Genomic DNA, 114,508 nt, shown 5'->3' with positions numbered 1-114,508 from the left:
GCATCTCACCGGTTGGGGTTCTTGAGATTGGGGCAGCCGCAGCCGCAGCCATGCAGATCGACCGCTCCACCAGCCACGATATCGAGCTCGTCGAGCTCAAGCTCGATCTCCGCGACCTCCTCCACTCCAATCACCGTCTCTTCGGTCCTTCCAATCGACTTGTCCACCATGGTGATCTCCTCTCTGCCGGATCACCTCGATCCGGCGGCGGCTCCCCAAGCGAGCTTCGTGCCAGCGATCGAAGCTCGCGCCGCGCGCCGCCGATCCCCGCGATCGCAGTGCCCAGTAGGCTGGCTCGCACGCGCGATCGCTTCCGCCGGCCGAGCGCGGCGTACCCCGTGAACGAGAGCAATCCGTTGCGCGATAGAGCAACTCATCAGCTCAGCGCCCTGCGCGAGTGGCGCTCTCCAGCCCACCCACACCGGCACATGCGTTGCAACCCCGGCCGCCATGCTCTGGCCCTTCAGGAATCAGCAGCTCGCCATTACCGGCGCTGCCGTCGCCGTCCCGCTCGCCGGCGCGCTCGCCCTGGCTGGCCTCCGCGCGCCGGACGTCGCGGTCCTCGAGCCGCACCTCGGCGCCTTCCGCGCAGCGGCCCTGCCGGCCGCTCCTACCATCGATGCATCTCCCCCGGACAAGAGCGAACCGCCGCCCGCTCACCGCGGCTTCGTCGGCGTCCTCCTCTCGCATCGATCGGTCGACCTCGCGGCGCGCAACGAGGGGCGCCTCCGCGCCGTTCACGTGCGCCTCGGCGATCGGATCGCTGCCGGCGATCTCCTCGCGACCCTCGATCTCCAGACCCTCCGCTCCGACGCCGCCATCGCCACAGCGGCCCTCCGGGGGGCGGAGGTCGCCTTGAGCCGAGCCAGGGAGGAGCTCGCCGAGGCCGCAGAGCGCCACCGTCGAAAGCAGGCGCTGGCCGTCGAGGGGCTCGCCTCGGGCGAAGACCTGTCGGCCGCGGAGCACCAGACCGCCGTGGCGAGGCTCCAGGTCGACGCCGCCGCCGCAGAGCTCCGCGAGAAGCGCGCGCGCGTCGGCCATCTCCGCAAGGTGGAGGCAGACGCGGAGATCCGCGCCCCCTTCGCCGGCCGGGTCGTGGCCCGCTACGCCGAGCCGGGCGAGAGCGTCGGCACCACGCTGCCCATCCTGCGGCTCATCAGCGACGACGGGCTGCTCGTCCGGTTCGGCGTGCCCGAGGAGCAACGGGGCGAGGTGGACGAGAACGCCAGCGTCCGCGTCCGCGCCGGCGGCGTCGAGCTCCGCGGCACCGTCGAGACCATCGCGCCGGAGATCGACGCCGTGTCCCGCGCCGTCGTGGTCGAGGCGCGCATCGAGCCCGGCGACGCGCCGCGCGAGCTGCTCGTGGCCGGCGCGATGGCGCGCGTCTTTCCGGCAGCGGGCGCGCCGTGAGCCGCGCCGCCAGGATCTTCCGCCCCGAGGCGCTCGAGTTCACCGCCGCCGGCAGGAGCGCCGAGGGCGAGGTGCTCGCCCTCGCCTCCCCCTGGACCGGCTGGGCGTACTGGCTCGTGCTGCTCGCCTTCGCCGCCTCGCTCCTGCTCTGCGCCGTCGCCCAGGTCCACCAGATCGCGAGCGGCCCCGCCGTCGTCCAGATCGCCGGCAGGAGCGACGTGACCGCCGCGGTGCCCGGCTCGGTGAGCGCGATCGAGGTCCGCGCCGGGCAGCGCGTCGAGGCAGGGCAGCCACTCGTCCGCCTCGAGGCCGCGCGCGATTCGGCCGAGCTCGACCGCCTCCAGCGCGAGCTCGACGCCCAGCTCGTCAAGCTGCTCCGCGAGCCGGCCGACCAGGCCGCGCAGCAGGCGCTCGCGTCGCTGCGCGCGGAGCGAGAGCTCGCCGCCGTGAAGCTCGAGGAGAAGACGATCCGCGCGCCGCACGCAGGGCGCGCCGGCGATCTCCGCATCCGCAGCGGGCAGCGCCTCGAGGCGGGGGACGTGGTGCTCACGCTGCTCGGGGACGACGCGCGCGGCTCGGTCGTGGCCATGCTCCCGGGCCAGCACCGCCCGCAGCTCCGCCCGGGGATGCCGCTCCGCTTCGAGGTGACCGGGTACAGCTACGCCTACCTCGATCTCGAGATCGCGTCGGTGGGCACCGAGCTCATCGGCCCGGGCGAGGTGCGCCGGTCGCTGCGTCAGCCCATCGCCGACACGGTGAAGATCGACGGCCCCGTCGTGCTCGTCGAGGCGCGCCTGCCCTCCGGCGGCTTCCGCGTGGACCGGCGGTCGCTCGACTTCTACCCGGGGATGAGCGGCGTCGCCGAGGTGAAGGTGCGCTCCGAGAGCCTGCTCGTCGCGCTGATCCCCGGGCTCCGCCTGCTCGCCGGAGGCGGCCGATGACCGCCCCCGGCGACGCCGGCGGGCTCGTGGCCCGGCTGCCGGCCCTCAAGCGGCTCCGGATGACCGCGCGACCCAGGCGGATCCCGTTCGTGCAGCAGCTGACCGACACCGAGTGCGGCGTGGCCTGCCTCGCGATGGTGCTCGCCTACCTCGGAAAGGGCGTGGGCCGCGACGAGGTGCGCGCGGTCCTCGCGGCCGGGCGCGACGGGACGACCGCGCGGAAGCTGGTCCAGGCCGCTCAGCACTTCGGCCTCCGCGCCCGCGCGGTGAAGCTGAAGCTCGAGGCGCTCGCGCACCTCGCCCCGGGGGCGATCCTGCACTGGGGCTTCAACCACTTCGTCGTGTTCGAGCGGCTCGGCGGGCGCGGCGTGGACATCGTGGATCCCGCGGTGGGCGGCCGCCGGGTGCCGCTCGCGGAGGCGAGCCGGCTCTTCACCGGCGTCGCGCTCGTCTTCGAGCCGTCGGAGCGGTTCGAGCCGGGCGCCGCGGCCAAGGGTCGCCGCCCGGTCCACCAGATGCTCCTCGCCTCCGGCAGCTGGGCGCGCATCTTCACCACCTCCTTTTTCCTCCAGCTGCTCGCGCTCGCCTTTCCCCTGCTCATCGGCGCCGTCGTCGACCGCGTCGTGCCCCGGGCCGATCGCCACCTGCTGCTCGTCGTGTCGGTCGGGCTGGCGTCGATCGTTTGCTTCCATTTCCTCGCGTCGATGGTCCGCTCGCACCTGCTCCTGAAGCTCCGCGCGATCTTCGACGCGAGGATGACCGCGAGCTTCCTCGATCACCTCATCTCGCTCCCCTACGCCTTCTTTCAGCGGAGATCCGCGGGCGATCTCATGATGAGGTTGAACAGCAACACGACCATCCGCGAGATCCTCACCGCCAGCGTCTTCTCGGCGCTGCTCGACGGAGCGATGGTCCTCCTCTACCTCTTCCTCCTGCTCCTGGTGAGCGCCACGCTGGGCGCCGTCGTGATCGCGCTCGGCGCGCTCCAGATCGCGGCCGTGCTGCTGGTGCGCCCGAAGCAGAAGGAGATCAACGCCACCTTGCTCACGAAGCAGGCGCGCCTCCAGGGCTATCAGATCGAGATGCTCGCAGGGATGGAGACGCTCAAGGGCATGGGATGCGAGCAGCGGGCCGAGGTCCACTGGTCGGACCTCTTCGTCGAGGTCCTCAACACCTCGCTGCGGGGCGGCCGGCTCAGCGCGCTCTCCGAGTCGGTGAACGCCACGGTGACCATGGGCGCGCCGCTCGTCGTGCTCTTGATCGGCGCCGGCCAGGTCCTGACCGGCGAGCTCTCGCTCGGATCGATGCTGGCCCTCAACACCTTCGCCGTCGGCCTGCTCGGCCCGCTGTCGAGCCTCGCCGCCACCGCCGCGCAGCTCCAGCTCCTCGACGGCTATGCGGAGCGCATCGACGAGGTGCTCCGGGCGCCGCTCGAGCAGGAGCCGTCCGCCGCGCGCGCGTCGCAGAGGCTCCGCGGCGCCATCGAGCTCGACGGGGTGTCGTTCCGCTACGGGCCGCTCGATCCGCTCGTCGTGGACGACGTCTCGGTGCGCGTGGCCCCCGGCCAGCTCGTCGCCGTCGTGGGGCGCTCCGGGTCGGGCAAATCGACGCTAGCAAGCCTCCTCCTGGGCCTCTACGCGCCCTCGTCGGGCCGCGTCCTCTACGACGGCGCGAACCTGCGCGAGCTCGAGCTGCGCTCGGTCCGGCGCCAGCTCGGCATCGTCGCCCAGCGCCCTTATCTCTTCGGCACCTCGATCCGGGACAACATCGCCTTCTCCGATCCGGATCTGACCTTCGAGGCGGTCCAGCGCGCGGCGGAGCGGGCGCAGATCCACGACGAGATCGTGAAGATGCCGATGGGCTACGAGACGCTCCTGCTCGACGGGGGCGGCTCGCTCTCCGGCGGCCAGCGGCAGCGCGTCGCGCTCGCCCGCGCGCTCGTCCGCGAGCCGGCCATCCTGCTGCTCGACGAGGCCACGAGCGCGCTCGACGCGATCACCGAGCGCAAGGTGCAAGAGCAGCTCGCGGGCCTCCGTTGCACGCGCATCGTCATCGCCCATCGGCTGAGCACCATCCGGGACGCGGACGTCATCCTGGTCATGGACCAGGGCAGGCTCGTAGAGCGGGGGACGCACGCCGAGCTGGTCGCGCAGCAGGGCGTGTATGCGGAGCTCATCGCGGGGCAGCTCGCCGCGCGCGAAGTTGTAACCTGAGCCACCCGTCCTGCCCGGGGTGAGCACGATAAGCGGGCGACTCTGCGGCGCAATCGGCGCCCGCGCTCATTCCGCCAATGCATGCGTCGATCCAGGAGCGCCGCTCCCGCGGGGGACGAATGCGGGCTCGCGCGCATCGACGAATGCACGAAACACTTGATTCCGGAACGCAGCCGTGCGGTTCTATCCTGAGGGGATATCCCGTTCTTAACCCCGCAAGGAGGTCAGGATGCTCCTACATCGTCATGCACGCTCTCCCAGTTCCCTGCTGGTCACCGCCGCCGCTTTCGCGGGCCTCCTGGCCGGGCGCCAGGCGGAGGCCGCTCCGTCGTATACGCTCTTCGAGAGCGGCCAGGTCAGGCCGCTCGCGCTCTCGCCCGACCGCACCCTGCTCCTCGCGGCCAATACGCCCGACAATCGCCTGGAGATCTTTCGCGTCACCTCGGGCGGCCTCTCCCACCTCTCCTCCGTCAGCGTGGGCCTCGAGCCCGTCGCCGTCGCCGCGCGCAGCAACCACGAGGTGTGGGTCGTCAATCACCTCTCGGACAGCGTCAGCGTCGTCGACGTGTCGTTCCCGCGGTATCCGCGCGTCGTGCGCACGCTCCTCGTCGGGGACGAGCCGCGCGACATCGTCTTCGCGGGCCCCGGGCGCTCGCGCGCCTTCATCACCACGGCCCACCGCGGCCAGAACGCGCCGTTCGATCCGCAGCTGACGACGCCCGGGGTCGGCCGCGCGGACGTCTGGGTGTTCAACGCCGGCACGGTCGTGAACGACGCCTCGCTCGGCGGCTCGCCCCTCTCGATCCTCACCTTCTTCACCGACACCCCGAGGGCGCTCGCCGTCAGCCCGGACGGGGCCTCGGTGTACGCCGCGGGCTTCCACACCGGCAACCGCACCACCGCCGTGCACCGCGTGCTCGTGGAGGAGGGCGGCGGGCTGCCGCCGCCGCTCACCAACTTCCTCGGCGAGCCGCAGCCGTCGACGTCGCTCATCGTCCGCCACGACGGCGACCACTGGGTCGATATCGCGGGCCGCGCCTGGGACGACGAGGTCATGTTCTCGCTGCCGGACAAGGACGTCTTCGTCATCGACGCCATGGCGACGCCCCCGCAGCAGCGCCCCGGCAGCGCCGGCTACTTCACCGGCGTGGGCACCATCCTCTACAACATGGTCGTCAACCCGGCGAACGGAAAGGTCTATGTCTCCAACACCGAGGCGTTCAACCTCGAGCGCTTCGAGGGCCCGGGCATCTTCGCCGGCTCGAGCGTCCGGGGGCACCTGCACGAGAGCCGGATCACCGTGCTCGGCGGCGGCTCCGCCCTGCCGCGCCACCTGAACAAGCACATCGATTACTCGACGTGCTGCGCCCCCGTGCCCAACGCGGAGAGCGAGAAGAGCCTGGCCACGCCGGTCGACATGGCGGTGACCAGCGACGGCTCGAAGCTCTACGTGGCCGCGTTCGGGTCGAGCAAGATCGGCGTGTTCGACACGGCCCAGCTGGAGAGCGACACCTTCACGCCGAGCCTCGCGAGCCAGATCCAGGTCACCGGCGGCGGGCCGAGCGGGCTCGCGCTCGATCAGCCGCGCGGCCGGCTGTACGTGCTCACGCGCTTCGACAACTCCATCTCGATCGTCGATACGGCCACGCGCGCCGAGCTCGCGCACCTCCCCCTCCACAACCCCGAGCCGGAGAGCGTGGTCCGCGGGCGGGTGTTCCTCCACGACGCGCGCCTCTCGTCGAGCCACGGCGACTCGTCGTGCGCGAGCTGCCACGTGTTCGGCGATCTCGACAGCATCGCCTGGGACCTCGGCAACCCGGACGGGACCACGCAGGTAAACCCCGGGCCGTTCACGAGCATCAACCCGCCGTTCCCCGCCGACACCTCGCTGAAGCCCATGAAGGGGCCGATGACGACCCAGAGCCTGCGCGGCATGGCCAACCACGGGCCGATGCACTGGCGCGGCGACCGCACGGGCGGCAACGACGAGCCCACGGCGCAGCCGGACAGCGGGGCGTTCGACGAGCGCGCGGCGTTCAAGAAGTTCCAGACCGGCTTCACGAACCTGCTCGGCCGGCACGCGCCCATCCCGGACGAGGACATGGAGGCGTTCACCGACTTCATCCTCCAGCTGACGTATCCGCCGAACCCGATCCGGAACCTCGACAACTCCCTCACCCCCGATCAGCAGGCCGGGCGCGATCACTTCGTCCGCGAGGGCGGCGACGGCACGTTCTCGTGCGCGACCTGCCACACGCTGGACCCCGACGGGAACGCCGCCGCCGGCGAGCCGTTCCCCGGCTTCTTCGGGTCCGACGGCTCGAGCATCGGACAGGAGAACGGCCAGAGCTTCAAGAACCCCCACCTGCGCAACCTGTACCAGAAGGTCGGTATGTTCGGCATGGCCGCGGTCCCGAGCCTCTTCCACCCCGGGGACAACGGCTTCATGGGCGACCAGATCCGCGGCTTCGGGTTCATGCACGATGGCGTCATGGACACGCTCTTCCGGTTCCACCAGGCGATCGGGTTCGAGGAGAGCGTGTTCTCGCCGAACGGCTTCCCGCTCGGCCCCTCCGGGGAGGTCCTGCGCCGGCAAGCGGTGGAGTTCATGCTCGCGTTCGACACGAACCTCGCGCCGATCGTCGGCCAGCAGGTCACGCTCGGCGCGCACAACGCGGCGGCGGCCTGGCCGCGCGTCGACCTGCTCGTCGACCGCGCCGAGGCCGGGGAGTGCGACCTCGTGGCGAAGGTCCCCTTCCTCCTGGAGGAGGTCGGCCTGCTCTACGTCGGAGGTGGCCAGTTCATCACGGATCGGAGCGCGGCCCCGCCGGTCGGCGACGTCGGCCTGCGCTGGTTCTCGGTGCTCACCGGCCACCGCGTGACGTACACGTGCATGCCGCCCGGCGCGGGCCCGCGGTGCGGCGTCGACCGCGACGGCGACGGCATCCGCGACGGCGACGAGCGCGACGCCGGCACGGACCCGGCGGATCCGTCGAGCCCCGGGTGAGCGGGCGGCGCGCGCCTCGCCGCGCGCGCGACCCGGCCGGCGCGGCGCGGGCCTCAGCCGCGCCGCGCCGCGCCCGACCCGAGGCGCGGCGCGCCCGACCCGAGGCGCGCGTCGCTCGACCCGCGGCGCGCCTCGCTCATGCACCAGCGGAGCGCCTCCTTCAGGCTGCGGAGCGTGCATACCTGCGAGAGATCGAAGCCCAGCCCGACCATCGTCTGCGCGACCGGCGGCCGGATCCCGGTGACCACGGCCCGGCAGCCGAGCAGCGTGAGCCCGTTCGTGATCTTGATGAGGTGCTGCGCCGTCGTCGTGTCGACCGAATCGAGGCCGGTGAGGTCGAGGACGGCGAAGGCCGCCTGCCGCTCCACGACGGCCGCGAGCAGCGACTCCATCACCATCGCCGCGCGATCGGCGTCGACCGAGCCGATCAAGGGGACGATGAGCACGTCCTGCCAGACCTCGATGATCGGGCTCGACAGCCGCGCGATCGACTCCTGCTGTTGCTGGGTGAGCCGCAGCTGCTCGCGCAGCTGCTGGTCGACGCGGCGCTGCTGCGTGACATCCTCGCTGATGGCGCCGACGCCGATGATCTCGCCGAGGACGTCCTTTTGCGGGACGAACCTGGTCCGCCAGATCCTGTCCTGCCGGATCTGCTCGGTGTGCGCGATCTCCCCGGCGAGGGCGCGCTGGAACGCCTCGCGCACGTCGGGCGAGCTGCCGCAGAGCTCGAGCATGTGCTTGCCGACGCCGTTTCGCTCCACGGCGTCGACCTGCGCGAGCGCCCCGCCCTGCGCCACCATGCAGATGCCGTCCTTGTCGAACGCCCAGATGATGATCGGCATGCTGTCGATGCACGTGCGGAGCAGCTCCGCCTGCGCGGCGAGGGTCACGTGGTCGGCCAGGTTGATACCGAACGTCTGGACGCCGTCGACCTCGCCGTCGTCGCCGCGGTGGGGCGCGTAGTGCACGATCCAGTGCACGCCGTCGGCCACGGTGTCCGTGCGGATCGTCTCGCCGGCGAGCACGCGCCTGCACAGCTCGAGGACCTGCGAGCCCTCGCCGTAGAGATCGCGCATGGTCATTCCGACGATCTGACCTGGCTTGATCCCGAAGTGCGCGAGCCCGTTGCCGTCGGAGACCCGGAGGACGCCCTCCTTGTCGGTGGCCCAGATCACCGCATCCATGGTCTGGAACACGTCGACGAGGATGCGCGCCTGCGTCTCCCACGCCTCGCGATCGGGCTTCACGGCGGCCCAGAGCGCCGTGTCGTCGGCGCGCCACAGGGTCCATTGCATCGAGGTGACCTTGCCGCGGGCGTCCACGAGGCGCGCCGTCGCGGAGGTGCTGCCCGCCGCGTCGCGCGCGGCCGCCATCCGCGCCGACAGCTCGCCGCGATCGCCCTCATGGACGCGCTCGAGGAGCAGCCCGGGAGGGCCGACGCGCTGCTCCCAGGCGGGGCTGCAGGCGATCACCTGCCCCGTGCCGGAGAGCAGGGCCATCGGCGTGGGCGTGCCGTTCAGCAGCGTCGTCGACGAGAGCGAGCCGAGCCTGTTGTCCATCGGTTCCTTGCAAGGCGGCCAGAAGTGGCGATTCCCGGCGCGCCTCCGCAGGCCCCTCGCGATGGGGGGACAACCGAGCGCCGATCGAAACGAGCGCCGATCGCCGTCGAGACACCAGGTGCGAACAGGTAGGAGAAACCCGTGAATACCTTGATGCTGGAACGGTCGAGCCTAGCAGCAAGCGAGCCGTGACACGGTGATACCATTTGACAGCGCGCGGGCGCTAGATCCATTGCCATGAAGCGCGGTCGACCCGGGTGGTGCCCGCCCCGCTCCGGGAGCGCGGCGGAAGGTGGGAGATCGATGAGAGGTTCTCCTCGCGCTCATGTCGATTCGGATGTGGGTATCGGGGGTCGGCTCGGCGGTCGCGCCCACGGTCTCCTGCTTTCGCAGGAGCCCACACGCTGGTCCCTGGCGTCACACGTCGCATGGGTGCAGGGCTCGGCGAGCCCGCCCTGACGCGCAATTTTTTCGTGACCTCGTGACCTGCAGAGTCGCACGGCGCGCGAGGTCACATCGAGTTCCCGCGGCTCCGCGCCGCGCGCGCCAGGGCCACGAGCACGTCGACCGACCACTGATCGTCGACGTGCTCGCCGTACTTCGCGGCAAGCACCCGCCCGTCGCCCGCGATCAGCAGATCGGCCGGCAGGCCGAGCCGGCCGCCGTGCGGATTGCGCGAGGGGGCCGGCTGCCGCCGCGCCAGGACCGCGGGCAGGCTCGCCGCGATCGCCCTGAGGATCGGCCAGTAGGCGCGCGGATCCAGGAGCGCGCGGGGCGCGGACTCGACGCCGAACTCGCCGTACAGCGCCTTGTCCGGGTCGGCGACGACCGCGAACGGCAGGTCGGCCACGTGCGCGCGCAGCTCGTCGGCGGGCGAATGGAACAGCACCACCTCGACGACGCCCGCGTCGGTGACCTCGCCGTGGCGGCGCGCGAAGGAGCGCAGGTGCAGGTTGCAGACAGGGCAGCCGGCGAAGCGCCGGAACTGCAGGTGCGTCAGCCGCGCCGGATCCGGGACGCGGACGGGCGCGCCGGTGACGCTCACGAGATCCCGACCGGCGACGACGGCGCCGGGCTTCAACCGCTCGGACATCGAGCTTTCCTCCTCCCGCACGCGCCTCTTCATCTCGTCGGCGGTCCGTAGGCGTACGGTGTATACTTACCCAACATACGCGTACGCGGTACGCTGTCAAGGCCATGCCCCGACCGCGCTCGCTCACTCAGCCAGGCATCGCCGCCGCCGCGCTCGCGGTCATCGACCGAGAGGGGCTCGCGGCGCTCTCGATGCGCGCGGTCGCCGGGGAGCTGGGGATGAGCACGATGGCGCTCTACCGGTACGTGAGCGATCGCGAGCAGCTGGAGCGGCTGGTGCTCGACCTGGTGCTCGGCGCCGTCGACGTCGAGGTGCCGGCGCGCGCCGCGTGGACGCAGCGGGTGACGCTCCTCGTCGCGCGCGTGCGCGACGCCGTGCGCGCGCACCCGTCGGTGGTCCCGTTGACGCTGACGCATCGGCACAGCTCCGAGGGGGTGCGCCGGTTCGGCGAGGCGTTGCTCGGGGTGCTGACCGAGGCGGGCTTCGCCGGGGCGCAGCGGGTCATCGCCTTTCGCAGCCTGATCAGCTACGTCATCGGCGCGCTCCAGGCCGAGCACCTCGGGCCGCTCGCCGGCGAGGGCACGACGCAGCTGGCGGCGCTCTCCGAGGAGGACTACCCGTTCCTCTCGGCGACGGCCCGCGACGCGCGGCGCGTGCCGCCGGAGCAGGAGTTCTTCGGTGGGCTCTCGATCGTGCTGCGCGGCCTCCACGCAGGCGAGCAGCGCTCGCGGTAGCGCCGCGCGCTTGCGGGGGCGCGTCGAGCACGCCGGGGGGGGAGCGTCAGTACTCGGTGTTGTTGGACGTCGTGATCCGCGACGAGGACAGGCCGATGAACAGCGAGTCGCCGATGTCGCTGTACCGCGTGTTCCTCATGGTGACGGTGCTGGTGCTGCTGTCCGTCCTGAAGATGGCCTCATCCATGTGGGAGATGTCGCAACCGTCGATGACGACGTCGACCTTGAACGTGGTGCCGCCGTTCTGCCGGATGAACTTGCCCGCGTTGGACGCCCGGAAGTTCGAGACCCGGAAGGTGCTGGCCGCGTTGATCTGGAACACCTTGTCCTCGCCGTTCACGGCCGAGCCGCCGTTGAGCACGACGGTGCCGGAGGCCTTGACGGTGAGGGCGTCCTCGCCGATGTCCTCCCAGACGATGTTCTCCAGCGTGACGTTCCCATAGGTGTGGATGCCGTCGGCCGCCGGCGCGCCGAGGACCACGTTCCTCAGCACCGCGCCGTCCTCCAGCTTGAACACCGGCTTCTGACTCTCGGACTGGCTGCCGTCGCCGAGCGCGCTGCCGGCGATGAACCGTCTGCCGCCGCCGTCGTAGACCTGGCCGGATCGCACGACGATCGTCGAGTCCACGACCCCGCCGCTCCCGGTCGTGGTGCTGCCGCCGCTCCCGCCCGCGCCGCTCGACGAGGAGCTCGACGCCGAGCTGCTGCTGCTGCTCGAACCGCTGCCGCCGCTTCCGCCGGTGCCGCTGCTGCCCGTCGGCACGAGCTCGATGTAATCGATCTTGATATCGTAGTCCGTCGCGCTGGAGCTCTTGCCGGCGGAGACCAGCTTGAACGCGACGTTGCCCGAGAGGCTCCTCGTGCCGAGCGTCACCGTCTTCCAGCTGTCGCTCGACGAGGAGGAGTAGCCGTCGAGGTTCCCCGCGGAGGAGCCGTTCAGATCGAGCCGGTAATTGCCGTAGATGTTCCGCTGGGCATACCGCACCACGACCCTGTACTCACCCGCGGCCACCGATTTCGAAAACTGGAAGTAGTCGCCGCTGGCGTTCGCCTTGAGCCGCACGGAGCTCGAGCTCGCGTCGATCCCGTCCCCCGACGAGGTGGACCACGACTGCGACTCGCCCTCGAGCCGCGCGGTGCTCGCCGCGCCCTCCACGGTGCCCATCTCGAGCAGGGCTTCCTCTTCCGAGAGGCAGCCGGTCGCGACGATCCCGGCGGCGCCGAGGGCAAGCAGCAGGTGACGAGCGAACGTCGATCGAAGGTTCATCGTTTCAATCCTTTGTCCAAGTAAGTTGAGGATCTGACGGCGCCGCGCGAGCGCCCCCGGTCCGGAGGCGCTCTGCGCTTCGCTCGTCACAGCAGGCTTCTAGCAACGCGCGATCCACACGCTAGCTCGCCCACGATCGCGGCCGATATCTGATATCGTTGGATGATTTCGCCGGGAATGCGCAGTCACGCTCCCTGAAACCAGCGGCGCGACCGGCGCCGTCACGCGCGGCAGTACACAGTGTCAACCCGGAGTTGACGCGGCGAGCGCTCGACCGCGTAGGAGGAGATGGGTCGCTCGACGGCATAGGAGCACATGCGGGCACATGAGACGCTCGTGTGTGGGCCTGCTCGAGGCCTAACGTCTGGCCGTCCAGCTGCGGGGGCACGTGCGTCAGCGCGCGTCCCCGTCAGCCGCAACGGCTTGTTAGGCGGCTGCTGAGTGATGAGGTCGTCAGCGGTCCTCGGCCGACGCCAAGGCTTGGAACTGGGTGATGGCTTCGTAGACTCCCAAGCCGATGCCTCTGCTGAGCTGATCCCGCTCGACCATGTTATGTGCCAGAAAAATTAGCACCGAGTTGTCGTTGGCGTCCGCGCGCCACCAGCCTCCGAACCCGCCTGGCCAACCGACTGCACCCTTGCGGCCCCCACACACCGTGGGCTCGACCTTCTTCGGATCGAGCACCACGGCGACGCCCATCCCGAACCCGTGACCGCCCCGGAAGAGCGGCATGCCGCCCACTTCAGCCGTAGCGCGCTGCTGCTCCGTGAGACGGTTGGACGTCATCAAGGCGAGAGTTTCGGGCTGCAATATACGCACGCCGTCCACGGCGCCTGCTCCCAGGAAGATGCGGGTGAATGCGAGATAGTCGTCCAACGTCGACCACAGCCCCTGGCCGCCGGAGACATATTCCATGTCATCAGGCCGTTCAGGAACCGTCGAGTCGCCTGGACAGGTGAGGCGCGCGGAGAGGCGGCCCGAACCATCGAACCCGTAGTTCTTGACTCGCCGGTCCCGCTTCTCACGTGGCACGATGAAGCCGGTGTCGGCCATGCCAAGCGGATCGAAGATTCGGCGCTTGAGCACGTCGCCGAGCGGCGCGTCCTCGATGCGCGCGATGAGCAACCCAAGGAGATCGGTCGAGTGACCATAGTGAAGGGTGGCCCCCGGCTGGTCGAGCAACGGCAAAGCAGCCAGCCGCGAGATCCAATCATCGGGCGCTACGTGGCTGTCGATATCGCCTCCCAGCGCCTCCCCATAGGCCTTCGCGATGGGTCCACGATGTAAAGCCCCGTAGGTAAGTCCCGAGCGGTGCGTCAGCAGATCCTCGAAAGTGATCGGTCGTTCTGCCGGGTCGGTCTCGTCGAGCGGGCCCGTGGGAGAACGCAGGACGCGCATGTCTCTGAACTCCGGTGCCCAGCGAGTGATCGGATCGGTCAGCGCGAAGCGCCCCTCCTCGAATAGCATGAGCGCCGCCGTCGACGTAATCGGCTTCGTCATCGACGCGATGCGGAACAGACTGTCATGCTCAAGGGGCAGCTTGGCCTCCAGGTCTCGCCACCCGAGAGACGCGCGCTGAATCACCTTACCGTCACGCCAAACCATCGTTGCTGCGTTGGCGAGCGCGCCAGAGTCCACGATCGCTCCGACGGCCCTCGCGATCTGGTCTCCTCCGTTCATTCGTTCCCCCGATGCCTTCCATGTCCGGCCAACGTCGCAATCAGTTGCGTCGCAGGGCCTAGCGGCGGGCTATAGCATGTAGACGGCGAGGCACCGCGGCCAATCTCCGTATTCGCGCGAATAGGTCGCGCCGCCCAGCAAGGAAATGGGCCGGCGGACGTTCGGCTCGCGGGTCACTCCAAATACGTCAGAGCGCCCGTCACACTCTCGCCCGCCGCCCCGATGGTCCGGGCATGAGAGCCGCCGCCCCGACCGCCCTCGCCCTCGTCCTCTCCGCCTGCACCCCCGCCCCGCGCGACGTGACCCCGCCGCCGCCTTCGCCGATCGCCCCCGCCGCCGTCTCGACCCCACCGAGCCCCCCCGCCGCCGCATCGACGCCTCCGGCCTCCCCTCCCCCCTCCTGCGCCCGGCGCGCCCCTGCCCCCGCGCCCGCGCCGCTCGATCCGACCCATACCGGCTCCGGCGTCGCCCTCGCCGAGCTCGACGGCCGCACCCTCGCCTTCGTCGCCGACGAGGACGATCGCGCCCTCCACACGGTCGACCTCGACGCCCGCGCCGCCCTCGCGCGCACCCCGCTCGCGGGCCGGCCCGCCCAGGTGATCGTGCTGGGCGACGGCAGCGTCGTGGCCTCGCTGCGCGATCGCGGCCTGCTCGAGGTGCTCGAGCCGACCGGCGCCGCCGCCCCGCTCGCGCGCCGCTGCCTCGTGCCCGTGGCGCGCGAGCCGGTGGGCCTCGCGATGACCCCGGACCGCGCGACGCTGCTCGTCGCGAGCCGGTGGGAGCCCGCGCTCACCAGCTTCGCGACCGCCGATCTCCGGCGCCTCGGCGAGCTCCCGCTCGCGCGAGATCCCGCCGCGGTCGTCGCGTCGGCCGACGGCCGGCGCGCGCTCGTCGCTCACGCGGTGGGCGGACGCATCAGCGCCGTGGCGCTCGGCGACGGCGGCGCCCCGACCGCGGCGCGGGAGCTCTCGACCGACGGCGTGGAGTGGCGCCGTCGGACCGTCGTCGGGAAGAAGCCAACGGCTCCGCGTCTCATGCCGAGCGTGGCGGCTCGGAGCGCGCCCCGCGGGCTGGAGGGCCTCCTGCCGTCCGACGCGCCCGCGCGGGTGCGCGTCGAGCGACGCGGCTCGCAGGGCTTCGCGCTGGCGCGCGCGGCGAGCGGCGCGGTGTTCGCGCCCATCGCGCTCGTGGACCCGGGGCGCGAGGCGAACAGCGGCGGCTACGGGGCCGCGCTCGCCCAGACCGTGATCCATCAGATCGCGGTCGTCGACGCGGCGGGCGAGCGCGCGGACGTCCCGCCGGTGTCGACCCACCTCGGCACCCACGGCTGCCATCTCCCGCGCGCGGCCGCGATCGCGCCCGCCGAGGAGGTCTTGCTCGTCACCTGCCTCGGCCGCGACGAGGTGATCGCCTACGACGCCCGCGCCGCGATCCCCGGCCAGCCGGGCGCGGCCGGGTCGGCGCGGGATCGCGAGCTCTACCGCGCCCGCGTGGGCTTCGGGCCCACCGCCATCGCCGTCGACGGCGCGCGCGGGCGCGCCGTGGTCTTCACCCGGTTCGACGGCGAGCTGACGATCCTGCCCGCCGTCCGCGCCCCGGCGTCCGCCGTGATCAGCGCCCCCAGCAAGGAGCTCTCGGGCGAGTTGCCGGTCGTGGTCCTGCCCCGCGCGTCGCGCCTCGACGAGCAGCGCGCGGAGGGCCAGCGGCTCTTTCACGCGGCCGGCGGGCGGCGCATCGCGTTCGACGGCCGAGCGTGCGCGAGCTGCCACCCCGACGGCCGCGACGACGCGCTCACGTGGTCGACGCCTGAGGGCCCGCGCCAGACGCCGATGCTGATGGGGCGGCTCTCCGGCACCGCGCCGTACGGGTGGTTGGGGGACAAGAAGGACCTGGAGGGCCACTTCGCCCGGACCCTGTCGCGGCTCGGAGGCGCCGGGCTGACCGCGGGCGACCGCGACGCGATCTTCGCCTACCTCCGCGCCATGGAGCCGCCCGGCGGCGCGGAGGACCTCACGGCCGAGGAGCGCGCCGCGCTCGTGGCGCCATCGCCGGCCGGCGCAGAGGGGGCAGGCGGCGCACACGCAGGCGCCATGGCAGCCAGCGCGCGCGCCGCCCTCGCCGCGCGCGGCGAGGCGCTGTTCCATGCCCGCGAGGCGGGCTGCTCGAGCTGCCACCTGGGCGACGAGCTGACCACCGACGGCGCGCGCCACGACGTGCGGAGCGCGACCCGCTTCGAGGCCGTGCGCGCCTTCGATACCCCCTCGCTGCGCTTCGTCGGCAGGTCCGCGCCGTACTACCACGACGGCCGCTACCCGACGCTGCTCGCGCTGCTCCAGGGGGTGGACGGCTCCATGGGACACACCGCCCACCTGTCGGCCGAGGATCGGCGCGCCCTCGTCGCCTATCTCGAGTCCCTGTGACGGCGTCGCGACGCGCGCGCTCCCGCTTGCCGCCCCAACGCGCGCGCTCCCGCGCGCCGCCCCAACGCGCGCGCTCCCGGCGGCCACGAGTTGCCGCCAGCGCACCGGAGGCGATACGTTGGACTCCCCTGCTCGTGAGGCCCGATCAAGGTGTGCTGTCATGGGAAATGAGTTCTCCGGTAACCCCTCGCATTCGGCCGAGTACTTCGGCGACACGCGCGACGGCTGGTGGAATCGCGACTACGTCGAGCTCCTCGCGCGGCGCTGGGGCCTGAGCCGCGTGCGCGAGGTGCTCGACGTCGGGTGCGGCGTCGGGCACTGGGGCCGTGTGCTCGGCGGCGTTCTGCCCAGGGCGGCCCGCATCACCGGCGTGGACCGCGATCCCGTCTGGGTCGAAAAGGCCGCCGAGCGCGCGGCGGCGCGCGGGGAGGCGGAGCGGTTTCGCTATCAGGTCGCGGTCGCCGAGCGGCTGCCGTTCGAGGCCGACACGTTCGATCTCGTGACGTGCCAGACGGTGCTGATCCACGCCGCGGATCCGGGCGCGATGATCGCCGAGATGGTCCGTGTCGCGAGGCCGGGCGGGCTCGTGGCCGCGGCCGAGCCGAACAACCTGGCCGGCGCCCTGCTCGACGCGGCCGCGCTGCGGGCGCCGGTGGAGCAGACCGTCACCCTCGTCCGCTTCCAGCTCCTGTGCGAGCGGGGCAAGGCGGCCCTCGGCGAAGGAAACAACTCGATGGGCGAGCTCGTCCCCGAGCTCTTCGCCAAGCACGGTCTCATCGACATCCAGGTCTATCTCAACGACAAGGCGAGCGCGGTCCTGCCGCCCTATGCGTCCGCGGAGCAGCGCGCGACCGTGGAGGAGATCGCCGACTTCGCCCGGCGCGACTTCTGGATCTGGAGCCGCGCCGACACGCATCGCTATTTCCTCGCCGGCGGCGGCGAGGAGCGCGAGTTCGAGGACTGCTGGGCGGCGGCGATGGCCGCCGTCCGCGGCAACGCGGAGGCGATCGCCCAGAAGACGTACGCGAGCGCCGGCGGCAGCGTCGGATACATCGTGTCCGGGACCAAGCCGTCGCCGCCATCGAGCCGCCACCTGAGCTCCCCGGATCTGCGCCGGGATCGATGACGCCGGCGAGGTGACCGCCGACCCCGGGCCCCGCGCTGGTTCCGCGCGTCAGAAATCCCGCCTGAGAAACGGGTCGGTGACAAGCGGTCGCCGAAATAGCGGCGACCGCCATCGTTTTCCGCCTGCTTCGCCGCCGAGGCCGGCTCCGGTGCCGCCCATCGGGGCGCCCTGTGAGGTGGCGCGATCCGAGGAGCCGGATGCTAGCTTCACGAAGGCGCGTACAGCGCCGGAGGTCTCGTCAGCGCGGCCGATCAGGAGCAGCTCGGCGAAGACGTTCTTCGGCGCGACGAACGGACGATAGACGACGCGGGGAACCTTCACCTGAATCAGCGGTTTTGGAGCCAGCGCCACGCCCAGGCCTGCGCCGGCCAACGACAGCATGCTCAAGGTGGTGTCGGCGCGGTGGACCCGGCGCGGCTCGCGTCCTATCATGAGAATCAATCTCTTCAGCACGTCGCCACCGGCCTCTTCCGATGGGAACATGATGAGCGGCTCTCCAGCGAGCATCTTCGGCGTCACGCGCCTGTGCGCCGCGAGCGTGTGCTCCTCTGCCATCGCGACCACCAGCGACCAAGCGCCGATCGGTTGGACGCTCAACCGCGGATCTACCTTGAGAGCGAACGCCGGGCAGTAGCCGACGTCAACCTCGCCGGTCAGCACGGCTTCCGCCTGCCTCGAAGGTGGCATCTCGCGCAGCTCGATCTCCGCGGCAGGATGGGCTTTGCGGAACGCTCGCAGGTGGTCCGTCGTCTTGCCAGTGAGGATCGCGTTGCCCGCGTAACCGATGCGAACTTTGCCGATGTCGCCGCGCAGCGACTGCTGGACGATCGCCTTGGCCCGCTCCGCCTGCGCGACCGCCCGCTGCGCCTCGACGACCAGCAATGCGCCGGCTTCGGTCAGCTCCACGCGCCGACTCGTCCGCACGAACAGCGCGCCGCCGATCTCGTCTTCGAGCGCCCGAATCTGCATGCTCAGCGCCGGCTGAACGATGTGCAGACGCCGCGCGGCGCGGCCAAAATGGCGTTCTTCGGCGACGGCCAGGAAATAGCGAAGGTGTCGTAGGTCCACGACATTCGACCGTACCACGGATCAATCAGCAGATCAAATCGATCGATTGGATCAATATATTGTTATTTTTACAAATGGACGGCTATGGTCTTCGCGACTCACCGCGGAGAGCCCATGAATAATCATGTGCGGGAGGGAAAGGTCGGGCTCACGGCCATGTCGGTCGCATCGATCTCAGGGACGTTGGCCTTGTGCAGCTGCGAAGACCCTGGTTCGAGGGGGGCTGGCTTCATCAAGATCGGCAACGCCGACGGGGCCGGTCCGCTCGCGATCCTCGACGAGGTTACTATGAATTTCAACGCAAGGTGGCCGCGCCGACGAGGGAAGCGGGCTATTTCAACCAACGTGAGCCAGGAGCCTATCACCATGAACCGAAGTACCCTTGGAAGAGTCGTTCTCACGTTCGCTCTGGCGAGCGGCGCCATCGTCGCTGTCGGCGTGGACTGGAATAAAACCCACCTGTTCAACCCTGCGTGGCATGAGCATGCGCGCTTTCATGACGCCCTCATGCTGCTCATCCTGTGCGGCGTGACGATCGTCGGATTGTGGATGGTGTGGCGGCGGTCCATGGAGCCGCAGGTCGGGTTCAACGTGGCGGCCTGGATCGTCGTCATCATCTGGACGCCCTTCTTCTACATTACGTGGCTCATCCCGGGGACCAGCCTGCTCGCGGGACCCGACGTGCCGCTCCCGGTCGTCGCGGGCGTCCCGCTCTACCCGAACGTGCTCATCGCAGGTACCGAGCTCTTGCTCGCGGCGCTCGCCTACAAGCTCTTCCACGGCGATCCTGCATCGACGGCAGCGCGCGCGGCGAACGCCTGACGAGGAGAGGCGCTTCATGAAATCCACGATCCAAAAGACGATGGGATGGGCCTCACGTCCCGGCGCGCGCGCCCTGCTCGTCGCCACGCTCGTCTCGTGGCCCACCGTGAGCTGGGCGCACCCGGGCGGCGCCGATGCGGGATTTCTGAAGGGCCTCTTTCATCCGGTGTTCGGCGCGGACCACCTGCTCGCGATGGTGAGCGTCGGTGTCGTCAGCTCGCAGCTCGGCGGAAAGCACCTCCTCCGGATCCCCGCCACGTTCGTCGCCGCGATGCTGGTCGGCGGCCTCCTGGGAATGGCGCGATGGCCCATGCCCCTGGGCGAGCTTTGCATCGCGGCGTCGGTCGCGGCGCTCGGCCTCGGCATCGTCACCACGACCCGTGGCTCCTCACCGTTCCTGCTCTCCGGATGCGTGGCGATGTTCGGTGTCTTTCACGGACATGCCCACGGCCTGGAGATGCCTCATGCGGTCAGCCCGGCGCTGTATGCCATGGGCTTTCTGCTGAGCACGACCGTGCTTCATCTCTGCGGTCTCGTCCTCGGCGAGCTCGCCGCTGGTCGAGAGTCCCTGTCGCGGGGGCTGCGCTACGCCGGCGCCGCCGTGATGGGGACGGGGATGGTCCTTCTGGTGCGCGGAGCCGGCATCTGACGGGAAGCGGCTCGCCGCGACGGATGCGGAAGGCGAAGAGGGGGGCCTCGGGATCCGCGATGAACTTCGCCATCATCTGCGTGCCGCAGGGCGCCGCACCGGCGGGCCTCGGACGCGACGTCCGTCTCGGTCAGGGGGAGGTCGTCCACCCCTCCCGTGCACGCCGAAAGGATCGCTGCACTTTGCCCCCGGGCTCGCGCCTACGGAGGTGCGCCGAGCGGCGGCGCCGCGACAGGTGGTCAGCTCGCCGTCCAGGTGCCATTCACTCCTTCGCAGATCGGCTTCACGACATCCTCCGTGACCATCTCCGAGCTATAATAATACAGCGTCATCGTCTCGCCGTCACGGGTGAGGATGCAGGTGCCGAGGACGTCGGCCCTAGAGCAGCTATCGACGAGCTTGGCCTCGACGTCTCCGGAGCTCTTGCACTGGCTCTCCTGTTCACCCGTGCCGTCGTCGTCGATCTCACCGCAGCTATGGACCGTCACACCGCTGGCGGTGCCGTTGAAGTCGCAAGCGACCTTGCCCGCGACCTGAGCATCATCGCCACACCCTGCGATGAACACGAACACGGTGATAAGAATGTTGCGCATGACGAATCCTCCTTGATCAGCGCCCGAAGAGGCGCGAAATGGTGACGATCACTGCAGCCCCCGCTGGGCCCTCCCCAATCGACCGAGGAGAGCCCGGAGCGATGGCGGGCCACGACAGGGGCCCACCGGGCGCCCGCCCCGGAGAGAGCAGCTTGGGAGGCGCTCGCGGGACAACCCATCAGAACGTGCCCGAGGCCGTGAGGCCCGCGCTGCCGTCGGGTCCCGACGGCGCGACGCGCAGGCCGGCCCTGCGCAGGTCCCGCTCGTAGGACTGCGCCGGATGCTCGCGCTCGAACATGGCGGCGAGCGACCAGGTGGCGTTGAGGAGACCGAGCGACAAGCTCCACATCCGCTGTCCCACCGGCAGATCGCCGTCGAGCGCCGGCACGGTGGCCGCGACACTGCCGAGAGCGACCGGGAGGTAGATCGCCCAGCTCGGGATCGCAGGCGCGGTGCCCAAAAGGTCCCGCTCGATGCTCGCGATCTGCGCGCCGGACAGCCGCGCGCGCCACGCGGGCGTCGCCACCAGCGCGTGGCCTTCGCGAAGCCGGGAGACTGGCGTGTAGTCGGACAGCGCCAGGTTCAGACCGGAGAGCAGGCCGGCCGCGTAACAGCCCGCCGAGAGCGCGACCGGCGTCAACCTCGCGAACGGGTCGTCCTCGAGGAACGCGAGCCCGAGCCACACGCTCCCTTGCGAGAGCAGCGCGGTGGCCGTGAGGGTGTTGAGCCGGTAGGTCTCCGGCACGGCCAGCGTGGCGAGGCCTCCGGCGAGCAACGTCGCGGAGCCGGAGGCGAAGGCGATGAGCGGCGGCGCACCCAGGTCCCCGGCCAGGCTCATCGCGAGGCTCACCCCGCCGAGACCGCTGACGAGGATCGGCGGCGCTTTCCCCATGGAGTGCAGCCGGGTCGCGTCGTGGAAGTGCGTGGCCAGGAGCGCGGCGCGCTCGCGCCGCTCGGCGATGTCGTCCCGGAGCTCGGTCTCTTCCCACCGGGGAGCGAGCGCCTGCTGCGCCGCGGCGCTCGCCGGCAGCGAGAGGCCCGCCACCGCCGCTCCCAGCGCGGCCGCCTTCCGCGCGCGGCGCATGATCCCTGATGACCAAACCATGAGAAACCTCTCCGCTGAGCTATCGCGTGTCGACTGCGCTCGACACGTCAGACGAACCGACCACGATAGACCCACTCTCCGGGGCCCTCAAAAGCACGTTGACGACGGGGCGCGCACGAGGAGCCATGTCCGCGCGCGCCGCTCGATCACGGCTCCGTCGTCGCGCCGAGGAGCGCGCGCACGCCGGCGGCGTGCGGGCTCGTCGGGCGCGAGGCGAGGAATCGCTGGCCGAGATCGGCCGCGCGGGCCCGATCGCCGAGGCGGATCAGCGCTTCGATGCGGAGCACCGTGGCCTCCTCGCCCATCGCGCTCCGGGGGAACCTCCTGTCGTAGGCGTCGAGCGCTGAGAGACACCCCGCCGCGTCGCCGGCGCCAAGGGCGTCGCGCGCGCGATCGATCATGGCGACCTGCTCGCCGAGCGTGTCGGTCGACGCGACAGGGGCGGAGCGCGAGCGCGGCGCCGCGCTCTTCGGGCGCGGCGGGCTCGCGGCGGCAGCGGGCGCTGGGCCCGGCGGGGCGCTCGCCTGGACCGGGATCGGCGCGCGCGTCGCAGGCTCGGAGGGCGCCGGCGCGGGCGCGACGGGCGGTGCGCTCACGGCCGGCGGCTCGCCCGCGGTGGGCGGTGCGCTCACGGCCGGCGGCTCGCTCGAGGTCGCCGCCGCGGAGGAGGGCGCCGAGGGACGGAGGAGCGCGACGCCCGCGCCGACGAGCCCGACGCCGATCGCCGCCCCGAGGCTCCACTTCGCGAGCGAAAGCAGCTTGCCGGCCGCCGCCTTCGGCGCGGGCGCGGCGGATGCGCCGGGTGCGGCGGGCGCGCCGGGCGCGGCGCTCGTCCCCACAGCGAGCCCGGCGATGGCGAGCGCGCGCGCGCGCGCCGAAGCAGGCGGCGCCTCGCGCTTCCACGAGCGGAGCAGCGCGCGCTCGAACTCGGTCGTCTCCTCTTCTCCGAGCCGCTTCGGATCGGTCATCGCTTGCCTCCGCCGTGCAGCGCCCTCGCCTGGACGCGCCTCGCGATCGCCCGAAACTCCTCTCGCGCGCGGCGGAGGCGGGACGCCACGGTCCCCTTCGCCAGCGCGAGCATCGCGGCGATCTCCTCCGTCGGCACGCCCTCGAGCTCGAAGAGGACGAAGACGACGCGGAGGTCCTCCTCCATCGCGTCGAGCACCTCGTCGAGCAGCGCGCGCGCCTGCTTCATCTCCATGAGCTGCTCCGGGTTCGGCGCGCCGTCGACCGCGATCGCCGTCGCCTCGTCGTCGCAGAGCTCACGCCGGCGCGCCCCGGCCCGGCGCGCGTTCGCCGCGACCCCCAGCGCCGTCCCGAAGAGGAACGAGCGCTCGCGGCCGGGCGCGATCTCGCCGAGCTTCTGGTACGCGATCAGGAAGACGTGCTGCGCGGCGTCGTCGGCCGACCCGGCGGGGACGCCCAGCCCGCGCAGCGAGCGCCAGATGAAGTCGAAATGCGCGTCGACCATCGCGCGGTAGCGCTCCGCGGAGGGCGGCGGCGCGCCCTGCTCGGCGCGCTCCGCGTGCGCCGTCATGGCCGCGTCGCGCGCCGCCTCCGCGCGCGCAGGGTGGTCGGCTGAGATCGCGCTGATCATGGTCTGCTGCAAGCTATGTTCGGAGGCGGGCGCCGGGATCACGGAATCGTGAGCCCGAGCCCGAGCGCGGAGACGCCCTCGACCGGCGGCGGGCGGGCGACGACCTCGGCGCCCTCGGCGAAGAAGCCGTCGCGCAGCAGCGGCATGCGGAGCCCGGCCTCGGCGTCGAGCGCGAGCGGGCCCCAGAGCGGCAGCCGAGCGCGCACCGGCAGGGCGAACGCGAGCCACCCGCGCGTCGCCCCGCGCGCCGGGGCGACGCCTCGGCGGCGCGCCGCGACGAGGCCGCCCTCGACGCGCGCGCAGGGGGAGAGGCGCACGGGGCCGAGCCCCGCGCCGATCGGACACGCGTCGGCGGCGAGGGCGGCGAGCAGAAACGACGCCGCGCCGCCCGTCGACGGGGTGTCGGAGGACGCCTCGAGGGCCGCGCCGAAGCGCAGCGGGCCGACGCCGCCATCGGTCGCGGCGAACGGGGGCTCCGCGAAGACGCGCGCGCCGAAGGACGGCGGGCCGATCATCGCGCCGAAGAGGAGCTGCGCGCCGAGCGTCAGGCGCGCCGCGACGTCCGCCGCTGGCGCGGGCGGCCGCGCCCACGCGCTGTCGGCCCGCGGGGCGCTTTCCCGCGGGGTACCTGCCGGCGGGGCGCTGGCCGGCGGCGTCGGCGCGGCGGCGGCGCTCGCGGACGCGGAAGGCATCGGCGCCGCGACCGCGGCGGGCGCCTCCCCGGCCTGGGCGTCGATGGCGAGCGCGGTCACCACCGCGAGCGCGGCGACGACATCGTCGCAGGTGTCGCCCGCGACATCGCGATCGGACACCGCCCCGCCCGCCGCGCGGACGCCGAGGCGCCCGATGAAGCGGCGCTCGCGCCGCTCGATGGTCACCACATACGCGCTCGCCGCGTCCCCCTCCCCGACCTGCCGGCGGAGGCGGGCGCCGACGCGCGCGCGAAAATCCGCCTCCGTCGGGCATCCAGCCTCCGCGCGATATTCGATGCGCAAGGGCGCAGCGGGCGGCTGAGCGCGCGCGACCGCGCCGCCGGCGAGCGCCGCCGAGACCAGGAAGAGCCGTGCCGCGGCGCAGCGTGACCTCACGTCGAAGCCACTATGGCACCGCAGGACCGGGATGACGACGATCGAACGGTTCGGGCGACGCGTCACGGATCGCTCGTCCACCGCGGGCCGCCGTCCGCTGGGATGGAGGATTCAAGGGCGCTCTGGCACGTGGTCTTCATCGAGTGACCGTCGGCCAATCGCCTGAAGAAGAAGACGTCATGTGCCCGTCGTCCGCGCGGAGCGGGCGGCGCTACGTGGCCTCGTTCATCGGCCGCATCACGATCTGCACGATGCGCGAGCGGTCGCGCGGCAGCGCGGCGAGCACCACGGCCTCGGCGACGTCCTCCGCGGTGGAGAAGCCCTGCATGCGCTCCGAGCCCGCGGTGCGCCCGTCGCCGAGGGCGAAGTGGGTCTCGACGCCGCCCGGGCAGACGGCGCTCACCTTGATGTTCTCCTGCCAGAACTCGCGGTCGAGCGCCTGCGTCAGGCCGACCTGCGCGAATTTGGACGCGCAGTAGATGGCCTCGTTGGGATAGCCCTGCAGGCCGGCGACGCTGGCGACGTTGATGATGTGGCCGCCGCCCTGACGGCGCATGTGGGGGATGACCTCGCGGCAGAACAGCCACGTCCCCTTCATGTTGGTCGCCATGATGCGGTCGTAGTCCTCCTCGGACCACTCGAGGAAGGGCCGGTAGCCGCCGATGCCCGCGTTGTTGACGAGGATGTCGATCCGCCCGAGCTCGCGGATCGCCCGCTCCACGCACGCGGCCACGGAGGCGGCGCGGGTGACGTCGGCCTCGATCATGAGCCCGCGCCCGCCCGCGGCGCCGAGCTCCCGCTCGAGCGCCGACAGGTCCGCCGCGGTGCGCGCCACGCCGACCACGACGGCCCCCTCGCGGCCCAGCGCCAGCGCGCTGGCCCTCCCGATTCCCCTGCTCGCCCCGGTGATGAGCGCGATCTTGTCCTTCAACCGCACGTGTCCCCCTGTCTGCCGCGCGCGGCGGCGAGCGAGGCTCCGCTCCCCCCGGGCGCCGGCGGCGGGCACCGTATCACGCGCGCGGGGCGCCGGGGCGGAGCCGGTAGGCGACCTCGGGCGGAGCGCCGCCGTCCAGCCCGCCCCGGGCGCGGTCGCCCTCGCTCCCCGGGTCGACCCACGCGATCGTCCGGAGCGCACGGACCCGCCGCGAGGCGCCGGCGAACAGCCCTCGGGCCGCGTCGTCCAGGGGAGGTCGGCGGAGCTGCGGCGGCGCCGCGTCGACCGTCAGGCTCAGGAGAGACGCGAATGTAAATGCATCACATTTGCAATTGACTTTCAGTTGGGCCGATCGCATAGCGTGCGCCGCCGGCGGCGATCGCCCCCGGCGGACCTGCCATGCTTACGGCGAACAAGCTTTCGAAGTCCTACGGGGGCGTCCCCGCGCTCGACGCGCTCGATCTCGAGGTCCCGGCCGGAGAGGTGTTTTGCCTCCTCGGCCCCAACGGGGCGGGCAAGACCACCACGCTGAGCCTCTTCCTCGGCTTCATCAGGCCTTCCTCCGGCGCCGCCCACGTGGGCTCCACCCACGTGGAGCCCGACCCCATCGCGGCGCGGCGGCAGATCGCCTACGTCCCGGAGCAGGTGCGGCTCTATCCGCACCTCACCGGCTGCGAGAACCTCGCGTATTTCCTCGGCCTGTCGCGGGCGCGCGTGCCCTCTTCCGCGGAGCTCTCGAGGCTGCTCACCGCGGCCGGCCTGCCCGAGGGCGCCGTGCACCGCCCGGCGAGCGGCTACTCGAAGGGCATGCGGCAGAAGGTCGTCCTCGCCCTCTCGCAGGCGAAGGGCGCCGGCGCCCTGCTCCTCGACGAGCCGACCTCCGGGCTGGACCCCGGCGCCGTCCGCGAGCTCTGCGCCGCGATCCGGCGCGAGAGCGACCGCGGCGCCGCCGTGCTGATGGTGACCCACGACCTCGGCGCCGTCGCGAGCATCGCGCACCGGATCGGCGTCATGAAGGCCGGCCGGCTCGTCGAGGTCACGGGCGCCGCCGGCATGTCCGAGGCCGACGTCCTCGCGCTGTACCGCCGGCACTTCGACCTTCCCGGCGACGCCGCTCCCCCGCTCCTCCCGCGCAGCGGCGCGGCCGCCGCTCCCGCGCCCGAGGCCCTGTCATGACCCCGCGCGCGCGCACCTCCGGCCTCGCCGCCGCGCTCGCCGCGCTGCTCTCGACCCCCGCCGCCGCGGCGGCGCCCCCCGAAGGCGCGGCGCCGCCGGGACGCGCCCTCGAGACCGCGGCGCCCGAGGCGCCCGCCGACCTCGGCGAGGAGGTCGTCGTCGTCGGCCACCGGATCGGCCCGCTCGACAGCGCCGACGTCGTGGCCTCGGTCGACATCCTCGGCGGCGAGCAGATCCAGGAGCAGAGCGCGGCCGAGCCGCTCGAGCTGCTCCGGCGCGTGCCGGCGGTTACCATCGAGTCCTTCAACCAGGGCATCATCAACGCCGACATCGGGCTCCGCGGCTTCAACACGCAGGGCGACGTCGCCCACACGAAGCTCCTCATCGACGGCATCCCCAGCAACCACCACGTCGGCCTCCCCGACATGAAGGCCGTCTTCCCGCTCGAGATCGAGCGGATGGAGGTCGTCAAGGGCACGAACGACCCGCGCTACGGGCTGAACAACGTCGCTGGCAACATCAACGTCATCACCCGCAAGACGGGGAACGAGCGCATCGCCCGGCTCCTCGCCGGGAGCTTCTGGACCGTCGAGCCCCAGGTGCTCGTCGCGACCGAGCGCGACGCGCTCAGCCAGACCTACTTCGCCGGCTACCGCGGCTCGGACAGCTACCGCGATCACGCGAGGACCGACCGGGTCGCCGGCTCGGCCAAGTGGTTTTACGAGCCGTCCAGGGAGCTCCGGGTCGGGCTCCTCTTGCGCGGCATGCTCCTCGACGCCGACGCCCCCGGCTACCTGTCCGGCGACGACGCGCGCGCGCGCCCCACGACGTCGCCCGCCCACGCGGCGACCGACGGCGGCCGGCAGGCGACCCTCCACGCGAGCGTCCACCTGGATCGCGAGCTCGCCGACGGGCTCTCGTGGCAGCTGAAGGGCTATGGGCAGGCGTTCCTGCGGGACCGGTGGGTGAAGTTCGATCCCGACCTCGACCAGCAGCTCCGGGTCGAGGACGACCGGCAGTACGGCGCGATCTCGGTGCTCACGTACCGCGCGCGCGACCCCCGGGCGCTCGGCCTCACCGTCGAGTGGGGGGTCGACTACCAGCTCCAGGACAGCCGGTACCAGCGCATCCCCACGGTCGAGCGGAAACGGCAAGGCCCCGCGTTCCGCGACGAGGACTTCGCCCTCCACGCCGTCGGCTCCTACGTGCAGGCGAGCGCGAGCCCGATCAAGCCGATCAAGCTCGTCGCCGCGCTGCGGGCCGATCGCCTGGCCGGCGCCGGCAGCTTCCTCGAGCAGCCCGAGGGCGAGGCCGCCCGCAGGGTCGGTTACGACCTCAACGACTACGGCTTCATCTGGCAGCCGAAGGCGAGCGTCATGGTCACGCCCGTCAAAGGGCAGAGCGTGTACGCGAATTACGGGCGCACGTTCCAGATCGGCACGGGCAAGGGCGCCTATGCCGTTCAGGGCACGCCGCTCGATCCGTCGATCAACGACGGCTGGGAGGTCGGCCATCGATCGAGCGTCTTCCCGTGGGTCACGAGCCACCTCGCCTATTGGGAGCAGCGCGCGAGCGGCGAGGTGCGGGACAAGGGCGACGGCTCCGGCGACGTCGAGAACGTCGGCGAGACGCTGCGGCGCGGCTTCGACGTCGAGCTCACGCTGCGGCCGTTCGATTTCCTCTCGGTGTGGGGCGCGTTCAGCCGCACCCTCTCCGAGCAGGTCGAGCCCGGGCCGGCGCTCGCCGCGAACGAGGGCAAGGAGCTCAACCACGTCCCGAGCTTCAGCGCCAAGGGGGGAATCGACCTCCACCCCGTGCAGGATCTGCTCGTCTCGCTCTTCTGCTACGCGCAGGGCGATTACTACCTGAACAAGGAGAACTTCACCGAGGAGCACGGCGCGCGGAAGGTCGGCGACTACGTCGTCGTCAACGCGAGCGCGGCCTACGACGTCACCGAGGCCCTCTCGGTCGGCGCCGAGGTGAACAACCTGCTCGACCGGTCGTACGACACGTCCATCTGGTACAAGGACTTCGGCGCCGTAGGGTCCCAGCACAACCCGGGCAACGGTCGCTCGGCGTACGTGACTGGCACCTTGAGCTTCTGACGCTGCCGCGGTCCGACGAGACCCTCAGGGAGTCAGCGCATGAGAGCCCTCTTCACAGCGGCGCGGCACGAGGCGATCCGCGCTCTCCGCAACCGCACCTTCCGCATCGCCGCCGCGCTCGTCGCGGCGCTCCTCGTCGCGGCGTTCCTGCTCGAGGCCGCGCGCCACACCGCCGAGGCCCGCCAGCGCGCCGCCCTCCAGGAGCTCGTCCACCGCCAGTGGGTCGAGCAGCCCGACCGCCACCCGCACCGCGCCGCCCATTATGGGTCCTTCGCCTTCCGCCCCCCGAGCCCGCTCGGCTTCTTCGATCCCGGGCTCGAGTCCTTCGCCGGCACATCCATCTTCCTCGAGCCGCACCAGCGCAACGCCCTGAGCTTCAGCGAGGCCGCGCAGTCGAGCGAGCTCGCGCGCTTCGGGACCCCGAGCGCCGCCTTCGTCCTCCAGGCGCTGCTCCCGCTGCTCCTCTTCTGCATGACCTTCGCCAGCGTCGCCGGCGAGCGTGAGGCGGGCACCTGGGCCCTCGCGCTCTCGCAGGGCGTCACCGCGCGCGTCCTCATCACCGGCAAGGCCCTCGGGGCGCTGCTCGCCGTCGCGCTGTGGCTCGCGCCGCTCCTCGCGCTCGCGTTCGCGGGCGCGCTTCTCACAGGCGTCCTCGACGCCTCCGGGGACACGCTCCTGCGCGCCGCCCTCCTCGCGGGCGGCTACGCCGTCTACCTGGTCGCCTGCGCGGCGCTCGGCGTGCTCGTCTCGTCGTTCCACCGCCGCGCGCAGGCCGCCCTCCTCACGCTGCTCGGCCTCTGGGTCGCGCTCTGGATCGTCGTGCCGCGGCTCGCCACCCAGGCCGCGAGCCGCCTCCACCCGACGCCCTCGCGGGCCCAGGTCGAGCTCGACCTCGCGCGCGCCATCCGCGACGTCGGCGACAGCCACGATCCCAATAACCCCCATTTCCAGGAGCTGCAGCGCCGCACCCTGGCCGAGCACGGCGCCGCGCGGGTCGAGGACCTCCCGGTGAACTACGGAGGCATCGTCATGCGCGAGGGGGAGCGGATCACCACCGAGCTGTTCAATCATTATTATACGCGCCTGTTCGACGCGCACCGCGCCCAGGACGGGCTCGCGCTCCGGGCGGGCCTGTTCACGCCGCTCCTCGCCATCCGGTCGTTCTCGATGGGGCTCGCGGGCACCGACGCCCACCACCTCGTCGACTTCGAGCAGCAGGCCGAGGCGCACCGCTACGCCTTCATCCAGCACTTGAACCACCTGCACACCACCAAGATCCGCTGGCACAACGACAAGGCGCAGCGGGTCGATCGGGCCGAGTGGGGCGAGTTCTCCCCCTTCCAGCACAGGCGGCCTCCCGCCGTCTGGGCGCTGTCGCGCGTCGCCCCGGCGGGGCTCGCCGTGCTCGCCTGGGCGGCGGCGCTCTCGCTCGGCGTCGCGCTCTTCACCCGCCGCAACGGAGAGGCGACATGAGCCCCTTCCTCACGTGGGCCCGCCTCGAGCTCCGCCAGCTGCTCCGCGCGCGGGTGCTCCTCGTCACCGCCGCGCTCCTGCTCGCGGCCGGCGCCGCCGCCATCGTGGACGGCGCGGCCCGCGTCGCCGCGGAGCGCGAGGTCATCGCGGCGCTCGAGCCCGCGCTCCGGGAGGAGGAGCGCTATCTCCGCGAGACCCACGCGCCGGACGACGATCTCGGCCTCGTCCTCTATTACCTCGCGATGCCGATCGCGCACGCGCCGAACGAATGGACGGCGCTGTCGACCGGGCTGCGCGACGTGCACCCCTACAGCCGGCACCTGCGCTTCATCGGCCTCGTGCCCCAGCTCTACCAGACGGACATCGCCAACCCGCTCAAGCAGCTCGCCGGCAGCTTCGATTGCGGGTTCGTCCTCATCTTCCTCGTCCCGCTGTTCATCATCGGCGTGAGCTACGACGTCCGCTCGCGCGACGACGACCTCGGCACCGAGGCGCTCGTCTGCTCCCAGCCGACGCGCCTGTCGCGCCTGCTCGCCGTCCGGCTCGCGCTGCGCGCCGCGCTCGTCTCGGCCGTCGTCCTCGCGCTGCTCGCCTTCGCCGCCGCCTGGCTCGGCCTCCCGATCGACGCGCGCGCCGGCGCCTTCGCGCTCGCCTCGCTCGCGTACGTCGCGCTCTGGTTCGTCCTCGTGTTCCTCGTGGCCGCGCTGCGCCGCTCGTCCGCGTGGAACGCGATCGCGCTCGTGGGCGCCTGGATGGCCTTTTGCGTCCTCCTGCCCGCGCTCGTCAACCTCGCGATCCTCACGGCCTCTCCCGCCCGCGGCGGCGTCGAGCTCACGCTCGCGCAGCGCCAGGAGATGAACGCCGGATGGGACCGGCCGAAGCGCGCCACGCTCGATCCGTTCTTCGCGCGGCGCCCCGAGTGGGCCTCTACCCCCGTGCCCGAGGACCGGTTCTCCTGGCCCTGGTACTACGCCATGCACGAGATGGGCGACGCGCACGTCGCCCGGGAGGTCAAGGCGTACCACGCGGCGCTCGCGCGCCGGGAGCGCTGGACCGAGCGGGCCGCCCTGGCCCTGCCGCCCCTCGCGCTGCAGCTCCTGCTCGACCGGATGGCGGGCACGGACATGGCCACGGAGCTCGCCTTCCGGGACAGCATCGCCGCCTACCACGAGCAGCTGAAGCACTATTTTTATCCGCTCATCTTCAACGACAAGGGCCTCGCGGCGTTCGACGTCGACGCCGTCCCGCGCCACCGCTTCGCGGGCGCCGGGCAGCCGGTGCACCTCTCCGCGCTCGCGGGGCTCCTCGGCATGCTCGCGCTGCTCGGCGTCCTGCTCCCGCGGGCCGTCCGCCGCATCGACGCGACCCCGGCGCGGGAAGAGGCGGCCGCCGCGAGGAGGGGTCCGGTCCCGCCGGCCGCCGGCGAGGAGCCCCCGAGTCGCCGCTACGGGCTGCTGACGCGCGACACGGACGCGCGGGAGACGTGAGCCATGGATGATCGAACGCCGCGAATCGAGGACATCGACGGTCTGCTCTTCACCCCTGGCGAGCTCGCCGCGCTCGGCGAGCCGCAGAGGGCCCTCTATCTCTCGCTGCCGCCCACGCTCTCCGCCGAGGAGATCGAGCGGGTCAACCGGGGCACCAAGGTCGCGGGGGGCGACTACGCCTACCGCGGGCTCGATTTCGCGGTCCCGCCCGGCGTCCTCGTGCCGGGCGGGACGAGCGAGGTGATCTTCGACGCCCTCCACGACGGGCTCGTCGAGACGCGGGGCGCCTCGGTCATCGTGATGGGGTGCGGCGCGGGCGTCGAGCCCGTCCTCGCGCGACGGCGCGGCGCCCGGGAGATCCATGCCATGGACATCCACGAAGCGAGCGTCGCGTCGAGCCTCGCGAGCTTCGAGCGGCACACGGGGCCGCGCGACCCCGACCGGCATCGCTTCCTCGTCTCGGATCTCTTCTCCGCGCTGCCGCGCGGCGAGCGCGCCGACGTGATCGTCTTCAACCCGCCCGCCAACCCGCTCCGCTCGGACGATCCCGATCTCACGCGCGTGAACTCCTCGGGCTCGGCCATCATGGTCCGCTTCTTCGACGAGATCGCCTCGCGGGAGCTGCTCGCGCCGGGCGGCAGGGTCGTCACGGTGCTGTCCAACGCGAGCGACCTCCGGGGCATCGTGGCGCACGCCCTGCGGCGGGGCTTCAGGCTCGAGATCTTGAGACGGAAGACCTGGTCCGCTCCCTACGACAGGATCCTGACACACCTCCTCTCCTTCACGCTGGACGAGCGCTGACGAGGATTCGACCGATGGCCCAGCACCGAACCGAGCCCGGCCAGCCGCCCTTGAGCTTCGGGTCGTACTGGAGGCTCGCGCTTCCCCTGACCCTCGCGGGGCTGTCGGGGCCGATCATGAACGCCACCGACACCGCCGTGATGGGGCATTTCGGCGACGCGGCGACGATGGGGGGAGTCGCCGTGGGCAGCCAGATCTTCAACACGCTCTACTGGCTCCTCGGCTTCTTCCGGACCAGCACGAGCGGCTTCGCCGCCCAGGCGCGCGGCGCCGAGGATCGCCGCGAGGCGGCCTTGCAGCTGCTTCGCCCGCTGGTCTTCGCCGGGCTGGTCGGCTGCGTCTTTCTGCTGCTGAAGTCCCCGCTGGAGGCCGCCGGGCTCGATCTGATGGGGGCCCACGGAGCGGTCGAGTCCCACGCGGCGACCTACTACGAGGCGCGCATCTGGGGGGCGCCTGCGGTGCTGATGGGCTACGTGGTCGCCGGCTGGCTCATCGGCATGGCCGAGGTGCGGTGGGCCATGCTCCTCGTTGTCGGGATGGACCTCCTCAACCTCATCCTGACCGTCACCTTCGTGAAGGTGCTCGGCCTCGGGGTGAGCGGCGTCGCCTGGGCCACCGTGCTGGCCGAGGTGAGCAAGGTCCTCGTCGGCTTCCTGGTGATCTGGCAGAGAGGCCACCTGCGCGGCGTCCATCTCCGGTGGCAGGACTTCGCCGATCTCCACGCCATCTCCCGGATGTGGCGGGTGAACGGCGACGTGCTGGTGCGCACCACCTGCCTGCTCGGCGTCTTCGGCTGGATCACCCGCCAGAGCGCGCTCCTCGGCCCCGAGGTCCTCGCCGTCAACGCGATCCTCATGCACCTGCAGATCGTCATCTCCAGCGCGCTGGGCGGTCTCGGCAACACCGCGGGGATGCTCGCCGGCCAGGCGATCGGGGCTCAGTCCCGGCGGCGCTTCCACGACACGCTGCGGCTCTCGTTCTGGACGGCCGCGATGTCCGCGCTGGTCATCAGCCTCGGGTGCATCGCCGCGCAGCCGGCCATCCTCGGGCTGTTCACCCCGGTGGAGTCCATCCTGCAGACGACGGGCCGCTACTACGTCTGGATGGTCCTGTTCCCGCTCGCGATCTTCTGGAGCATGATCCTCGAGTGCGTCTTCACGGGCGCGACCCGGGCTGGCCCGGTCCGCAACTCGCTGCTCGCCGCCACCGCGGTCTTCTTCGCCGCGTGGCTCGCCTTCTCGACCCGCTGGGGCAACCACGGGCTCTGGATGGCCTTCCTCCTGTTCAGCCTGACCCGCTCTCTCTACCTCCACCTGGCGCTCCCGAGGCTCGTGCCGCAAGCGTTCCCGGCGTGCTCGCGAGAGCCCGTCACCGCCTGACGCCCGCCCCCCGCGGGCCGCCGTCCCTCCTCCGAAGGAGAGTGCTCGATGTGTTCCATCGCCGGCATCTTCAACAAGAAACGGCCCATCGCGGCCGCGCAGCACGACGAGATGGCCTCGCTCCTCGAGGCGATGCACCACCGCGGGCCGGACGCGCGAGGCGCCCTGCAGTGCGCGAGCTGGGCGCTCCTCGGCAGCAACCGGCTGCGCGTCACCGACGCCGGAAACCCGGGCGCGGACATGCCGCTCACCTCGATCGATGGGCGCCTCGCCATCGTCTATAACGGCGAGATCTACAACCACCGCGACCTGCGAGAGCGGCTGTCGGGCTTCCCGTTCAGGACCGCCTCGGACACCGAGGTCATCCTCGCGGCGTACGAGGCCTGGGGGCTCGCCTGCCTGGAGCAGCTCGAGGGCATGTTCGCCTTCGCCCTGTTCGACCGCGCGACGCAGACGGGCCTCATCGCCTGCGACCCCACCGGGCAGAAGACCGTCTATCTGTGGGAAGACGACGACGCCCTGGTCTTCGCCTCGGAGATCGATCCGCTCATCAAGGATCCTTACCGGAGGAAGGACTGGGATCTCGACGGCCTCGCGGAGTTCACCGCCCACCGCTTCATCCTCGGCAGCGGGACGCACATCCGGCAGATCCGCAAGCTCGAGTCCGGCACCTGGCTGGCCAGGACGCCGGAGCGGCAGGAGACGGGGCGCTTCTACAGGATCCCGCGCGGCGACCTCTCGAGGACGGACGTCCCCGCGATCAAGCAGGAGATCGAACAGGCCGTGGTCGACGGCTGCCGCAGGACGTTCGACCTGGAGGTCCCCTACGGGCTCCTGCTGAGCGGCGGGATCGACTCCACGGCCGTGCTCGCGGCGGCGCGCCGGGCGGGGCTCGAGATGAGGACCTTCTCGATCGGCTTCCGGCCGACGGGTCGGCTGACGGGTCGGCTCCTCCCGCGGAGCGCCAGCGTCTTCGACGAGTTCGCCTACTCGAGAGCGCTGGCCCGCGAGCTCTCCTCGAAGCACACCGAGATCACGCTGTCGGACACCGACTACTGCGCTTACCTCGACCGGTGGATCGCCATCGCCGGCGAGCCGCTGGGCTCCCAGGAGGCGCCGTGCCTCATCCGGCTCTTCGAGGAGGCCGGGCGAGAGGCGCGCGTCATCTTCTCCGGGAGCGGGCCTGACGAGATCTTCGACGGTTACTCCTACGGCCGGGCGATGGCGGACGTGCCGCTCTCCGATCTCGCCGAGCGCTACGACGCGACCTTCCGCTGGTGCGGGGCGGCCGACCTCGGGCAGCTCATGCCCCACCACGACGCCGCGCGGCTGACGACCGCCAAATACCGCGAGATCCTCTCGCTTTACCGCGATTGGCCGCTCGACGGCCTGCAGGCCGTGCAGCTCCTTCACTTCCACGGCCGGCTCGTCGTCTACGAGTTCCGGCAGATGGATCTCATCAGCATGCGCCACAGCGTCGAGGCCCGCTCGCCCCTCGCGAGCGCCGGGCTCGTCCGCAGCGCCTTCGCCTTCCAGAGCAAGCTGAAGCAGCTCGACGGCCACGAGAAGGGGATCTACAAGCAGGCCCTCGCGGCTCTCGTTCCCCCGGTCATCGCCTCGCGAAAGAAGCAAGGCTTCCCCATCCCCGCGGAGATGTGGTTCTCGAGGCCGTTCCTGGAGAGGGCAGCCATCCTCTTCGAGCCGGGCTGCGTGCTGAGCGGCGCCGGCCTCATCGATCAGCGGACCCTGCGGCGGCTCTGGGAGGACCCGGAACCCGCCACGCGCAACCTGTTCTCCCGCCTGTACACGGCCGAGGGCATCCTCCGGCGCCAGGCGCCGCACCTCGCGCCGTCGCGGGCCGCCTGATCCGCGGCGCATCGCGGCCGGAAAATCACAGATCGGACGCACCGCCGCGCCGTCAACTGCAACTCGATTTCCGTCTCATCTCGCTCGCCTGCGCCGCCGGCGATCGCCATTCACTTTATCGCAATTCATTTGCAATTGACTTTTTATTGCTTGCGACACATAAGGGACCTGCCGGCGGCGACGGGTTGACCGGCAGGTCGGTCCTGCTCGCGGCGCAGCGATCGCCGGCGTCGCGCGGCGGCCCGGGCCCGGTCTCACGGCGCGCCCGGCGAGCTCGCGCCTGATCACCCGCCACGCCTCTCCGCCCCCCGGCTGCGCGCCTCCTGTCGCCGGTCGAGCGCGGAGCCGGGCCTGGCGGGGACACGTTGCTTGAGAAGGGAGCCCTTATGGATGTGATGGATGAGCCGATCGCGAGCCCTCTCCCGGATACAGCGCCAGCGAGAACGGAGCGGGCGCGCCTCCTCTCGGACGGATACACCGTGTTCCCCGGCGTGCTCGGCCGCGACGAGGTCCTCCGCTACCGCGCGCTCGCGAGGCGGATCCTCGCGCCGCAGCAGGCGAGGGAGTACCAGGAGAAGCACGTCGCCATCGGCAGCCTCTTCGATCTCCTGCGAGAGGCGGGGTTCGTCGATCTCATCGGGCACCCGCGGGCGCGCGCCGCGCTCCGCCGCCTCGGGTTCGACGAGCCGTACTACGAGCACGGCATCGTCTTCAACAAGCTGCCGAGGACACCGCGGACCTTCTGGCACCAGGACTGCACCACCTGGAATCACCAGCTCGCGTACGAGCCGGAGCCGCACGAGCTGATCTTCATTTATTACCTCGTCGACACGACGCGCCACAACGGCTGTCTCCGCGTCATCCCGGGCAGCCACAGGAGGCGCCACCCCCTCCACGAGTCCCTGCGCGACGCCAGCATCCCGGATCTGGAGCGCATGCGGGATCCGAGCTCTCCCGCCTTCCACAGCTATCCCGACGAGGTCTCGCTCCCGGTCAACGCCGGCGATCTGGTCGTCATCGACGTGCGCCTCCTTCACGCCACGCACGCGAACGACAGCGATGAGGACCGCACCGCGCTGAGCCTCTGGTACATCCCGGCCTGCCGCGACCTCCCCGAGTGCGTCCGCGCCCGCTTCACCCTCCGGACGGGGCTCGACGAGCGGATGCCCTACGTACCGGCGCACTGGCCCGACGACGCCGCCGCGCGGCTCCGCGCGCTCTTGCCGGCGGCGTACGAGGGGAGCACCGCGGCGCTCCCCTGGGACAACGCCCCTGACGAGCGGCTCCGCTGAACCGAGGGCGTCATGGGCACGATCACCACACCTTCGCTTTCGACACGCATCCACCGCATCTATCAGGAGCTCGCGACCATGGGCTCCCTCGAGCCGAGCCAGCGGGTGAACCACCTGTTCAGCGAGCTCGTGAGCATCTCCATGTCCCGGTCGCGCGGCGAGGTCGACGAGGTGCTCGGCGATCCGGTCGTGAGCGCGATCCGCGAGGGCCTGTGGCGCGTCTGCTCGCGCGGCGAGTTCGAGCTGGAGCGCCACTGGGCGCGCCGCATCGCCGCCGCGGACGACCCGGCGGCCGAGCTCCGGAGCTTCCCCTACGCCCTCAATTACGAGAAGCTGACCCGGCTCGAGCTCTCCAGCCTGCGGGGCGTGCGCGACGAGCTGCCGCGGCGCGTGCTGTTCATCGGCTCCGGCCCGCTCCCCTTCACCTCGATCCTGCTCGCGGAGCGCTATGGCCTCCCGGTCAGCAACATCGACGTCGACGAGGAGGCGTACGCCGCCGCCCGCGCGCTCGCGCGGCGGCTCGGGCTGTCGGAGCGGCTCAGGTTCGTCTGCGCCGACGCCCTGTCCTGCTCCGATCTCTCGGAGTTCGACTGCGTGTTCCTGGCCGCGCTCGTCGGCATGAACCGGCGCGAGAAGAGCCGCCTGCTCCACCACCTGCACGGGGCCATGCGCCCGGGCGCGCTGCTCCTCGTCCGCAGCTCGCAGCGCCTGCGCACGCTCCTTTACCCCGAGGTCGACATCCACGGGATGGCGCCGTTCGAGCCGCTCCTGGAGATCCACCCGCACGACGAGGTGATCAACTCGGTGATCGTCGCCGAGCGGCCGGGGCAAGACCGGAGCGCCGGCTGAGGCGGCCGCATGCTAAGGTCCCTGCCCGTCGAAACCCGGCCGAGGAGACCGCCATGACCACGCCCCTGCTCCCCTCGAAGCTGCCGTCGACCGGCGTCAGCATCTTCACGGAGATGACGCGCCTCGCGAACGAGCACGGCGCCATCAACCTGTCGCAGGGCTTCCCGGATTTCGACTGCGCGCCGGAGCTCGTCGAGGCCGTGGCGCGCCACATGCGCGCCGGCCACAACCAGTATGCCCCCATGCAGGGCGTGCTGGCCCTGCGCGAGGCGCTGGCGATGAAGATCGAGCGGCTCTACGGCCGCCGCTACGACCCGGCGACCGAGATCACGGTCACCTCGGGCGCGACCGAGGGCATCTTCAGCACGATCACCGCGTTCGTCCGGCCCGGGGACGAGGTCATCCTGTTCCAGCCCTGTTACGACTCGTACGCGCCCGCCGTGCAGCTGAACGGCGGAACCCCCGTGTTCGTCACGCTCCGTTTTCCGGAGTACCGCGTCGACTGGGACGAGGTGCGGCGCGCGCTCACGCCGCGCACGCGGCTCTTGCTCATCAACTCGCCGCACAACCCGACCGGGACGGCGCTGTCGGCCGACGACATGCGCGAGCTCGCGAAGGTGGTGGACGGGCGGGACGTCCTCGTCGTCGGCGACGAGGTCTACGAGCACATCCTCTTCGACGGGCGCCGGCACGAGAGCCTCGCGCGGTATCCGGAGCTCTCGGATCGCTCCGTCGTCATCAGCTCCTTCGGCAAGACGTACCACACGACCGGCTGGAAGGTGGGCTATTGCGCGGCGCCGCGGCCGCTCTCGGCCGAGATCCAGCGGGTGCACCAGTTCGTGACCTTCGCGGTGAACGCCGCCATCCAGCACGCGTATGCCGAGGTCGTGACGCGCGACCCGCTCGCCGCCGATCTCGCGGCCTTCTACCAGGCGAAGCGGGATCGGTTCCTGAGGCTCATCGAGGGCTCGCGGTTCCGCCCGCTGCCGTGCGAGGGCACGTATTTCCAGGTGCTCGATTATTCGGCGATCACGGCCGAGCGAGACGCCGATTTCGCGCTGCGCCTCATCCGCGAGCACGGCGTCGCCTCGATTCCCATCTCCCCGTTCCTCTCCGGCGTGGGGCCAGGGCCCGTCCTGCGGTTCTGCTTCGCCAAGCGGGACGAGACGCTGGAGCGCGCGGCGGAGAGGCTGCGCCGGGTCTAAACGGCCCACCGCTGCGGCCCCGCGGCCTATCGGCGTCCGCTCCCGTCGAGCCCCAGGATCACCCACATCGGCCATCGCACCGCGCGTCCGGCGGCGGAAGCGGCGCTGCGAACGGAAAAATGAGCCTGCTTGCCAGCGAGGCCGGCCCCCCATAGCATGAACGGTTGCGGGCTCGCGGAGCCTCCGCGCTTCGAGAGGACGGGCGGATCATGCTTAGAATCAAACACGCACAGACAGGCGCGCTGGACGACCTCTCGCTGACCGGCGCCGAGGCGCGCCATTCGGCCCGATCGGAGCGGGAGCGGCTCGCCGGCCCGCGCGACGCCGCCCCGCCCGGCGAGGGCCGCCTCAAGCCCGCCCCCGCGCGGCGCTGCGTCACGGCGCGCGCCGTCCGCTCCGACATGCTGCTCGTGCTGCTCGCCGCGCTCGCCGCCGGCGGCGCCCTCGGGTGCGGCCACGCGTGCAACCACGGCTTCTCTCCATGCCCGGCGGTGTCCCCCGCGACCACGGTGTCGAGCTCGGCGGCCACGAAAGGCACCTGCCCGACCGAGTATCGCCCCCTGTGCCCGGGCCTCGAACCGCGCTGCGTGACCGACCGGAACGGCTGCCAGGTCTGCGATTGCGCCGAGACCGGGGCCGCCCCGCTCCACCCCCGCGACGTGCAGCCGCCCGAAGCTCGGTAATCCAGGCGCTCGAGGCGTCAGCCGACGAGCCGCCGCAGCCGCTCGAGCAGCTCCGGGAAGCCGATGCCCTTGGCGAGCACCGCGTCGGGCGCCGGCGCCCCGCCGAGGTCGTCGGCGCCGCACCCGCTGAGCAGCACCGCCTTCGCGGCAGGCAGGCGCGCCCGCAGCGCCGGCAGGAGGTCGGTGCCGAGGCCGTCGCCGAGGTTCTGATCGAGCAGCGCGAGATCGTACGCCGCGCCCTCCGCCGCGAGCATCCGTCCCGCCTCGGCGAACGAGCCGGCCAGGTCGACCTGGAAGCCCTCGTCCTCGAGCAGCGTCGCGAGCACCATCCGCGACGACGCGTCGTCGTCCACGAGCAGCACCGTCAAGCGCATGCGGCCCCCTCAGCCCTCAGCACGTCCCTGGATCGCTCCTGGCGCGCGCGATCGTGTGCATCAGCTCGCGCACGCCGAACGGCTTGTGCAGGCAGGCGTACCCGCCCCGGCTCGTGAACGCGTGGATCAGCTCCGGCGCCGCGTGGCCGGTCATCGCGATCACCGTGATCGGCCTGCTCATCCGCCGGAGCTGCTCGTACGTCTTCATCCCGTCCAGGGACGGCATGAGCAGGTCGAGCACGCACACGTCGACCGCCTCGTCGCGCGCGCGCTGGATCGCCGTCTGCCCGTCGTACACGGCCTCGGCGCGCAGCCCCGCCGCGTTGAGCCCCGCCACGATCGACTCCGCCACGGCGGGGAGGTCGTCCACCACGAGCACGCCGCGCGACCCGAGCGCCCGCGCGACGATCCGCATGAGGTGATCCATCGAGAACGGCTTGTAGATGACCGCGTACACCCCCTCGCCGATGCCCTCCTCGATGAGCTGCTCGATCGCGAACGCGGTCATCAGCACCACCGTGAGCTCCGGCTGGATCCGCCGGAGCTCCCGGAACGTCTCGACCCCGTTGAGGCCGGGCATCTTCACGTCGGTCAGCACGAGCGCGAAGCGCTGCTGCCGCACGAGCTCGAGGGCGTGCGCGCCGTCGCGCGCCTCGACGACCTCGTACCCTTCGAGCTCGAGGTTCGCGGCGACGGTGGCGCGCATCCCCTCTTCGTCGTCCACCACGAGCACCCGCCTGGTCGCTTCCATCGACGGCTGTCCCTTCCCCGCTCACGCGGGCTGCGCCGAGTGTACCTCCGGCGCCGCCGCGAGCGGCAGCCGGATGATGAACGTCGTCCCCGCGCCGGGCGCGCTCTCCACCCCGATCGCGCCGCCGTGCATCCGGACGATGCCGGCGGTGATGGCGAGGCCGAGGCCCGTCCCCTTCAGCTTCGTGCTGAAGAGCGGCTCGAAGATCTTCGCGAGGTGCTCTCTCTCGATCCCCGCCCCGTCGTCCTCCACCGTCAGGACCAGCGCGCCGTCGCACACCCGCGCAGACGCGACCACGCGGCCCTCGCGCCCGGCCGGGATCGCCTCGGCCGCGTTCTGGATCAGGTTGACGAGCACCTGACGGAACTGGTCCTTGTCGAGGCTCGGCACGGGCAGCGCGGTCGGCACCTGGTTCACGAGGCGCACGTGCGCGGGCGCCTCGACGACCGACATCGCGTCGTCGACGAGGGGCGCGAGCGGGCACGCGGAGCGGCAGAGCTTGCGCTCCCGCGCGAAGTCCAGGAGATCGCCGATGATCCGGGTGCACGAGAGCAGCTCCTTCTCCATGAGGACGAGGAACTGGGCGACGCGCGGGTCGGCGCCGAGCTCGGTGCCGGCGAGGCGCTTCTTGAGGTAGTACGCCGCGTTCCGGATGGCGCCGAGCGGGTTGCGGAGCTCGTGGCCGACGCTCGCCGCGAGCTGCCCGATGGCGGCGAGCCGCTCGACGCGCAGCCGCGACTCCTGGGCCTCGCGCAGGCGCTCGGCCATGTGGCGGAGCGCGGCGCCGATGCGCCCGAACTCGTGCTTCCCGAGGTCGGGCACGCGGTAGTCGAGGTCGCCGCCGGCGATGCGCCGCGAGCACTCGGCGAGCGCGCTGAACCCCCGCGCCATCGCGCGCAGGAGCCCGCCGAGGAGCGCGACGAGGAGCACGAGCGCCGCCGTCATCGAGGCGACGCTGGCGATCCGGATCCGCGCGCTCTCGCGGCCCGCCGCGGCGGCGTTCCGCGCGACGTCGCGCCGCGCGTCGAGGATGGCCGCGTCGATGTGAGGCAAGAACCCGCGCTCGTACTCGTCCTCGGGCCGCTCCGCGAACCGCCGGTGGGCGGCGAGCCGCTCCCCGCCGCTCGCCATGCGGGTCACCTCCCCCACGTCCCCGGCGATCGTCGCGAGGCTCGCGCGCATCTTTCGCAGCCGCTCGTCCTCTTCCTGCGCCTCGCCCGGCTCCTCGCGGAGGCGCGGATCCGCGACCCACGCCCGCTCGATCGCCTCCACCGCGGCGAGGTCCCGCGCGACGACCTCGGTCAGGTAGCGGAGCTCCTCGGTGTCGCCGCCGCCGAGGGAGATCTCCGCCGCCTCCCGCATGTAGCGCCCGGCGTGGTTGGCGAGCGTGATGTGGCGGGTGAGCTGCTCGTACGACAGCTCGGAGCGCCGCTGGAGCAGCGAGAGCCGGTCGGACGTCACGTAGAGCGCGCCCGAGGCGAGCAGGACGACCGCCGCGGCCACGGCGAAGATCAGCGCGAGGGTAGCGCGGATGCTCATCGCGGCGCCTCCGGCGCGCCCGCCGTCACGGCGGCGGCTCCGCGGGGCCGGCCGCGGGCGGCGGCCCGGGCGTGGCCGCGAGGGGCAGCTCGACGCAGGCCCGCGTGCCGCAGGGCGCGGCGTCGGCGATGGTGAGCGTGCCGTAGTAGCGGCGCGCCACGCGCCCGGCGATGTTGAGCCCGAGGCCGAGGCGGCCGGGCTTGGTGGTGTAGAACGGGCGCGCGATCGCCTCGCGCTCCGCCGCGGGCACGCCGGCCCCGGCGTCGCTGACCTCGATGCGGTAGCGCGCGCCGACCACGCGCCCGCGCAGCGTGACCACCCCGCCGCCGGGCATCGACTCCGCCGCGTTCTCCACGAGGCACCGCACCGCCACGGACAGCTCGGCCGGATCGAGCTCGACAACGCCGTCCACCGCGTCGAGATCCACGCGGACCCCCGGCTCGGCGATGCGCGCGCACGCCGCGGCCAGGCGGACGCACTCGAGGGCGCTCGCGCTCACCGGCTTGCGCCGGAGGTGCGGCCTCGCGTCGGTGACGCCGTCGACGAGCGCGCTCGCCGCGATCGCCTCCTCGTCGATGACGTGGAGGAACTGCTCGACCCGCGGATCGCCCTGGAAGGCCTGCTCCCGGGCGATCTTGCGCTTGAGGAAGAACGCCGCGTTGCGGATCGTCCCGAAGCAATTGCGCAGATCGTGGCGCATCGCCGCGACGATCTCCTCGGCCGTCGCGATCTGCTCCGCCGCGCCGAGCGGATCTCGGCTCATCATCGCGGGGCGCCACCTCCGCCGGCCCTCTCGGCGCCGTGCACGCCGCGGCGGGCCGTCACTTGAGGGTTCGGGCCGGCAGCACGGCGTCCACGAGCCGCGCCCCGCCGAGGGAGATCGACGTGCGGGAGGACGGGGGCGGGTACGAGCTCACCCTGGCGCGCTGCGAGGACTCCGGCGCGTCGCGGGTCTCCGGCGACCTGTGCGACGGCGCGCTCCGCAGCGAGGGGGGCGCGACGGTCTCGCGCGGCGTGGACGACGAGCCCGCGAGCGCGTCGACCGACCGCCTCGTGCTGGCGAGGCGCGCGAGCTCCAGGACGATCCGGGTGGTCCGGGCGGGGTCGAACGGCTTGAGGATGACGTAGTGGCGTCCGCCCTCGCTGGAGCGGATGAACTCCTCGGCGCCGGTGATCAGCAGGCAGCTCGTGTAGAGCGGCAGGGCGGCGACGCGCTTGAGGAGCTCTTCGCCGTTCATCCCCGGCATCTTGTAATCGGAGCAGACCACGTGGAACTGGCCTGTGTGCAGCAGCTCGAGCGCCCGGTGGGCGGACACGCAGGTCGTGACGTCGACGTCATCGGCGAGGATCGCCGCGATGCTGTCCAGCATCCTCTGCTCGTCGTCGACGACGAGCACGCGCAGCCGCTCCTGGGCATTCAGGCTCACGATACTCCTCTTGTGTGCTCGTACGGGGATGGAACGCCGGCCTGGCAAGCGATCACGGGAGCCCTCGCGTCATGTCCCGCATGCCGCTCGGATCGCTCGCCAGAGCGAGGTCTCACGGCGCAACCGCGCCGCGGCCTCGCGCCCTCGTGCCGATGCACTCCGTCTCGGAGCAGCGGCGTGGGCAGATTAGGAATCTACACCACCGACCCTACTCGGTAAAGGAATTCCTGAGCTCGTGCGCGATCGTCATCGCGCAGGTGCCTCGTCGCGAAAGGAGCGCCCGTTGCTCCAGGCTGGTCCTGGCCGCTCCGGGCTGCTCCTGGCAGCTCTTGCTCACTGCGTTGTTCACCGTTTTGAAACACTCGATTCACGCGAACGATAAGCGCGTCTGCAGCCAGCGCTCATGGATTGCACCTCTGCAAGGAGCGCGTGATTTCAACTCTGCTCCACGAGAGAGGCCTGCATTGCAGATCCGCAAGGAGCGCCTCGATGTCGCTCGTCGGTCCTCGGTCGCCTCCTGTCGTTCTCGGCCGCCGTCGAGCGCGGCTCCTCCGGGAAGGTGCGCCCGAAGGTCGATGTGCTCGCCCGGCTCGAGCGCGGTGGGAACCTCGTGCGCGGGCGTCACTTCTACGCTCACCTCGGCGTCGATCTTCCGCTCGCCGGGTCGGTCACCGACACCGGCGACATCGCGCTCAGCGCCCCGGGGCGAGGGGCGCTCCGGAGCGCGCCAGCCTGCCGCCGTCCCGGGCAGCGCTCCCGGCTGACGGCGGAGTGACCGCCGCGATCCGGTCTGGTAGGGTGTCGGCCGTCCATGCCTCCGGCCATCGACAAGCGCGCGTTGCTCGCGGCCCTCAAGGACCAGCTCGCCCGCGAGCTCGAGCGCTCGACCGAGCGGGCGCGCGACGCCGCGAGCGCGGCGACCCACGAGGAGAACCGCGCCGAGGGCGACAAGGACATGCGCGCCACCGAGGCGTCGTACGTGGCGCGGGGCCACAGCGAGCGCGTGCATCAGCTCGAGCAGGCGCTCGCGAAGCTCGGCGCCTGCGCGGTGCGCGACTTCGGCCCCGGCGCCCGCATCGAGAGCTCGGCGCTCGTCGAGCTGGAGAGCGGGAAGCGGCGCGCGCTCTATTTCCTGCTGCCGGCCGGCGGCGGCGAGCGCATGCAGTTCGAGGGGGTCGAGGTGCAGACCCTCGCGACGACGAGCCCGCTCGGCGCGTCCCTGCTGGGCCTGTCGGAGGGCGACGAGGCCGAGGTCTCCACGCCGCAAGGGACGCGCATCTACCTGATCGCCAGCGTGCGGTGAGGCCACGCCGCGCGGGCCCGCGTCGGCGGGCAGCCGGCTGGCTGCCGGGCCCGCCTCCAAAAAAAGCGGACCTCCGTAGGGAGCCCCTGCCCGGCGGCGTCCCAGGGACGAACGACCCGCTCGGCACGATGCGGGCGACCCAGGAGAAGAGTCCATGATGCAGTCTCGTTGGTGGAGGCTTGGTGGGATCTTGCCGCTCGTCGGCGCGCTCGTCGGTACGGCCGGTTGCACGGCGGAGACGGGCCAGAGCGACACGTCGCCGAGCGAGGAGGCCGCCGCGGCGGCGCTCGCCCAGGGGCCTTCGAGGGGCGGCCGCCCCGGCGAGGCCGCCGGTCATCGGAAGGGCTTCGGCGGGCACCGCGGCGGCCCGGAGCGCCTCCTGGGCGCCGCGCTCCACGAGCTCGACCTGTCGGACGCGCAGAAGGCGACGATCGAGGGCGCCCTCGAGGGCCTGCGCGAGGGCGCGCCGGCGCGCCCGAGGGACGGGGCCGGCTTCGCGGCGCTCGCCGAGGGCGTGCGCGCGGGCAAGCTCGATCGGGCGGCGATCGCGGCGAAGCTGCCCGACGCCGGCCGCGCGGACGAGGAGCGCCGCGCGCGCGTCGCCGGGGCGCTGAGCACGCTGCACGCCACGCTCACCAAGGAGCAGCGCCGGCAGCTGGTCGACGCGATCGCCGCGAAGATGGACGAGCACGGCGCGATGGGCGCGCGCGGCGAGCGGGGCGGCCGGCACCACCGCGGCCCGGACGGCGAGCGCGGCGGGATGGGCGGCCCGGGCATGAAGGGCGGCCCGGGCATGAAGGGCGGCCCGCTGGGCCACCTCCTCCGCGGGCTCGACCTGCGCGACGATCAGCGCGCGCAGATCGACCGGGCCCTCGAGGGCATGCGGCCGAGCGACGCCGACAGGAGCGCGCGGCCCGCGGATCACGAGGCGAGGCGCGCCGAGATGCGCGCGCGGCTCGAGGCGTTCGCCGCCGATCGCTTCGACGCGAGCGCGCTCCTTTCGGCCGCCGACGCGAAGGTGGGCCCGCGGGCGCACCTCGACCGCATGGTCGACGCGATGGCCGCGATCGTCCCGGTCCTCGACGAGGCGCAGCGCAACGCGCTCGCCGACCGCCTCGAGCAGGGGCCGGCCGCGGGCAGGCCCGAGCGCGGCCCGTTCCGCGGCGAGCGCGGCGGGGAACGCGGCGAGCGCGGCGAGCGCGGCGGGGAGCGCGACCTCGAGCGCCGCTGAGCGCCGGTCCCGATGGCGCGCGCGGAGCGATGGGCGCAGAATCGCGGGGGCACGTGATCGTCGACCTGAGGCTCGTCGCAGCGCGCGTCGCCGGGGGCGACGACGCGGCCTTCCGGCAGATCGTCGAGCACACGCGTGCGCCGATGTACCGCCTCGCGGCGCGCCTCGTCGGCGACCTCGCCGAGGCCGAGGACGCCTTGCAGGAGGCGTTCGTCGACGCCTACCGCGCCCTGCGCGAAGGGCGCTACGACGGGAGATCGAAGGTGGAGACCTGGCTGTACCGCATCGTGACGAACGCCTGCCTCGACGCCCTCCGGCGCCGCCGCGACACCCCGCGCGAGGCGCGCGAGGCGACCGAGCCGCGCTTCGACGGCCTCGTGTCCGCCGAGGCGCGCGTCGCGCTCCGCGAGCTCGACGCCCTGCTCGCCGCGCTGCCGCCGCAGGAGCGCGCCGCGCTCGTCCTCGTCGCCGTCGAGGGGCTGCCCGCGAAGGAGGCGGCGGCCGCGCTCGGTTGCTCCGAGGGCGCCGTCGAGCAACGTTTGGTGCGCGCCCGCGCGGCGCTCCGCGCGCGACGGACCGAGGAGGAGGCGCCGCATGCCTGACCGCGACGACGACCGGACCGAGCTCGATCGGGAGCTCGCGCGCCTCGCGGCCGCGACCGCTCGCCTCGACGCCGACGACCGCTTCACCGAGGCCGTGCTGCGCGCCGCCGCGGCGGCCGACGACCCGCTGGCCCGCATCGCGGCCGCGACCGCCGATCTCGCGCCGGACGCCGCCTTCACCGAGGCCGTCGTCCGCGCCGCGACGGCCGCGCCCCGGCCCGCGCGGCCCGCGATGGCCGACGGCATCGTCCGCTCCGGTCGCGCCGCCATCGTCGTCACCGCCTTCGCGGCGGCCGCGAGCGTCCTCTTCTTCCTGCAGACGCAGCGCGACGTCGACAGCGCGATCATGGCCTCCGTGGAGGCCATCGAGGCGATCGAATGACGCCGTCCTCCTCCACTCCCGCGCCCCCGCCCCCCGCGCCTCCGCCCGCCGCCCCTGCGCGCTGGAAGCCCCTGGCCGTGCTCGCCGCCGTCTTCCTCTTCGGCGGCGTCGCCGGCGCGGCGCTCGGCCGCAGCATGGCCCTGCGCGACCTCGAGGCCACGTTCCGGGGTCCTCCGGCCGAGGCGCGCGCCCAGTTCCGCCTCCGGGCGATGCGCCGCCACCTCGACCTCACGGACCGCCAGGTGCGCGAGCTCCGCGCCACCCTCGCCGACGCGGAGACCGAGCGGGACCGGCTCCTCTCCGAGTGCCGCCCCGGGCTCGACGCCCTCCGCGACCGCACCGACGCCCGCGTGAAGAGCGTGCTCACGCCCGACCAGCTCACGCGCTACGAGGAGTTCGAGGCGGAGCGGCGGCGGCGTCCCGGCCCGCCGCCGCACGGGCCGGGGCACCCCGGCCGCGGCCGCGGCCCGGGCGGCCGCGGCGATTGAGGGCTGCCGATCAGAGGAGATCCTCCTCCTGCAGGGCGCAGTTGACCCCGAACGCCGCGTCGGCGCCCTCGGCGGCGGCCATGATGGCGAGCAGCACGTCCTTCGACGCGTCCCCGGCGACGAAGACGCCTTCGCACGTCGTCTCCTCGTGCTTGGCCGCCGTCTCCACGCCGCGCTCCTCGGTGACCTTGCAGCGGAGCTTCCTGGCCAGCTCCGACCCCTGCTCCTGCTTCGTCTTCAGGAAGAGGGAGCGCCGCTCCACGGCGCTGCCGTCCTCGAGCACGACGCGCTCGAGCACCCCGTCCCTGCCCTCGAGCCGGGCGATCCGCTCCTCGCGCACGCCGATCCCGTGCCGCGCGAGCCGTGCCACGTCGGACCTGGACAGCGACGCTGGACCATCCGTGAACAGGATCACATCATCGCTCCACGTCTTCATGTTCAGGGCCAGCGCGACCCCCGTGCAGCCCTGTCCATAGACGCCTATCGGCTGTTCGCGCGCTTCCCAGCCATCGCAGTAGGGGCAGTGGTGCACGCTCGTTCCGTACATGGCGGGAAGGCCCGGGAGATCCGGCAGCCGGTCGACGAGCCCCGTGGCGAGCAGCAGCTTGCGGGAGCGCAGGCGCTCGCCGCCCTCCAGCGTCACCTCGAACCGCTTCGCGTCGCGGCGGACGTCGGCGACGGCCACGTCCCGGATCTCGACGCCGTAGGGCTCGAGCTGCTCGCGCCCCAGCCGCCTGAGCTCGGACGGCGCGATGCCGTCGCGCGACAGGAAGCCGTGCATCGCGACCGCTGCGTCGTTTCGGTACCGCCCCGAGTCGCACACGAGGACGCGCCTGCGGCACCGGCCCAGGATGAGCGCCGCGCTGAGGCCGGCCGGCCCTCCGCCGACGATGATCACGTCATATTCCTGGGTCTCTCCGGTGCTCGTCGACATGGCTCGGCGGCCGCCGAGCAACGAGCGCGCCGAGGCCCCGTCGCGCTCGCTCTCCCGCGAGCCGCACGGGGGGGAGCTGGGCGCGAGGCGCCCGGCGCGTCCTCGCGACCGATCCCTGCGCCCCATCGTTTCCCGTCCCGCCCTCCCGTCGGAATCTTGCCATCGCGCGCCGCTGCCGACCCGGTCAGGCGCGCACGCCGTCGCACAGCGCATGTCAGCGGCACACAAGCCGCTCGCCCTCGTTCTGTCAGGCCTTCATTCATTGTGAGGTTTCGATCATCAATCGCCCTTCGTTCGATTCGATACGAAGCGCGATGAGCGGCGGCGCTCGGCGCGACACACAGACTTGCGCTCGCCCTCCACGCTCCGGACAGAGCAGACTCGCGATCATCGATTCAACAATTTTACACAGACGCTCTCTTGAGCACTGGACACCGATGGTTATTCACCGGTAGAAAGAAATCGACCTTCGACGAGACCGCGAAGGGACGAACCCGGGGGGGGGAACGACTATGTACCGGATCAGCACCGCTGATTTCGCAGCGATGGCGCTCGTGTTTCTCGTGTCCTGCGTCACGGACCAGGGAGAGGAGGAGGGGCCTGTAGGAATTGCCCCTAATGCGCTTGAGTACCTCAATGCGATGAACCCCAACGCGCTCAACCCCAATGCGCTCAACCCCAACGCGCTCAACCCCAACGCGTTGAGCCTGAGCGCCCTCAGCCCCGGCGCCCTCAGCCCAGCGGCCCTGAGCGCGATCCGGGATCCGGGCGCAGCGGGCGACCTGTCGCGCCAGCTCCTCAGCTATGTGGTCGGTTGTGCGCTCACCCCCGCGCAGTCGTTCCGCTTCTCGTGGACCGACGGCGCGGGCACGGTCCGTCATGAGGTGTACTGGGGGCTCATCGGCCTCGTGCCGAGCTGGATCGACAAGCCGCTCGGCCAGACCGACCAGCAGTGGATCTCGGCGTGCCTCGCGTCGCGGACGAACTGGTACGGCCTCTCCGTGACGATCTCCTCGAGGGCCAGCCACCCGGCCATCGACAAGACCGACTCCCCCGAGCTCGCGAGCTACACGCGAATGGAAGGCGCGTTCTGGGGCAATCTCTTCGCCCCCACTCCGTACCTGAATGCTTGCTACAACGCGGCCAACCGTGACCACGCGCGGTCGCTGGCCCGAGAGTGCGCCGCGGGTCACCTCGACGCCAGCGGAGCCGCGCAGCCATGCGGGATGGTGAGCATCCGCGGGACGTGCGACAGCTACTGCCAGCAGCTCAACATGCGCGGAATGTACTACCCGAGCTGCGTCAACAACCTCACCGGCAGCCCGGACTCGACCACGCGGGTGATCACCGTCTTCCTGCCTTAGCGCGCCTCAAGGCCCCCCGTCGACAGAGCGGCTCGCGCCCTCGATCTCCGCCTACTTCCCCTGGCCCCCGGACCCGGGCGGCACCAGCGCCAGCACCCGGGCCGGCGCCCCGCTGCCGTGCGCGAGCGGCAGCGGCGCGACCACCACGACCGCCCCGGCCTCGGGGAGCTGCTCCAGGTTGGCGAGGTTCTCGATGTGGTAGCCGCCCGCGCCGAGGAAGGCCTTGTGCTGCTCGAACGTCTGGCTCGGCCCCGGATCGGTCGACAGCGTGTCGATACCCACGCACCGCACGCCGCGCTCGCGCAGATAGCGGCTCGCCTCCACGGAGACCCCGGGAAAGTGCATCACGCCCTTCGCGTCCTGGTTCAGGTACTTCACCGGATCGGACCAGCGCGCCCCCCACCCGGTCCGGATCAGCACGATGTGCTTCGCGCCGAGCGCCCCGTGCCGCGCCTCCCAGCCCCGGAGATCGTCCACGGTGACCTGATGGTCGGGGCTCGCCGCGACCTTCGCCGTCACGTCCACGACCGCCGCCGGCCCGACGAGCTGCTCCGGCGCGATCTGCTCGACGGTCGGCGCCCCGGCCTTGAAGTGCGCCGGCGCGTCCACGTGCGTGCCCGCGTGCTCGTCCATCGAGAACCGGCTGGAGTAATACGCATCCTTCTCGACGGTGCTGAGCGTCTCCGACGCATAGGGCTTGTTGCCGGGGAACAGCGGCATCTGCGGCGTGATCGGGTGCGTCAGGTCGACCACCCGCGCCGTGGCGACGTCGAGCGCCGCGGGCGCGGCCGGCGCCGCGGACGACGGCGCTTCCCCGCCCGCGTGCGCCGCGGGCGGCGGCGCCGCGGCGGGCGGCGACCCCGCGGCCGACGCGCACGCCGACAGGGCGAGCGCCGCGGGGCCCAGCGCGTACGCCGCCGCCCCCCTGGCACCCGCTTGAAGGAAGCCGACCACGCCCGTTCCGTGCGCCTTGTGCATGGCGCGCATGTCACCACGAGCCAGCCCTCGCCACAAGGCGCACCGGCGCGCCCTCGCCCGGCTCAGACCTCGTGCAGCTTCACCCGGCGTCGCAGGTGATTGAGCAGATCGATGCGGGTGACGAGCCCGACGAACTCGTCGCCGTCGGTCACGATGGGCACGAGCCCCGCGTCGAACATCGGGAGGAGATCCCGGATCGGCGTCCGCACGTCGACCGTCCGGAGCCGCGTCGTCATCGCCGTCTCCACAGGCTGCCGGAAGCGCGACACGTCGTCGACGGCCGCGAGGAGGAGGTCCGACTCGTCCACCAGGCCGACGATCTTGCCGTCCTCCAGGACCGGGAGCTGCGACACGTCGTAGAGCTTCATCCGCGCATAGGCGACCAGGAGCGCGTCCGTCCGCTGCACCGTGACCACGGCCCTGTCGGCGTGGCGGCGCGTGATCACGTCGCGCAGGTCGCCTGTGGGCTCACGGTCCGTGAAGCCCTGATCGGCCATCCAGAAATCGTTGTACATCTTCGACAGGTACTTGTTGCCGCTGTCGCACACGAGCGTGCAGACGCGCTTGGGCGACGACTGTTCGCGGCAGTAGCGCAGCGCGGCCGCGAGGAGCGTCCCCGACGACGAGCCGGCGAGGATGCCCGTTTTGGAGAGGAGCAGCCGGGCCGTCTCCAGGCTCTCTCGGTCGGAGATGGTGTACGCGTGCTTGACCCGGGAGAGGTCGAGGATCGGGGGGAGGAAGTCCTCGCCGATGCCCTCGACGAGCCAGGAGCCCGCCTTGCCGAGGTTGCCGGTCTTGACGTAGCCCGCGAGCACCGAGCCCTCCGGGTCGGCGAGCACCATCTCGCAGCGCGGCTGCGCCGCCGCGAAGTAGCGCGAGAGCCCGGTCATGGTGCCGCCGGAGCCGACGCCGCACACCATCGCGTCGATGCGGCGATCGAGCTGCGCGTCGATCTCCGGGCCGGTCCCGGTCTCGTGCGCGAGCGCGTTGGCGGGGTTCTCGAACTGGTTCACGTAGAACGCGCCCTCCTCGCGCGCGATGCGGGCCGCGAGGTCCTGGTAATAGCTCGGGTGGCCCTTCTCGACGTCGGAGCGCGTCATCACCACCTGCGCGCCGAGCGCCTTCAGGTGAAAGACCTTCTCCTGGCTCATCTTGTCGGGGATGACGAGCGTCAGCCGGTAGCCCTTCCGCGCCGCGACGAGCGCGAGGCCGAGGCCCGTGTTGCCCGCCGTCGCCTCGACCAGGTGCCGCCGATCGCCGCCGAGCTGCCCGGCGCGCTCGGCCGCCTCGATCATCGACAGGCCGATGCGATCCTTGATGCTGCCGCCGGGGTTCTGGCTCTCCATCTTGAGAAAGAGCTCGCACGGGCCGGTGTCGAGCTGAGTGACCTGGATCATCGGGGTGCGGCCGATGAGAGAGACGATGTTCTCGGCGGGCGGAGGGATCGGCATCGGCGTCATGACCGCTCAACGGTCACACGGCGCGCACCGTCTGTCGAGGTGCTCGGCGCGCAGGTGGCGATGACGCGCGCGTCAACGCGGACAGCCTGGGAAAACGGACAAAGGTCCGCTATGATGGATTGTCCTTTGTGGCGCGCGCGGCCCGCGGCGCGACAAAGTAAATGGTACTCCTTATGCCTCGACCGCTCCCAGGGAGCGGTGGAGCGCGTCCCGGGCGTCGTCCGCGGCGTCGGCACGGGGAGTCGCGCTCGGACCCGAGGCCGGCCGTGCCGCGCGCGTCAGGCGGCGGGCCGCACGGCCTTCTTGAACGCGGCGGGGCCGAGCGCGTTCAGCACCTCGTCCCGGCGGAGGCCGCCTCGCCGCGCGGTCCCCACGCCGAAGCGCAGGTTGTGGAGCGCGTTCGTCGAGTGGGCGTCCGTCGAGATCACGAAGCGGATACCGCGCTTGCGCGCCTCCTTGATCCACCGAGGCTCCATGTCGAGGCGGTACGGATCTCCGTTCACCTCGACGGCGGCCCTCGACTCGGCCACGGCGTCGAGCACCTCCTCGACGTGGCACGCGAACGGCTCGCGCCGCTGGATGAGCCGGCCGAGCGCGTGCCCCCAGATCTTGAAGACCGGCTGCTTCATGGCGCTCACCAGCCTGCGCGTCATCTGGTCGGCGTCCATCTTCATGCGCGAGTGGATGCTCGCGATGATCACGTCGAACTGCTCGAGGATCGCGTCCGGATAATCGAGCTTGCCCGACTCCAGGATATCGGACTCGGTGCCCCGGAGGAGCTTCACGCGCACGCGCTCCTGCACGCGGGCGATCTCGTCCCATTGCTGCTTGAGCCGGTCGAGGCCGACGCCGCCCGCGTAGTGGGCGGCGGGCGAGTGATCGGTGATGGTGAGGTATTTCATCCCCATCGCCTCGGCCTCCAGCGCCATCTCCTCGACCGTGTTCTTGCCGTCCGAATACACCGTGTGGCAGTGCACCATCCCCTGGATATCGCCCTCCTCGATGAGCGCGTCGTCGCGGCCGTCGCGCGCGGCGGCAGCGACGATGTCCTCGGCGCCCTCGCGGAGCTCGGGCGCGATGTACGGGAGGCCGAGGTGCCGGTAGAGATCTTCCTCCGTCTTCGCGGAGAGGCGTTTGTTGCCCCGGAGGAGGCCTCGCTCGTCGAGGGTGAGCCCGAGCTCGCGCGCGAGCGCGCCGAGCGCCGAGAGGTACGCGGGCGCTCCGGTCCTGTGGTGGAGCGCGGCGGCGTAGTACCGGGGCGGCACGCAGAGGAGCTCGCCCCGGAGGCCGCCCGAGAACCTCACCGTGCACCGCGCGTCGTCGCGCGCCTCGACCTCGGCGACGCGCGGGAACCGGGCGAACCAGTCGACCACCTGCGCGGCGTCGTCGGTCGCGGCCACGACGTCGACGTCGGCGACCGTCTCTTCCCAGCGCCGGATCGCCCCCGCGAGGTCGGCTTGCTCGGTGGCCTCGCACCCGCGCACGTGGGCGAGGAGCGGCTCGGCGAGCTCGAGCGCGTCCACGAGGAGGACGCGCTCGTCGCGCGTCTCGTAGCGGTAGATCCCCTCGAGCAGGCTCGCCTCGGTCTTCGCGCCGAAGCCCTTCACGGCGCGGACCTTCCCGGTGAGACAGGCCCTCTTGAGCTCCTCGACGCTGCCGACGCCGAGCGCGTCGTGGAGCGCCTTGATCCGCTTGAGGCTCATCCCCGGCACCTGGGAGAGCTCGAGGACGCCGGGCGGCAGCTCGGCGCGGAGCTTCTCGAGCTGCTCGGAGCGCCCGGTCTTGTAGAGCTCGGCGATCTGGCTTGCGAGCGCCGCGCCGATGCCCCTGAGCTCGGTCAGGCGCTTGTGCTGGATGAGCTCGCCGAGGTCGTCCGTGAGCTCCTCCAGGGCCTCGGCGCCGGTCTCGTAGGCGCGCGCGCGGTAGGGGTTCTCTCCCTTGATCTGGAGGAGCATGGCGACCTCGCGGAGGGCCCGGGCGATGTCGAGCTTGTCGAGCATGGATGGCGGTAATTATAGCACTTGCCGGCCACAGGCCATGCCGCGCGGGCCGCGACAGCGAGGCAGTTTGCCACAGCGACACGCCAGGTGACGCGGGTACGTCGTCGACGCGGGAGCCTGCGGCTTCAGCGCAGCCGAGCATGGCGGCGGCCGCGGCCGTGAGCCCGCCGGTTGCCCGCTCCTGTCATCGCTGGACTCCCGGAGCCGGCTCTTTGATCTGCGCCGTGACACGAGCTACCGAGCACTCGGGCGGGCAATCCGGACCGTTGGGTCGCTCGACGTCATAGAACGGCGCCACGCGGGTATCCAGGATGACCGCCTGGTCACGCGCCACGCGGAGAGCGACCACCTTCGATCGCACACCGTAGACCGTGACGCCCGCCAGGGAGGAGCCCTTCCCCTGACGGATGCTGCACTCGGCCATGAACTCCTGCTGGCCGGGGCCGGGCAGGGATGCAGAGCAGCGCCGCGTCACGCCGTCCACATCGATCATGAAATGATAGCGACCGGTCGCGACGAGCTCGGGCTCGAACTGGATTTCGAGGTAGTCGCTGCAAGCGGCTTCCGTGCACGCCTTGGTGCCTCCGGGCCGGCACGAAGCCAGCCCGATGAAGAGGATGGCGGCCGTGGCGCGACCGAATCTGCGCGGCGTGGATGTCGACGACATGCGTGTCCTCCTGATGTTCTGAGCACGGCCCGCAGCAGCGCAGCCTCCCCGGAACGCTCATCTACCACCTCCGGCCAAGCCCCGGGCGCTTCCCGCGACGTCCTCCACCACCTCCGGCCAAGCCCCGGGCACTTCCCGCGACGCCCTCGACCACCTCCGGCCAAGCCTCGGGCACTTCCCGCGACGTCCTCCACCACCTCCGGCCAAGCCTCGGGCACTTCCCGCGACGTCCTCCACCACCTCCGGCCAAGCCCCGGGCACTTCCCGCGACGTCCTCCGCCACCTCCGGCGGAGCCCCAGGGACTTCCCGGACGCCGTGGCCGGCCCGGTCCTGGTCGGGCGCTCTTCGCGAAATGAGCGCAGGGATTGCCCCGCGCATCGACATGGACTAACATCTTAGTCCACACTCGCTCCGCCGACCGAGCTCAAGGGGATCCCGGGTGAAGCAAGTCACCATTCATACCGCCAAGACCCACCTCTCGCGCCTCATCGAGGAAGCGTGCGCCGGCGAGGAGATCGTGATCTCTCGTGGCAGCGAGCCGGTGGTTCGCCTCGTCCCAGTAAACGTCCCTGCGCCGGCGCGCGTGTTCGGCAGCATGCGCGGTCGTGCGAAGGTTGACGCGGCCTTCTTCGAGCCGTTACCAGACGATGAGCTCGCTGCGTGGGGGCAGTGAGGTGCGCGCCCTGCTGGATACTCACGCGCTGCTCTGGTGGCTCGACGGCGACGAACGCCTTTCACTCCCGGCGCGGGCCTTTCTCGCCGATGAAAACAATGAAGTCTTGGTGAGCGCGGCAAGCGCCTGGGAAATCGCCACGAAAGCGAGGATCGGAAAGCTCCCCGGAGCTCTCGATGTCGCTGCAGATGTGCTGGAGTGCTTGAAAAGGCAGGGGTTCACACCTCTCAGCATCTCGGTCTCAGATGGGCAGCGCGCCGGAAGCTTACCGGGGCCACACAAGGACCCTTTCGACCGCATGCTCATCGCGCAGGCGCTATCGCTCGATGTCCCGCTGGTTACGAACGAGACGGTCTTCGATCAGTATGGCATTCGCCGGCTCTGGTGACGATAGAGGGCGCGAGGCCACCGGCGTGCCCCGAGTCGATGGCTCGGCCGGCGCGAGCTCGTCCCACCAAGCACTTCCGCGACGTCCTCCACCACCTCCGGTGAAGCCCCAGGCACTTCCCGCTACGTCCTCCACGACACCCGGCCGAGCCCGGCGCACCTGAGGAACCAGCGCCGCTCGGTTCCCGCCCCTACTTGCACCCCAGCCGGCACACCATCGCCGCCGTGTAGGCGCACCCGTGGTCGCCCCAGATCGAAGAGCTCGGCCCCGTGCACCGGAACGCGCACCCGCGTCCGTCCGCGGTCGCCTCGGCCGTCAGCCGGTAGCCTTCCGCGTTGCAGCTCCCCGTCGACGACAGGCAGCTCGACAGCTGCGGCTCGCACTGGTCCACGACGTACCCGGCCGGGCACGTCCAGTCGACGCTCGCCCGCCCGTAGTCCGGCGACCGCCCGGTCTCGGTCGCGATCGGCTCGTGCTTCGAGAAGGTCGGCATCCCCGTCGTGACCTGGAGCGGCACCACGACCGCGCGCTCGCGCGGCACCACCGGGGAGGCCGCGTCCTTGGGCTGCACGACGAACGTGTCGCGCCGCGTCTGCCGCTCGCAGCCGGCCGTCGCGCCCTCCGGCGCCCATGAGAACGTGAGCTCCGCGCTCCCGTGCGCGGGCACCTCGACCGTGCGCTCGCCGTGCGTCACCCGGATGTCGACCTGCGCGCGGTTCGTGAGGAGCGCCTGCGCCGTCCCGGTGGCGCCGTACGGCACCACGCCGAGATCGACCGGCTGCGGCGTGATCTCCGGCTCGGCGAGCGAGAAACGGCACACGTCCGCCACCGGGTAGATCGCGTACGCCAGCGGCACCGCCTTCTTCACCTCGAGGCGCAGCGCGCCGAACGCCTGCCCGCCGCCCTTCGCGCCCGCCACCGGCGCGCCCTCGACGCCCTCGATGGCCAGCTCCCCCACCGAGGTCATCGTGACGCGGCGGTCCCCCGCCTCGATCCGGGCCTTGAACAGGCCGATCGCCGTGCCGTGCGCCTCGCCGGCGGTCACGTCCGTCTCGTAGGCGACCATCGCGCCGCGCTTCACCGCCCCGATGAAGTGCGTCGCGCGGCCGCAAGCGCAGCCGCCGCCCGGCGCCGGCACGACGCTCTCGGTCGGCTCGAAGAACTGCGGGTCCTCGTCCGCGACCAGCGCCATCGCGACCAGCCGCAGCCGGCGCTTGTCGAGCGTCCCGCCGGCGCTGAAGTACGCCGGCAGATCGACGTCGGCCCCCACGAGGACCGAGTCGACGGCGATGCCCACGTAGCGGAAGTCGATCGCGCGCTCGCCCTCGCCAGGCGCCGGCCCGCCCTGCGCCGCCGCGGAGGCCGTGGCGCCCGGCGCCGCCGTCGCGCCCGGCGCCGACGTCGCGCCCGGCGCCGCCGTCGCGCCCGGCGCCGACGTCGCGCCCGCGACCGCCGGCGCAGGCGTCGCCGCCGCCTTTGGCTGGGCGCAGGCGACGCCGACCGGCGAGAACGCCCCCGCCGCGCTCCGCGACAGCCCGCGGCCCGGCACCATCGCGCTCGAGGTGTCGAGCAGGTAGTCGTGCCGCACGTCGCTGAACGCCCGCGCGGCCTCGAGCAGCGCCCCCGCCTGCGAGCAGCCGCCGCCCTTGCAGGCCGGCAGGACCGCCGCGCCAGGCCGGCGCGACGGCGGCGCCGGCACCTCCGGCGGCCCGGGGCAGCCGAGCGCCGAGGCCAGCGCCCCCAGGAGGAGCGCGCCCGCGCGCGCCGGCGCGGCGCGCCCCGGGCGAGCCCGGCCCGCGCCGCTCACGGCCACGCGATCGTCATCCACCGGACGCGCCCCGAGCCGCTCACCGCGTCGTCCGCAAAGAACAGCGACGCGCCGGACCGCCCCGCGAGCGCCGGCGACACGTCCCGCGACGCGCTGCCCGTCAGCCACGCCAGCGGCTTCAGGGGCGGCGCCGCCGCCTCGCCGGGCGCCAGCGTGAAGGCGCTCAGCGCCACCGAGTCCCCCGGCGCCGACGCGAGCACGCCGCGGCAGGCCTTGTCGCACGCGAGCGCGATCGACGACACCGAGGCGCCGTCCGGACCCTCGATCGTCACCGGCGGGCCCTGCATCGCGCCGCCGTTGTCGAGCCGCACCAGCCGCGCGCGCCCGCCCGCCCCGCCGGCCGCGCCCCCGCCGCCGGCCGCCGCGCCCCCGCCGGCCGCCGCGCCGTCGCCTGCAGGCTCGTCGACCCAGCCGACGAGGACCCCGCCCTCGTGCGGCGCGAGCACCGGGCTGCGCGAGTGCTCGGACGACGCGTGGAGCCGCGCCTCGTCGCCGATCCGCTGCAGCGTCTTCGCGTCGAGCCGCGCGAAGAACACGTCGCCGGTCGCCTCGCCGCCCGCCGCGCCGGCCGCGTCGCCCGCCGGCCGCGCGTCCGACCAGACGAGCCACGCCTCCTGGCCGCGCACCGCGATCTGCACCTCGGCCGCGTCGAGCGGCGCGTTCGTGATGCGCCGGTCCGGCGCCGTCCGGTTCAGCGCGCGGTCCACCCGCGCCGCGTACACCTCGGCGTTGCCGTCGCGCGTGTCGACCCACGCGACGATGAAGCCGCCCGCGCCGTCGTAGGCGATCGCCACGTCGGACGCCTCGCTCGCGGCGCCGCCCTGCTTCTTCCGCGGGGCCGTGGTGAGCTTCTTCTGCGCGATCTTCGCGCCGGTCGCGTCGACCTTGGTCACGTAGACCTGCGTCTCGCCCCGCTCGCGCGCGACCCACGCGATCACGCTCTCGGCCTGCGCCGCGCCGCCCTTGCCCTTCGGATCGGCCGGCGCCGGCGGCGCCGTCGCGATGGCGACGCCGCCGAGCGACGACGCCTTCTGCGAGAGGACGTTCAGCTTGCCGAGGCCGCCGGGCGACACGGCGCGCACCGCCAGCGTCGCCGACAGGTCCTGCCCGCGGGGCGCGCCGTCCGACGCCCCCTCCACGAAGTACGTGACCCACGCCGCGAGCGCCGCGCCGCCGTCGAGCTCGGCGGCCGCCACCTTGGCGAGCGGGTCGCCCTCGGCGAGCGCGCGCACCGCGGTCGCGCGCGGCGGCGGATCCCGGTCCTCCCGGAACGCGGGCGCGCGCCACGCGCTCTCCCGCACCGGCAGCGACACGAGCGCGAGCGGCGCCCGCGCGCCCACCGCGCCCGCCGCGCCCGCCGCCTTGGCGGCGCCGCCCTGCTGCGCGCCGCCCTGCTGCGCGCCGCCCTGCTGCGCGCCGGCCCCGGCCGCCGCGCTCGCCAGCGTCACGCACGCGCCCTTGTGGCAGCTCAGCCCGCGCACGAGGTACGGCACGCCGCCCGTCGCCGCGAACGGCGCGGCGCGCACCGGCTCCGCCGCCCGCACCGAGAGATCCGGGCCGAAGCGCACGAACGTCGGCCAGATCGGCGGCGCGGCCGCCGGGTCGCGGGCGGCCTTGAGCGTCGCCGGCGCGAGCGTCACCGCGGCGAAGCCATCGCCGTCGGCCGTGAGGTCCGGCGGCCCGCTCGCGCTGAAGACGAGCGCCGCCCGCTCCACGCCCAGCGCGCCGTCCGGTCCGACCGACGCCAGGTGGATGAGGCGCCCCGCCCCGCCGACCTCCGCGCCGCCGTCGCCGCCGCGGGGGCGCAAGACGTCCTCCCACGCGAGCAGCGCCCGCCCGCCCGCCCCGGCGGGCGGCGCGACGAGCGACACGAGCGCCTGCTCGCCGGACGGCGGCGTCGCCTGCCGCGGCGCGACGACCACCTTGCCGCCCGGCTCGGCCGCCGCGAGGTACACGGCGCTGTCGATGTCCCGCTCGTCGGTCCAGCTGAGCAGGTAGCGCCCGCCGACCTCGGCGATCTCGAGATCGATCTGCGCGGTCGGCTCGGGGCTGACGGCCACCGGCGCCGAGACCTTCCCGGCCGCGTCGATCTCCAGGAGCGAGACGGAGCCGAGCTTCGCGGTCTCGGCGACGTCGTCCGCGTCCGCCTTGCGCGCGGCCTTGCCCTGGGCCCTGGGCGGCGGCGCGGCCGGCGGGAGCACGAGGGCGACCGCCGCGCCGCGCTCGGTGGCGACCGCGTTCCACCCGAGCACCCCGCGCGCGACCGACGCGGGCGCCGTCGGCTTGATCGCGGCGCCCTTGTCCTGCGCGAGGACGGTCATCACCACGTCCACGCGGTCCTCGCGCGGCATCTCCCACAGCACGAGCGCCCCCTTCGCGTTCGGGAGCACGTCGAGCCACGTGATCTCCTCGGCCGTCTGCGCGACCGCGCTCGCCGGGGCGACCGGCTTGCCGGCCGGGTCGAGCGCGAGCGCGCGCACCGCGCGGCTCCCGCCGATCTGCTCGATCCACGCGGCGATGTAGCCCTGCGGCCCGGCGCGGAGCGCGGCGACGGGCACGTCGGCGGCGGCAGGCCCGGCGTCGACGACGTCCCCCCGCGGCGCGCCGTCCGCGCCGATGACGCGGGTCCTCCACCTGCCGCCCGCCGCGTAGAGCAGGAGCGCCTCGTCGCCGCGCCGGGCGAAGTAGGGCGTCGCGTCCTCGTCCTCGAGCTCCGCGACCACCTGGGCCGGCAAGAGCGGCGGCCCCTCCGGCGCCTTCGGCTGCGCGGGCGGCGTCTTGACGACGCGCGCCGGCCGCGCGGCGGGGGCCTGCGTGGCGCCGGAGCACCCGAGCAGCAGCGCGAGCGCGGCGCCGAGCAGCGCCGGCGCGCGGCGACGGAGCGCGGCGCCGCGCAGGCGGCCTGCGTCGCGCTGCGGGCCGCGTCGAACCGAGGGGAGAGCACTGCGGACGAGCATGGCGGCGACCATGCCAGAAGCGATGAGCCCCCGCTACAGGGCGCCGCTCGTCGACGTCGCGCGGCGCGCACGCCCCGGTCGCACGCCCTCGCGGGCGGGGCGTCCGGGGCCGCGCGGCGCTGGGACGCAAGAGCGCTAGAACGCGAGCAGCCGCCCGAGCAGCGACCTGTACCTGCGCAGGGCGAGCCGGAGCTCCTCCGTCGACGCCTCCGGCTGCCCGGGCGCTCCGTCGATCAGGCGTTGCAGCTCGCCGCGCTCCTCGCGGAAGCTCTGCGCGACCCGCTGGATCACCTCGGCCAGGAGCGCGTCGGCCTGCTCGACCGACAGGCGCGGCGCCTCGATGAAGCCCGCCTGGATCGCGCTCCAGCGCTCGGACAGCTCGCGCGCCTCCTCCGGCGTGAGCACGGGCGAGCGCTCCGGCCAGGGCTCTCCGGTAGGTCCGCCGCACGCCGTGTAGACGGCCGGTTGCCGGCGCGACTCCGGCGGAGGCTCCTCGTCCGCGATCCGCGCCTCGGGCTGGCTGCTCTCGCGCGCCGTCACCATCCGCTCTCTGTGCAATGGGCTCACGATGGCCACCTCTCCGCTCGTTCGCGTGGTCCGCCCCGTGGGCCAAGCAAGCCGCATGCGCGTCGCGGCGTGCGTCCGCGCCCGCCGCGGGCCGCAGCGCGGCAAGGCCAGAGGCCCAGAAGAGCCCGAGAAAACCCCGAGAGCCCGGGCTGGCGAGGCCGCCCGGCCCGCCTCGCCCGGGCGCGCGCCGCGGCGATCCCTCACGAGGCGAGGAGGCGGAAGAGTGCGGAATACGCGCGCTCCGCGGCGGAGCCGCCGCCCGGGCGAGGGCGCCCGGCTCACCGGAGCGAGGCGCGCAGCTTCGTCACCACCGCGCGGATCTCCCGCGCTACCTGGAGGAACGCCTCATCCTCGTCCGACCACTTGCTCACGGGCTTCTTGTCCCGCGGCACCGCCTGGAGCTCGGCGAAGCGCGTCGTCTCCCAGTCGCAGGGGCGGAGCAGGATCGGCACGACCGCGGCCTGCCCGGCGGCGCGCCGCTCCATGGCGCGCGCCACCTGCGCGTCGCCCTGCTCGGACGCGAGGTAGCTCGCGCTCACGAGGAGCAGGATCAGATCGGCCGCCTCGAGCTGCTCGCCGATCGCGCGCTCCAGGTCCTCGCCCGCGCCGATCTTCCCGCTGTGCCACGGCGCGATCAGCCCCTCGCGCTTGAGCGGGCTCATGTGCGCCTCGAGGCGCGCGAGCAGCTCCTCGTCGCGCGACGCGTAGGAGAAGAAGACGCGCACCGGCCGCGCCTTGGCGGGGTGCGTGTTCGCCGGCGGGACCGCGGTCGGGTGCGCGCTCGACGCCGGCTGCGGCGCCGGCGCGGGCGTCGCGACGCGCGGCGGCGGCGGCGGCTGCGCCGGCGCGGCGGCCGGCTCCAGGCCGAGGAGGAGCTGCGCGACCTCGGCGTGATCGCCGGCCTGGTTCTCGTAGACGATGAGCCGGATGCCCGACTCCTCGAGCAGCCGGCGGCGGAACGGGGGCACGCCCTTCGGGAGCAGCGCGAAATGCATGGGCGGCTGGCCGCCCGCGAGGGCGCGCACGCGGGCGAGCGTCTGGTCGATGTTGTCGTCGGCGAGGCCGAAGCCCACGAACAGGATGGAGTGCGTGCGGTAGAGGGCTCCGAACGCGTCCTGCAGGAGCGGCGAGCCGAAGATCGCCCGGTCGTACTGGTCGCGCGAGAACACCCAGGTGTCCCACGCGCGCAGCGTGCCGTGCAGCTTCAGGATGAAGCGCCTGTCCATGGCGATGTCGGCCGTCGGCCGGTCGACCATGCGCCACTCGCCCTGGAACGCGCGCTCCAGGAAGCGATCGATGTTGGTGGTGAGCACCGCCTTGAGCCTCGGCTTGAGCGCGGCGATCGCCTGCGCGACCTCGGGCACCTCGCGGCCGGTGTCGTCGAGCTCCTTGTCGACGGTCCAGTTGAAGTCCTGCGGCCCGAGCGCGAGCTTCGCGGCGGAGAGCGCGTTGATGAGCTGGTTCGAGGCGATGTACTGCTGGATCTCGTCGACCACCGCGGGGTCGGCGCCCTTCCTCCGCGCGCGGTCGCGCAGCCGCTCGGCGAGCTGCTTCCAGGTCGGCATGCCCGCCGCGGCCGACACGCCCGCGCCGGCGAAGACGATCAGGTTCCCTGACGCGTAGCGCTCGCGCAGCTGCTCGAGGATCTCGTCATCCATCGACGAGCACGATACCGCGGATCCGCGCCCGCAGGCGGCGCGGCGCCGCGGCGGCGAGGCGCGCATCTCTCCTCACCGCCGCGGGGCGGAGCGCCTGCCGCTCTCGCCGCCGCGGCGCCGCGCCCCTCTCCTCACCGCCGCGGGGGAGCGCGCCCCTCTGCTCACCGCGGCGGCGAGGAGCGCCGCTCCGTGGCGAGCGACAGGCCGACCCCCAGCCAGACCCCCTCGACGGCGCCCGCGGCGCCGCCTTCAGCCTCGTACGGCGCCGGCCGAAGCACCACCCCGGGGTCCAGCGTGAGCCCGAGCCACAGGGGGCCGCCCAGCCGGGTCTCCACGCCGAGCCCGAGGCCGGCGCGGGCGGACCAGGTGTCGCGCTCGCCCGCGATGCCGTCGACGGAAGCGGCGGCCGGCAGCCGGACCGAGGCGACCGAGGCGGCGGCGCCGATCGACAGGCGCCACGAGGCGGCGAGCCAGAACCGGTAGTCGCCCGAGAAGCCGCCCTCGAGCCAGCGCAGCGTCTCGCCGCCGGACGGGGTGGCCAGCAGGCGGGCGAACAGCGACTCGGTGAGCCGCAGGCGCCGCAGGCCGAGCGTCAGGCCGGCGCCGCCGAGCACGTGCGGCCCGCCCGAGACGACCGCCGCGTAAGGTCCGGCCGAGACGGACAGCGCGTCGAGATCGCGCGAGGCGAGCTCGACCTCGTCCGGGGTGGGGCGCCGCGGCGGCGGCGGCCGCCGCGGGGCGCGCGCGCGGCGCATCTCGGTGAGGATCATCTCGGAGGCGGCGATCGCGACGAGGCGCGCGGCGACGTCCGAGGTGAGGCCGGAGACGGCGATCTGCCGCCGCACGACCGCGCGGCCGTCGAGGCGCACCTGGATCTCGAGGCGGGCGGCGGTGGGCCGGTCGACCCACACGTTCGCCACGCGGTCGCCGAGCGGGCCGACCGGCTCGGCGGCGAGCGCCGCGCCGTCCGGGAGCTCGATCTCGAGCAGGCGCCGCACGCGGACGCTCGAGACCTCCTCCGCCGCGCCGCGCGACAGCGCGACGCGCACCTCGATGGGCGCAGCCGCGGCGGGCAGCTGCGGCGCGCTCGGCGCAGGGGCCGAGCCGCTGCTCGCCACGAACGCCCGCGGCTCGGCCGCCGCGGCGGGGGCGGCGGAGCCCAGCACGAGGGCGAGCGCGACGAGGGCGCGCGCGCGCGGATCCCGGCGCGGGGCGCGCGCCGGGGACAGGCGGCGGAGGCCCTCCCGCTGCGACCGCGGCCGCGCCGGAGATGATCCGCTGGGCATCCTCGCACCGGCCATCGGGGTACTTGGCCACATACCCCGTTGCGGTCTGAATTGCCTCTATCTTGTCGACCGCGACCGCCTCACCCAGGCCGCGGTTGCCGGACGACACCACCGCGGCGCCGCCCTCGAACGAGGGCGACGGCGCGCGCTCGTAATATTTCGCTGCCAGCGCTTTCGTCGCGTCGTGTCTCGCGCCGAGCCTCCGGGGCCCCACCGCGCACGGCGGTCCACCGGCTGGGTGCTTCGGCGCTTCCGGATCGGACTGGCCGCCATCTCCTCGCGACGCCGCCCGCCGCCCGATCGCGGCGACCTCCCCGGGCTACGCCTCTTCGCGGAACGCGGCCACGACCCAGTTCACGTGGCGGCCTCGATCGTCGAAGCTCGAATGGCGCTTGAACAGCGGCAGCCTCAGGATCCGCACGTGATCCTGGAGGTTCGTCTTGAACGGCGAGCCCGCGATCGGCGTCCCATCGGGGCGCACCTGCCGCCCCTCGATCTTCATCTTCTTCAGCACCTCGAGGGACGCGAGCCGCAAGAGCTCATAGGCCTTGTCCGGGTCCTTGCTGCTCACCGACACGATGAGCTTGCCGAACGTGGGGTCCTTGTTGACCAGGACGTCCCCGGCCTCGAAGCCGCAGTCGAACCGGATCTTCAGGTCGGTGAGGCCCTTGTCCTCGAGCGCCTCGCGGATCGCGCCGGCGTCGGGGAGCACGATGCGGTCGAAGATGCCGGCGTTCGGCAGGAACAGCCCCTTCCCGCCGTCTCGCGAGTCCCTGAGATCCGGATTCCAGCTCTCCGCGTTGATGCGGAACTCGCGGCTGCAGTGCGTCTGCACCACCTGCTCTTGCTCGAAGTCGATGGCCTGCCCGTCCGCGATGCGCATCTGCCACGCGACGAGGTTCACGGGGACGCGGCTCCGCTTCCGCTTGATGGCGTAGCTCTCCTCGCTGACGGGGTGCTCCACCTGGATGCGCGTGTTCATCTCCAGGAAGTAGAACTTCCCGTCCTTGAACATCAGCTCCACGGTCCCCGCGCCCACGTAGCCGACCCGCTCCGCGATCTGCACGGCGAGCCCGCAGATCCGCTCCTCGAGGCCGGGGTACCGCCGGAGCAGGGCCGGCGGCGCCTCTTCCTGGATCTTCTGGCTGGCGCGCTGCTCGCTGCAGTCGCGCATGCCGAAGTGCCGCGTGTTGCCGTAGCGATCCCGCAGCACCTGCACCTCCAGGTGGATCGTCTCCGGGATGTTCTGCTCGAACATCACGCCCGGCTGCCAGTTGTACGCCTTGATCTCGCCGAGGACCTTCTGGATGGCCTGGGGCACCTGCTCCGCGGTCGGGATGACCGCCTGCCCGCGCCCCCCGCCGCCGTTCGCGGCCTTGAGGCGCCCCGGGAAGGTGAAGCGCCCGGCGGCGTGCGTCTCCACGATGGTCCGCTGGATCTCGTCGGGATCGTCGCTGTCGATGACGAGGCCCGGCGTCACCGCCGTCGCGTCGAACGCCTGGGCCATCAGGCGGAATTTCCGCTTGTCGCCGGCGTTCTCCACGACGTCCTGCATCGGACCGATGAAGACGATGTTCTTCTGGCGGAAGTGCCGTATCGCCGCGGCGTTCTCCGCGAGCGGGCCGTACCCGGGGTAGAGGCCCGCGCGCGAGAGCTCCTCTTCCCAGTCGTCCCCGAAGCGCCGCTCGAACTCGGCCCTCACCTTGTCCGCGATCTGGACATAGTTCGCGTAGCTCTCGCGGAAGCTCCCCTCGAGGCCCACCGCGAACCCGCCGCCCTCGCGCGCGATCCGCACCTGCAGCGCGTTCTCGTCGTCCTTCAGGCTGTAGAGGACCACGGGGACCTTGCCGAGCGCGATCGCCTCGCGCGTCGCCCGCACGCCCATCTCCCCCTTGTCCGCCACGAGGACGTACTTGAGCTGGCCCGCGCTCACCGTCGTGGCGGGGTAGCTGTCCAGCCGGTGCACGGCGGCGTAGAGCAGATCCAGCGCCTGCGCGTCGTCCCGCTGGAGCTCTCCGGCCCGGGAGCGCAGGAGCTCCGCCGCCTGATCGCGCAGCGAGGGCTCGTCCTGCTCCAGGATCAGGAACTTGAGGAAGCGCTCCTCCTCGAAGTCGCGGCGCTTCAGCGCCCGGAGCAGCCCGCCCTCCAGGTACCGGGCGAACCCGGCGCGGTCCTCGGGCGTGATCGACGCGCGCGCCTCCCGGATCCGGGACAAGAGGCCCTCCGCCGCCGACAGCAGCTCCTTCACCCGCTCGTCGCCGAGGAGCTCCCGGCGCAGCGCCGCCTCCAGCGCGCGCTGCCAGCCGAAGTGCTCTCTCCACACCTCGCCGTTGGCGATCAGGTACCGCAGCCCGAGGAGGCGGTGCGCGTCCTTGCCGCCGGCCAGCGTGCCGAGGTCGAGCAGCGAGAACCCCGGGAGGCCCATCGCCGTGGTGAACGCCTCCATCGAGGAGACGTAGCCGCCTCGTGGCAACACCAGCTTCCACGACGGGAGAGCCAGAACGTCCTTGCGAGCGGGGAGGGAGCTGGTGCGGACGGCGGTGGTCATCCTAAGCGGTTCTCCGGCGCAGCAAGCAAGCGCAGAGCCGTTACGGGATGTCAAGCCTGTCGGTCGGAGAGCCGGGGCCGCCGAGCGCCGCTCGGGGACCGGCGCGCGCGGATCACGGCGTGGGGCTCGCGTCGGGGGCGGGCGGAGGCTGGGGCGGCGCGGCCTCCTCCTCGCCCTCCTCGGCCGCCGCGTCGCCCGAGACGAGCCGCTGGACGTCCTCGCACCGGCCGTCCGGGTACTTGGCCACGTACTCCTTGGCCATCTGCGAGGCCTCTTCCTTGCGCCCGGCGACGAGCTCGGTGCGGATGCGCTTGCAGAACGAGTCCTCCGCGAGGTTGCCCTCGGGCGACAGCGAGCGCGCCTGGTCCAGATACTTCGCCGCCTGCGCCTGATCGCCCATGCTGGCGTAGAGGTCGCCGAGCTTGTAGGCCGCGATCGGCGCGTACGCGTCGGTCGGGAAGCTCTCGACGACGCGCGCGAAGGCGCGCATCGCCGCGGAGAGATCGCCGCCCTTCGCGCGCAGGAGATCGCTGAGGTCCATCAGCTCCCTCGCCGTCTTCGCGGAGGCGATGGCGCCGTCGACGCCGCCGCTCTGCTGCTTCAGGCTCTGCAGCGCCTCGGCGACGTTGCCCGCGTTGTACCGCGCGCGCCAGTCGGGCGCGGCGGCCGGCGCCGCGGCCGCCGGCGCGTCGGACGGCGGCGCGACCGGCGCCACCTCCGCGCTCGAGCGCGGCAGCGACGCCACGCGGGCGCGCCGGGGCTCCTCCGGCGGCGCCACCACCGCCGTGGGCTGCCGGATCGGCACGCCCTCCTCGGCGTCGCCGCGCCCGAGCTCCCGCGAGCCGGCCGGCGACGTGAGCTTGACCGACCCGTCCGCGACGTTGACGTCGATGTCGTCGACGTTGTGCCTCACGCGCAGCACGCTGCCCGCCGCCGCCGCGAGCCGGGCCTCCCCGGCCACGATCGAGAGCGCCGCCGTGCGCGTCCCGCTCACGGTGTCGAGCCACGCCTCGCCCTGCACGAGCCGCAGCGTCAGCGCGCCGCCGTCCGCCTGCTCGACCTCGACGGTGGTGCCCGCCGTGAGCGAGATCGTCCCGCCGCCCGGCAGCTGGAAGGTGCGCCCCCGCGAGCCCGCGGCGAACACGTCGACCAGCGACGGCACGTCGTCGGTCGGCGCCACGGCGGTGAGCGGCGTCGCGGCCCGCTCGTCGCTCCAGATCGCCTTGCCCAGCCACAGGCCGCCGGCGAACGCCGAGAGCGCCGCCGCCGCGAGCATCGCGGCCACGCCCGCGCGGCGCGGCGACGACGGCTCGCGCGCCGCGAGGTCGTGCTCGATGCGGTCCCAGACGCGCGCGATCCGCTCTTCGGTCGCGTGGTCGCGCAGATCTGCCGGAGCGATCCGGGGTAGCCCTCGCCGGCTCATGATGACGCCTCGCTGTTGGTGGGATCCACAAAATGACCGTCGAGGAAGTGTTGCGCCCGTGAAATCCGCCGCTTGACCGTGGCCAGCGAGCAGTCGGTCATCTGCGCGACCGTCTCGAGATCGTGCCCCTCGACCGAGCGGAGGATCCACGCGATCCGGTCGTCGGCCGGCAGCGTCTGGAGCAGGGCGTAGATCTGCGCGATCTGCGCGCGCGCGTGGGGAGAGGCGGCCGGGCTCGCGAGCGCGTCGAGATCGACCGGCTCGCTCGACTTGCCCATCCCGAGCATCCCGAGCAGCCGCGTGCGCCGCATCCGCGAGCGGACCTTGTGGACGACGATCGAGCCGAGCCAGGCGCGGAAGGCCGCGGGGTCCACGAGGTCGCCGAGGCGCTCGAAGGCGCGGAGGAAGGCGTCGTGCACGATGTCCTCCACGTCGCGCGCCGAGCCCTCGATGCGCGTCGCGAGGTGGATGGCGAAGGCCGCGTGCCGCCGGTAGAGCTGCTCGAGCGCGCCCACGTCCCCGCGCGCGCCGAGCACCACGAGCTGCGCGTCCGGCAGCTCCGTAAGGCCTCCCCCCCGCTCCGCCGGCGCGCCCGCGACGGCGCCCCGCCTGTCCGCGGCATTCCCAGCGCGCGCGCCCCCGGACCGGACATCGCTCCGGCCGCGCTCCTCCGGGGCGAAGGCGGGGCCGGCCTCGCCCACGTCCGCCTGAGCCTCCGCAGCCGGGGCGGCCGGGACGACCGGTTCGACAAGGCGCAGGCGCCCTCGCTGGGGTCTCAGAGCCATGGGTTCGTGTACCTGAAAAGGAGCAGCCTGGGTGTTCGAGCCGCCGTGCGGGAACCGGCCCCTGGGCCGACGCGGCGCGCCGCGCCCCGGTCTCCTGTCCGGGGCAGCGTCGGGAGAGCCCCGAGCCTCCCACAGTTTTCTAGACGCCTGGTGGGGCCCGGGCGGCTCATCGAAAAAACTGTGAGCCGTTCTGTCCCCCTGCGGCGTCTGGGTGGGTGGCCGCCGGATTTGGACTGCGGCTCCTACGTTTGCTGGTTGGGGGTGGCCTCGCCGCCCCGTTTTTCGGAGGATTCCCATGAACAAGCTCGTTCTTGCGCTCGTCGCCGTGTCCGTCTCGTCCCTCGCCGTTGCCTGCGGCGGCAGCGCCCCGGCCGCGAGCGACCCGTCGGCGGCCCCGGCGTCGACCGACGCGGCCCCCGCCTCGACCGAGACGGCGCCCGCGGCGACCCCGGAGGCGGCGCCCTCGGCTCCGGCCGATCCGGCGGCGGCGAACCCGGCCGAGGCTCCCAAGCAGTGAGCCCTCTGCGCGGCGCGTCGCTTCCTTCGTGAAGCGCGCGCTGCGGAGCGCTTTGGGCGGCGCCTCTCCGGAGGTGCCGCCCTCTTTCATTTTGTGCCCTTGTGCCGCGCGGCTCCGCCCCGGCCCATCCGACCGCGCCGCCGGGCCAGCAGCTCGCCGCCCGCCGTCATCGCCCCGATCGCGCGGCGAAACGCGGCGCGCCCGTGCTTTGCCCCCATCGCGCGGGCGCTCTCCAGGTATGTTCCGTCCGCACGCCGTCGGCGGACGGCTCAGCGCGGCGCAGCCGCGGACCGCTCCCGCGCCTCCTTACAACCCGATCTCGCATGGGGCCGATCGTATGGGTACCACTAGCCGGCTGAGCTTCCTGCTGCGGTCCGGGCGGCATCGCCCTGGCCTCTTCTTCTCCGCGCGCGCGCTCGCGTGGTCGGCGCTCGTCGCCGCCGCGGGGGCCGGGCTCGGGGCGGGCTGCGGCCGCACCGAGGCATGGGACGATCCCGGCCCGTCCGGCGGCTGGCCCTCGGCGGCGTGCGGCGACGGCGTCTGCGACGGCGCGGAGGACTGCGGGAGCTGCGCCCCGGACTGCGGCCTCTGCCAGGGGTGCGGCGACGGCGCCTGCGACGGCGCCGAGTCGTGCGCGAGCTGCTCGAGCGACTGCGGCGTCTGCGGGGCGTGCGGCGACGGCGCCTGCGCCGCCCCCGAGAACTGCGGCAACTGCGCCTCGGACTGCGGCCTCTGCCCGAGCTGCGGCGACGGCGCCTGCGACGAGGCGAGCGAGTCGTGCGCGAGCTGTCCGAACGACTGCGGCCCGTGTCCCAGCTGCGGCGACGGCGCGTGCGGCGGCGCCGACACGTGCCTCACGTGCCCGGCCGACTGCGGCGTGTGCGACGGCTGCGGCGACGGCCGCTGCGCGGCGCCGGAGGACTGCTCCTCGTGCGCCCCCGACTGCGGCGCCTGCGCATCCTGCGGCAACGGGGTGTGCAACGTCGGGCTCGAGAGCTGCTTCTCGTGCCCCGCGGACTGCGGCGCCTGCGCCTCCTGCGGCGACGGCGCCTGCTCGGGGACGGAGACGTGCGCGTCGTGCCAGCGCGACTGCGGCGTGTGCTCGGTGTGCCCGAACGGCGTCTGCGAGAGCTTCGAGACGTGCTCCAACTGTCCGGCGGACTGCGGCGCGTGCGAGCCCGCGGACTGCCTGGAGGTGATCACCTGCGCCTCCCGGTGCATCGATCTCGCGCAGTCGCCCCCCGCCTTCAGCCTGGCGTGCGTCTCGAGCTGCGTGTCGCGGGGCTGCGCCGACGTCCAGTTCTTCGTCGATCAGGTCATGACGTGCGCCCTCCCGTTGCTCCCCGTCTGCAACGGCGACTTCGACTGCATCCAGGAGGAGTGCGCCGTCGAGGTCGCGGCCTGCATCGGGGCGACCTGCTGACCGGCTCCCGGAGGCCGGCGCGGGCGCCCGCGCCGCCCCCGCCGCGCCTCGATCGCCGCGGCCTCACGCGTCGTCGAGCAGCTCCTTGGCCGTCAGCTCGCTGGCCGACCGCCCGTGCTCGTACTCGAGCAGCCCGATCGAGGCGTAGCGCGGCCGGATCCGCCCGGAGAGCAGGCCGATCCGCTTCAGGTTCGGCACGATCCGCTTGAACATCGTCCGGCGGAAGAACCCCATCAGGTCGCTCTCGAGCATGAGCTTGTCCCACTCGCACCGCGTCATGCGGTGGGCATAGAACTCGTCATAGAACTCGTGCGCCAAGAACCGGTTGCGGAGCAGCAGCGACAGCTCGAACGCCCAGTCCTCCCGCTCCCTCCGCGCCCGCTCGCCTATGCCCTCGCGGTAGAACCTGGTCAGCGCGAGGACCCCATAATGCACGTGGCGCGCCTCGTCGGTGATCACCGACCGGAGGACGTCCTTGAGCAGCGGCTCGCTCGTCACCTGTCGAATCGAGCTGAACGCGCCGAGCGCGAGGCCCTCGATCATGATCTGCATGCCGAGGAACTTCATGTCCCACCGGCCGTCGCTCATGATCGCGTCGATGACGACATACAGGTTGTCGTTGATCTCGTAGAGCTTCTCCAGCTTCTGCGTGAGGTAGGCGTGGAACACCTCCACGTGGCGCCCCTCGTCGGCGACCTGCGTGCTCCCGTAGAGCTTGGCGTCGAGCGAGGGCACACACTCGGTGACCTGCGACGCCGCGAACAGGGCGCCCTGCTCGCCGTGCAGGAACTGGCTCAGCATCCAGGAGAGGAGCCCGTGGCGCTGCGCCGCCCGCTCCCGCTCCGAGAGCCTCCCCCAGATCGGCAGCTTGGACGGCGGCATCCAGCTGTCGGGCAAGAGCGGCATCGCCGGATCGAGCCAATCGACGTCGCGAGACCAGTCGAGGTCGGTCGTCGCGTTCCACTGGGACGTCTTGGCCAGATGGTAGAGCCTCGCCATGTCTGGGTCGTCCCGCCCGTAACTCCAGTTAAAGCTGGCCTCGTATCCAACCGAGATATCGGTCGAGCCCACGCCCTTGCCGCGCCGCTGGACGAAGCCGCGAAAGGCTGGCCCGAGCAGCGACGCGAGCACCCGGACGTTGCCGCTGCTCGATGCGTCGCGGAGGAGAGGGGCGGAATCGAGGAGGGTCTGGATAGCTTGCTGGAGGCGCATGGACATGAGAGCTTTCCGGAGCGGCGAGGCGCGGACGCGAGGTCGAGCAACCCGCGGGCCGCCTTTATAATGGCATCTATCGTCGGGCGGCAATCGCCTCTTGATCGTTTTTGCGTCGTCATATCGACTCCGGGAGATCCCGAGTCCGCCAGGGGGTCCACGCCGAGCGCGCGCCCGTCGCTTCCCTGACATTGCACCTCGCAGGGGGCCGGGCTTCGGGCGCGGCGGGCGCGGCGGGCGCGGCGCGGCGGGCGTAGCGCGGCGCGCGGCGAGGGCCGCGCGCCCCGGCGCCTCAGATCGCGCGGCTGCGCAAGGTCGGCGCCGGCGAGGAGCACTGCGCCGAGGGCTCTCCGATCAGCGCGAGGCGGCCCGGCCCGGCGGAGAGCTCGAGTCCGTCGACTCCCCGGATCGCCTCCTCGGTCGCGCAGAGCCCGTGCACCGGCTCGGCCGGCGCCCACGCGCCGACCCGCGCCAGGTCGCCGCCGATGATCTCCGGGTGGGGCATCCAGCGCACCACGACCCGCCCGGCGTGCAGGCACAGGTTCGGGTGCACGCGCGCGTCCGGGCGGCTCCTCTGCGCGATCTCCTCGTGCAGCGCGGCGGCGATCGCGATCACCGCCGCCCGCTCCCGCAGCGCCTCGCAGGCGTCGCAGGAGAGCAAGCGCGCGGCGAGGATCTCGCTGCCGGTCACCGACACCAGCGTGAGCCCGGCGTCGCGGAGGCGCTCCTCCGCGAGGTCCAGCACGAGGCCGAGCTCCTCGGCGAGCGCGTCGTCGAGATCGTCGGCGTCGGTGCGCAGCCGCAGGTCGAGGTACACCGCGATCGCGTCCGTCTCGAGCTCCGGCGTGCTGCTCCGCCCCGACGTCGGCTCGCCCACGGCCTCGCGGAGCGCGCAGAGGAAGCTCTTCACCGACGGGTAGCGGTGCTCCGGCTGCTTCTCCAGGCAGCGCAGGACGATCGCGTCGAGCGCGGGCGGCAGCGGGGTCCGCCGGCTCGGGCGCGGCGGCGGCTCCTCCAGGTGCTGCCGGAGCAGCTCGGCCGCGTCCGGCGAGTAGAACGGGAGCTTGCCCGTGAGGAGCCGGTGGAGCAGGACGCCGAGCGCGTACACGTCGACGCGCGCGTCGAGGGGGCCGCCGAGGATCTGCTCGGGCGCCATGATCGTGAGCGTGCCTGGCGCCCTCCCCGCCGTGGTGAAGCCGCTCGCCCCCTCCTCGGGCTCCATCAGCTTGGCGATCCCGAAATCGAGGAGCTTGACCGCGCGCGGCGCGCCCCGCGAGACGAAGATGTTGCTGCCCTTCACGTCGCGGTGGATGATGCCGGCGGCGTGCGCCGCGTCGAGCGCCGAACAGACCGGCTCGAGCAGCTCGAGCGCCCGCTCCGGCGAGAGCCTCCCCTCCTGCCGGAGGAGCACGTCGAGCGTCAGCCCGTCGAGGTGCTCCATCACGTAAAACGGCCGGCCGTCCGGGAGCTCGCCGGCGTCATGAATGTCGACGATGCCAGGGTGGTTGAGCAGCCTCACCACCTCGATCTCGCGCAGGAAGCGCTTCACCATCTTCGGCGAGGCGGCGAGCGTCCCGTGCAGCACCTTCATCGCCACGCGCGCGCCCGTCTGGAGATGTCTCGCCTCGTACACAGCGCCACATCCGCCCCGGGCGATGGGCGCCACAACACTGTAATTGCCCGCGCGCGCGCCGCACGGGAGCTCTCCTCGGGAGAACGACCTCTCCTCTAGGGAAAACGCCCTCGTCTCGTTATCGCGCGTCGCCAACCCATCCAATGTCATAACCCCCCCGATACGACTAAGGGCTCACCCGAGCGACGTTTTTACCAGCACGTGACGATCGTGTTGTCGCTACACGTCGCTTCACCTGGTGGTACAGTAAATCCATCGTTGTCCCGACGGTAGCCTATTCCATCTGCTGGCGGAACGGGGGAGGGAACTGATGAAAGGGCGAATTCACGCGCGTCACCTGCGCACGCTTTCGTTGGTCGCATTGCTGCCCTGCTGCGGTGGCAGCGACGGATTTCCTGTGGAGTCGGGGTCGGTCGAGGCAGCCTCAAGTGCGCTCCGCAATCACAACGCCCTCAACCCCAACGCCCTCAACCCCAACGCCCTCAACCCCAACGCCCTCAACCCCAACGCGCTCGCCCCGAACAGACTCGAGGGGAGCAGCCTGGCGCCGACCGCCTTCTCCGCCATCACCGACCCAGGGGAGCTCGGCGCGATGTCCAGGCAGCTCCTTCAATACATTGTCAGCTGCGCGCTCAGCACGTCGCAGTCGCTCCGCTTCTCGTGGCGCGACGAGCTCGACGAACCGCACGACGAGGTCTACTGGGGGCACCTCGGCCTCGCCCCGAGCTGGACCGACGAGCCGCTGAGCGCCTCCCGGAGGCAGTGGGTCTCGGCCTGCGTGGCCTCGCGCGCAAACCGGGCTGGCGTCTCGGTGATGATCTCGTCGCGCGGGACGCATCAGGCCCTCAGGTACCCGGACCGGAGCGAGATGGCGTCCTTTCCGAGGGAGGAGGGCGCGTTCTGGGGCGACCTGTTCACGAGCGCCCCCCGCTTCTATGCCTGCTACAACGAGTCCAACGCCGAGAGGTCGCGCGACCACAGCAGGGACTGCGCTACGGGGCTCCCCGACCCGGAGGGCGGCGTCCGGGAATGCCCGAACATTCACATCGTGGGCTCATGCGATCTCGTGTGCGGCCCGCTCCACGCCGCCAGCGGCTATCGCCCGAGCTGCACCAACGATCGAGGCGAGTCGTCGTCCGCGGTGATTACGACGTTCCTGCCCTGAGGCCCCCCATGTCGCCCGATGTTCGTCGAGACGGACGCGGCGCCCACGCGGGTGGGCTCGCCGCGCGGTGCAGGGAATGCGGCAGGCGGGTCGCGCGCGCGGACCCCGGGTGCCCGCAGCACGGCCCGGCGCTGCGGCACGCCGGTCCGGAGCCCGGCGCCCCGAGCGGCGCGGACGACGCCAACACCGGCTGGCCCCGCGAGGCGCCGCCGCCCAGCATCGCGGGCTACCGCGACGTCCGCCTCGCCGGCGCGGGCGGGTTCGGGGCCGTGTTCGCGGCCGAGCCGGAGGGCGGCGGTCCGACCGTGGCGATCAAGGTCGCGCGCGAAGACCGCCCCGACGCCGGCGTCCGCCTCGTCGAGGAGATGCGGGCCCTCCACGACATCGGCCCGCCCCACGTGCCCGCCGTCCACGCGTGCGGCCAGCTCCCCTCCGGGCTGCCGTACTTCGTCATGGATTACCTCGACGGCCCGACGCTCGCCGACCGCATGGTCGCCTCCGGCATCGCCGGCCCGGTGCCGGCGCGCGCGGCGTGCTCCCTCGTCCGCGCCGCGCTCCGGGCGCTCGAGGCGGTGCACGCGCGCGGCTACGTGCACCGCGACATCAAGCCCGAGAACATCTTCATCCATCCCGGCGCGCCGCTGTCCGCCGCCGCCCGGGACGGCGGGCACCGCGCCACCATCATCGATCTCGGCCTCGCGGCGGGGCACCGCGACCCGTCGCTCCGCATCACCGCCGAGAGCGAGGCGCCCGGCACCGCCGAGTACATGGCGCCCGAGCAGTGCGACGGCCACGGCGACATCGACGTGCGCGCGGACGTGTATGCGCTCGGCGTCGTGCTGTTCGAGCTCCTCACCGGCAAACCGCCGTTCTGGGGCCCTCCCGCCCTGGTGCGGCAGGATCACCTGAGCCGCCGCCCCCCGCGGCCCTCCTCGATCGCGCCGATCTCCGGGTCGCTCGAGGACATCGTGCTCCGGTGCCTCGCCAAGGACAGGAATCAGCGCTTCGAGACCGCCGCGGCGCTCGGCGCCGCCCTGGAGACCTTCGAGCGCGCCCAGGAGCGCCGCCCCTCGCGCCTCCGGCGCCTCACCACGGAGCCGCCGCCGAGCGCCCGCCGCGTCGAGCGGCGCGCGGTCGCGCTCCTCTTCTTCGAGGCCGAGCTCGACGTCGTGGCCCTCCAGCGGAGGCTCGGCGCGCTCGGCGGCGAGCTCGCGCACGCCGCCGGCAACCGCTTCGTCGCCGTCTTCGACCACGCGGACGGCGCGAGCCCGCTGCGCCGCGCGATGCACGCCGGCCGAGAGCTCGAGCAGCAGCGCGTCCTCGCCCGCGGGCTGCTCGACCTCGCGTCCGTGTCCGTCCAGCCGCGGCCCGACGGCTCGCGCCGGTTCCTGAGCCCGCTCTTCCACCGGGAGGATCGCTTCGCGCCGAACCGCCCCCCGGGGCTCACCCTGTCGCCGGCCGCCGTGGAGGCGCTCGGCGACGGCGGCGCGCAGCCCCCGGGCGACTCCCTCCCCCCGCCCGGGCCGTCCTCCGTTCGGTCCGGGCCGACCTCCGCCCGGCCCGACGCCGACACCGCGTTCGACACCGGCTCGCAGCCGCTCTTCGGCCGCAACGACGTCCTCGACGCGCTCGTCGCCGGCGCGCGCGACGCCGCGGCGAACGCGACGCCCACCATCGCCAGCGTCATCGGCGTGGCCGGCCACGGCAAGAGCCGCCTCGCCGGCGCCCTCGTGCAGCGGCTGCGCGAGATCGACGGCCGCGCCGAGGTGATCGAGCTCCGCACCGGCGAGCCGGTGGCCGGCGGGGCCGACCGCGTCGTCCGGGAGATCCTCCAGCAGGCGCTCGCGCTGCCGTCGTCCCCGCCCGCCGACGGCGGCAGCGAGCTCCTCCGGCGCCGCCTCGGCGCCGCGCAGGAGCGGCTCGGGGCCGCCGTGGCGCTCGCGCTCGGCTGGATCAGCGACGGCGCGCTCGCCGAGGAGCGCTACCCGGAGCTCCGCGCGCTCTCCGCGGCGCCCGGCGCGCTCCGCGCCGCGCTCACCGTGGCGGCCGGCGAGGCGCTCCGCCGGCGGTCGCGGAGGACGCCGCTCTTCGTGGTGCTCGACGACGCGCACGCGGCGGACGACGCGGCGCTCGCCGCGCTCGAGTACGCGGCGCTCGCCGAGGCGCAGGCGCCGCTCTTCATCTGCGCCTTCGGCCGGCCGAGCTTCGAGAGCGCGCGCCCCGACTGGGGCGAGCGCGCCGCGCGCCGCGAGACCTACCGCCTCGAGGCGCTCGATCGCGAGAGCGCGATCGCCCTCTGCCGGCGGCTGCTCCTGCCCGCCGAGGACGTGCCCGAGCCCGCGCTCGCGCATCTCGTCGAGCGCGCGCAGGGCGTCCCGCTCCTGCTCATCGAGCTCGTGCGCGGCCTCAAGCGCGAGGGCATCGTGCGCCGGCACCCGCGGGGCGACGCCTGGTACCTCGCGACGGACGAGCTCGATCGCCTGCCGGACATGCCGCTCCTCGACTGGCTCGCGCTCGGCGAGATCGACGCGCTCCCGCCCGCGCTGCAGGCGCACGCGCGCCTCATCGCGCTCCTCGGCCCCGACGTCGCCGTCGCCGAGGTGGCCGGCGTGCTGAAGCGGCTCGACGAGCACGGCGAGGCGGACGACCTCCCGCTCGACGGCGAGGTGGCGGTGAAGCGGCTGCTCGCCGCGGGCCTGCTCGTCCAGGATCGCCGAGGCCGCATCGGCTTCCGCCACGCGCTGGTCCGCGAGGCGGTGGCCCGCGGCGCGCCCGAGGCGCTCCGCCGGCGCGCCCACCTCGCGGCCTTCAAGCTGCACCGCGACGCCGCCGACGAAGAGGAGGGCGAGCGCGACGCGCCCCACCTCAAGGACGCGCGCCTGCTCCCGTTCGCGTACCACGCGGCCCAGGCGGGGCTCGGCGAGGTCGCCGAGGCCGCCTACCTCACCTTGGCCGAGCGCGCGCGCGCCCGGCACGCCTACCTCGACGCGGAGTCGTTCTACAGCCGCGCGCTGGAGCAGCCGATCGAGCCGACGGCCCCGAGCGCCGGGGCCCCACAGGGCCACGCGCCCGGCGCGCCGGGCCGCGCGCGCCCCGACCGCGCGGCGGCGCACCGGGGCCGCGGCCTCATGCGCTACCGCCTCGGCCGCTACCACGACGCGCTCGCCGATTTCGCCAGCGCGCGGACCATCGCGCGCGCGCGGGGCGACGTCCCGGCGCAGATCGACATCCTCCTCGACGAGGCCACGGCGCTCGACTGGATGGACGAGTTCAAGAGCTCCGAGGAGCGCGTCGAGGAGGCGCGCGCGCTCGCCGAGGGGCTCGCGCTGTCGCCGGCGCTCGCCGCGCGCCTCGCGCTCGGCGTCGGGCGCTCGCTCCACCGCTTCAGCCGGGAGGAGGAGGCGGCCGCCGCGCTCGAGCGGGCGGCGGCCGACTCCGCCTCGCTCGGGGCCGACGGCTACGAGACGCGGGTCATCTCGCTGCTCATGCTCGGCTTCGTCCTCCAGGGGCTCGACCGCCTCGACGACGCCGAGGAGGCGCTCGGCCAGGCGATCGCGCTCTGCGAGGCGCACCACGACACGCTGCACCTCGGCTCGGTGACGAACAACCGCGCGCTCCTCTGGGCGTGCCGCGGCGACAAGGCCCGGATGATCGCCGACCTCGAGCGGGTGCTCTCGCTCGCGCGCGAGCTCGGCCAGAGCGGGCTCGAGCGGATCGGCGAGTACAACCTCGGCGAGTACCTCTACCTCATGGACGACCTCGCGGCGGCGAAGCCGCACATCGAGCGCGCGCTGGAGATCGAGCAGCACCGCTTCTGCGGGATGTGCCGGCCGGTCGCCCTGCTCCTCAAGACGCGCTTCCTCTTCTATTGCGGCGAGCACGCCGAGGCCCGCGCGCTGTTCGAGCGGATGCGCGAGATGCAGGAGCAAGCGCGCGCCGAGGGGCGCGTCGACGCGCTGATGGTCCCCTCGGAGGAGGTGCTCTGCGCGATGATCGACCTGGCGACGCGGGACGGGAGCGACGCCGCGTGGGACGCGCTCGTGGAGCGCTCGGCGCAGAGCTCGGTCGGCCAGGAGCACATCGAGGTGCTCGAGATCCGCGCGGTCACCGCGCTGCGCCGCGGCCGGCTCGCCGCCGCGCGGAGCGCGCTCTCGGCCGCGCTCCTGGCCGCGGAGCGCATCCCGAACGTGATGGCCGACCGGCTGCGCCGCCACGCCGCCGCCATCGCCGAGCGCGAAGCCGCAGAGCCCGCCGTGGATCGGCCGACGTTGCCCGCGTGAGCGCACCTCGGCAGTCGATGTGTTCCATGGGATCACCCGCGCGGGGTCGTCGCCTGCCGTCGTGACAGAAACCTGACGCGGGTCGTCACATCACCGCTCGCTACGTCCGTGCCTGATGCCCTCTCGGGCATTCACTGTAGAGACTGCCAACTTTCCTGTCCGGGATCGCGCGTTGTGAGAGCGTCAATCCTGAGGCGATTGCCACTCGCTCGCGCGAGCGCGCGCCGCGCGAGCCCCGCGCCGGCTTGACAAGGGTGGATCGCGATCGGCTTGACATGTCATGAGTCCATCACGAATCGATAGCCGCGATCCGGGCTCAGCTTGACAAAGCGGGTCTCGCGCTCGACTTGATCTCGAGGTCCGCAGGTACGATGTTGAACTCCGATTCACACGCCCCGCGCATCGGCGTCCTCCACCCAGTCACGCGGCGCCGCCTCGATCGCGCGGGCGAGCGGCGTCTCCACGGCGCAAGGATCGCACAACCATTTGAATTGGTTGAACAAAATGCCCACAAGTAAGCGTCGCTCGCGCTCGCCGGAGCGAGCATTGAAGATGGTGAACCTGGAGCTCGGTATACGCTCGTCCCAAGGCCGTGAGCTCGCCTCGTCGCCGCGGGATCTCGCTCCCGCGCTCACCGTGGAGCGCCGCCGCGCCGCCCCCGCGCAGCACAATATACGTCACGCCGCTCACCGCGCCGCGCGTGGCAATCCCGGACATGAACGTGATTTCCTCGACATGGACTACATCGCTTCATCGAAGCGAGGGCGCCGCGATCTCGAGCGCGGCGCGCCCGTGATCCAGCGCTGCGCCGCCCCTCACCGCCGCTCCGCCGCGCCGCGCGGCGGGCCGCTCTCGGCGGGGGTGCGCGCGTGAGAGGACGACAGGCCACCGTGTGGGGGCTCATCCCGGCTGCCGGCCGGGAGCCCCGGATTCAGCCGCTCGCCTTCTCGAACGAGCTCCTCCCGATCGGCAGCCGGCTCGAGCAGGGCGCCGTGCAGCCCCGCGCCGCGAGCGAGCACCTCGTCGAGCGCATGCTGCGCGCCGGCGCGACCCGGATCTGCTTCGTCGTCTCGCCAGGCAGGTCGGAGCTCCTCGAGTACTACGGCGCCGCCATCGGGCAGGCGAGCCTGTCGTACGCCGTCCAGCCGCGTCCGGCTGGCCTCTGCGACGCGGTCTTCCGCGCGCTCCCGCTCATCGCGCCCGACGATCTCGTGTTCGTCGGCCTCCCGGACGCGCTCTGGTTCCCCGAAGACGGGCTGTCCGCGCTCGTGGCTCAGGCGCTCTCGTTCCTCCTCTTCCCGTTCGACCGCCCGGGGCGCTTCGAAGCCGTCGTCACCGACGGCCATGGGCGCGTCGTCGAGATCCAGGCGAGGCGCCGCGACGCCGCGTCGCGCTGGATCTGGGGCGCCTTCAAGCTGACCGGCGCCGTGCTCCAGGAGCTCTACGGGCTCTGGTGCGAGCGGGGCCGGCGCGACGAGCACATCGGCCCCCTCGTCAACGAGTACATCGCCCGCGGGGGCGTGGCGCTCGGCGTCCCCGCCGGGCACGCGTACGTCGAGGTCGGGACCGTCGACGGCTACCGCGAGGCCCTCCGCCTCCTGAGCTCCCGGACGAGCCCGCAAGCGGCCGGGGACGGCGAGCGGCGCGAGCCCGCCGGCGCGCCCGCCGCGCTGCGCGCGGCCGGGGGCGAGGCCCCCTGACCCGTCACCCGGCGAGCGCCAGCGTCCTCGCGTTGTCGGGCACGCACGTCAAGAAGCGCTCGCGGAAGCTCGGATCGCTGATCTTCTCCGCGCGGCTGAGCAGGTGCTCGCGCGCGGCGGCGAGCGCCTCCGCCGCCTCCCGCTCGGCGCCGGCGGCGGCGAGCGCCTCGGCGTACGCGAGCCGCACCAGCGCCTCGCCCTCCTCGAGCGAGCCCGCCTCCTCGAGCTGCGCGAACGCCTCGCGCGCGGCCGGCAGCGCCTCGTCCTTCCGGCCTTGCGCGAGCAGCGCGCGCGAGAGCACCGCGACCGCGGCGGCGCGCAGCGGCGGCACCACCGTCAGCGCCTCGACCGCCGCGCGCGCCTCGCGCTCGGCGCCCGCCGGGTCGCCCGAGAGCAGCAGGATCTTCGCGAGGTACGTCAGCGTCACGCCCTCCATCCGCCGGTCGCCCTGCTGCTGGAACGCCGCCGCCGCGCGCTGCTCGAGGAGCTTCGCCTCCTCCAGCTGCCCGAGGTGGGCGATGACGTAGCCGAGGTTCTGGAGCGCCGCCGTCTCCAGGTCGTCGAGGCCCATGCGCTGCGCCGCCGCGAGCGCCGTGCGGAGCGCCGACTCCGCCACCTCGAAGTCGCCGAGCTCGCCGTACAAGAAGCCCAGGTTCTCGCGCACCGTGCAGGCGTTCCGGCGATCGCCGGCCTGCTCGAACGCCGCGAGCGCCGCCGTGAGCCCGCTCAGCGCCGCCCCGATGTCGCCCTTCGTCTGCGCCCGGAACGCGCGCGCCTGCTGGTAGAGCCCCACCGCCTGCGGCTCGAGCCCGGCGGGCTCGCTCGCGACCGCCTCGAGCATCTGGATCAGCCGGTCGGCCGCCGCGTAACGGCCGCCGAAGACCAGGTACGTCGCGCCCTCGCACAGGCACATGATCCGGGCGCTCATCGCGCCCGCCGCCTCGGCCACCCGCGTCGTCCAGGCCTCGACCCGATCGAAGTGGCCGAGCTTCCCCTCCGCGACGATCACCTGCCCGATGGCGCGGAACCACGCCGAGCTGCCGATCCGGACGAGGCTCGCCGCCTCGGTGCCGCGCTGCACGGCGAGCGCCGTCTCCTGCTGCCACAGGCTGATCTCGGCCTCCACCAGCCGCAGCCGCCCGAGCTCCTCGTCGGCCGCCCCGCACCGCACGCCCATCTCGGCGCGCGCGAGCGCGCTCGCGAGATCGTTCGCCTCCAGCGCCTGCTCCGCGGCCCGCCGGTACCACTTCACCGCGCGCGCCGGCTCGCCGCCGAGCCGGAAGTGCTCCGCCATCGCCATCGCGTCGGTGTGCCCGCTCCGCTCGAGCCACTCGCCGGCCAGCTTGTGGCCGAGGGCGCGGTCCGGCTCCGTCAGCATCGCGTACGCGGCCTCGCGCACGATCGCGTGGCGGAAGACGTAGTCGGTCGGGATGAGCCACCCCGGCGTCTGGGCCGGCGCGATGAGCTCGCGCGCCGCCAGCGCGTCGAGCCACGTCTCGGTCTCCTTCACGCGCGAGGCGCCGCCGAGCAGCGCCGCAACCGCGAGCTTCGAGAACCGATCGCCGAAGATGCTCGCTGCCCGCAGCACCCGCTTCGCCTCGTGCCCCTCGGCGTCGAGCCGCGCCTCGACCGTGCCCAGCACCGAGTCGGGCAGCACGTCCCCCTTGCCGTCCGCGACCGCGCGGATGAGCTCCTCCAGGTAGAACGGGTTGCCGTCGGCCCGCTCCACGACCCGGGCCACGATCTCGGCGGGCGTGTCCTCGCCGAGCGCGCTGCGCACCATCCGCTCGCTCGCCTTGGCGGGCAGCGGCCCGAGCTTGATCGTCTGCACCTCGCGATCCGTCCACAGGCCGGGGAACTGCTTGGTGACCTCGGGTCGGGCCAGCGCGAGCAGCGTGAGCGGCAGATCCCGGAGGTTCCGCAGCGTCTGGTCGATGAGGCGCACGGTCGCCGGGTCGCCCCACTGCAGGTCCTCGAGCACGAGCAGCACCGGCTGCGCCGCGCACTCGGCGGCGAGCCAGTCCTCCCACGCCGCGCGCGTCGCGTCGGCCATCAGCATCGCGTTCTCGCGCGCCGCGCGCAGCCCGCTCGTCTCGCCGTCGGGGAACGGCGTCCGCGTGAGCTCGCCCAGGAACGCCGCGACCCGGTTCAGCGCGTCGCCGCTCAGGTGGCGCCCGAGCCGCCGCTTCAGCTTGCGCCGCCGGGCCTCCACCGGCTCGCCCTCGCGCATCCCCGCCGACTTGCGGATCGCGTCCGCGATGAGGCCGAACGGCGACCCCGCGGCCACCGACTCGGCCCGGCCGGCGAGGATCTCCACCGTCCCGAACTGGCGCCGCACCCGGGTGAGGAACTCCAGGCGGAGCCGCGACTTGCCGGCGCCGGCCGGGCCGATCACCAAGACCGCGCTCGCCAGCGACTCGCTCACGCAGCCGGAGAACACGCCCTCCAGCATGGACAGCTCGCGGCTGCGGCCGACCCAGACGCTCGGCTTGCCGAGCAGGACGGGGGTGCTCTCGTCGGCCGCCGTCTCGCTCGCGAGGAACGGCCCCTTCTCGTCCGTGTCGATTTTGAGCCGGCCGCCGACGACGCTGGCGGTGACGTCGTCGAGCCGGACGACGCCGCCCTGCGCCGCCCGCAGGGCGCGCACCCCCCGGTCGATCACGTCGCCCTCGATGAGCTTCGCCGACGACACCCCGCGCCCCGTCGCGACGGCGAGCGGGATGCCCGGGAACCGCGCGCGCAGGGCGAGCGCGCACCGCGCCGCCCGCTCCGCCCGGTCCACGGCGCTGCCGGCGCCGGCGAGGATCGCGATGAGCGACCCGCGCGAGATCTCGGTGATGTGCGCGCCGTACGGCTCCACCGCGGCGCGCACCTCCGAGCGAGGCACCGAGGAGCCCGGGCCCTCGTTCGAGATCTCCTGCAGCACGCTCGAGACGTCCGAGGCGCTCGGGACGCCGCCGGCCGCCGCCACGCTCATCTCGACGTCGTCCGGCTCGCCGGCGAGCACGAGCGACACGAGCCGCTGCTCGCTGCGCGTGAGGAAGCCCGGGGGCCGCGCCGAGCGCATGGTCGCGTCGCGCGGCGACGCCAGCGTGGCGGGCCGCGGCGTCGCCCAGGCGTCGAGCGCCTCCGCCAGCTGCGCGAGCTGCACCCCGACCTCGCCGCAGTCGCGCGGCCGCTCCTCGGGGTTCTTCGCCATCATCCGGTCGATGAGCTGCTCCAGCGGCTCCGGCACGTCCGCGCGGACGTCGCGCAGCCGTGGCGTCTGCTGGAACAGGAGCTTGGCGAGCGCGGCCATGACGTGCGCCCCTTCGAAGGCCGGGCGGCCCGCGATGCACTCGTAGAACACGCACGCCAGCGAGAACACGTCCGCGCGCGCGTCGAGGGAGCTCCCGCTCTCGATCTGCTCGGGCGCGATGTACCCCGGCGTCCCGAGGATCCCGCCGGTGTAGGTCAGCCGCCGCGACTCTCCGTCGGGCCGCGCGATCCCGAAGTCGACGAGCTTGAGCTGACCGACGTCGCCGGCGACGAGGAAGATGTTGCTCGGCTTGACGTCGCGGTGGATGATCCCGCGCGAGTGCGCGAAGGCGAGCGCGTCCGCCGTCCTGCGCAGCACCCCGAGGCTCTCGGCGAGCGAGAGCTGCCGGCGCGCGAGGCACGCCGCCAGGTCCTCGCCCTCCAGCCACTCCATGGCGAGGTAGTGGTCCCCGGCGCCCGTCCGGCCGTGGGCGACGTACCGCACGATCCCGGGGTGGCTCAGCTCGGCGAGGATCTGCGACTCGCGCTCGAAGCGCTCGACGTCGAAGGCCTCGCGGCTGTGCAGGAGCTTGAGGGCGACGTGGCGCGCGTCGAGGCGATCGTGGGCGCGATAGACCGTCCCCATCCCCCCGGCCGCAACCTGCTGCTCGACGACGAATCGGCTCGCGAGGACGGCCCCGGACTCCACGCTGCTCGATGCTACTCGAGGAAGACGCTCACCGAGGCCTTGTAGCTGTCGGTGCCGCGCGGAAAGATGCGGGTCCCGCACGGGAGCTCGATGAGGGGCTTCCGGTCGCGGCAGTCCGTGTAGCTGCCGTCGTGCCGCGGGCCGTCGCACACGTCCTCACACTTGCCCACGACGTCGACCACGCAGTCGTCGAGCGAGGGGCCGCAGACGCGGGGGATCGACCTCTGCCCTGGCGCGAGGCAGGCGAAGCGACGCTGGTTCTTGAGGAAGACGTTGCCGTAGTAGGTCGCCTCCGCCTCCTCGTACGTGTCGCGCTCCCTCCTCGTGGACGAGAGCGCGTCGTCCTTGCCGCGGAGCGAGATCGGCACGTGCTCGCCCCGGTAGTTCACGCGGGAGAGGAGGCAGGCCGACACCCACTCCTGGCACTTTTCACCACAGGAGCCGTTCCTCCGGCCCCACTCGGGCGCGAGCCCGAGCTCCCCGACGAAGGTGTAGGAGCGGCGGTCGACCTCGACCGTAATCTTCTCGTGCTCGGGCAGAGCGCAGCTCACGATGAAGCTGAGGAGCTCCCGCGACTCGGGGTCACGGAGCGCCTCGCTGGTGAACGGATTGCCCATCAGACCGTTGTGGGTCAGCGCGTTGTGGGTCAGCGCGTTGTGGGTCAGCGCGTTGTAGGTCAGCGCGTTGTGGGTCAGCGCGTTGTGGGTCAGCGCGTTGTAGACCACGACCTCCTGCTGCACCTCCGCCACCAGCTCATCCTCACCCTCGAGACCATCGAGCTCGGTAGACGCGATACAAGCGGCCTGCGAGGTCGACACCGCCACGCAGACGATGAGAGCGAATTGGCGTGCAGATTCCATAGTCCTATTTCATCTACACCACTCCCGCTCATAAGTTCAATTTTTTTATAGACATTTTGCGGGACATGTTTCTCCACACTGCCATGACACGCATCACGTAGTCAGGTGCCGGGCGGGGGACAACGCAGAGCGCAGCACTCCCGCGCACCCTGAGCAGGGGGGAAGCGAAGCAGCGTGTGGGTGGGAGAGTTACGCCAGTTTCCTGGTCAGCAGCGCATTGACCAGGTCGGGGTTCGCTTTGCCGCCGGAGGCCTTCATGACCTGACCGACGAAGAACCCGATCAGCTTCGTATTGCCCGCGCGGAAGCGGGAGACCTCGCCGGGGTGCCCGGCGATGATCTGGTCGACGATGCGCTCCACCGCGCCCTCGTCGGCCACCTGCCGGAGCCCTCTCTGCTCGACGATCGCCCGCGGGCTACCGCCCCGCTGCATTATCTCAACGAGGACGTCTTTTGCTATCTTCGTCGAAATCGTCCCATCATCGATCAGCGCGAGGAGCTCGCCGAGCTGCGCACCTGAGAAGGGCAGGTCGCCTGCCTTCCTGTCCCTGAGCTCGCGCGAGATCGAGTGGATGACCCAGTTGGCGGCGCTCCTCGGGTTGTCGTGGACCGCCACCGCCTCCTCGAACAGCCGCAGGAGGCCGTCGTCCTCGGCCAGGACGACGGCGTCGTCGCCGGGGATCCCGCGTGTTTCGATGAGGTTTCTGGCCTTGTCGGCGCGGGCCGGATCGAGCCGCGCGAGCCGCTCCTCCACCGTCGCGCGCTCGGTCTTCGGCCGGGGCGGCGGCGCCTTCGCGGCCGCGCTCTCGGGCGCCGCGGCCGGAGCGGGCTTCTCGGCGGCCAGCTTCGCCCACGAGTCCTTGAGCGCCACGGTGCGGTTGAACACCGGCGCTCCGGGCGCGGAGTCGACCGGATCCACGAAGAAGAACCCCTGGCGCTCGAACTGGACATGGCTGCCCCGCTCCACGCTGGACAGGCTCGGTTCCACCCGACATCCGGTCAGGGTGACCAGCGAACCAGGATTCAAGTTCTCCAGGAAATCCCGCCCCTCGTCGACCGCGTCGGGCCGCTCGGCCGCGAACAGCCGGTCGTAGAGCCGGACCTCCGCGGAGATCGCGTGGGCCGCCGAGACCCAGTGCAGCGTCCCCTTCGGCTTGCGGCCGTCGGGCGCCTCACCGCTGCTCGTGGGGTGATCGTAGGTGCACCGGAGCTCCACCACCTCTCCCGTGGTCGGGTCTTTCACCACCTCTCGACAGGTGATGAACCCGGCGTACCGGAGCCGCACCTGCTGCCCGGGCGCGAGCCGGAACCATTTCTTGGGCGGGTCCTCGAGGAAGTCGTCGCGCTCGATGTAGAGCACCCGCGAGAGGGGGACCTTGCGGGAGCCCTGCTTCGGCACGTCGTCGGGCCAGTAGGGCGCGTCGATCTGCTCCACCTGCCCCTCGGGGTAGTTCTCGAGGACGACGCGGAGCGGGCGCAGCACGGCCATCACGCGCGGCGCGCGGAGGTTCAGGTCGTCGCGGACGCACGACTCGAACTTCGCGATGTCCACCATGCTGTTCGTCTTGGCGACGCCGATCTCCTCGCAGAAGGCGCGGATGGCCTCGGGCGTCACGCCGCGGCGCCGGAGGCCGGCGATGGTGGGCATGCGCGGGTCGTCCCAGCCCTTCACGTGGCCGCCCTTCACGAGCCCGAGCAGCTTGCGCTTGCTCATCACCGTGTAGTTCAGGTTCAACCGCGCGAACTCGTACTGCCGGGGGCGGGACGGGACGTCCAGGCTCTCGATGATCCAGTCGTAGAGCTCCCGGTTGTTCTCGAACTCCAGCGTGCAGATCGAGTGGGTGATCCCCTCGATCGCGTCGGAGAGGCTGTGCGCGAAATCGTACAGCGGGTAGATGCACCAGGCGTCGCCCGTCCGGTAATGGCGCGCGCGCTTGATGCGGTAGATCGGCGGATCGCGCATCTTCATGTTGGGAGCGGCCATGTCGATCTTGGCCCGGAGCACGTGGGCGCCCTCGGGGAACTCCCCTGCTCGCATGCGCGCGAACAGATCGAGGTTCTCCTGGACGGACCTGTTCCTGTAGGGGCTCTCGCGCCCGGGCTCGGTGACGGTGCCGCGCATCTCGCGGGTCTCCGCCTCGCTCAGGCTGCACACGTACGCCTTGCCCTTCTGGATGAGCTCCACCGCGAACGCGTACAGCCGCTCGAAGTAGTCCGACGCGAAGAAGAGCTTGTCGCCCCAGTCGCCGCCGAGCCAGCGGACGTCCCGCTGGATGGACTCGACGTACTCCAGGTCCTCGGCCGCAGGGTTCGTGTCGTCGAACCGCATGTGGCACACGCCGCCGAAGTCGGCCGCCAGCCCGAAGTTGAGCAGGATCGACTTCGCATGTCCGATGTGCAGATATCCGTTCGGCTCGGGCGGGAACCGGGTCACGACCCGCGTGTGCCTCCCTGCGGCGAGGTCTTCGGCGATGATGTTGCGGATGAAATTGGACGCGGCGCCGCCGCTGTCAGCGTCGCTCGGTCGGGGGCTCTGCGTTGTCACAGCTGTCTTTCACCTCGGCTCGGGCGACCGCGGCCGGACGCAGCCGGGCGCCGCCGCCCGAGCGGAGCCTACTCGAACGGCCCCCCCTGGACCACCGTGGAAGAGGGCGCCGCGCGGCCGCGCCCGCCGCGGACGCCCGCTCCTCGGGGCGGGGCGCGGTCCGGCGGCAGCGTGGACGACGCGCGGACGTGCCCGGCGGAGGGCGCGCGCCCGCGCGGGCGCTCAGAACTGGGCGGCCTCGGTGGACTCGTGCAGGGCCAGCGTGGACGCCGCGCCGCCCGAGATCACCTGGGCGACCTCGTCGAAGTAGCCCGTCCCGACCTCGCGCTGGTGGCGCGTGGCGCTGTAGCCGAACTGCTCGCCGGCGAACTCGGCCTGCTGGAGCTCGGAGTACGCGGACATGCCGCGGCGCTGGTACTGCCTGGCGAGCTCGAACATGCTGTGGTTGAGCGCGTGGAACCCGGCGAGGGTGACGAACTGGAACTTGTACCCCATCGCGCCGAGCTCGCGCTGGAACCGCGCGATGGTCGCGTCGTCGAGGTGCTTCTTCCAGTTGAACGAAGGAGAGCAGTTGTAGGCGAGCAGCTTGCCCGGGAACTGCTTGTGGATGCCCTCCGCGAAGCGCCGCGCCTGGTCGAGGTCCGGCGTCGAGGTCTCGCACCAGACGAGGTCGGCGTAGGGCGCGTAGGCGAGCCCGCGCGCGATGGCCGCCTCGAGGCCGCCCTTCAGCACGTAGAAGCCCTCGGGCGTGCGCTCGCCGGGGATGAACGGCTTGTCGCGCGGGTCGATGTCCGAGGTGATGAGCTTGGCGCTGTCGGCGTCGGTGCGCGCGACGAGGACGGTCGGCACGCCCATGACGTCGCTGGCGAGGCGGGCGGCGACGAGGGTGCGGATGAACTGGCTGGTCGGGACGAGGACCTTGCCGCCCATGTGCCCGCACTTCTTCTCGGACGCCAGCTGGTCCTCGAAGTGCACGCCCGCGGCGCCGGCCTCGATCATGCCCTTCATGAGCTCGAAGGCGTTCAGCGGCCCTCCGAAGCCGGCCTCGGCGTCGGCCATGATGGGGGCGAGCCAGTAGCGCCCCGACTTGCCCTCGGCGGTCTCGATCTGGTCGGCGCGGAGGAGCGCCTGGTTGATGCGCCGCACGAGCGTCGGGACGCTGTTCGCCGGATACAGGCTCTGGTCGGGGTACATCGTCCCGGCCTCGTTGTTGTCCGCCGCCACCTGCCAGCCGCTCAGGTAGATCGCCTTGAGCCCGGCCCGGACCTGCTGCATCGCCTGGTTGCCGGTGAGCGCGCCGAGCGCCGCCACGTAGGGCTCGCTGTGCATCAGGTTCCAGAGCCGCTTCGCCCCGAGGGAGGCGAGCGTGTAATCGATACGGACGGTGCCGCGGAGGCGCGCGACGTCGGCCTCCGAGTACGGGCGCACGATGCCGCTCCATCGGCCGGGGGCGACGTCGCTCGGCGTCGCGTGCAGGGAATCGGCGGAGATCGGCGTATTGAGCGGGAAAGCAGCGGACATGACTGGGCTCCTAGTGCGTTGGGGTTGCAGGCGGCAGCTGCCGCTGTGTCGACGTCGAAACAGGGTGGCCGAGCGTCACGCGCCCTGGCCTCCGGCGCGCGAGATCAAGAGCTCGTAAGCGGGCAGCGTGAGGAACTCCTCGAAGGTCTCCCCGACGGAGAGCCGCTCGAAGAGCTGGCGCGCGTCGGCGAAGCGGCCGCCGTCGAAGCGCGCCTCGCCGAGCGCGCCGCGCAGGGCGGCCATCTCGCCGTCGACCGCCGCGCGGAAGCGCTCCACGGTGAGCGGCTGGCCGTCGTCCAGCGTCGCCTTGTGGCGGATCCACTGCCATACCTGGGTGCGCGAGATCTCCGCGGTGGCCGCGTCCTCCATCAGGTTGTAGAGCGGGACGCAGCCGAGGCCGCTGATCCACGCCTCGAGGTATTGGATGCCGACGCGGATGTTGTGCCGCAGGCCGGCCTCGGTGCGCGCGCCCGGCGGCACGCGCAGGAGGTCGGCCGCCTCCACGCGGACGTCCTCGCGCTTGCGCTCGATCTGGTTCGCCGCGGGCATGTGCGCGTCGAACACCTCGCGGGCGAGCGGCACGAGCCCCGGGTGGGCGACCCAGGTGCCGTCGTGTCCGTCCTTGACCTCGCGCAGCTTGTCGGCGCGCACCTTCTCGAGCGCCGCGCGGTTCGCGTCGGGGTCGCTCTTGATCGGGATCTGCGCCGCCATGCCGCCCATCGCGTGCACGCCGCGGCGGTGGCAGGTCTTCACGAGCAGCTGGGTGTACGAGCGCAGGAAGTGCTGCTCCATCGTCACCTGCGAGCGGTCCGGCATCACGCAGGTCGGGTCGTTCCGGAGCTTCTTGATGAAGCTGAAGATGTAGTCCCAACGGCCGCAGTTGAGCCCGGCCGAGTGCTGGCGGAGCTCGTAGAGGATCTCGTCCATCTCGAACGCCGCGGGCAGCGTCTCGATGAGGACCGTGGCCTTGATCGTGCCCGCCGGCAGGCCGACCGCCTCCTGCGCGAAGAGGAACACGTCGTTCCAGAGGCGCGCCTCCAGGTGACTCTCCATCTTCGGCAGGTAGAAGTAAGGCCCGGTGCCGCGGCGGACGAGCTCACGCGCGTTGTGAAAGAAGAACAGGCCGAAATCGAAGAGCCCGCCCGGCAGCGGCTTCCCGTCGAGCTCGACGTGCTTCTCCCAGAGGTGCCAGCCGCGCGGGCGCACGATCAGCGTCGCGAGCCGCTCGCCGAGGGCGTAGCGCTTGCCCGTGGCCGGATCCTCGTAACGGAGCTCGCGCCGCGCCGCGAGCCGCAGCGCCGCCTGCCCCTCGATGAGGTTCTTCCACGTCGGCGAGGTGGCGTCCTCGAAGTCCGCCATGAACACGCTCGCGCCGGAGTTCAAGGCATTGATGATCATCTTGGGATCGACGGGCCCGGTGATCTCCACGCGCCGGTCGAGCAGGTCCTCGGGCAGCGGCGCCACGGTCCAGTCCCCCTCGCGCACGTCGCGCGTCTCCCGGAGGAAATCGAACCGCTCGCCCGCGTCGAGCCGCGCCTGCACCGCGCGCCGCCGCGCGAGAAGGCCGGGAACCCGGTCAGCGAACTTACGTCCGAGATTCGCGAGGAAGCGAAGGGCCTCTGGCGTGAGGACAGACTCGTCGCCCGCAACGCGGGGGGCGAGCAGGCTCAGGTTCGAGGTCGCATGATTCTGGCTCATCCACATCTCCTGCAACGCTGCGCGTCGTTACAACGAAACTATGTTTGTCGACGGGGTTTCAACGTCAACTTCGCTTTGAAATGCAGGCGGATAACGATGTCGACGAAAGGCCTTTACAGGCAGTCAACGTGTAAACTATTGTAAATTTCTACGGTGGGGCGCTTCACCTACACGTGGGTTCAGTAAGTTCAGCTACGTTCGGGAGGGTCCTCATGGCCGATGCACCTCTACTCGGAGCCAAAGTCCGCGCGCTCCGGCGCCGCGAGCACATGACGCAGGTCGATCTGGCGGAGCGCCTCGGTGTCTCGGCGAGTTATCTGAACTTGATAGAGAACAACCGGCGTCCGTTGACCGCGCCGCTGCTCATCCGGCTGGCCCAGATATTCCAGCTCGATCTCCAGAATTTCGCGTCGGAAGAGGATGTCCGGCTGACAGCGGATCTCCACGAGGTGTTCGGCGATCCCATCTTCGAGAGCCACGGGCTCACGAACGCGGATCTGCGCGAGCTCGTCGCCAGCTCACCGAACGTGGCGCGCGCGGTGCTCACGCTCTACCGCACGTACGCGACCACCCGCGAGTCGCTGGACACGCTGGGAGAGCGGCTGGCGGGCGACGGGTTCGTCGCGGTCGACAACTCGCGCCTGCCGTCCGAGGAGGTGAGCGACCTGATCCAGCGCCGGATGAACCACTTCCCGGAGCTCGAGGAGGGCGCCGAGGCGCTCTGGCGCGAGGCGGAGCTCGACGCGGACGACGTCTACCGCGGCCTCGTCCGGTACCTCCACGCGACGCGCGGCATCGAGGTGCGCATCGTGCGGGTCGCGGACGAGCGCCAGGCGATGCGGCGCTACGATCCCGAGCGGCGCGTGCTCAGCATCTCCGAGGTGCTGCCGCCCCGGAGCCGCCGGTTCCAGCTCGCGCACCAGCTCGGGCTGCTCACGCAGTCGGCCGCCATCGACCGCATCCTGCGCGACGAGAACCTCACCACCCCCGAGTCCCGCGCGCTCGCGCGCGTCGCGCTGGCCAACTACTTCGCCGCCGCGATCCTCATGCCCTACCAGCCGTTCTTGGAGGCCGCGCGCGCCGAGCGCTACGACATCGAGCTCCTCGCGCACCGCTTCGGCACGAGCTTCGAGCAGGTGTGCCACCGGCTGACGACGCTGCGCCGCCCCGGCGCCGAGGGGGTGCCGATGCACATGGTCCGCATCGACATCGCGGGCAACATCTCGAAGCGCTTCAGCGGCTCCGGCATCCGCTTCGCGCGGTTCAGCGGCGCCTGCCCTCGCTGGAACGTGCACGCCGCCCTGATGACGCCCGGCATGATCCGGATCCAGCTCTCGCAGATGCCCGACGGCGCGGTCTACTTCTGCATCGCGCGCACCGTGCGCAGCGACCGCGGCGGCTACCACGTCCCCCACACGGTCCAGTCGATCGGCATGGGCTGCGACGTCCGCTACGCCCGCGAGCTCGTCTACGCCGACGGGATCGACCTCGACAACATCGGCGCGGCCGTCCCGGTCGGCGTCACCTGCCGGACCTGCGAGCGCCTCGACTGCGCCCAGCGGGCGCTGCCGGCGCTGCAGCACCCGCTGCGCCTCGACGAGAACCGCAGGGGCGTCTCGTTCTACGCGTCCGTCGACAAGTGAGCCGGCCGGGCGCTCAGCCCGGGCGACCGAGCAGCTCGTTGAGCGTCGACACGAGCCGGGCCACGTCGACCGGCTTGACGAGGTGCACGTGCGCCCCGGCCGCCCGGCTCTTCTCGCGGTCGTCGTCGCCGCCGAAGCCGCTCACCACGACGAGCGCGCGCGGCTTGGTCTCGAGCGACGCCACGAGCTCCAGGCCGCTGCCGTCCGGGAGCGACACGTCGGTCACCAGGGCGTCGACCGGGCGCTCGGCCAGCGCCGCGCGCCCCTCCTCGCACGACCGCGCCACGGCCACGCGGAAGCCGCGGCGGCGGAGCGCCATGCCGAGCAGCGCCGCGGTGTCGTCATCGTCGTCCAGGACCAGGACCTGCGGCAGCTCCTCGCTCATCGCGCGCCCACCTTACGATCCGCCTCGTTCAGCGGCCACTCCAAGGTGATGCGCGTCTCCGCGCCCACGCGCTCGACCCGCGCCGTGCCGCCGTGCGCCCTGAGCACGCCGTCGATGACGCGGACGGGCAGCGCGCCCTCGTCGAGCGGATCCGCCTCCGGGGAGAGCGCCGTCTCGAAGAGCTCCTCCACCGAGGTCGTGTCCGCGTCGCTCGTGAGCACCACGCGCGCCTTGTCGCCGTGGGCCGCGAGCTCGACGGCGACCCGCGCGCGGGCGGCGCGCAGGGCGAGCATGAGCGCGTCCGCGAGCGCCGCGGTCATCGACGACGGGTGCGCGAAGCCGCGCAGCGGCGCGAGGTCGAGCGCCACCGTGACCTGGCGCCTGCCGTAGACGAACGACGCCTCCGAGACGGCCTGGCGCACGAGCGGCTCGAGGTCGAGCGACTGCACCTGGGCGTCCAGCTGCCGCGACAGCTCCGAGGCGGCGGTGTAGCGGTCGGCGAGGCGCAGGAGGCGGCGCACGCCCCGGCGCGCCATCGTGAAGAACGCCGCGTTCCGAGCGGTCGTCTCGCCGCCGAGGGCGCGCTCGAGCTCGTCGAGCGCGCCGGCCACGACGCCCGCCGGCCCTCGAACGTCGTGCCCCGTGCGCGCGAACAGCTTGTAGACCGACTCGGGGAGCGCCTTTTCCGTCATTCCTTCCGCCTTACCTCGCGCCTCATCTCAGCTCAGCTGAGCGCAGAGCTCGCCGACCCCGGCGAAGAGGCCGCCTTGTCCTTGTCTGGGCCTTCGTCCCCGCCCGAGCCATCCTGCTCCCCGTAGCGCTCCAGCTTGCGGTACAGCGTGCGCCGGTCGAACCCGAGCATCTGGGCGGCGCGCGACTTGTTGCCGCCGACGAGCGCGAGCACGCGCTTGATGTACCGCTTCTCGAGCTCGTCCATCGTCATGATCTCGGCCGGCTCGTCGACGGCGACGACGAAGCGGTCGGGCCGGTAGGCCTGGACCTTCTCGGGCAGATCCTCGACCGTGATCTGCTCGAAGCGCGCGAGGGCCACGGCGCGCTCGATGCTGTTCTCGAGCTCGCGCACGTTGCCCGGCCAGTTGTAGGCGGTGAGCTTCTCCGCGGCCGCCGTCGAGAGCGAGAGCACGCCCTTGCCGCTCCTGGACGAGAACTTCTCGAGGAAGTGCATCGCGAGGTGGAGCACGTCGGTCCCGCGCTCGCGCAGGGGCGGCAGGTCGATCTTCACGACGTTGACGCGGTAGTAGAGGTCCTCGCGGAACCGCTTCTCGTACACCTCGGTCTCGAGGTCGCGGTTGGTCGCGGTCACGATGCGCGCGTCGAAGGGGATCTCGGCGTTCGAGCCGACCGGCCGCACCTTCCGCTCCTGGAGCGCGCGGAGCAGCTTCGGCTGGACCTCGAGCGGCATCTCGCCGATCTCGTCGAGGAAGATGGTGCCGCCGCTCGCCTCGAGGAACAGGCCGGTGCGCTGGGTCTTCGCGTCGGTGAAGGCGCCGCGCGCGTGGCCGAAGAGCTCGCTCTCGAGGAGCGCCTGGGGCACCGCGGCGCAGTTGACGGCGACGAAGGGGCCGGGGCGGCCGCTGGCCTCGTGGATCGCCCGCGCGATGAGCTCCTTGCCGGTGCCCGTCTCGCCGTGCACGAGCACCGAGGCGTCGCTGCGCGCGACGCGCCCGATGAGGTCGTAGACGCGCTTCATCGCGGGGCTGCGCCCGACGAGGCCCTTCGTCTGCTGGACGTCGTGGGCCGCCTCACGCAGGCGCTTCACCTCGGACCGGAGGCGCCGGTGCTGGACGGCGCGCGAGACCGTCAGGCCAAGGAGGTTCGAGTCGAGCGGCTTCGTGACGAAGTCGAACGCTCCGGCGCGCATCGCGGAGATCGCCGTCTCCATGCTCCCGAGCGCCGTCATGACGATGACCAGCATGTCGGGCCGGGCGCCGAGGATGCGCTCGCACAGCTCGAGGCCGCTCATCTCGCTCATGCCGACGTCGGTCAACACGACGTCGAAGTCGTCCTCGCTCACGAGCTCCAGCGCGCTCTTCGCGGAGGTGCGCGCCGCCACGGAGAATTCCTGCCTCTTGAGGAGGGCTTCGACCAGATCGCACGTCGCTTCGTCGTCATCGACGACGAGTATCCTGCCGCTCATCGCGTGTCCTTCCCCGGCAGCTCACTAGGTCGACCGCTGCCTGCAGTTGCAGGGAACGTGCCACGGAGACACCGCGCCATCAAGCCCAGCTCGCTCATCCTTGAGATTCTTCAACGTGACGTTTCGCCACAGGTGGGCTTTCCTGCCTCAACCATGCCGGCAGCGGCCCATGGCGCGGCGCCGGCGCGCCCCCCTCCCCGGCCGAGGCGCCCCCGAGATGTGGCGGCGCTCTCCAGCGCCTCGCCGGATGGCGTTACCAGCTCCCTGGATTTCCACAGATAGGCAGCACGTCGTCCGGTGATGCACGTGGCGCGCCTCGCCCGTCCGCGGCGAGAGGCTGCGCGGCGGGGAGGGCCGCCTCCAGGCGGCCGCGGCCACGAAAAGCGTCGGGTGCCGCGTGGATGCAGCGCAGGCCCCGGCCGTCCGCGCGAGGCCGAGGCGCGCCCGCGGCGAGCGCGCTCGTGGCGCGCGGGCGCGCTGACGGCTGGCGATCCGCGCGCTGGCGAGCGGCCAGGCATGGCGACCGGCAGGACCGGCGCGGCCCGCGGCGAAGGATCGCAGGCTGAGCGATCGAACAACGAGCGTTCGAGGAGAGCAGGGAATTCGCGGTTTGTTGCGATGCGTCTCCGTCCGCGGATCGAGATACCGCGATTGAGCGCTTCATTTCTCTGGATCCTGCGGCAGCCATCGTGTGCTGGTGTTGGCCTGAGCACCTCGACCTCGCTCGATCTGTCGAGTCCGTCCGAGCCGGCGGTGAGAGGCGAAATTCCACATCTCCAGATCACATCTGGCGCCCCGGACGTGCTCACGTCCGGAATAAGACGATTCGGCACGAGAGTTGCTTGAATATGCCCCATGAAGAAGAGGGGGCAGAAGGGCGAGCGTCGAGAGGAGACCTGCCTGCTGATTGCTGAGCCCGGCGCGCCCTGGACCGAGTGCGCCGCCTGGCTGAGCACCCGGACGCGCGACATCCACACGGTGATTCAGCTGCCGAGCGAGCACGCGTCGACGTTCCAGTCGCGCTTGCAGGAGAAGCTCCTGCTCCTCGGCGAGGTGAGCACGGCCGTGTTCGTCGCGGCGTCGTCCGCGAACAAGCTCGTGGTCCGGTCCGCGCTCGTGCGCGCCGTGCTCGGCGCGCTCCCTGGCGTGAAGCGCGTCGTGCTCTGCCCCGGCTCGGACCCGCTGGCCCCTGCGGCGCATGAGCTGGCGGGCCTGTCGCTGACGATGCGCGGGCTGATCGGCAGGAGCGGCGCCGTCACCTTCTCGCTCGAGGGCCCGAGGGGCGAGCCGCTGCGCGGCCTCGCGCACCTCTCGGCCGCCGCCTGAGCGGCCCTGGCGCGAGGGCGACGAGATCCCTGTTTCACGTCCATCGACAACACGCACACGTTCGGTGTCCGGGAGGAGAATGCATGAAAGCGACACAGCTCTTGACAGGGCAGCACCGCGAAGCCGAGAGGCTGTTCGAGCTGGCGGCCTCGGGCGTCGGCGATGTCCGGCGGGTGACGGACGAGCTCACGAAACACCTGCTCGCCCACATGCTCGCCGAGCAAGTGGTGCTCTTCCCGGAGCTGCTCGCGATCGAGCCGGATCTCATCGGCGGGGCCTGCGAGGAGCACACGGTCGCGCGGTTCGAGATCCGGCGCGTCGTCAACACGGCGCCAGAGGACCCGAGCTTCAAGGCCAGGCTATCCACCCTGAGGGAGCTCGTCATGCACCACGCCGACGAGGAGGAGCGGGAGCTCTTGCCTCGGATCGAGGCGGAGCTGAGCGAGGAGGCGAACGAGCGGCTGGGCCAGCAGATGCTGGAGCTGTTCGACGCGCTCATCGCCCATTCCCGCCGCTCCCACGGCCAGAGCCACGCCCCGGCGCGCACCGCGACGGCGGCCTGACGGCGGCGGCCCTCCCGCCGCGCTCCTCCTCCTCACGCTCGGTTCACCGCCCAGGCGGGCACCGGCGCTCGACGCGCGCCGCGAGCGCCTGCGCGCCTGTCGACCGGCCATGTCCTAGGACGCCGAACGGGGTGAAACCCCGCGGAAATGAACCACATAGGCACAGAGGACACAGAGGGAGAGAGAAGAGAGCGCTCGGAATCTCTTCTTCATCCCTTTCATCCCTCTGTGTTCTCTGTGCCTATGTGGTTCCAATCTCTTCATTCTCGGGCGTTTCGAGCTGATCGGTGCTCTAACGCCGTGCCCCGAGCCGGGGAGCCCGGGCCATCGCGTGTCGAGGGAGATGAGGGCCGGTGGGCTCACGGGGTGGGCGCCGGCGCGTCGCCGGGGCCGGTCGGGCCGCCGTGCGCGGGCCCGTACCCGTGCGACTCTCCGTAGCCGAGATCCTCGGGGACCATCTTGTCCGCCGCGGCCTTCGGCTCCGGCGAGGCGGCGCTCGGCGCGGCGTCCGAGGCGAGCTCGTAGACGCCGCGCTCGAGCTCCATCTCTTCGAGGGCCGAGCCGCAGGCCCGGCAGGGCGCGGCCGCCGTCGATACGAAGATGTACCGGCGACCGCAGGATTTGCAGCGGAGCTCGCGGATCATCGCACGCTCGCCGGGTCAGCTCGGCCGACCGCGCCGGGTCGCCTCCTGGGCTTCGCGCAGCGCGTCGCCTTCGGGGCCGTCCAGCGCCTCGGCGGCCTCCTCCGCGTGCTGCTCGATCTTGCCGTCCTTCACCGACCTCTGCACGCCTTCGCGGTAGCGCCGATCGGCCGTGTGGTTGCCCTCGCCTTCGATGTCCGCCGACTGGGTCTGCTGAGTCGCCTTCTGGTTCTCCATGGTGTCCTCCTCTTGTCGAGCTTGCTGGGCAGGGCCGCGGGCGCGTCAGACGCGCCGCCTCGCCTCCTGGATGGCGCGATCCAGCTCTTCCACGCGCTGGTCGACGCCCTTCTTCACTTGTTCGAGGTTCGTGCTCGTGGCCGCGTCAAGGTCGCGCAGGCTCCTGCGCACCGCCTCCGACTTGTCCTGGAGGTCCTTCACCATCCTGTCGACCTCGGCCTTGGACAGCTTCTTCTCGGCCTTGGCGCGGAGCTCGGCGACGTCCTTCTCGAGGTCCTCGACCTTGCGCGTCGCGGAGGCGCGCACGTCGTCGCGCGCCTTCAGGAGCTCCGCCTGGGCCTCCACGGTCTTTTCCTGGGCCTCCAGGGCAGCGTTGTTGAGCTTCTCCGCGGCCTCCCGGAGGGCGTTGTCGGTCTCCTTCTCGGCCCGCTGGTCGATCTCGGCGACCTTCTTGTCGAGCTCGGTGGCGACCTCCGCCGCCTTCTGCTCCGCCTCGCGCTGCGCGCGCTCGGCCTTGGCTTGCGCGTCTGTGGGGGACTCGCAGCCCGCGACGACGCTCATGACGATGGCGATAGGAAGGAATGTACGGACGGTCAGCATGATGTTCTCCTCCGGTCTGCCGCTTGGCCCGACCTTGCGCCCGGGCGAGAGCCCGGCACGACGCGAAAAGCCCCATCGAAGCTGCCCGGGTTCGTTCCTCGCGGCGCCCTGGATGGGTTCCTCCATCCGCCTTTGCGACGGGCGTGCCAGGCAGAACCGCGGAGACCGCCCGGCCCGACGAGACATATCGCCCCGATCGTGGCCGCCAGGCACGTGCAAGCAGGCATCGCCGGCACAAGGCGCGACAACCCACAACGCATTGCGTCATCACGCAGCGCCCGGACGGCGTGCGCGCAGCGCCGGAGCGCGCGGCAAACGAAGGCATGGAGTTGGGGGTTCGCAGGGGAGAGGATGAGAAGGCGCGCGGGCGGCGGGTCGGCTCGGGCGCCGGGCTCGACGGCGCCGCGTGGGCCCGTGTGAGACGGGCGCCCACGCGGCGCTCGAGGGGCGGCGTGGAGGGCGTCAGGCCCGGACGCGGCGGCCGAGCGCGAGAGAGACCACCGCCAGGACGAGAAAGATCACGAAGAGCAGCTTCGCCACCGAGGCGGCGCTCGCGGCGATGCCGCCGAAGCCGAAGACGGCGGCGATGATCGCGACGATAAAGAACGCAACACTCCAACTGAGCATGATAACCTCCTGATCGGGTGAATTGGTGTTCCAGCGTCTCGAACCAGCGTTGTTGCCGTTGTCGCCGTTGTCGCCGTTCTTGCAGCCGCCGTGCCGCGACGTCCCATGTCGACCCGCGTGTCGATCAAGACGGTTGTTCCTCCGGGCGCCCCACAGCCCGCTTCACCGGCCGTCACACGGCCCGGGCGGACGCAGGCGCTGCGGCAAATTGTCTCGTTCGTGACGTCGTGCGCCGCACATCGCCGCGAACACCGGTCGTCCGAGCTCGGCACAGCGCTTGCCCGCGCCTGGGCCTGTGCGCGCGCGAAGGAAGCCGAGCTCAGCTCAACACCCATGTCGAGGGCGACCTCGGCGGAGGACGACAGACGGCTACCCCACGAAGGGCGCGGTCGCCTACCCGGCGCCGCGCGGGCTGCGCTGGCGGGGCGCCTTGTGGCGCTCGGCAAGCTCGCCGAATATGTCGTGCTCGACGCCACCCGCGGCCCAGGTCGTCCAGGGCCGCTCCCCGCTCGCTGCCCGGGCCCCTGACGGCGATGGCTGCCGGGACGGCGCCGGCGCCGCGAACGACCCGATCATGACGACCCCGCTCTCCACGCTCATCAGGACCCGCCGCGAGGCCATCATCGAGCGGTTCGTCGGCGAGCTGCGCAGGCGAAGCTCGGTGGCGCGAAACATGCCGAAGCCGCTGATCATCAACTCGTTGCCGACCTTCCTCGACGAGGTGGCCGCCAGCCTGGAGAAGGGCGCTCCCACGCACGGCAGCGACGAGGCCGCGCGCGAGCACGGCGAGGCGCGCTGGGAGAACGGGTTCGACCTGGAGGTGATGGTCCGCGAGTACAGCCTCCTCCGGCGCTCCATCCTCCGCGAGCTGCACGAGGCGGGGATCACGCCGAGCCTGAGCGACCTCGAGGCGCTCTCCGAGCGCGTGGACGCGGGGATCGCGCAGGCGGTCGGCGAGCACACCCGGCTCCAGCTGGCCGCGCTGGAGACCGAGCGCAAGCGCACCGAGCTCGAGCGGGGCAAGAGCGGCTCGCTGCTCGCCGAGGCGCCGGCGCCGATCTGCCTCCTCAGGGGCGAGGGGCTGGTGTTCGAGCTGGCCAACCCGATGTTCTGTCAGATGGTCGGCCGCGACGATCTGCTCGGCAAGCCGCTCGCCGAGGCGGTCCCGGAGCTCCGGGGGCAGCCGCTGCACGCGCAGCTCGAGGCCGTCATGGCGAGCGGCCAGCCGAGCGTGGCGAACGAGATCCCGGTGCGGATCATGCACTGGACCGGGGAGCTCGTGGAGCGGCTCTACAACGTCCTGTGCAAGCCGCTCCACGGCGTGAGCGGCGCCGTGGAGGGTGTCATGGCGACGGCGTTCGATGTGACCGAGCAGATCGGCGCGCGCCGCAAGGCGGAGCGCCTCGCGCTCGAGCTCCAGCAGAGCGTGGCCCAGCGCCTGCGCGCGGAGCAGGCGCTCCGGGTGAACGAGGAGCGCTTCCGCAAGGCGCTCCGCGGGTCGCCGGTCATGGTGTTCAACCAGGACCGGGACCTCCGCTACACGTGGATGCACAACGCCTTCGGCAAGTCGGAGCGCGAGGTGCTCGGCAAGGCCGACGCGGAGGTGCTGGAGGACCCGGACGCCGCGAGGGCGCTCGAGCGGGCGAAGCGCGAGGTGCTCTCCAGCGGGGTCGGCCAGCGGCGCGAGATCGCCCTGCACTCGGGCGGGCGCACGCAGCACCTCGACATCTCGATCGAGCCGCTCGCCGACGACGCGGGCGAGATCGTCGGCATCACCTGCACGGCGACGGACATCACCGAGCGGAAGGCGATCGAGCAGGCGCTGCGCGCGAGCGAGGCGAGGTTTCGCACGGTGCAGGAGGCGTCGCCCGACGGGTTCATGATCCTGCGCAGCGTGCGCGACGCGTCCGGGGCGATCGCCGATTTCGAGTGGGTCTACGTGAACCCGGCCACCGGGCCGATCGTCGGCGGCCGCGGCAAGGATCTCGAGGGCAAGCGGCTGCTCGTGGAGATGCCGGGCAGCTCGCTCGCGAGCGCCTTCGACACGTACGCGAAGGTCGTCGAGGCCGGCGAGGCCGCCCGGGTCGAGCTCTCCAGCGCGCACGACGGCGCGCCGCAGACGTTCCGCGCCATCGCGGTCGCGCTGGGCGACGGGGTCGGCATCTCGTTCCACGACATCACCGAGCAGAAGCGCTCCGAGGCCGAGCGCGCGCAGCTCCTCGATCAGGAGCAGCGGGCGCGCCAGCACGCCGAGCAGCTGAACAAGCTCAAGGACGAGTTCCTCGCCACGGTGTCGCACGAGCTCAGGACGCCGCTCCAGTCGATCCTGGGCTGGGCGCGGATCCTCCGGACGGGCGAGGTGGACGCCGAGTCGCTCGAGCGGGGGCTCTCCACGATCGAGCGCAACGCGAAGGCGCAGTCGCAGCTCATCGAGGACGTGCTCGACGCCTCGACGATCATCGCGGGGAAGCTGCAGCTCCGCACCGATCCGGTCGACGTGCGGCAGGTGCTCTCCGCGGCGCTCGATCTCGTGCGCCCGGCGGCGCTGGCGAAGGGCGTCACGGTCAACGCCTGGGTCGTCGAGGACGTGGGCATCTTCCTCGGCGACGCCGATCGGCTCCAGCAGATCGTGTGGAACCTGCTCACGAACGCGGTGAAGTTCACGCCCTCGGGCGGGCAGGTGCGGGCCTTCGCGCGGCGCGTCGAGGCCATGCTCGAGGTCGAGGTGGAGGACAACGGCGAGGGGATCCCGAAGAGCTTCCTGCCGTTCCTGTTCGAGCGGTTCCGGCAGGCGGACGGCGGGATGACCCGGGCGCACGGGGGCCTCGGCCTCGGCCTGGCCATCGTGCGGCATTTGGCGGAGGCGCAGGGCGGCACCGTGAACGCGGAGAGCGACGGCGAGGGCAAGGGCGCGCGCTTCCGGGTGCGGCTGCCGATCCACGCCGAGCCGCACTCGTCCCAGCCGTCGCCGCAGCGCCGGGGCAGCGACGCGCCGGGGGGCGCCGCGCGCCGCTTGCTCGAGGGCATCCGGGTGCTCGTGGTCGACGACGAGACCGACGCGCGCGAGCTGCTCGGCATCATCTTCGGGCGCGCCGGCGCCGCGGTGAGCGAGGCGGCCTCGGCCGGCGCGGCGCTCGAGGCGCTCCGCGCGGGCGAGTTCGACGTGCTCGTGAGCGACATCGGCATGCCGGGCGAGGACGGCTACGCGATGATGCGGCGGCTGCGCGCGATGGGGGCCGAGGTCCCGGCGAGCGGGATCCCGGCGCTCGCGCTCACCGCGTACACGCGCGTGGAGGACCGCCGGCAGGCGATCGCCGCCGGCTTCCAGATGCACCTGGCCAAGCCGATCGAGCCGAACAGCCTGGTGACGGCGGTGGCGCACCTCGTCGGCCGCGCGGGCAACCGCGGCAGCTGGCCGTAGCCCCGAGGGCCGCGCCCCGGCGGCGCGACCGTGGGCCTCGAGCGCGGGCGCGCCCCCGACGAGTGCGAGCACACCGGCGTGGCGCGGGCGGCCGTCGTGGGGCGCCCGGGCTTACCTCGCCGCCGATCGCCTCTTCCCGGCGCCGCGGGCCCACGTTACCTTCAGCCGCGCGAAGCAGGCCGTAAGCGGTGTCTCCGTAACCCGGAAACGAGTGAGCCGGCCTCCAGCTCCGTCGCCATCGCCCTGCCCACGTGCAGCGGTGCTCTCGTATGCTATCGACGGGCCAGCGTTTGCCCCTCAGCGAGGACGAGGATGGACGGTAAAATCCTGAACATTATCCTGGTAGAGGACGACACCGTCGACGTGATGAACGTCCGCAGGGCGTTCGATCGGGGCAAGATCACGAACCCGCTCTGGGTCGCGGGCGACGGGGTCGAGGGGCTCGACCTGCTGCGCGGCACCCAGGTGCCCAGGGACCGGCGCCTCGTCCTGCTCGACCTGAATATGCCCAGGATGAACGGCATCGAGTTTCTTCGGGAGCTCCGGTCCGACGCCTCGCTGAGGGCGACGCCCGTCGTCGTGTTGACCACCTCGAACGACGATCGGGACAAGGTGGACGCGTACGACCTGAACGTCGCCGGCTACCTGCTCAAGCCCGTGACTTTCATGAGCTTCGTCGAGCTCATGACGGCACTGAACCGGTACTGGACGCTCGTGGAGATGCCTTGAGCCATAGGTCGGTTCGTCTCCTCGTTGTCGACGACGACACGGTCGATCGGATCGCGATCCTGCGCGCGCTGCGCAGCGGCCGCGTCGACGCCGAGATCAGGGAGGCCGATTCCGTCGATTCGGCGCTCGCGGTGCTGTACGAGCAGCAGATCGACTGCGTGCTGCTCGATTTTTACCTGCCCGGGGGCGACGGGCTCACGGTGATCGAGGCGGCGCGCAAGGCGAAGCTCACGGCGCCGTTCATCATGCTGACCGGGCAGGGCGACGAGTCGCTGGCGGTCGATCTGATGAAGCGGGGGGCGGCGGACTACGTGCCGAAGAACCTGCTGACGCCCGAGCGGCTGGTGCAGAGCCTGCGCTACGTGCTCCGGCTGAACGAGGCGGAGCGCCGCGAGGACGAGGCGCGCCGGGCGCTCGCGCGCCACGCGAACCAGCTCGCGCAGCTGACCGAGGCGACGCTGCGCATCCACCGGTCGCTCTCGCTGAACGAGCTCATCCAGCGCACCACCGACGAGGCGCGCGCGCTGCTCGACGCGAACGTGGCCGTCGCGCGGCTGGCCGCGCGGGGCGTGGCGCAGCGGTCGATGACCGGCATCTCGCTGTCCGAGGAGTACGCCGCGCGGGAGGACCGCGACAGCATCCGCGAGGTCGCGTTCGGCCTGATCGAGCGGAGGAGCACGGGCGTCCGGCTGACGGGCGACGAGATCGCGAGCGATCCCACGTGCGCCGACGTGCTGTCGCGCGCGCCTTCGGAGCTGCACCCGCGCTCGCTCGTCGCGGCGCCGCTGCGCGGCCGGGACGGCCAGAGCATCGGGAGCATCCTGCTGCTCGACCGGCGCGACGGGCCGTTCGTGGAGAGCGACGAGGTGCTGCTCACGCAGCTCGCGCAGTCGGCGTCGGTCGCCCTCGAGAACGCGCGGCTCTACAACGAGGCGCAGGCCGCGACGCGCGCCCGGGACGACCTCCTGGCGATCGTGTCGCACGACCTCCGGAACCCGCTCAACACGATCGCGATCACGGCGTCGCTCCTGCGGAGCGATCTGCTCCAGCGGAAGGACGGCGAGGAGGACGACGCCGTCCAGCTCGTCGACCGGATGGACCGCGGGATCCAGCGCATGACGCGGCTCATCGAGGATCTGCTCGACGCGTCGCGCATCGAGGCGGGGCGGCTCGTGGTGTCGCCGCGGGTGGAGCGCGGCGGGGCGCTCGTGCGCGAGGCGCTCGAGGCCGCCGCGTCGCTCGCCGAGGCCAAGGGCTGCCGGGTGACGCAGGGGCCGCTCGACGCGGGCCTGGAGGTCCTCGCCGACCGGGATCGCGTGCTGCAGGTGTTCTCGAACCTGCTCGGCAACGCGCTGAAGTTCACGCCGAAGGGCGGGGTCGTGAGCGTGTCGCTCTGCCGGATCGCCGGCCTCGCGCGCTTCTCCGTGGCCGACACGGGCCCGGGCATCCCGCCCGAGCACCAGCCGCACCTCTTCGATCGCTACTGGAAGGCCGCGCAGGAGTCGCGCACCGGCGCGGGGCTCGGCCTGTACATCGCGCGCGGCATCGTCGAGGCGCACCACGGGACCGTGGCCGTCGAGAGCACCCCGGGCCAGGGGACGACGATCCACTTCTCGCTGCCGCTGGCGAGCTGAGCGCCCGCCGCCGCGCCGACGGGCGCGATTCACTCAACTGGCTGGGCTCGCTCCGGGATCCGCCGGCTCTTCGCGGGCGGCGGGCGCCTCCTCGCGGTGCGTCAGCCGGTAGAGGACCGGCAGGACGAGCAGCGTGAGCGTGGTGGAGGAGAGGATCCCGCCGATGACGACCGTCGCGAGCGGGCGCTGCACCTCGGCGCCGGTGCCGGTGGCGAGCGCCATCGGGACGAAGCCGAGCGCCGCGACGAGCGCCGTCATGAGCACGGGGCGGAGCCGCGCGATCGAGCCGTGGAGCACGGCGTCGTCGAGCCCCTCGCCGCGCTGCCGCAGGTTCTCGATGAACGTCACCATCACGAGCCCGTTCAGCACGGCGACCCCCGAGAGCGCGATGAAGCCCACGGCCGCCGAGATCGAGATCGGGAGCCCGCGGCCCCACAGCGCGAAGATGCCGCCGGTGAGCGCGAGCGGGACGCCGGTGAAGATCAGGGCGGCATTCCCGAGCGTCCCGACGGAGAGGAAGAGCAGGGCGAAGATCAGCCCGAGCGCCAGCGGGACCACCACGGCGAGGCGCCGCTGGGCGGCGAGCATGTTCTCGAACTGGCCGCCCCAGGACATCCAGTAGCCCGGCGGGAGCTTGATCTCGGCGTCGATCCGCTCCTCGGCGTCGGCGACGAAGCCGCCGAGGTCGCGCCCGCGCACGTTGCACTGGACGACGACGCGGCGCTTGCCGCTCTCCCGGCTGACCTGGTTCGGGCCGTCTTCCAGGCGGAGGTCGGCCACCGCGCCGAGCGGCACGAACGCCGCGCGCTCGGGCGACCGAGCCGCCGCGGCCACGGTCGGGCCGCTCGGCCCGGCCGCGTGCTCCGGCGCGCCCCGGAGCGGGATCGGGAGCCGCTCGAGGGCCGCGACGTCGCGGCGGATGGCGTCGGGGAGCCGCAGCACGAGGTCGAAGCGCTTGTCGCCCTCGAAGACCTCGCCGGCGCTCACGCCGCCGATCGCGGCCTCGACGACCTCCTGCACGTCGGCGACGTTGAGCCCGTAGCGGGCGACCATGCGCCGATCCACGTCGATGGTCAGCACCGGCAGGCCCGTGACCTGCTCCACCTTGACGTCGGCGGCGCCCGGCGTCGCCCGCAGGAGCGCGCCGATCTTGTTCGCCTGCTCGAGCATCACGCCGAGGTCGTCGCCGAAGACCTTGACCGCGACGTCGCTCCGCACGCCGCTGATCAGCTCGTTGAACCGGAGCTCGATCGGCTGGCTGAACTCGTAGTTTTGCCCCGGCAGCTCCCGGATCGCCTCCTCGATCGCCTCGGCGAGCTCCTCCTGCGTGGCGGCCTTCTTCCACGCGCTCCGGGGCCTGAGCATGAGGTAGGTGTCGGAGACGTTCGGGCCCATCGGATCGGTCGCGACCTCGGCCGTGCCGGTGCGGGCGAAGACGTGCTCGATCTCGTCCGGGAAGCGCTCCTTGAGCAGGCGCTCGAGCTTCGCCTGCATCGCCACGCTCGTCGTGAGGCTGATCGAGGGGATGCGCGCCGGCTGGAGCGCGAGCGCCCCCTCGCTCAGCTTGGGCGCGAACTCGCGGCCGAGCCCCGCGGCGGCCAGGCCGGAGGCGACGAGGACGACGCCGGCGGCGGCGACGACGAGCGGCCTGTGGGACAGCGCCCAGGCGAGCGCCCGGCCGTAGGCGCTCATCGCCCGGCGGAAGAGGAAGTTCTCCTTCTCCGACACCTTGCCCGTGAGGAGCAGCGCGACGAGCGCCGGGACGAACGTCATCGACAGGATCGTCGCCCCCGCGAGCGCCAGGACGACGGTCTGCGCCATGGGCCGGAACATCTTCCCCTCGATGCCCGTGAGCGTGAGGATGGGCAGGTACACGATGGCGATGATCAGCTCGCCGAAGATCGTCGCCTGCCGGACCTCCTGCGACGCGTCGTAGGCGAGGTCGAGCCGCTCTTCCCGGGTGAGCGCGCGGCCGAGCCGGCGCTGCTCCTCGGCGAAGCGCCGCACGCAGTTCTCGACGATGATCACCGAGCCGTCGACGATGAGGCCGAAGTCGATGGCGCCGAGGCTCATCAGGTTGCCGCTGATCTTGCCCTCGACCATGCCGGTGACGGCGATCAGCATCGAGAACGGGATGGCGAGCGCGGCGATCAGCGCGGCCCGGAGGTTGCCGAGCAGGAGGAAGAGCACGACGACGACCAGCGCGGCCCCTTCGAGCAGGCTGTTCCGCACGGTGCTCAGGGTGGCGTCGACGAGGTAGGTGCGGTCGTAGACGGTCTTGACCGTCACGCCCTCGGGCAGCGACTTGTTGACCGCCTTGATCTGCTCGTCCACGCGCCTGGAGACGGCGCGGCCGTTCTCGCCGACGAGCATGATGGCCGTGCCGATGACCGCCTCCTCGCCGTCCTCGGTCGCGGCCCCCGTGCGCAGCTCCCGGCCGACGCCGACCTCGGCCACGTCCTCGATCCGGATCGGCACCTCGCCGTGGTTGCCGACGATGATGCCCCGGATGTCCTCCTCGCTCTGCACGAGGCCCGTGGCGCGGACCAGGTACTGCTCGCCCTTGTGCTCGATGTACCCGCCGCCCGCGTTGGCGTTGTTGCGGGCGAGCGCCTCGAGCACGTCGCGGAACGAGAGCCCGTAGCCGACGAGCTTCGCGGGGTCCGGCGAGACCTGGTAGAGCCGCTCGTAGCCGCCGATCGAGTTGACCTCGGTGACGCCGGGCACGGTCCGGATCTGGGGCCGCACGATCCAGTCCTGGATCGTGCGCAGATCGGTCAGATCGTACGGCTGGCCGTCGGGCCGCCGGGCGTCCGGCGCGGCCTCGAGCGTCCACATGTAGATCTCGCCGAGGCCGGTGGCGATGGGGCCGAGCTGCGGCTCGCCGAGCCCGGGCGGCAGGCTCTCCTTGGCGGCGCCGAGGCGCTCGGCCACGAGCTGCCTCGCCCAGTAGATGTCGGTGCCGTCGTCGAAGATCACCGTCACCTGGGAGAGCCCGTAGCGCGAGAGCGAGCGCACCTGCTGGACGCCCGGGAGCCCGCCCATGGCCCACTCGATGGGGAACGTGACCTGCCGCTCGACCTCGACGGGGGAGAGCGCCTTGACCGAGGTGTTGATCTGCACCTGGACGTTGGTGATGTCCGGGACCGCGTCGATCGGCAGGCGCGTGAAGTTGTAGGCGCCGAGCGCGCCGACCGCGATCGTCAGGGCGACGACGAGGAAGCGGTGGCGCACCGAGAACGAGAGGAGCCGCGAGAGCAACGTGAGCATGGGTCGCCGCGCTCCTCAGTGCTGGTGGCCGGCCTCGGACTTGCCGAGCTCCGCCTTGAGGATGAAGCTGTTCTTGCCGACGTAGCGCTCGCCGGCGGCGACCCCCGCCAGGATCTCGACGACGGCCGCGCCGCGCTGCGGCTCGGCGCCCTGGGCTCCGGGCTGCGCGTCGGCGCCCTCGTCCCCGAGCCCCGGCGCGCTCGTGCCCCGCCGCCCGACCTTCACCGCGCGGGCCTCGAAGCCGCCGCCCTCCTCGACGAAGACGACCTCCCTGCCCTCGACCCGCTGGATGGCCTCGTCCGAGATGACGACGGGCGCGGCCGCCTCCTCGACGGCGATGTCGGCGGTCGCGAAGAGCCCGGGGCGCCACGCGGCGCCGGGGCTCTGCAGGACGACGCGGGCCACGGCGGAGCGGTTCTGCTCGTCGACGACCTGCCCGAGGTACGCCACCGACCCGCGCGCGGCCTGGTCGATGCCCTCGGCCTTGACCCAGGCCGTCTGGCCGACCTGCACGCGGCTGAGGTCCTTGGCGTAGACGGTGACGTTGACCCAGATGGTGGACAGGTCGGCGATGACGAAGACCTGGGTGTCCTCCTTGAGGACCTCGCCGATGGCGATGTGCTTCTCGATGATGGTGCCGTCCATCGGGGCGACCAGCGCGTAGCCGGTGCCCTTGGCCGCGCCGGAGCCGGCGGCGGCGCTGAGCTTCTGGGCGGCGCTCCGGTGCTCGATCCGCGCCTCGGCGACCGCCTGCTTGGCCGCGAGGTACTCCTTTTCGGCCGAGATCCGCTCGTGCCAGAGCGCCTCGTGGCGCGTGAAGCTCGCCTCGGCGAGGGCGAGGCGCTCCTTGGCCGCGAGGAGCTCGCGCTGGAGCTCGGCCAGCTCGCGGCTGTCGAGCACGGCGAGCACCTCGCCGCGCTTCACCGTGTCGCCGAGCTGCTTCTTCACCTCCCGCGCGGTGCCTGGCACCCGCGGGGTGACGTGCGCGATGGCCTCCGCGTTGAGCGCCACCTCGCCGGGGAGCGTGACGGTCGCCGCGACCTTGCCCGGTCCGGCGGTGAGGATCTCCAGCCCGGCGTTCTGGAGCATCGCGGGCGAGAGCTCGAGCCTGCCGCCGGCGTGGGCGTGCGCCTCCTCGTCGTCGCCGTGCGCGTGGTCCTTGTCTTCGCCGTGCGCGTGGCCCTTGTCGTCGCCGCGCGCGTGGTCCTTGCCGTGCGCGTGGCCCTTGTCCTCGTCGCGCTCGTCGCCGTGGGCGTGCCCTCGCTCGCCTTCGCCGTGGTCGTGCCCGTCGCGCTCTCCATGGCCGGCCTCGTGGTCGTGCCCGTGGCGTCGATGCTCGATGAGCACGGTGAGGGCGACGGCCCCGACGAGGAGCGCCAGCACCGCGGCGAGGGTCGCGGCGATCGCCTTCGGCGAGAGCTCGATCTTTCGGTGGGGGGCGCTCATCGGAGGGCCCTCCCCGCCGCGACGAAGAGCTCGATCTTGGCCGCCGCGTGGGCGTGCTCGGCCTCGAGCAGCGCCGCTTCTGCCTCGATGACCTCGCGGCGCACCAGCAGCACGCTCGCGAGATCCTTCTCGCCGAGCTCGTACCCGCGCGCCGAGATCGCGGCCGCCTGCTCCATGAGGGCGGCGGTCGGCGCGAGGGCCTGGAGGGCCTCCTTCGTCGCCCGGTAGCGCGCGTAGAGCTGGTGGATCTGGCCCACGGCGCCGGCCCGCGCGGCGTCGGCGTGCGCCCGGGCGACGTCGATCTCGGCGGCGGCCGTCGCGGCGCCGGCCCGGTTGGCGTTGAGGATCGGCAGCGGGACCGCGAGGCCGAGCATGCCGATGTTCGCGCCGTCGTCGCGCTCGACCTGGGCGACGACGTTGACGGTCGGCCACCCGGCCGCGCGCTCTCGTTCGGCCTTGGCGCGGGCGGCGTCGACCGAGGCCTCGGCGGCGCCGACATCGGGGCGCCGCTCCACCTCGCCGAGGATCGACGCGAGCGGCGGCGGCTCGCCGGGAGGCACGAGGGGTCCCTCCACCGGGAGGGCCTGCGCCGCCGGCGAGCGGAGGCCGAGCTGGGCGAGGAGCGCGGCCTTGTCGGCGTCGCGCGCGCCTTCCGCCGCCTTGGCGGCGGCGACGTCGCGCCCTTTCTGGAGCAGCGCCAGGGCGACGTCGACCTCCGGCACCTCGCCCGCCTTGCGCTGCCGCTCCGCCGCGGCGTGGAGCCGCTCTGCGAGGGCGACGCGCGCGCGGGCGAGCTGCACCTGCCGCTCGTCGCGGAGCACGAGGGCGTGCTGGAGCAGGGCGGCGAGCAGGACGCGGCGCCGGCCGTCCGCGGCGCGGATGTCGGCGGCGCGCTGCTCGGCTCTGGCCGCGGCGACGCGCTCGCCTCGCTGGCCGCCGAGCTCGATCGGCCACTCGAGGGACGCCGTCGCGGCCGCCGGCTTGCCTCCGTCGGGGTTGAGCCGGACGCCGCCCATCCCGGTGAGCACGGGGTTCTCGAGCGAGAGCACGCCGGCTGCCGAGGTCGCCGCGCGGGCGACGCCGGCCTCTGCCGTGGCCACGCGCGCGCCCGGCGCTGCGCGGGCGAGGTCGGCCACGCGGGCGCGGCCGAGGGGCGGCTCCGCGGCGAGGACGGCCGCGGGCGCGAACAACAGGGACAGCAGGAGACCAAGGGCAATCGAGGAAGCGACGAACGGACGAGGCACGCAGGAGCGAAGCATGGACGGGCAGCCCTCGAGCGCGTGGAGCGCTCGCGCGAAGAACCGCGGTTGAGTCCGGTCAGGAGCGCGCGAGGGGGCCGAGCCCGTGGCGGCGTGGCGCTGGAGCGCTCACGCGCCGGAGGCCGGCGGCCGTGCTCGTGGATGCGATGCCTGACGCGGGCGCCTCAAGCGCTGGGGCGTCGGGGCGGCCGTTCGAGGCGGTAGGTAGGAGAGCGCCCTGGCCTTTCCGGGGGCGACGATGCGGGGATCTCGTAGGCCTCGAGGAGGATGTACGGCAGCACCACCTCGAGGGACAGCGTCATGGGGATGCGGCCGCACGCGCAGTCGCTGCACCCGGGCGGACAGTCGTCGTCGTGCGAGCCGTCCGGCGCCGCGTTCTTCTCACCGTCGTCATGGGAGGACGACGGCTCGAGCATCGGGTGCTCGCACGCGAGCGCCACGCCGAGCGCCTGGAAGGTGTGTCCCTGAGCGACGAGGCCGACGACGAGGAACACCGAGAGCGCGGCGCAGATCCAGCGAAGGATCGCGCTGCGGTTACGGTGGGGTCGCCGGACGCGGGACATCCGATGCGAGGGTGGAGGAGGATGGGGCGAGCGTCAAGGAGCGCGCGGCCAGGCTGAGCGCGGGAGCGATCTGCCGCTGCGGACGGGGCGGCGTCGGAATCGCGCTGGCGAAGCGGAGGCGGGACCTGCGGCGCATTGTTGGAGAGATGGTGGCGCGGATGGGCATGAAGCACAGGTCGCGCGCGGGAGCGTGCCGCTCGGCGTGCGCGAGGCAGTGCTCAAAATTGAACATGAAGGCGGGAAGGCGGGAAGAAAAGGTCAATGATCTTCCTGCTTTCCCGCCTTCATGTAAACTCTCTCCGGGCAAACTTGAGCACTACCGTGCGCGACAGATTCGATCGAGGTGCGGATACGTTGACGGGTGCGCATACCCGCCGAGCACGCTCGATCGGGTACTCAGCGCCGCGTCTCGGTTCGGTGCGAGAATGCGAGCAGCACAGCAGGCGCGCCGTCCAGGAACCGAGGCATGCCGTCCAGGAACCGAGGCGCGCCGTCCAGGAACCGAGGCGCGCCGTCCAGGAACCGAGGCATGCCGTCCAGGAACCGAGGCATGCCGTCCAGGAACCGAGGCATGCCGTCCAGGAACCAAGGCGCGCCGTCCAGGAACCGAGGCGCGCCGTCCAGGAACCGAGGCATGCCGTCCAGGAACCAAGGCACGCCGTCCAGGAACCAAGGCGTACCGCGCGCTACGGCAGGGTCGTGTCCGTCACGGTAAGGCAATGGTTCGTCAGCTCCACGCCCTCGCGCTTGTACACCACGCCGGTCGCCACATCGGTCATCGCGCCAAGGCCGAGCTCGCCGTAATCGACCTCGATCTCAGTCACATAATCCGGAGAACCGTCGCCCTCGGTTGGAACGTCGATGCTGAATGTGGCGCCCGTGAACAGGTTCTGCAGGTAATAGGTCGCCGTGTCCGGCACCGGCACGCTGGCCCTCTCGACGTCGATCAAGGTGTAGTGTTTCACCAGTACAGCGTCATCAGAGGAAATGTCCTCCTGGAGGGCAAGTTGAGCCGCTCGCTCAAGGCCAATCGCTCTGGAAACGTTGTTGTCCGGCCAGCTCGCCAGGAGAAAGAAGCTCGTCGTGTAGCGCTCCTCGCAGCCGAAACCCACCTCCTCGGCGGACAGCGCCACGGACCAGTAGCGGCGGTCCGACGCGTTCTGCACGAGCTCCCACCCTCTGAACGTGCCAGCGGGCATGTCCCATGCGACGAGCACCATGCGCTCGATCCGCGGCGGCCCGAGCGGGGGCCAGTAGACCTCGGGGAGCCAGAGGCCGTCCTTGCACAAGAGACCACGCTGCCGGAGGCTCGAAGCCAACCTGTGATCGTCCTTGCTGTGCCCGGCTCGCGCGAGCAGCTCCTCGACGTCGACGGGAATGGGGGGGTGTTCGCCCCCGTCGTCGCCGCAGGAGACCGCCGCGAGCGCGACCATCGCGATTCCAACGAGCTTCGACCGCTGCATCCGTTCCTCCTCGGCTCACTGGGGAAAGCCGGCCACGGCGATGGCCAGCCCATCGTCGCCGGCGGACCCAGCGACGCTCGGGTTCGCCCCAAGCCCGCCCTTGCCACCCGTTCCCGCCGTGAGCTCAGCCTCCATCACCACCGGGAGCGAGGGGCCTACCACGGCGACGGCGATCGAGGGCCCGCCCTGCCCTCCGCCGCCGTGCCCGCCGTTGCCGCCTTTGCCGCCATCGCCGCCGGAGCACCCGAAAGGCGAGCCGCCGAAGCCCTGCCCGCCAGGCGCCCCGAGCCCGGGCGCCCCGCCGATCTGGAAGACGCCGCCATGGCCGCCGTCGCCGCCTCGCGCGGCTGTGACCCCGGTGCCGTGGAGCTCCACGCGCGCGTTCAGGATCACGAGGCCGACGCTCGCGCCCCCATGGCCGCCGCCGTGCCCGCCGCGCCCACCGCAGCCGCCCGAGCCGCCGGAGCCGCCGCCGGCGCCGCCGGCGTTGCGCGCGGTGCCGCAGAACATCGCGCCGGCCCGCGTGCCGCCCCCGCCGCCGCCCCCCTGCCCGGGGCCCCCGTCGCCGCCGTCGCCGCCGTTCACCCCGAGGTAGTGCCCTCGCGAGCTGAACGCGCCCAGGCCGCGCGCGCCCAGCCCGTGCGCGCCGTCAGGACCGTTCGCGCCTGTTTGCCCGGCCAAGCAATCGTCGGTGCTCGTGGCACCTCGGCCACCGAGGCCAAAGCCGCTGAGGTTCGGGATCGGCATCAGCTCGCCGTCGCCGCCGGGCGCTCCGTGGTCGACCGTTCCATCCCCGCCTCGCCCCCCG

General features: G+C 72.4%; 93 protein-coding genes and 1 pseudogene (1 of these 94 running past the window's edge). 41 read left to right on the top strand and 53 right to left on the bottom strand.

All coding sequences use genetic code 11. The annotated features are described in order from the left end of the window. Positions 1 to 5: 5 nt before the first annotated feature. Positions 6 to 170, bottom strand: coding sequence for a hypothetical protein (locus WMF33_RS48015; RefSeq protein WP_437334841.1), 165 nt, complete (start codon positions 168 to 170; stop codon positions 6 to 8). 280 nt (positions 171 to 450) lie between these two features. Between WMF33_RS48015 and WMF33_RS48010 the strand changes: the two genes are divergently transcribed. From WMF33_RS48010 to WMF33_RS47995, 4 genes are all read left to right on the top strand, one after another. Beyond that, positions 451 to 1,410, top strand: a complete 960-nt coding sequence (locus tag WMF33_RS48010; RefSeq protein ID WP_437334840.1) for an efflux RND transporter periplasmic adaptor subunit — start codon at positions 451 to 453, stop codon at positions 1,408 to 1,410. Continuing rightward, positions 1,407 to 2,351, top strand: coding sequence for an HlyD family efflux transporter periplasmic adaptor subunit (locus tag WMF33_RS48005; RefSeq protein WP_437334839.1), 945 nt, complete (start codon positions 1,407 to 1,409; stop codon positions 2,349 to 2,351). Before WMF33_RS48010 ends, WMF33_RS48005 begins: the two co-directional genes overlap by 4 nt. Next, positions 2,348 to 4,564 carry a peptidase domain-containing ABC transporter gene (locus WMF33_RS48000; RefSeq protein WP_437334838.1) on the top strand — a complete coding sequence of 739 codons (2,217 nt, stop codon included), beginning with the start codon at positions 2,348 to 2,350 and terminating at the stop codon, positions 4,562 to 4,564. Before WMF33_RS48005 ends, WMF33_RS48000 begins: the two co-directional genes overlap by 4 nt. Before the next feature lie 229 nt (positions 4,565 to 4,793). Next, on the top strand, positions 4,794 to 7,571 hold the full coding sequence (locus tag WMF33_RS47995; protein WP_437334837.1) for a hypothetical protein: 2,778 nt from the start codon (positions 4,794 to 4,796) through the stop codon (positions 7,569 to 7,571). Between the two features lie 53 nt (positions 7,572 to 7,624). Here WMF33_RS47995 and WMF33_RS47990 read toward each other — a convergent pair whose 3' ends face one another. Then, a complete protein-coding gene (locus WMF33_RS47990; protein ID WP_437334836.1) occupies positions 7,625 to 9,130 on the bottom strand; it encodes a PAS domain-containing protein in 1,506 nt (501 codons plus the stop codon). A 511-nt stretch (positions 9,131 to 9,641) separates the two neighbouring features. Further along, a complete protein-coding gene (locus WMF33_RS47985) occupies positions 9,642 to 10,223 on the bottom strand; it encodes a peroxiredoxin-like family protein (RefSeq protein WP_437334835.1) in 582 nt (193 codons plus the stop codon). 104 nt (positions 10,224 to 10,327) lie between these two features. Between WMF33_RS47985 and WMF33_RS47980 the strand changes: the two genes are divergently transcribed. Further along, positions 10,328 to 10,957 carry a TetR/AcrR family transcriptional regulator gene (locus WMF33_RS47980; RefSeq protein ID WP_437334834.1) on the top strand — a complete coding sequence of 210 codons (630 nt, stop codon included), beginning with the start codon at positions 10,328 to 10,330 and terminating at the stop codon, positions 10,955 to 10,957. A gap of 46 nt (positions 10,958 to 11,003) precedes the next feature. Here WMF33_RS47980 and WMF33_RS47975 read toward each other — a convergent pair. Further along, a pseudogene (locus WMF33_RS47975) lies at positions 11,004 to 11,612 on the bottom strand (pectate lyase); the annotation flags it as partial. Positions 11,613 to 12,677: 1,065 nt separating this feature from the next. Further along, on the bottom strand, positions 12,678 to 13,904 hold the full coding sequence (locus WMF33_RS47970) for a serine hydrolase domain-containing protein (protein ID WP_437334833.1): 1,227 nt from the start codon (positions 13,902 to 13,904) through the stop codon (positions 12,678 to 12,680). A 233-nt stretch (positions 13,905 to 14,137) separates the two neighbouring features. On the opposite strand from WMF33_RS47970, the gene WMF33_RS47965 reads away from it, so the two are divergent. Together WMF33_RS47965 and WMF33_RS47960 are read left to right on the top strand one after the other, a co-directional pair. Next, complete coding sequence (locus WMF33_RS47965; protein ID WP_437334832.1) at positions 14,138 to 16,324, top strand: cytochrome C peroxidase; 2,187 nt, start codon at positions 14,138 to 14,140, stop codon at positions 16,322 to 16,324. Positions 16,325 to 16,484: 160 nt separating this feature from the next. Beyond that, positions 16,485 to 17,450, top strand: coding sequence for a class I SAM-dependent methyltransferase (locus WMF33_RS47960; RefSeq protein WP_437334831.1), 966 nt, complete (start codon positions 16,485 to 16,487; stop codon positions 17,448 to 17,450). A 48-nt stretch (positions 17,451 to 17,498) separates the two neighbouring features. On the opposite strand, the gene WMF33_RS47955 is transcribed toward WMF33_RS47960, so the two are convergent. After that, positions 17,499 to 18,518 (bottom strand): LysR substrate-binding domain-containing protein, encoded by a 1,020-nt coding sequence (locus WMF33_RS47955; protein WP_437334830.1) that lies wholly within the window; start codon positions 18,516 to 18,518, stop codon positions 17,499 to 17,501. A gap of 366 nt (positions 18,519 to 18,884) precedes the next feature. Here WMF33_RS47955 and WMF33_RS47950 point away from each other — a divergent pair, with 366 nt between their 5' ends. Further along, positions 18,885 to 19,340 (top strand): DUF6640 family protein, encoded by a 456-nt coding sequence (locus tag WMF33_RS47950; RefSeq protein ID WP_437334829.1) that lies wholly within the window; start codon positions 18,885 to 18,887, stop codon positions 19,338 to 19,340. A 16-nt stretch (positions 19,341 to 19,356) separates the two neighbouring features. Beyond that, positions 19,357 to 19,989: a HupE/UreJ family protein gene (locus WMF33_RS47945; RefSeq protein ID WP_437334828.1), complete on the top strand. Its 633-nt coding sequence runs from the start codon at positions 19,357 to 19,359 to the stop codon at positions 19,987 to 19,989. 239 nt (positions 19,990 to 20,228) lie between these two features. Here the strand turns inward: WMF33_RS47945 and WMF33_RS47940 are convergent, their stop codons facing one another. From WMF33_RS47940 to WMF33_RS47910, 7 genes are all read right to left on the bottom strand, one after another. Next, the gene (locus tag WMF33_RS47940; protein ID WP_437334827.1) at positions 20,229 to 20,582 is read right to left on the bottom strand and encodes a hypothetical protein; all 354 of its coding nucleotides are present in this window, start codon (positions 20,580 to 20,582) and stop codon (positions 20,229 to 20,231) included. A gap of 178 nt (positions 20,583 to 20,760) precedes the next feature. Then, positions 20,761 to 21,687 carry a hypothetical protein gene (locus WMF33_RS47935; protein WP_437334826.1) on the bottom strand — a complete coding sequence of 309 codons (927 nt, stop codon included), beginning with the start codon at positions 21,685 to 21,687 and terminating at the stop codon, positions 20,761 to 20,763. 146 nt (positions 21,688 to 21,833) lie between these two features. Continuing rightward, positions 21,834 to 22,655 (bottom strand): hypothetical protein, encoded by an 822-nt coding sequence (locus tag WMF33_RS47930; protein WP_437334825.1) that lies wholly within the window; start codon positions 22,653 to 22,655, stop codon positions 21,834 to 21,836. Continuing rightward, positions 22,652 to 23,284 (bottom strand): RNA polymerase sigma factor, encoded by a 633-nt coding sequence (locus WMF33_RS47925; protein ID WP_437334824.1) that lies wholly within the window; start codon positions 23,282 to 23,284, stop codon positions 22,652 to 22,654. Before WMF33_RS47925 ends, WMF33_RS47930 begins: the two co-directional genes overlap by 4 nt. Before the next feature lie 38 nt (positions 23,285 to 23,322). Then, positions 23,323 to 24,438, bottom strand: a complete 1,116-nt coding sequence (locus WMF33_RS47920; RefSeq protein WP_437334823.1) for a hypothetical protein — start codon at positions 24,436 to 24,438, stop codon at positions 23,323 to 23,325. A gap of 145 nt (positions 24,439 to 24,583) precedes the next feature. Next, a complete protein-coding gene (locus tag WMF33_RS47915; RefSeq protein WP_020741903.1) occupies positions 24,584 to 25,309 on the bottom strand; it encodes an SDR family oxidoreductase in 726 nt (241 codons plus the stop codon). 73 nt (positions 25,310 to 25,382) lie between these two features. Then, positions 25,383 to 25,664 carry a hypothetical protein gene (locus tag WMF33_RS47910; RefSeq protein WP_437334822.1) on the bottom strand — a complete coding sequence of 94 codons (282 nt, stop codon included), beginning with the start codon at positions 25,662 to 25,664 and terminating at the stop codon, positions 25,383 to 25,385. Between the two features lie 41 nt (positions 25,665 to 25,705). On the opposite strand from WMF33_RS47910, the gene WMF33_RS47905 reads away from it, so the two are divergent. The 11 genes from WMF33_RS47905 to WMF33_RS47855 all read left to right on the top strand — a co-directional run bounded on the left by WMF33_RS47905 (position 25,706) and on the right by WMF33_RS47855 (position 39,622). Further along, a complete protein-coding gene (locus WMF33_RS47905; protein WP_437334821.1) occupies positions 25,706 to 26,482 on the top strand; it encodes an ABC transporter ATP-binding protein in 777 nt (258 codons plus the stop codon). Then, positions 26,479 to 28,587 carry a TonB-dependent receptor gene (locus tag WMF33_RS47900; RefSeq protein ID WP_437334820.1) on the top strand — a complete coding sequence of 703 codons (2,109 nt, stop codon included), beginning with the start codon at positions 26,479 to 26,481 and terminating at the stop codon, positions 28,585 to 28,587. Before WMF33_RS47905 ends, WMF33_RS47900 begins: the two co-directional genes overlap by 4 nt. 39 nt (positions 28,588 to 28,626) lie before the next feature. Beyond that, positions 28,627 to 30,060 (top strand): DUF3526 domain-containing protein, encoded by a 1,434-nt coding sequence (locus WMF33_RS47895; RefSeq protein WP_437334819.1) that lies wholly within the window; start codon positions 28,627 to 28,629, stop codon positions 30,058 to 30,060. Further along, positions 30,057 to 31,547: an ABC transporter permease gene (locus WMF33_RS47890; protein WP_437334818.1), complete on the top strand. Its 1,491-nt coding sequence runs from the start codon at positions 30,057 to 30,059 to the stop codon at positions 31,545 to 31,547. The genes WMF33_RS47895 and WMF33_RS47890 overlap by 4 nt, the downstream gene beginning before the upstream one ends. Before the next feature lie 3 nt (positions 31,548 to 31,550). Then, positions 31,551 to 32,348 (top strand): methyltransferase, encoded by a 798-nt coding sequence (locus WMF33_RS47885; RefSeq protein ID WP_437334817.1) that lies wholly within the window; start codon positions 31,551 to 31,553, stop codon positions 32,346 to 32,348. A 14-nt stretch (positions 32,349 to 32,362) separates the two neighbouring features. Further along, on the top strand, positions 32,363 to 33,727 hold the full coding sequence (locus tag WMF33_RS47880; RefSeq protein ID WP_437334816.1) for an MATE family efflux transporter: 1,365 nt from the start codon (positions 32,363 to 32,365) through the stop codon (positions 33,725 to 33,727). 48 nt (positions 33,728 to 33,775) lie between these two features. Further along, positions 33,776 to 35,593, top strand: coding sequence for an asparagine synthase (glutamine-hydrolyzing) (asnB, locus tag WMF33_RS47875; protein ID WP_437334815.1), 1,818 nt, complete (start codon positions 33,776 to 33,778; stop codon positions 35,591 to 35,593). A 386-nt stretch (positions 35,594 to 35,979) separates the two neighbouring features. Continuing rightward, positions 35,980 to 36,885 carry a phytanoyl-CoA dioxygenase family protein gene (locus WMF33_RS47870; RefSeq protein ID WP_437334814.1) on the top strand — a complete coding sequence of 302 codons (906 nt, stop codon included), beginning with the start codon at positions 35,980 to 35,982 and terminating at the stop codon, positions 36,883 to 36,885. Between the two features lie 12 nt (positions 36,886 to 36,897). Continuing rightward, positions 36,898 to 37,734, top strand: a complete 837-nt coding sequence (locus WMF33_RS47865; protein ID WP_437334813.1) for a nicotianamine synthase family protein — start codon at positions 36,898 to 36,900, stop codon at positions 37,732 to 37,734. A 53-nt stretch (positions 37,735 to 37,787) separates the two neighbouring features. Then, positions 37,788 to 38,939, top strand: coding sequence for a methionine aminotransferase (locus WMF33_RS47860; RefSeq protein WP_437334812.1), 1,152 nt, complete (start codon positions 37,788 to 37,790; stop codon positions 38,937 to 38,939). Between the two features lie 209 nt (positions 38,940 to 39,148). Then, complete coding sequence (locus WMF33_RS47855; RefSeq protein ID WP_437334811.1) at positions 39,149 to 39,622, top strand: hypothetical protein; 474 nt, start codon at positions 39,149 to 39,151, stop codon at positions 39,620 to 39,622. Between the two features lie 17 nt (positions 39,623 to 39,639). On the opposite strand, the gene WMF33_RS47850 is transcribed toward WMF33_RS47855, so the two are convergent. From WMF33_RS47850 to WMF33_RS47830, 5 genes are read right to left on the bottom strand one after another with little or no spacing between them, the layout of a single operon-like run. Beyond that, positions 39,640 to 39,996 (bottom strand): response regulator, encoded by a 357-nt coding sequence (locus WMF33_RS47850; protein ID WP_437334810.1) that lies wholly within the window; start codon positions 39,994 to 39,996, stop codon positions 39,640 to 39,642. Positions 39,997 to 40,012: 16 nt separating this feature from the next. After that, positions 40,013 to 40,747 (bottom strand): response regulator, encoded by a 735-nt coding sequence (locus tag WMF33_RS47845; RefSeq protein WP_437334809.1) that lies wholly within the window; start codon positions 40,745 to 40,747, stop codon positions 40,013 to 40,015. A 21-nt stretch (positions 40,748 to 40,768) separates the two neighbouring features. Then, positions 40,769 to 42,286 (bottom strand): sensor histidine kinase, encoded by a 1,518-nt coding sequence (locus WMF33_RS47840; protein ID WP_437334808.1) that lies wholly within the window; start codon positions 42,284 to 42,286, stop codon positions 40,769 to 40,771. A gap of 25 nt (positions 42,287 to 42,311) precedes the next feature. Further along, positions 42,312 to 43,049, bottom strand: coding sequence for an ATP-binding protein (locus WMF33_RS47835; RefSeq protein ID WP_437334807.1), 738 nt, complete (start codon positions 43,047 to 43,049; stop codon positions 42,312 to 42,314). Positions 43,050 to 43,107: 58 nt separating this feature from the next. Continuing rightward, a complete protein-coding gene (locus WMF33_RS47830) occupies positions 43,108 to 43,713 on the bottom strand; it encodes a response regulator (protein ID WP_437334806.1) in 606 nt (201 codons plus the stop codon). A gap of 559 nt (positions 43,714 to 44,272) precedes the next feature. Between WMF33_RS47830 and WMF33_RS47825 the strand changes: the two genes are divergently transcribed. From WMF33_RS47825 to WMF33_RS47800, 6 genes are all read left to right on the top strand, one after another. Continuing rightward, positions 44,273 to 44,488 (top strand): hypothetical protein, encoded by a 216-nt coding sequence (locus WMF33_RS47825; protein ID WP_437334805.1) that lies wholly within the window; start codon positions 44,273 to 44,275, stop codon positions 44,486 to 44,488. A 36-nt stretch (positions 44,489 to 44,524) separates the two neighbouring features. Next, entirely contained in the window at positions 44,525 to 45,016 is a 492-nt protein-coding gene (locus WMF33_RS47820; RefSeq protein WP_437316766.1) for a GreA/GreB family elongation factor, read from the top strand. Positions 45,017 to 45,170: 154 nt separating this feature from the next. Beyond that, positions 45,171 to 46,247, top strand: a complete 1,077-nt coding sequence (locus WMF33_RS47815) for a Spy/CpxP family protein refolding chaperone (protein WP_437334804.1) — start codon at positions 45,171 to 45,173, stop codon at positions 46,245 to 46,247. A gap of 29 nt (positions 46,248 to 46,276) precedes the next feature. After that, complete coding sequence (locus WMF33_RS47810; RefSeq protein WP_437334803.1) at positions 46,277 to 46,849, top strand: RNA polymerase sigma factor; 573 nt, start codon at positions 46,277 to 46,279, stop codon at positions 46,847 to 46,849. After that, positions 46,842 to 47,231, top strand: coding sequence for a hypothetical protein (locus WMF33_RS47805; RefSeq protein ID WP_437334802.1), 390 nt, complete (start codon positions 46,842 to 46,844; stop codon positions 47,229 to 47,231). The genes WMF33_RS47810 and WMF33_RS47805 overlap by 8 nt, the downstream gene beginning before the upstream one ends. Positions 47,232 to 47,308: 77 nt before the next feature. After that, positions 47,309 to 47,719, top strand: coding sequence for a hypothetical protein (locus tag WMF33_RS47800; protein ID WP_061623877.1), 411 nt, complete (start codon positions 47,309 to 47,311; stop codon positions 47,717 to 47,719). 10 nt (positions 47,720 to 47,729) lie between these two features. On the opposite strand, the gene WMF33_RS47795 is transcribed toward WMF33_RS47800, so the two are convergent. After that, positions 47,730 to 48,653, bottom strand: coding sequence for an NAD(P)/FAD-dependent oxidoreductase (locus tag WMF33_RS47795; protein WP_437334801.1), 924 nt, complete (start codon positions 48,651 to 48,653; stop codon positions 47,730 to 47,732). A gap of 641 nt (positions 48,654 to 49,294) precedes the next feature. Here WMF33_RS47795 and WMF33_RS47790 point away from each other — a divergent pair. Next, positions 49,295 to 50,017 (top strand): hypothetical protein, encoded by a 723-nt coding sequence (locus WMF33_RS47790; RefSeq protein WP_437334800.1) that lies wholly within the window; start codon positions 49,295 to 49,297, stop codon positions 50,015 to 50,017. 51 nt (positions 50,018 to 50,068) lie between these two features. Here the strand turns inward: WMF33_RS47790 and WMF33_RS47785 are convergent, their stop codons facing one another. The 4 genes from WMF33_RS47785 to WMF33_RS47770 all read right to left on the bottom strand — a co-directional run bounded on the left by WMF33_RS47785 (position 50,069) and on the right by WMF33_RS47770 (position 55,122). After that, a complete protein-coding gene (locus WMF33_RS47785) occupies positions 50,069 to 50,995 on the bottom strand; it encodes a cyclase family protein (protein WP_437334799.1) in 927 nt (308 codons plus the stop codon). 62 nt (positions 50,996 to 51,057) lie between these two features. After that, positions 51,058 to 52,455: a pyridoxal-phosphate dependent enzyme gene (locus tag WMF33_RS47780; protein WP_437316758.1), complete on the bottom strand. Its 1,398-nt coding sequence runs from the start codon at positions 52,453 to 52,455 to the stop codon at positions 51,058 to 51,060. 278 nt (positions 52,456 to 52,733) lie between these two features. Next, a complete protein-coding gene (locus WMF33_RS47775) occupies positions 52,734 to 54,455 on the bottom strand; it encodes a helix-hairpin-helix domain-containing protein (RefSeq protein ID WP_437334798.1) in 1,722 nt (573 codons plus the stop codon). A gap of 184 nt (positions 54,456 to 54,639) precedes the next feature. Then, a complete protein-coding gene (locus tag WMF33_RS47770; RefSeq protein ID WP_437334797.1) occupies positions 54,640 to 55,122 on the bottom strand; it encodes a hypothetical protein in 483 nt (160 codons plus the stop codon). A 440-nt stretch (positions 55,123 to 55,562) separates the two neighbouring features. On the opposite strand from WMF33_RS47770, the gene WMF33_RS47765 reads away from it, so the two are divergent. Then, a complete protein-coding gene (locus WMF33_RS47765) occupies positions 55,563 to 55,796 on the top strand; it encodes a type II toxin-antitoxin system Phd/YefM family antitoxin (RefSeq protein ID WP_437334796.1) in 234 nt (77 codons plus the stop codon). A gap of 1 nt (position 55,797) precedes the next feature. Further along, the gene (locus WMF33_RS47760) at positions 55,798 to 56,184 is read left to right on the top strand and encodes a type II toxin-antitoxin system VapC family toxin (protein WP_437334795.1); all 387 of its coding nucleotides are present in this window, start codon (positions 55,798 to 55,800) and stop codon (positions 56,182 to 56,184) included. A gap of 190 nt (positions 56,185 to 56,374) precedes the next feature. Here WMF33_RS47760 and WMF33_RS47755 read toward each other — a convergent pair whose 3' ends face one another. From WMF33_RS47755 to WMF33_RS47720, 8 genes are all read right to left on the bottom strand, one after another. Next, complete coding sequence (locus WMF33_RS47755; protein ID WP_437334794.1) at positions 56,375 to 58,012, bottom strand: hypothetical protein; 1,638 nt, start codon at positions 58,010 to 58,012, stop codon at positions 56,375 to 56,377. Further along, positions 57,988 to 60,969 carry a hypothetical protein gene (locus WMF33_RS47750; protein ID WP_437334793.1) on the bottom strand — a complete coding sequence of 994 codons (2,982 nt, stop codon included), beginning with the start codon at positions 60,967 to 60,969 and terminating at the stop codon, positions 57,988 to 57,990. The genes WMF33_RS47755 and WMF33_RS47750 overlap by 25 nt, the downstream gene beginning before the upstream one ends. A 135-nt stretch (positions 60,970 to 61,104) precedes the next feature. Further along, positions 61,105 to 61,536 carry a hypothetical protein gene (locus WMF33_RS47745; protein ID WP_437334792.1) on the bottom strand — a complete coding sequence of 144 codons (432 nt, stop codon included), beginning with the start codon at positions 61,534 to 61,536 and terminating at the stop codon, positions 61,105 to 61,107. Positions 61,537 to 61,814: 278 nt separating this feature from the next. Beyond that, positions 61,815 to 63,194, bottom strand: coding sequence for an SIR2 family protein (locus WMF33_RS47740; protein WP_437334791.1), 1,380 nt, complete (start codon positions 63,192 to 63,194; stop codon positions 61,815 to 61,817). A gap of 161 nt (positions 63,195 to 63,355) precedes the next feature. Further along, positions 63,356 to 64,480 (bottom strand): hypothetical protein, encoded by a 1,125-nt coding sequence (locus tag WMF33_RS47735; protein WP_437334790.1) that lies wholly within the window; start codon positions 64,478 to 64,480, stop codon positions 63,356 to 63,358. Positions 64,481 to 64,799: 319 nt separating this feature from the next. Continuing rightward, on the bottom strand, positions 64,800 to 67,028 hold the full coding sequence (locus tag WMF33_RS47730; RefSeq protein ID WP_437334789.1) for a biotin carboxylase N-terminal domain-containing protein: 2,229 nt from the start codon (positions 67,026 to 67,028) through the stop codon (positions 64,800 to 64,802). 112 nt (positions 67,029 to 67,140) lie between these two features. Continuing rightward, positions 67,141 to 68,451: a tetratricopeptide repeat protein gene (locus WMF33_RS47725; RefSeq protein WP_437334788.1), complete on the bottom strand. Its 1,311-nt coding sequence runs from the start codon at positions 68,449 to 68,451 to the stop codon at positions 67,141 to 67,143. Further along, entirely contained in the window at positions 68,448 to 69,236 is a 789-nt protein-coding gene (locus WMF33_RS47720) for an RNA polymerase sigma factor (RefSeq protein ID WP_437334787.1), read from the bottom strand. The genes WMF33_RS47725 and WMF33_RS47720 overlap by 4 nt, the downstream gene beginning before the upstream one ends. 295 nt (positions 69,237 to 69,531) lie before the next feature. Here WMF33_RS47720 and WMF33_RS47715 point away from each other — a divergent pair, with 295 nt between their 5' ends. Together WMF33_RS47715 and WMF33_RS47710 are read left to right on the top strand one after the other, a co-directional pair. Continuing rightward, a complete protein-coding gene (locus WMF33_RS47715; RefSeq protein WP_437334786.1) occupies positions 69,532 to 69,753 on the top strand; it encodes a hypothetical protein in 222 nt (73 codons plus the stop codon). Positions 69,754 to 70,090: 337 nt separating this feature from the next. Then, positions 70,091 to 71,176, top strand: a complete 1,086-nt coding sequence (locus WMF33_RS47710; RefSeq protein ID WP_437334785.1) for a hypothetical protein — start codon at positions 70,091 to 70,093, stop codon at positions 71,174 to 71,176. A gap of 63 nt (positions 71,177 to 71,239) precedes the next feature. Here WMF33_RS47710 and WMF33_RS47705 read toward each other — a convergent pair whose 3' ends face one another. Both WMF33_RS47705 and WMF33_RS47700 read right to left on the bottom strand, forming a co-directional pair. Next, a complete protein-coding gene (locus WMF33_RS47705; protein WP_437316745.1) occupies positions 71,240 to 72,394 on the bottom strand; it encodes a ferritin-like domain-containing protein in 1,155 nt (384 codons plus the stop codon). 286 nt (positions 72,395 to 72,680) lie between these two features. Next, on the bottom strand, positions 72,681 to 74,171 hold the full coding sequence (locus WMF33_RS47700; RefSeq protein WP_437334784.1) for a serine/threonine-protein kinase: 1,491 nt from the start codon (positions 74,169 to 74,171) through the stop codon (positions 72,681 to 72,683). Positions 74,172 to 74,418: 247 nt separating this feature from the next. Here WMF33_RS47700 and WMF33_RS47695 point away from each other — a divergent pair, with 247 nt between their 5' ends. Both WMF33_RS47695 and WMF33_RS47690 read left to right on the top strand, forming a co-directional pair. Continuing rightward, entirely contained in the window at positions 74,419 to 75,186 is a 768-nt protein-coding gene (locus WMF33_RS47695) for a hypothetical protein (protein ID WP_437334783.1), read from the top strand. An 8-nt stretch (positions 75,187 to 75,194) separates the two neighbouring features. Next, positions 75,195 to 79,466, top strand: a complete 4,272-nt coding sequence (locus tag WMF33_RS47690; RefSeq protein WP_437334782.1) for a serine/threonine-protein kinase — start codon at positions 75,195 to 75,197, stop codon at positions 79,464 to 79,466. Between the two features lie 386 nt (positions 79,467 to 79,852). On the opposite strand, the gene WMF33_RS47685 is transcribed toward WMF33_RS47690, so the two are convergent. Continuing rightward, positions 79,853 to 79,978: a hypothetical protein gene (locus WMF33_RS47685; RefSeq protein ID WP_437334781.1), complete on the bottom strand. Its 126-nt coding sequence runs from the start codon at positions 79,976 to 79,978 to the stop codon at positions 79,853 to 79,855. A gap of 40 nt (positions 79,979 to 80,018) precedes the next feature. On the opposite strand from WMF33_RS47685, the gene WMF33_RS47680 reads away from it, so the two are divergent. Together WMF33_RS47680 and WMF33_RS47675 are read left to right on the top strand one after the other, a co-directional pair. Further along, positions 80,019 to 80,339, top strand: a complete 321-nt coding sequence (locus WMF33_RS47680; RefSeq protein WP_437334780.1) for a hypothetical protein — start codon at positions 80,019 to 80,021, stop codon at positions 80,337 to 80,339. A 17-nt stretch (positions 80,340 to 80,356) separates the two neighbouring features. Beyond that, positions 80,357 to 81,166, top strand: a complete 810-nt coding sequence (locus tag WMF33_RS47675; RefSeq protein ID WP_437339587.1) for a sugar phosphate nucleotidyltransferase — start codon at positions 80,357 to 80,359, stop codon at positions 81,164 to 81,166. A gap of 4 nt (positions 81,167 to 81,170) precedes the next feature. Here the strand turns inward: WMF33_RS47675 and WMF33_RS47670 are convergent, their stop codons facing one another. The 5 genes from WMF33_RS47670 to aceB all read right to left on the bottom strand — a co-directional run bounded on the left by WMF33_RS47670 (position 81,171) and on the right by aceB (position 91,735). After that, the gene (locus WMF33_RS47670) at positions 81,171 to 85,112 is read right to left on the bottom strand and encodes a protein kinase domain-containing protein (RefSeq protein WP_437334779.1); all 3,942 of its coding nucleotides are present in this window, start codon (positions 85,110 to 85,112) and stop codon (positions 81,171 to 81,173) included. An 11-nt stretch (positions 85,113 to 85,123) separates the two neighbouring features. Continuing rightward, a complete protein-coding gene (locus tag WMF33_RS47665) occupies positions 85,124 to 85,861 on the bottom strand; it encodes a hypothetical protein (protein WP_437334778.1) in 738 nt (245 codons plus the stop codon). Between the two features lie 300 nt (positions 85,862 to 86,161). Beyond that, positions 86,162 to 88,516: a glutamine--tRNA ligase/YqeY domain fusion protein gene (locus WMF33_RS47660; protein ID WP_437334777.1), complete on the bottom strand. Its 2,355-nt coding sequence runs from the start codon at positions 88,514 to 88,516 to the stop codon at positions 86,162 to 86,164. A 222-nt stretch (positions 88,517 to 88,738) separates the two neighbouring features. Beyond that, positions 88,739 to 90,037, bottom strand: coding sequence for an isocitrate lyase (aceA, locus tag WMF33_RS47655; protein ID WP_437334776.1), 1,299 nt, complete (start codon positions 90,035 to 90,037; stop codon positions 88,739 to 88,741). A gap of 75 nt (positions 90,038 to 90,112) precedes the next feature. After that, positions 90,113 to 91,735: a malate synthase A gene (aceB, locus tag WMF33_RS47650; protein WP_437334775.1), complete on the bottom strand. Its 1,623-nt coding sequence runs from the start codon at positions 91,733 to 91,735 to the stop codon at positions 90,113 to 90,115. Between the two features lie 212 nt (positions 91,736 to 91,947). Between aceB and WMF33_RS47645 the strand changes: the two genes are divergently transcribed. Further along, positions 91,948 to 93,378, top strand: a complete 1,431-nt coding sequence (locus WMF33_RS47645; protein ID WP_437334774.1) for a helix-turn-helix domain-containing protein — start codon at positions 91,948 to 91,950, stop codon at positions 93,376 to 93,378. Between the two features lie 13 nt (positions 93,379 to 93,391). Here WMF33_RS47645 and WMF33_RS47640 read toward each other — a convergent pair whose 3' ends face one another. Genes WMF33_RS47640 through WMF33_RS47630 form a run of 3 tightly spaced genes read right to left on the bottom strand, consistent with a single transcriptional unit; the run spans position 93,392 to position 95,921 of the window. Beyond that, a complete protein-coding gene (locus WMF33_RS47640; RefSeq protein WP_437334773.1) occupies positions 93,392 to 93,763 on the bottom strand; it encodes a response regulator in 372 nt (123 codons plus the stop codon). After that, positions 93,760 to 94,455, bottom strand: coding sequence for a hypothetical protein (locus tag WMF33_RS47635; protein WP_061622671.1), 696 nt, complete (start codon positions 94,453 to 94,455; stop codon positions 93,760 to 93,762). The genes WMF33_RS47640 and WMF33_RS47635 overlap by 4 nt, the downstream gene beginning before the upstream one ends. A gap of 32 nt (positions 94,456 to 94,487) precedes the next feature. Beyond that, a complete protein-coding gene (locus WMF33_RS47630; RefSeq protein WP_020741839.1) occupies positions 94,488 to 95,921 on the bottom strand; it encodes a sigma-54-dependent transcriptional regulator in 1,434 nt (477 codons plus the stop codon). Positions 95,922 to 96,776: 855 nt separating this feature from the next. Between WMF33_RS47630 and WMF33_RS47625 the strand changes: the two genes are divergently transcribed. Beyond that, entirely contained in the window at positions 96,777 to 97,247 is a 471-nt protein-coding gene (locus WMF33_RS47625; protein WP_437334772.1) for a hypothetical protein, read from the top strand. An 83-nt stretch (positions 97,248 to 97,330) separates the two neighbouring features. Next, positions 97,331 to 97,810, top strand: a complete 480-nt coding sequence (locus WMF33_RS47620) for a hemerythrin domain-containing protein (RefSeq protein ID WP_437334771.1) — start codon at positions 97,331 to 97,333, stop codon at positions 97,808 to 97,810. Between the two features lie 359 nt (positions 97,811 to 98,169). Here WMF33_RS47620 and WMF33_RS47615 read toward each other — a convergent pair whose 3' ends face one another. From WMF33_RS47615 to WMF33_RS47600, 4 genes are all read right to left on the bottom strand, one after another. Continuing rightward, positions 98,170 to 98,454 (bottom strand): hypothetical protein, encoded by a 285-nt coding sequence (locus WMF33_RS47615; protein WP_061628885.1) that lies wholly within the window; start codon positions 98,452 to 98,454, stop codon positions 98,170 to 98,172. A 15-nt stretch (positions 98,455 to 98,469) separates the two neighbouring features. Beyond that, positions 98,470 to 98,688 carry a hypothetical protein gene (locus tag WMF33_RS47610; RefSeq protein ID WP_020741834.1) on the bottom strand — a complete coding sequence of 73 codons (219 nt, stop codon included), beginning with the start codon at positions 98,686 to 98,688 and terminating at the stop codon, positions 98,470 to 98,472. 45 nt (positions 98,689 to 98,733) lie between these two features. Beyond that, positions 98,734 to 99,288 (bottom strand): hypothetical protein, encoded by a 555-nt coding sequence (locus tag WMF33_RS47605; RefSeq protein ID WP_437316728.1) that lies wholly within the window; start codon positions 99,286 to 99,288, stop codon positions 98,734 to 98,736. Between the two features lie 462 nt (positions 99,289 to 99,750). Next, on the bottom strand, positions 99,751 to 99,915 hold the full coding sequence (locus tag WMF33_RS47600) for a DUF1328 domain-containing protein (RefSeq protein ID WP_437334770.1): 165 nt from the start codon (positions 99,913 to 99,915) through the stop codon (positions 99,751 to 99,753). Positions 99,916 to 100,372: 457 nt separating this feature from the next. Between WMF33_RS47600 and WMF33_RS47595 the strand changes: the two genes are divergently transcribed. From WMF33_RS47595 to WMF33_RS47585, 3 genes are all read left to right on the top strand, one after another. After that, complete coding sequence (locus WMF33_RS47595; RefSeq protein WP_437334769.1) at positions 100,373 to 103,336, top strand: PAS domain-containing protein; 2,964 nt, start codon at positions 100,373 to 100,375, stop codon at positions 103,334 to 103,336. A 312-nt stretch (positions 103,337 to 103,648) separates the two neighbouring features. Beyond that, positions 103,649 to 104,065 (top strand): response regulator, encoded by a 417-nt coding sequence (locus WMF33_RS47590; protein WP_437334768.1) that lies wholly within the window; start codon positions 103,649 to 103,651, stop codon positions 104,063 to 104,065. Beyond that, a complete protein-coding gene (locus WMF33_RS47585; protein ID WP_437334767.1) occupies positions 104,062 to 105,699 on the top strand; it encodes an ATP-binding protein in 1,638 nt (545 codons plus the stop codon). The genes WMF33_RS47590 and WMF33_RS47585 overlap by 4 nt, the downstream gene beginning before the upstream one ends. Before the next feature lie 33 nt (positions 105,700 to 105,732). Here WMF33_RS47585 and WMF33_RS47580 read toward each other — a convergent pair whose 3' ends face one another. The 7 genes from WMF33_RS47580 to WMF33_RS47550 all read right to left on the bottom strand — a co-directional run. Then, positions 105,733 to 108,969 (bottom strand): efflux RND transporter permease subunit, encoded by a 3,237-nt coding sequence (locus tag WMF33_RS47580; protein WP_437334766.1) that lies wholly within the window; start codon positions 108,967 to 108,969, stop codon positions 105,733 to 105,735. A gap of 15 nt (positions 108,970 to 108,984) precedes the next feature. Further along, a complete protein-coding gene (locus WMF33_RS47575) occupies positions 108,985 to 110,415 on the bottom strand; it encodes an efflux RND transporter periplasmic adaptor subunit (RefSeq protein ID WP_437334765.1) in 1,431 nt (476 codons plus the stop codon). After that, the gene (locus tag WMF33_RS47570; protein WP_437334764.1) at positions 110,412 to 111,605 is read right to left on the bottom strand and encodes a TolC family protein; all 1,194 of its coding nucleotides are present in this window, start codon (positions 111,603 to 111,605) and stop codon (positions 110,412 to 110,414) included. Before WMF33_RS47570 ends, WMF33_RS47575 begins: the two co-directional genes overlap by 4 nt. Before the next feature lie 233 nt (positions 111,606 to 111,838). Next, positions 111,839 to 112,237, bottom strand: coding sequence for a hypothetical protein (locus WMF33_RS47565; RefSeq protein ID WP_437334763.1), 399 nt, complete (start codon positions 112,235 to 112,237; stop codon positions 111,839 to 111,841). 396 nt (positions 112,238 to 112,633) lie between these two features. Beyond that, the gene (locus tag WMF33_RS47560) at positions 112,634 to 112,894 is read right to left on the bottom strand and encodes a hypothetical protein (protein ID WP_437334762.1); all 261 of its coding nucleotides are present in this window, start codon (positions 112,892 to 112,894) and stop codon (positions 112,634 to 112,636) included. Positions 112,895 to 112,923: 29 nt separating this feature from the next. After that, positions 112,924 to 113,700, bottom strand: coding sequence for a hypothetical protein (locus tag WMF33_RS47555; protein WP_061628875.1), 777 nt, complete (start codon positions 113,698 to 113,700; stop codon positions 112,924 to 112,926). A gap of 15 nt (positions 113,701 to 113,715) precedes the next feature. Next, positions 113,716 to 114,508 carry the 3' portion of a hypothetical protein gene (locus WMF33_RS47550; protein ID WP_437334761.1) on the bottom strand. It continues 785 nt past the right edge of the window, so the window shows 793 of its 1,578 coding nt (coding positions 786-1,578); its start codon lies beyond the right edge, outside the window — the gene reads right to left on this strand; the stop codon is at positions 113,716 to 113,718.

The organism is Sorangium sp. So ce394, from assembly GCF_051474665.1.
In the GTDB taxonomy this organism is placed as follows: Bacteria; Myxococcota_A; Polyangia; order Polyangiales; family Polyangiaceae; genus Sorangium; species Sorangium cellulosum_D.
This window is presented reverse-complemented; position numbering and strand designations above follow the sequence as displayed.

What these genes read in the sequence shown, in the direction of transcription:
- WMF33_RS48015 (WP_437334841.1), bottom strand. Translation starts at nt 170, where the DNA reads ATGGTGGACAAGTCGATTGGAAGGACCGAAGAGACGGTGATTGGAGTG.
- WMF33_RS48010 (WP_437334840.1), top strand. Translation starts at nt 451, where the DNA reads ATGCTCTGGCCCTTCAGGAATCAGCAGCTCGCCATTACCGGCGCTGCC.
- WMF33_RS48000 (WP_437334838.1), top strand. Translation starts at nt 2,348, where the DNA reads ATGACCGCCCCCGGCGACGCCGGCGGGCTCGTGGCCCGGCTGCCGGCC.
- WMF33_RS47995 (WP_437334837.1), top strand. Translation starts at nt 4,794, where the DNA reads ATGCTCCTACATCGTCATGCACGCTCTCCCAGTTCCCTGCTGGTCACC.
- WMF33_RS47990 (WP_437334836.1), bottom strand. Translation starts at nt 9,130, where the DNA reads ATGGACAACAGGCTCGGCTCGCTCTCGTCGACGACGCTGCTGAACGGC.
- WMF33_RS47985 (WP_437334835.1), bottom strand. Translation starts at nt 10,223, where the DNA reads ATGTCCGAGCGGTTGAAGCCCGGCGCCGTCGTCGCCGGTCGGGATCTC.
- WMF33_RS47980 (WP_437334834.1), top strand. Translation starts at nt 10,328, where the DNA reads ATGCCCCGACCGCGCTCGCTCACTCAGCCAGGCATCGCCGCCGCCGCG.
- WMF33_RS47970 (WP_437334833.1), bottom strand. Translation starts at nt 13,904, where the DNA reads ATGAACGGAGGAGACCAGATCGCGAGGGCCGTCGGAGCGATCGTGGAC.
- WMF33_RS47965 (WP_437334832.1), top strand. Translation starts at nt 14,138, where the DNA reads ATGAGAGCCGCCGCCCCGACCGCCCTCGCCCTCGTCCTCTCCGCCTGC.
- WMF33_RS47960 (WP_437334831.1), top strand. Translation starts at nt 16,485, where the DNA reads ATGGGAAATGAGTTCTCCGGTAACCCCTCGCATTCGGCCGAGTACTTC.
- WMF33_RS47950 (WP_437334829.1), top strand. Translation starts at nt 18,885, where the DNA reads ATGAACCGAAGTACCCTTGGAAGAGTCGTTCTCACGTTCGCTCTGGCG.
- WMF33_RS47945 (WP_437334828.1), top strand. Translation starts at nt 19,357, where the DNA reads ATGAAATCCACGATCCAAAAGACGATGGGATGGGCCTCACGTCCCGGC.
- WMF33_RS47940 (WP_437334827.1), bottom strand. Translation starts at nt 20,582, where the DNA reads ATGCGCAACATTCTTATCACCGTGTTCGTGTTCATCGCAGGGTGTGGC.
- WMF33_RS47935 (WP_437334826.1), bottom strand. Translation starts at nt 21,687, where the DNA reads ATGGTTTGGTCATCAGGGATCATGCGCCGCGCGCGGAAGGCGGCCGCG.
- WMF33_RS47930 (WP_437334825.1), bottom strand. Translation starts at nt 22,655, where the DNA reads ATGACCGATCCGAAGCGGCTCGGAGAAGAGGAGACGACCGAGTTCGAG.
- WMF33_RS47925 (WP_437334824.1), bottom strand. Translation starts at nt 23,284, where the DNA reads ATGATCAGCGCGATCTCAGCCGACCACCCTGCGCGCGCGGAGGCGGCG.
- WMF33_RS47910 (WP_437334822.1), bottom strand. Translation starts at nt 25,664, where the DNA reads ATGCGATCGGCCCAACTGAAAGTCAATTGCAAATGTGATGCATTTACA.
- WMF33_RS47905 (WP_437334821.1), top strand. Translation starts at nt 25,706, where the DNA reads ATGCTTACGGCGAACAAGCTTTCGAAGTCCTACGGGGGCGTCCCCGCG.
- WMF33_RS47900 (WP_437334820.1), top strand. Translation starts at nt 26,479, where the DNA reads ATGACCCCGCGCGCGCGCACCTCCGGCCTCGCCGCCGCGCTCGCCGCG.
- WMF33_RS47895 (WP_437334819.1), top strand. Translation starts at nt 28,627, where the DNA reads ATGAGAGCCCTCTTCACAGCGGCGCGGCACGAGGCGATCCGCGCTCTC.
- WMF33_RS47890 (WP_437334818.1), top strand. Translation starts at nt 30,057, where the DNA reads ATGAGCCCCTTCCTCACGTGGGCCCGCCTCGAGCTCCGCCAGCTGCTC.
- WMF33_RS47885 (WP_437334817.1), top strand. Translation starts at nt 31,551, where the DNA reads ATGGATGATCGAACGCCGCGAATCGAGGACATCGACGGTCTGCTCTTC.
- WMF33_RS47880 (WP_437334816.1), top strand. Translation starts at nt 32,363, where the DNA reads ATGGCCCAGCACCGAACCGAGCCCGGCCAGCCGCCCTTGAGCTTCGGG.
- asnB (WP_437334815.1), top strand. Translation starts at nt 33,776, where the DNA reads ATGTGTTCCATCGCCGGCATCTTCAACAAGAAACGGCCCATCGCGGCC.
- WMF33_RS47870 (WP_437334814.1), top strand. Translation starts at nt 35,980, where the DNA reads ATGGATGTGATGGATGAGCCGATCGCGAGCCCTCTCCCGGATACAGCG.
- WMF33_RS47865 (WP_437334813.1), top strand. Translation starts at nt 36,898, where the DNA reads ATGGGCACGATCACCACACCTTCGCTTTCGACACGCATCCACCGCATC.
- WMF33_RS47860 (WP_437334812.1), top strand. Translation starts at nt 37,788, where the DNA reads ATGACCACGCCCCTGCTCCCCTCGAAGCTGCCGTCGACCGGCGTCAGC.
- WMF33_RS47855 (WP_437334811.1), top strand. Translation starts at nt 39,149, where the DNA reads ATGCTTAGAATCAAACACGCACAGACAGGCGCGCTGGACGACCTCTCG.
- WMF33_RS47850 (WP_437334810.1), bottom strand. Translation starts at nt 39,996, where the DNA reads ATGCGCTTGACGGTGCTGCTCGTGGACGACGACGCGTCGTCGCGGATG.
- WMF33_RS47845 (WP_437334809.1), bottom strand. Translation starts at nt 40,747, where the DNA reads ATGGAAGCGACCAGGCGGGTGCTCGTGGTGGACGACGAAGAGGGGATG.
- WMF33_RS47840 (WP_437334808.1), bottom strand. Translation starts at nt 42,286, where the DNA reads ATGAGCATCCGCGCTACCCTCGCGCTGATCTTCGCCGTGGCCGCGGCG.
- WMF33_RS47835 (WP_437334807.1), bottom strand. Translation starts at nt 43,049, where the DNA reads ATGAGCCGAGATCCGCTCGGCGCGGCGGAGCAGATCGCGACGGCCGAG.
- WMF33_RS47820 (WP_437316766.1), top strand. Translation starts at nt 44,525, where the DNA reads ATGCCTCCGGCCATCGACAAGCGCGCGTTGCTCGCGGCCCTCAAGGAC.
- WMF33_RS47815 (WP_437334804.1), top strand. Translation starts at nt 45,171, where the DNA reads ATGATGCAGTCTCGTTGGTGGAGGCTTGGTGGGATCTTGCCGCTCGTC.
- WMF33_RS47810 (WP_437334803.1), top strand. Translation starts at nt 46,277, where the DNA reads ATGGGCGCAGAATCGCGGGGGCACGTGATCGTCGACCTGAGGCTCGTC.
- WMF33_RS47805 (WP_437334802.1), top strand. Translation starts at nt 46,842, where the DNA reads ATGCCTGACCGCGACGACGACCGGACCGAGCTCGATCGGGAGCTCGCG.
- WMF33_RS47795 (WP_437334801.1), bottom strand. Translation starts at nt 48,653, where the DNA reads ATGTCGACGAGCACCGGAGAGACCCAGGAATATGACGTGATCATCGTC.
- WMF33_RS47790 (WP_437334800.1), top strand. Translation starts at nt 49,295, where the DNA reads ATGAACCCCAACGCGCTCAACCCCAATGCGCTCAACCCCAACGCGCTC.
- WMF33_RS47785 (WP_437334799.1), bottom strand. Translation starts at nt 50,995, where the DNA reads ATGCACAAGGCGCACGGAACGGGCGTGGTCGGCTTCCTTCAAGCGGGT.
- WMF33_RS47780 (WP_437316758.1), bottom strand. Translation starts at nt 52,455, where the DNA reads ATGACGCCGATGCCGATCCCTCCGCCCGCCGAGAACATCGTCTCTCTC.
- WMF33_RS47775 (WP_437334798.1), bottom strand. Translation starts at nt 54,455, where the DNA reads ATGCTCGACAAGCTCGACATCGCCCGGGCCCTCCGCGAGGTCGCCATG.
- WMF33_RS47770 (WP_437334797.1), bottom strand. Translation starts at nt 55,122, where the DNA reads ATGTCGTCGACATCCACGCCGCGCAGATTCGGTCGCGCCACGGCCGCC.
- WMF33_RS47750 (WP_437334793.1), bottom strand. Translation starts at nt 60,969, where the DNA reads ATGCTCGTCCGCAGTGCTCTCCCCTCGGTTCGACGCGGCCCGCAGCGC.
- WMF33_RS47740 (WP_437334791.1), bottom strand. Translation starts at nt 63,194, where the DNA reads ATGGATGACGAGATCCTCGAGCAGCTGCGCGAGCGCTACGCGTCAGGG.
- WMF33_RS47735 (WP_437334790.1), bottom strand. Translation starts at nt 64,480, where the DNA reads ATGCCCAGCGGATCATCTCCGGCGCGGCCGCGGTCGCAGCGGGAGGGC.
- WMF33_RS47730 (WP_437334789.1), bottom strand. Translation starts at nt 67,028, where the DNA reads ATGACCACCGCCGTCCGCACCAGCTCCCTCCCCGCTCGCAAGGACGTT.
- WMF33_RS47725 (WP_437334788.1), bottom strand. Translation starts at nt 68,451, where the DNA reads ATGAGCCGGCGAGGGCTACCCCGGATCGCTCCGGCAGATCTGCGCGAC.
- WMF33_RS47720 (WP_437334787.1), bottom strand. Translation starts at nt 69,236, where the DNA reads ATGGCTCTGAGACCCCAGCGAGGGCGCCTGCGCCTTGTCGAACCGGTC.
- WMF33_RS47715 (WP_437334786.1), top strand. Translation starts at nt 69,532, where the DNA reads ATGAACAAGCTCGTTCTTGCGCTCGTCGCCGTGTCCGTCTCGTCCCTC.
- WMF33_RS47710 (WP_437334785.1), top strand. Translation starts at nt 70,091, where the DNA reads ATGGGTACCACTAGCCGGCTGAGCTTCCTGCTGCGGTCCGGGCGGCAT.
- WMF33_RS47705 (WP_437316745.1), bottom strand. Translation starts at nt 72,394, where the DNA reads ATGTCCATGCGCCTCCAGCAAGCTATCCAGACCCTCCTCGATTCCGCC.
- WMF33_RS47700 (WP_437334784.1), bottom strand. Translation starts at nt 74,171, where the DNA reads ATGACATTGGATGGGTTGGCGACGCGCGATAACGAGACGAGGGCGTTT.
- WMF33_RS47690 (WP_437334782.1), top strand. Translation starts at nt 75,195, where the DNA reads ATGTCGCCCGATGTTCGTCGAGACGGACGCGGCGCCCACGCGGGTGGG.
- WMF33_RS47680 (WP_437334780.1), top strand. Translation starts at nt 80,019, where the DNA reads ATGGTGAACCTGGAGCTCGGTATACGCTCGTCCCAAGGCCGTGAGCTC.
- aceA (WP_437334776.1), bottom strand. Translation starts at nt 90,037, where the DNA reads ATGTCCGCTGCTTTCCCGCTCAATACGCCGATCTCCGCCGATTCCCTG.
- aceB (WP_437334775.1), bottom strand. Translation starts at nt 91,735, where the DNA reads ATGAGCCAGAATCATGCGACCTCGAACCTGAGCCTGCTCGCCCCCCGC.
- WMF33_RS47645 (WP_437334774.1), top strand. Translation starts at nt 91,948, where the DNA reads ATGGCCGATGCACCTCTACTCGGAGCCAAAGTCCGCGCGCTCCGGCGC.
- WMF33_RS47640 (WP_437334773.1), bottom strand. Translation starts at nt 93,763, where the DNA reads ATGAGCGAGGAGCTGCCGCAGGTCCTGGTCCTGGACGACGATGACGAC.
- WMF33_RS47635 (WP_061622671.1), bottom strand. Translation starts at nt 94,455, where the DNA reads ATGACGGAAAAGGCGCTCCCCGAGTCGGTCTACAAGCTGTTCGCGCGC.
- WMF33_RS47630 (WP_020741839.1), bottom strand. Translation starts at nt 95,921, where the DNA reads ATGAGCGGCAGGATACTCGTCGTCGATGACGACGAAGCGACGTGCGAT.
- WMF33_RS47625 (WP_437334772.1), top strand. Translation starts at nt 96,777, where the DNA reads ATGAAGAAGAGGGGGCAGAAGGGCGAGCGTCGAGAGGAGACCTGCCTG.
- WMF33_RS47620 (WP_437334771.1), top strand. Translation starts at nt 97,331, where the DNA reads ATGAAAGCGACACAGCTCTTGACAGGGCAGCACCGCGAAGCCGAGAGG.
- WMF33_RS47615 (WP_061628885.1), bottom strand. Translation starts at nt 98,454, where the DNA reads ATGATCCGCGAGCTCCGCTGCAAATCCTGCGGTCGCCGGTACATCTTC.
- WMF33_RS47610 (WP_020741834.1), bottom strand. Translation starts at nt 98,688, where the DNA reads ATGGAGAACCAGAAGGCGACTCAGCAGACCCAGTCGGCGGACATCGAA.
- WMF33_RS47605 (WP_437316728.1), bottom strand. Translation starts at nt 99,288, where the DNA reads ATGCTGACCGTCCGTACATTCCTTCCTATCGCCATCGTCATGAGCGTC.
- WMF33_RS47600 (WP_437334770.1), bottom strand. Translation starts at nt 99,915, where the DNA reads ATGCTCAGTTGGAGTGTTGCGTTCTTTATCGTCGCGATCATCGCCGCC.
- WMF33_RS47595 (WP_437334769.1), top strand. Translation starts at nt 100,373, where the DNA reads ATGTCGTGCTCGACGCCACCCGCGGCCCAGGTCGTCCAGGGCCGCTCC.
- WMF33_RS47590 (WP_437334768.1), top strand. Translation starts at nt 103,649, where the DNA reads ATGGACGGTAAAATCCTGAACATTATCCTGGTAGAGGACGACACCGTC.
- WMF33_RS47580 (WP_437334766.1), bottom strand. Translation starts at nt 108,969, where the DNA reads ATGCTCACGTTGCTCTCGCGGCTCCTCTCGTTCTCGGTGCGCCACCGC.
- WMF33_RS47575 (WP_437334765.1), bottom strand. Translation starts at nt 110,415, where the DNA reads ATGAGCGCCCCCCACCGAAAGATCGAGCTCTCGCCGAAGGCGATCGCC.
- WMF33_RS47565 (WP_437334763.1), bottom strand. Translation starts at nt 112,237, where the DNA reads ATGTCCCGCGTCCGGCGACCCCACCGTAACCGCAGCGCGATCCTTCGC.
- WMF33_RS47555 (WP_061628875.1), bottom strand. Translation starts at nt 113,700, where the DNA reads ATGCAGCGGTCGAAGCTCGTTGGAATCGCGATGGTCGCGCTCGCGGCG.